This is a genomic window from Aquiflexum gelatinilyticum (genome assembly GCF_024813435.1).
Taxonomy (GTDB): Bacteria; Bacteroidota; Bacteroidia; order Cytophagales; family Cyclobacteriaceae; genus Cognataquiflexum; species Cognataquiflexum gelatinilyticum.
Genome location: NZ_JANAEZ010000006.1, coordinates 173,015 through 288,357 on the forward strand (window position 1 = coordinate 173,015; position 115,343 = coordinate 288,357).

Consider the following 115,343-nt stretch of genomic DNA (forward strand, 5'->3'; position numbering starts at 1 on the left):
TACAAGTGCTCTCATCTTATTGAATTTTTAACCTAATGTAGGGTTTTGTTTTGGAATTTTTATTTCGGTAATTACAAAATCACTTTCTGAATTGAATATCTTGAAGGAAGCCCGGTCACCATAAATGAGCCTCAATCGCTGCATGGTATTGTTGATCCCATGGCCTTCTCTTTCTTTTTTTCGGACCATTCCGTTGTTTTTCAGCTGCCCGCTGTTTCTGACCTGAATGATCAGGTCATCGGTGATTCCTTCTTTGCATTTGATTTCCACCAATCCGCCTTTTACCCTTGTAGAAATACCGTGTTTGATGGCATTTTCAACAATAGTCTGCAGCATCATGGGCGGTATTTTATAATCATATGCCGAAGGTTCGATATCATATTTGACCTGGAGACGCTCCTCAAACCTGATAGTCTCCAAGTTAAGATAATCTTTTACTGTATTGATTTCATTTTCAAAATCGATTGTCCTCTTTTTATCCATCATCAGGGAAAATCTCAAGATATTAGATAGTTGGGTTATGGCAAGTTTCGCCTTTGCAGGATCTTCATCCACCAATGCACGCACGCTGTTCAAGGCGTTGAATATAAAATGGGGATTGAGCTGGCTTTTGAGATGGTTGAGCTGGATCTCATTGATTTTTGCCTGATACCTGAGGGATTGGTTATAGCTATCCAAGAAATGAAAAAGGAAATACACCATGCTCCAAAGCGAATAAAAGAGGAAGCCGACAAAGATATTTCCAGATATAACGATCAACCTAAATTCGGTTTCGGGATTGAGCGTACCAAATACCCAACTGATAATGATCTGGGCGATGGTATTCAAAATGCTGAGTAAAGCAAGGGTGAGTACAGTATTGGAAAGGAGCTTGGCGAAATCTAAGTTCAGCCAACCATATTTTTTGATTGCATATCGGAATGCATGGGTAGACAAAAAGTAAAAGGCCGCCAATGAAGAATATGCCCCTATCTGTACAGGGGTGATTCTTCTATCCAAAGAAACAAAGAAAAGGTTGATCAAAGCATATCCTGACCAACCCAAAATCTGTAATATCCAATATAATCTCGTCCTATTCATGGCCTTAGCTCAAATATAGACATGACCTCTTTATGCATTCATTGTTTTTTATTGATAGGTAAAATCAGGGCCTTTGGAGGTCATATACTTCTATCAGTTCAATTCTTCTCTTAGGAACTTTGCCGTATAGCTCATTTTGTCTTTAGCGATTTGTTCGGGAGTGCCTTCTGCAATGATCCTCCCTCCTTTTTCGCCCCCTTCATGACCAATGTCCACTACATAGTCAGCCATTTTGATCACATCCATGTTATGCTCAATGATTAGTACTGTATTCCCTTTTTCCACAAGTCTGTTTAAAACTTCCAACAAATGCTCAATATCCTGAAAATGAAGACCTGTGGTAGGTTCATCGAGGATATAGAAAGTTTTCCCAGTATCTTTTTTGGAAAGTTCGGTAGCCAACTTGACCCGCTGGGCCTCTCCTCCTGATAGGGTAGTAGCATGCTGTCCCAATGTAATGTAGCCAAGCCCGACATCATTAAGCGTTTGGATTCTTCTGAGGATTTTTGGTTGGTTTTCAAAAAACTCTACAGCTTGCTCCACAGTCATATCCAAAACATCGGAGATGGATTTCCCTTTAAATCGGACCTCCAAAGTTTCCCTGTTATACCGCTTTCCTTTGCAGGTTTCACATGGGATATGGACATCTGGGAGAAAGTCCATTTCGATCAGTTTCATTCCTGCTCCCTCACAATCTTCACACCTGCCTCCTTTGACATTGAAACTAAACCGACCTGGTTTGTAACCTCTGATTTTGGATTCCGGTAGTTCTGTAAATAATGTTCTGATATCAGAAAAAACACCTGTATAGGTGGCAGGATTGGATCTTGGAGTTCGTCCGATTGGGGATTGGTCTACTTCGATTACTTTGTCCAAGTGCTTCAATCCATCTATGCTATCATAGTTAAGAGGCTCTTTTTTTGAATTGTAAAAATGATGGTTCAATATCGGGAACAAGGTCTCATGGATGAGAGAACTTTTTCCGCTACCCGAAACTCCCGTGATACAGATCATCGTACTTAAGGGAAGTTTAAGATTTACGTTTTTCAGGTTATTTCCTTTTGCGCCTTTGAGTTGGAGGAAGTTGCCGCTTCCTTTTCTCCTTTCAGCGGGCACTTTTATTTTAAGTTCGCCTGTGAGGTATTTTCCTGTGATGCTTCTCAATTTCAAAAACTCATCCGGCGTACCGGCTGCCACGATTTGGCCGCCATGTCTACCTGCGCCGGGACCAATGTCCACCACATAGTCAGAAAGCAACATCATGTCTTTGTCATGCTCTACGACGAGGACAGAGTTGCCCAAATCCCGGAGGTCCTGAAGGGCTTTGATCAGTTTGACGTTGTCTCTTTGGTGAAGCCCGATACTAGGTTCATCCAAGATATACAGCACGCCAACCAATTGTGTTCCGATCTGCGTCGCTAGCCTAATCCTCTGGGCTTCCCCCCCTGAAAGGGTTCGCAAAGGCCTGTTTAATGAAAGGTAATCCAATCCTATATCCAAAAGGAATCCTATCCTTTTTCTGATTTCTTTCAAAACTTCTTTGCCGATAATCTGCTGTCTGTCTGACATTCTGCTTTCCAGACCTTCAAACCAACTTCCCAAGGCGGTAATATCCATCATGGAAAGCTCGCCGATGTGTTTTTCATCAATTTTGAAATGCAGGGCTTCTTTCTTTAGCCTATAACCATTGCAATCGGGGCAGGTTTTGGAAGTGGTAAATTCATTGACCCAATCCAATATTTTTTCTGTTCCGCCTTCCTGTTGTTTTTGGAGGAAATTCACTATTCCTTCAAAAGTTGTATGCCATTCTGTACCCGGGTATTTTACTGATTCTACAGCTACTTCTATCTTGTCTCCGTAAAGCAAAATATCGATGACTTCTTGGGGGAGATTTTCTATCGGTGTGGTAATGCTGCATTTGTAATGTTTCAGGATGGCTTCCACTTTTTTGAATATCCAAACATCCCTGTACTCTCCCAACGGCGCAATCCCCCCTCTGCTGATACTTAGACTGCGATCGGGAATGATATTTTCGATGGTAATTTCTTCGATAACCCCCAAGCCATTGCAAGTGGGACATGCCCCATAAGGGCTGTTGAATGAAAAGCTGTTGGGAGCGGGTTCATCATAAGACAGCCCGGTGACAGGATCCATCAAATATTTGGAAAAATGGTGGATATCTCCCTTCTCGTCCCGGAGCATGATGACTCCCTTGCCATGTTGAAGTCCCGTTTTCAGCGACTGACTGATCCGGAATCTATCTTCCTCCTCCGCTACAATTCTATCAATGACGATTTCTATATCATGGATTTTGTACCGATCCACCTGCATCTTAGGCACCACATCCATGACAACTCCATCAATCCGGACTTTTGAAAAACCCATTTTGCGGATCTGCTCAAACAGCTCCCTGTAATGCCCTTTTCGTCCTTTTACAATAGGGGCTAGGATGTAAAGTTTTTGGTTTTTGAATTTGTCAAACAATTGTTCAATGATCTGATCTTCTGTTTGACGGATCATTTTTTGCCCGGTGAGGTAAGAGTAGGCTTCACCTGCCCTCGCATAGAGCAACCTCATAAAGTCATAGATTTCAGTTACCGTGCCGACTGTAGATCTTGGGTTTTTGGAAGTTGTTTTTTGTTCAATGGAAATGACAGGAGATAAGCCATTGATTTTATCTACATCAGGGCGCTCCATGCCTCCCAAAAAAGAACGGGCATAAGCGGAAAAACTTTCCATATACCGCCTTTGTCCCTCAGCGTAGATGGTATCAAAGGCAAGTGAACTTTTTCCGCTTCCACTCAGCCCAGTGATGACTACCAATTTATTCCTTGGGATACTGATATCGACGTTTTTCAGGTTGTGTTCCCGAGCTCCAAAAATTTCGATAAATTCTTCTTTTTTCTCTATTGACAATTCTGACATGGAGGGATTTTGCATTTTATTCAAGCTTGCAAAAGTACGAATTATTGGGGGGGAATCCCAGATGAATCCTATCATAAAACCCCGAATAAGGAATTAAGGTTTATTAAAAAATGGGATGTAAAGGATATTTGCTGATAAGTACAGGACTTTAATTTTCCATCATGTCAGTTGTGGAAGGCACTTTCAGTTTTTGCCGCTTTTTTCTCTTCTCTTTTGGTTTTTCTTTCCAGCTTTTTATCTTCCTTTTGATGTTTTTTTGATTCCTTGGTTTCCTCTTTCGATGCGTTGCTTGAAGTAGCTGTCATCGATCCGAGGGGGCTTGCTTGTTTTTTATCCAAAGCTTTTTGCTTCATTTCTTCCATGCTTTCCTTGGTAATGGTAGATTTCATACCCGAAAAGATCAGCTTCCACCAATAGGCGAACATGGATTTGTGAGGTTCTCTGATGAAGTACACGTTTCCTTTTTGAACCTCACCTTTTTTATTGGGATTATTGGATTTGATGATGATTTTGTTTGCCAATAACGCCCCGATTTTTCTCAGCACTTTTTCATCTGATTCATAGTCTTTGTTCAGCAACTCTACTTCAAGGTTTTCATACCGGATAATCAATTCCCCTGAACCATCATAATCATTTGCAAGTATATTAAAATCCAGCCTGTTGATTATTCCTGATTTCAAACCTACTTTGGATTCGGGTTCAATCATAGAATTCAAAACTTTGAGGTTCATTTTTCCCATGGTTCCTTTTAAAGTAAATCTACCGTCAGGTTTTTCTAGGTCAAATTTGACATTGGCCGTCAGAGGACCTTCACCCATCAATTTTGCCGTAAGGTTCATTTCTAGCATCCTGTTTTTTCCTTGTCTCTCAACAAAATTGGAGACGTTTGTAATGTGGGCATTGATATCTGAAAAATACAAAAAGGCGGATCGGGGCGATGCGTTGTCGGGCCTCTCTTCGATTTTTATATAGGAATCGTTGATGAATAGATGTTCAATATGGATGATCTGCTTGAGGTTTTCCATTGTTTGATGGATCATTTGGGGCCTTTTATTTAGGTCCTCTTTCTTTCTTTTATCAACAAAAAGCTCCAGATGAAGTCCGTTTGCGGTAAGAGTATCCACTTCGACGATGCCTTTTTTGAGGTAGCTTCCAAAATTCACCCCTGCCAATTCCATTTTGGTTTTGCTGATGTCGATCCAACTTTGTCTTTCAGGAAACAAAGAAGTGTAGGCATATCGATCGAGTTTGTTGTGAAGCCCAATATACCCGAAAGTCATCTTCTTTGTTTTGGTGTCAAAAACAATGTCCTTTACCAAGGTTGACTGACGGAATTTATCAAAATGGAATTGGGCTTTTTCTATGCTGCCATGTATCATTTCCACATCAAAAAGAGCTTTTGGGTTTTCTATATCTTCTTTAGTAAGCCTAAATTCCTTTGCATTGACGTTCATGTTGACAAGAGAGACCCTGACTGAATCATAAAGATTGTTTTTTATTTGAACTGAAAAATCCTTCAAACTGAAGTTTTTTACTTCAATCAGGTCATACTCTTTGCCGTTTTTATTCTTCGGTTTTTTGGGTTCGTTAAAGAGAGAGTCCCAAGGAGGCGAAGAGGAAATGACTTTGATATTGTCCAGGATCGCCGAATCAACTGAAATGGTGTTTCTGAATAGAAATGGGAACCATTTGAATCCTGTCAGGTCAATGTTGTCCACTGTCAGATTCACTGTTATTCTCTCTTTCCCCAAGTTTTCTGAAGGGGTTACTTTTATGTTTTTGATTTTAAGGTAAGTGCCAAAATAATCGTAGTTGAGGGAAATGTCTCCAAAAGTAACCTCGTGCTCACCAAAACTGCTCGTGCGGGTAATCATATTGGATATCAGCCTGTCAGCATTGCTATTCAGGTATTTATTTACAACCGTAGGGATGCTTTTGAATGCAAAAAAACCAATGATAAATATGACAGTAAATGCAATCAAGATTTTTTTCATAGAAAGGAAATAAACTGATTCAATTTATCTAAAAAATAAAGACTAAAATAACTATTGATTGAAAATCCGTCAGTTTATGGGCAACTTGATGATATAATCCTGATTCCTTCCGATTTTTAGCTTTTGGGATCTGAGCCAAGGGTTATGGATTTTCAATTCTTTATAGTTGCTGTTGTGGAGGATAGCCCAATTGGCCAGACTGTTAATCGATTGGGTTACTTTCAATTCCCTGAAAAGAGGTTGCTGATACAGGTCTTTTTCAGACAATTCAAATCCGTACTTACCCGGATTTTCAAAGATTTCCTTAAAAGCCAAGATCCTAAATAGATACCTGCTTGTCTCTTCCACGAGGTGAAGGTTGTAATAATTGCTTTGGTTTTGTTCTTCTTTTCTTTTTCTGATTCCGGTGATGCCGATATTATAGCTTGCTGCGACAGAAGTCCAATTTCCAAATTTGCTGTAGGCAGTTTTCAGGTATTTGCACGCCACCAAAGTTGATTTTTCGAGATGATATCTTTCATCCACATCGTCACTTACTTCCAGTTTGTAATCTTTTGCCGTGCCGGGCATAATCTGCCAAAATCCTCTTGCACCTGCCGGAGAAACCACATTCATCAGGCCTGATTCGGTCATTGCCAGGTATTTGAAATCATCAGGGACTCCTTGTTCCCGAAGTATTTTTTCAATTGTCGGCAGGTATTTGCCTGCTCTTTTCATCAGCAAAATCATATTGGACTGCCAATAGACATTGACATAAATCTCCCTTTCAAACCTTTCCTTAACATCTGTTTGTTCAAGGGGAACCGGCTCATCTGCAAAAGTGAGTTTTTGGGGAATTTCAAAAATCCTCACTTTTGACTCGGGAATGCTGATCCTAAACTGCTCTCCTTCAGCTGAACGGACAAGAACTTCTTCGGTATTTGGGTTTTCGGTCTTTTTTCCAAACTGCAGAAAAAGATTCCAGGCCAGAAGTCCTGCAATCAGGGTGTAGATAACAAAAAGGTGGTAGCGTCTCAAAATCAATAGTTAGGAGTGAGTAAATATTTGCTGTAAAAATCATCAATTACTTTCACAGCTTCTGTCGCATCATCGACCAGATAAAATAGGTCAAGGTCTTCTCTGCTTATATAATTATATTTTTCCAGCAGGGTATTTTTGATCCAGTCAATGAGGCCTTCCCAAAAAGCCTTACCAACCAAAACAATTGGGAACCTGCCTATTTTGATGGTTTGGATCAGGGTAAATGCTTCGAAAAGCTCATCCAAAGTGCCAAAGCCACCCGGAAGCACAACAAAGCCTTGGGAGTATTTAGTGAACATGACCTTTCGGACAAAGAAATAATCAAACATGATCATTTTATCAGGATCGATATAGATGTTTCCCTTGGCTTCAAAAGGGAGTTTGATACAGAGTCCGACAGACTTGCCGTTTTCCGAGCTTGCCCCTTTATTGGCTGCTTCCATGATTCCGGGCCCACCCCCGGTGATGACGCCATAACCGTGGCGGACGAGTTTGGCTGATATTTCTTCAGCCATGATATAATGGGGATTATCAGAAGGAGTTCTCGCCGAACCGAAGACTGAAACACAGGGGCCGATTTTGGAAAGTTTCTCAAATCCCTCTACAAATTCAGCAATTACTTTAAAAATTGCCCAAGAATCTGCGCTCTTTATTTCGTTCCAATCGCGCTCCTTAAAAGCTTTTCGGATTTTTTCTTCTCTCTTTTCTTCAAAATTGTCAAACCTGCTGCTCATGTTAATGCATTAAAATTGTTTTTTTCTCCTCTACAAATTTGGGACGGATAAAGATAGGATTTAATGAATTGTAAAGGAAAGTAAGTACTGATAAATGGTGGAAACCAAAAACCCAAAAATGATTCGTTGAGAGCTATTGTTTTGATACAGAACTCTTTTTACTTTCGCAGGCTTTTAAAAATCGGGAACATGAATCTTCAACAGAAGTCGCAGGAAGTAAGAAGGGTATTTGAAGAATTGGATGCCGAAATCAAGCTATTTATTGATGCGAGTCAGATTGGCTGCATAGCAGGTTGTGGGTATTGCTGTTCCAATCCAAAAGTAAGCGCTTCGATATTGGAGTTTTTGCCTTTGGCTTTTGATCTCTATGAAAAAGGGAAGGCCGAAAAAGCACTTGAGATTTTGGATGCAAAAAGCGAAGCCGATTATTGTATCATTTATAAAGCCACATCACTTGATGCTGCGATGGGGTTTTGTTCTGATTATCAAAACAGAGGGATGATTTGCAGGCTTTTTGGTTCATCTGCGAGGACCAATAGGACCGGAAAAAAAGAAATAATCACCTGTAAGAAAATAAAGGAAAGCAAAAAAGAGCAATACGAATCGGCGTCTCTTTCTGTAAACGAAGGAATGCCTGTACCTTTGAGCAGTAGTGCCTATTCTCAACTGTACAATATTGATTTCCAATTGACTTCAGAGCAGATGCCGATCAATAAAGCTATTCAAAAAGCATTGGAAGCGGTTTTGAGATTCAAATATTATGAAGGCAGCGAAACATCAGAAGCTGCCGAAAGTTTCTGAAATGGTCTTTTTGACGTATATTGTAAAGAAATAAAAAATCTATAGGCGCTTCCTAAATTACCAATTATGCTGAATGTATCTGAAATCATACAAACGATCAAGCAGCTCATCGAGGTGAGGGTTCAACTTGTAAAAGATGAAATCAATGAGCAGGTTTCCACAGTCATGGCAAGGATGTTTCTCCTTATGGTTATGGGTACAGTCTCTGTGATGGTATTGTTTTTTGCAAGTTTTTCATTTGCATTTTACCTAAGTGATTTGATGCGTTCGCCTTTTAAGGGCTTTATGTACGTTGCCTTGATTTATTTGCTGCTATTGGTTTTGCTTTATTTCTTAAAAGATTCAAGGACACTTGTCCGTAGTTTTCAGGAAGTGATCAAAGCATTTATTTTCAGGCCAAAAAAAAGATCCGATAATGAAGAATGAGCTGAACAAAAAAGCGGAAGAACTTGAGCAGACTCTTAAAGTACAACTTGATATGGTCAAGAAAGAATCCGGGGATTATATCAAAATAGGAGGCGCAGTTCTCGCAGGAGGTCTTGTGGCTTTTGCTGCCTACCGGATTTTTGGAAGAAAAAAAAACAATAAGACAAAACGAGTCCTTCAAACTTTGGAAAGGGAAGGTCTTTTGGATGAAGAGATAAGAGAAAAACTTACCAGAAAACTTGAACCCGGATTTTTGGGAAGATTAAGTGCAGTGCTGCTTCCGATAGCGGTCAATTATGGAAGAGAACAATTTGCAAACAAGCTGAACGAACCTAAAATCAAACCCGGGGAGGATGCAAAATAAAGTAAGCCTCAAGCTTCGTGAATTGGCCGATTCCGGCCGAAAAGGAATCGCCTGGCTTATAGACCCGGATGATATACATTCTCCCATTCAATTTGAAGAGCAGGTGAGAGAAGCGGTTGAGCTTAAAATAGATTTTTTCTTTTTGGGTGGCAGTCTGATTCAACAAAACACAATAGGAGATATCATCAAATTTATCCGAAGCATTACCGAGGACATTCCCACTGTTATTTTTCCTGGTAATTCACTTCAGTTTTCACCTTTGGCAGATGCAATTTTATTTCTATCCCTGATTTCAGGAAGGAATCCGGATTTGCTCATTGGCCAACATGTTAGTATCGCCCCGATTTTGGACAAAAGTAAAGTAGAGGTACTTCCGACAGGCTATATGCTGGTAGATGGAGGTCAGACCACAAGTGTCCATTATATCAGTCAGACGATTCCTCTTCCAAACCACCATCCAGAATTGGCAGTTGCTACGGCATTGGCAGGGTATTTTCTAGGGTTACAGTATTTTTATCTTGATGCAGGGAGTGGGGCTCCCAATCCTGTGTCTCCTGAACTTATCAAGGCTGTCAAGAAAAAAATCAAATCGCCTTTGATGGTTGGCGGAGGACTGAATTCCAAAGAAAAAATACAAACAGCTTTTGCTTCTGGAGCTGACCTTGTCGTTCTGGGAAATGGAGCAGGAAAAAACCTTCAGCTAGTCCGTGAAGCAGCATCAATTCTGGAGACTTTTAGGGTATTTTCCAATTAAAAAGCGCTTTCCGGTTTCCCGAAAAGCGCTTGGTTCAAAGCATTGGTTTGAATTGCCGGAGAAACCTCACATCATTTTCTGTAAATAAGCGAAGGTCTTTGATCTGATATTTGAGCATCGCGATTCTTTCTATACCCATCCCGAAGGCAAAGCCAGTATATTTTTTGGAATCAATGCCACAATTTTCCAAGACATTGGGATCCACCATTCCAGATCCACCAATTTCTACCCAACCTGAGCCTTTGCAGACATTACAGCCTTTGCCTCCGCAGATCAGACAGCTGATATCTATCTCGGCACTTGGTTCGGTAAAAGGGAAGAAAGAAGGCCGGAACCTTACTTTGGTTTCTTTGCCAAACATCTCCTTGGCAAAATGATAAAGTGTATTCTTTAAATCTGCGAAGCCCACATTTTCATCCACATACAAACCTTCCACCTGATGAAAAATGCAATGTGCTCTGGCTGAAATGGCCTCATTTCTGTAAACCCTGCCCGGAGAAAGTGTCCTAATCGGAGGCTTTTGGTTTTCCATTACGCGCACCTGTACTGAGGAGGTGTGAGTTCTCAAAGCCACATCTGGATTTTTTTCCAAGAAAAACGTGTCCTGCATTTCCCTTGCGGGATGGTTTTCGGGAAAATTCAGTGCTGTGAAGTTATGCCAATCGTCTTCTATCTCAGGACCCTCAGAAAGGTTAAAGCCGATTCTTTCAAATATTTCGATGATGCGCTGTCTCGTTGAAGTCAATGGATGTATGCCACCTGCCGCGATATTTGTAGGCGGTAAGGTAAGGTCCTGATCAAAGGATTTGGTTTGTTTTTTTGCAAGGTTGACCTGATCGATCAGCTCCTGAAATTTAGCATCGGCCATTTGCTTGACTTCATTGACCAATTGGCCATATTCCTTCTTTTGTTCATTTGGAATATTTCTCATTTCTGCAAAAAGCTCCCCAACCACACTTTTTTTGCTGATGAATTTCATCCTGTAAGCCTCCAATTCCTCCTCATTGCCGGCTTCAGCAGCAAAGATGGCGGATTTGATGGCTTCTATTTTTTCCTGATGCATATTTCATTCAATTTTTCAGAGTCACAAATCTAAAACAAATGATGTGAAAAGCACTTTTTTTTTAAATACCAAAATCCAGTTTGCTTGACTTCTCCGTATTTCTCTTCAAAACAACAAAACCAATTTTATTATGAAAACCATGAGATTATTTCAATCAGCCATTTTGGCTCTGTTTCTGTTAAATGCTTCAGGAGCATTTGGCCAAAAAGAAAAAACAGTAGAAGTAGGGGGTTCACCGATGTATCCTTCCAAGAATATTGTCGCCAATGCGGTCAATTCCAAAGACCACACCACTTTGGTAGCAGCTGTACAGGCGGCAGGCTTGGTAGAGACATTGCAATCCGAGGGACCTTTTACAGTTTTTGCCCCTACAAATGCGGCATTTTCAAAACTTCCTAAGGGAACTGTGGAGACTTTGGTGAAACCTGAAAACAAAGCAACCCTAACAGGTATTTTGACTTATCATGTCGTGGCAGGAAAAATGGGATCCAAAGAAATTGCTGCTGCAATCAAGAAAGGAAACGGAAAAGCGGTCTTGACAACCGTACAAGGAGGCAAGTTGACTGCTTGGATGAAAGGCAATGACCTGTATATCACAGATGAGAATGGAGGCCAATCTATGGTGACTATCAAGGATGTGTTTCAGTCAAATGGTGTAATCCACGTGGTGGATTCAGTTGTTCTTCCAAAAGGTTGAAAACAAATTTTTCTTTCTATCTCGCAACAAAATCCCCAAAACGAAAAAGAGACCTTGTCAAAGGTCTCTTTTTTTATGTTACCAAGTCCTGCCACCGCCACCGCCGGGTCTTCCCTGCTGAGGGCTTTCGGCTTGGGGTTTGAAGTTGCCAATATTATAGGAAAAGGTAATCAGGCCATATCTGGTTAGGACCCTTGTGAATGTATCCTCAATGGAAACATCTGACACGGTCCTACCGATGGCATTGTTCTGGTTGAGCAGATCAAAAACTGTAAGCTTCAGTTCTGCTTTGTTGTCTTTGGTAAACCTATATCCGGCTTCAATATTCCAGAGCCAAACTGATTGGTCCAAAGTGGGAGAAAGACCTCTATATAAAGAATTGTTGACCACATTGGAAATGAATAATTTCCCTTTGTTTGGAGAATAGTAGAATCTGAAATTGGAAGATTGGATATAGTAATTCTGGTCCAAATTGGATTGTAAACTACTGTTGACAATGGTATAAATCCCTGTAGTAGAAACGGAAAAATCTAGGTCTTTACTGATGTTACTTGTCAGGGTCAAGCCTTGGCTCAAATCAATGTTGTCATTGGCATTTTTTTGTCCATTGATCATCCCCGGCGTCCTGTTGTAGGAAACCGATGAATTCAGATTGAACTGGGATTTCCAGCTTTTGATCGGGGTGCCATAGGTGACAAATAAGCGTGACCTGAAATTACCCGAAAAATTCTCCGGACGACTGATTTGCCCACCGGGTTTTAATAATACTTGATCATTGATCAAGGTATCGGATTGCGCAATAAAAGTATTGGTACCAATAAAATCTTCAGTCAGGTTTAGGGAGATGAATGTGAAGAAGGTTTTTGATCTGGCTAAGTTGATTTTGGAGTAATTGATAAAGGCATTGTGGCTGAATGACTGTCCAAGGTTAGGATTTCCCACTAAAAGCTGCAAAGGGTTTTGGTTGTTGATTACATTTTGAAGCTGATTTACACTTGGTTCCTGTGTGTTTGTCCTATACCGCAACCTGAAAGAGGTACCTTTTTCTTGGTTTCTATAATTGGCATTCAGACCAGGAAGAAAATTGGTGAAGGAGCGGTTGAAAAGTTCTTCTCTAGGAAAAAAGCTTTCATTGTCCTGCACCGCATATTGGTAATCAAGGTTGGCATTGACATTCCATTTTTCAAACCTATAGCTGTACCCTACACTTGGTCTTTGGACGATAAATTTGTTGTTGAATTGGTTGCTCAATGCAGTATCAAGTACCATAATGCCAGCTTCCGGTATCAAGCTGAATGTCTTTTGGTCAGAAGTAGTTTTGTTGTTGCCCACTTGGTAAGACATGGTCAATAGCGATTTTTCTGTGACCGGTTCCGTGAATTGTAAAGTTGCCCGGTAGTTGAAGCCATCCGAAAGTCCGAATGTCTCTTGGTTGATAGTATCGCGGATATCTCTGATGAAATCCCGGTTGGCGGCAACTAGGTCAGAATATTGGTCTCTTTTGGTCCAAGCAGTGTAGACAGTAGTGGAAATTGTCCTTCCCTGTTTGTCAAATTTGTACCGATAGACAAAATTGTTTGCCAGGTTATAGCCGTCCGTGGTGGCATTGGATTTTGTTCTTGAGCTACTCAAGGGATCCAATGTGCCTGAAAGGTTGAGCCCATCACGGTCGTTGTAAGTATTGTTGCTCTGGAAATTTAGGGAAGGGGTAATGATGATGGCGTTTTTTGGATTGAGGTCATATTCTATCCTCCCATTGATACGGTGATTGTTGTTGGTGATGGTATTCAGTAAGCTTTCCTCATAAAATTGCCTTGTGGTCTCAGACAAAATTGTTTCCCTATTGGTAAGTTTAAATAGATTATTCTTGGTTGAATTGAAAAAGTAGCTTCCTGTGAAGTTGATTTTTTTGCCGAATTTATCACTGTAATTCAAACCTACACTGTTTGTGGTAATGATTCCCTGATCCTGCCCGACAAGGAAGTTGTTGTTTCCGCCCCCCCATCCTTGGCCTCCGGGACGACCGCCTCCACCTCCACCTCCACGGTTCCCACCCCCTTGACTTGAGGCATTGACTCCAACCAAATCCTGAGAAGAAAAATTTTGTTGGTTGATGTTATTGAAAAGTCCAATGATAGAAATTCTTTTGTTGCCTTTGAAATAATTGAAATTGCCCCCTGCAGCATATCTATCCTGTGTGCCTGCACCCGCATACAATCTCCCAAACTGTCCTGTGTTTTTATCCGGTCTTGTGACGATATTGATGGTTCGCGAATAATTGCCGTCATCAAATCCTGTAAGTCTGGATTGGTCTGACCTTTGGTCCAATATCTCGACGCGGTCGATGACATCCGCAGGTAGATTTCGCAAAGCAAGGAACGGATCACTTCCAAAAAATTCCCGGCCATCCACCAAAACTTTTTGTACCTGCTCGCCTTTAGCCTGGATTTCACCATTTTGGATGGTGACTCCGGGAAGCTTTCTGACCAAATCTTCGGCATCTCCGTTTTCCCTTGTTTTGAAAGCATTGGCATTGAATGATGTCGTATCGCCCTTAACTTCTCCTACTACCACCTGACCTTCTATCAAAACCTCGCCTAGGAGCTTGCTGTCTTCCAATAAGACCAAGGTTCCGAGGTCTAGACCATCACTTCTGTTGTGGGTTTTGCTGATTTTTACAAATCCCAAAAAAGTAACTTCAATCAGGACAGATGGGATTCTTGGCCTGCTGATTTCAAAAGTCCCGTCTGCTCCTGTTACTGTATTCACCAAAACCGAGTCTGTAACCGTCTTGATGACCACATTGGCACCGACCATTGGTCCTTTTGTAGCTCCTTCGATGACTCGGCCTTTGAGGATGAGATTCTGTGTTCTTCCTTCGGGTTTTTGGGCTTGGGAATCAAAAGAATAAATAAAAAGCAAGCAAAGGAAAAATGCTTTGAAAGTAGAAATCTTCATGGGAAATAGTTTAAATATCCCAGCTTAGACATTGTCCCAAGTCAAAAAGTTTAAGTATAAATCAAGCAAAATTTTGATCGGATAAAATTTAGGTTGAATGGGGATTAGATTCCTTTAATTATAATTAGGAATTTTGATAAAAGGGAGAAGTTACATACATCGGCTCATAACTGAGGTTTAAAGTAGAAAACAAAAATAATTCAAAATTTATTTGCTTAACTACACATAAATATATCTGGATTTTCTCTTGATCTAGTTAGAAACTAGGGCGATCATATCGATAAACATTTCTTGTCGGGTTTCCCCAAATGGTCGGAGGAATAGCGTCGCCGCCACCAATATATGCTTTACCTTCTATTGTAAAGGCAAAAGACCGATATCTATATGAAAATCCCACTTCGTCTACTTCGGTCCAAGAGTCATCCTGAAAATTATATTTCCAAACTTGCCTACCTAACGTTACAAATCCCTGGTCATTGAATGAAAACCCTGAAGTAAAACTTAAGGCCATAGGGAAATCATTTTTTCTATCCCATGAATTTTTAGTGCTATCGTACATCCAAACCCCAAAACTACCTCCTCCACTTAGGATTATTTTATCTCCTACAACTGTGCAGGCCATTTTTAACTTGGGTGAAGATGGGCCAAAATCAAGATCCTCCATTTCTTCCCAATCATCTTGGATTGGGTCATACCTATAAAAATCGGAAAAATTAGGCTCCCAAGGTGTATTTTGATCATTACCCAAACCTAAAAAAATGTATTTACCCACAGAAAACATTACGGAAAAATCACGATTCTTTCCAGGGAATTTTTTTCGTTTGGTCCATAAGTCAATATTTGGGTCATATTCCCAAAAGTTATTATTCTCTGATTGGGTATATAAATATCCTTTTTCCGAACTTCCTGTTACATTACTGGTTGCTAACAATGGAACCTCTAACTGTTTACTTTCCCAGTTTAAGGTTTTTGTTTCGAAAACCATAAGTTCATTTTGTTCTGGTGCATCCTTTAGAAGGAGGAAATAGGCCTTTGATCCGATCACAAAGCTACCTGTGTAATTCACGAAATTATCAGGTGCATCATTTGAGACCATTAGCCATATATCTTTAATGCAAATTTCTTCTTTGCCAATGACTTGATAGTCGGCCATTCCCAATTTTATCGAAGCTTTTGCTTCTGGAAAAGGAACAACAGGTGTTATTACCTGCAGCATTGTCCTATTACCTCCAACAAGTTTTGCCGGTTCTCCATTGAAAAAGACTTCCATTCTCGACCAATTTGGATTGAAGTGCTTCCCCTCAATTTTAACCGTATCCTCAGTAAAAGTACACATGTTATAGGAAATGATCTCAGGTGGAGTCAATTTGAAAGACTTTCGGGATGTATATCTGAAATTAAATCCTATTACTTGAATGCTAGAATTTCCTGATTTTAAGGCTTCTGGGACGATGAACGAGATTTCATTTGGCTCAATTTTGATGATATTTGTATATTCTTCACCAAAAAGTATCGTGTAGAAGTCAATCTGCTCCGGATCTAAATTGGTTAACCGCATTCTAATTGTATCACCAAAAGTCCCAGTTTCAGGAAAAATGCTAAATGCTTCCTGAGGTAATAAATCAGCAGGTTCTTCGGTGGTACAGGCCAATCCTATCCAAAACAATAATATGATTAGAATAGTAGGAAAACGAAGTAAGACCATGAAATTGTTTTTTACCAAAGAAAACTACTTTTTTCTACTTTAGGAAATATATAATTAGGCAATTTTTTTAGAAAAAAACCTGCATTAATTTAAAGCTAATTGATATCGGATTTTAAGTGCATTTTTTCTTGATTTGGAATAATTGAAGTGCCTTCACGAAAATTCTCAAGTGATTATTTTAAAAAATTAATGACAGTGAACTTATTGTTTTATTCTATACCTTTACCTAAAACTTAATTATGAAGAATCGTTATTTTCTATTTTTTCTTTTTCCACTTTCTTGTTTATTCATAGCTTGTGAAAAGGAAGAGCCCCGAGTTAGTATCGGACCTAAAATTTTAATAACAAATGTAGATGCTAGTTCCAACCTCTTTGTTGAATTTTCTGCGCAATTTATTGATTTCGGGATTCAGCCGATTTTAGAATATGGCTTTTTTTATTCGGATTCTGATGATTTGGACTTTGAAAATGCCGATTGGGTGAGTAAAAAAGGAAAGCCGGGGAAAGAATTTAAATTGAAAGCAACGCACTCGATGCTTTACGGAAAACAGTATAATGTTGTTGCTTTTGCTATGACTGCTGATACTGTGGTGTTTTCACCTTTTGTTGCCTTTGTTTCTCGCGGAACAGTTGGTTTTATCTTAGATAGGATTGTAGGACCTTCTGAGATTTATTTTGGGGATACCCTAACTTTTTTTGGACGAAATATTAGTAAGAATCCCGCTAATTTTTTTATTTCTGCAGATGGATCTACTGAAAGTAAATTGACAATATTAGATATTAAAGAGGACTATTTCCGGGCAATCTTGCCTTCTATGTTTTCAACTTATTATATCAAAGAGAATGGATTCATCCGGTTCAGTTTTGATATCAGCGGAAAGAACATTCAGACCGAATGGCCTGCCAAATTCAGAGAACCTATTTTCAATTTGATTGAAAACCAAAAGGTAAGTATAGAAGGAGAAGTTACAATTTTAGGGGATTATTTGGATTCAGATATCAAAATGGTAAGGTTTGCGGATGAACCTTATTTTGATGTGGAAGTAGTTGCTTGGGAAAAAACGAAAATAGTGTTCAAAGCCAAACGTTCTAAACCAAATTTGTATGAATCCATTTCAATAAATGTAAGACGAAAGAAATATGATTTGGAAAATGTGTATTCTTATCTGGTCCCTTAAGAATTAACCCTTAAGTTGAATGTCATAGTCAATCAAGATCAATTATGTAATTTTTGGGTTTGATCAAGCATTTCTTATTGTTTAGATTTGAAATATTTCGATTGAGGCTATGTTCAAAAATTTAAAATTGATTCTAGTCGCTTCAAACATCCATATCTAATAGCTCTTAATCAAGAAATAAAAAATCCCGATTTTTCAACCGGGATTTTTGAGTTTTATTTTTTCTCTGACAATGAGACCTTGATGGAGAGTTCTGTCAGCTGTTCATCAGAAATCGTACTTGGTGAATCGATCATGACATCCCTGCCGGAGTTGTTTTTTGGGAAGGCGATATAATCCCTGATGGAATCTGATCCACCAAAAATGGCACAAAGCCTGTCAAATCCAAAGGCAATGCCTCCGTGTGGCGGTGCTCCAAATTCAAACGCTTCCATCAAAAATCCAAATTGCTTTTGCGCTTCAGCTTCAGAAAACCCAAGGTGCTTGAACATCAATTGCTGTGTCGTCCTATCATGGATCCTGATCGACCCACCTCCGATTTCAACACCATTGATGACAAGGTCATAGGCATTTGCCCGAACGGAACCCGGATCAGTTTCCAAAAGCGGAATATCTTCTTTCTTTGGAGAAGTAAATGGATGGTGCATGGCATGAAATCTGTTGGTCTCCTCGTCCCATTCGAGCAATGGAAAGTCAACCACCCAAAGTGGCTTGAACACATTTCTATCCCTCAATCCGAGTTCTTCACCCATTTTCAGCCTGAGTTCTGATAGTTGTTTTCTTGTCGATTTTGCATCGCCACTCAAAACCAAAATCAGATCTCCAGCCTCAGCACCCATCTTTTCGGCCCAAGCTATCAGATCCTCATTGGAATAGAATTTATCTACAGTTGACTTGAAAGTTCCGTCTTCGTTGCATTTGACATATACCAATCCTTTGGCTCCGATCTGTGGTCTCTTCACCCAATTGGTCAATTCATCAAGTTGCTTTCTAGTGTATTCACCTGCGCCTTTAGCACAGATTCCTACGACAAGCTCTGCCTGATCAAAAATGGAAAAACCTTTTCCTTGAGCGACGTCATTGAGTTCTACAAATTTCATGTCAAACCTCAAATCCGGTTTGTCATTGCCATAACCACTCATTGCTTCGGCGTAGGTCATTCTTTTGACTTCTTCCAATTGTACACCTTTCACATTTGCGAAAAGGTGCTTAGTCAAACCTTCAAAAGTATTAAGGATATCTTCCTGACTTACGAAAGACATTTCGCAGTCTATCTGGGTAAACTCAGGCTGTCTGTCCGCCCTCAAATCTTCATCTCTGAAACATTTTACGATCTGAAAATACCTGTCAAAACCACTCACCATCAGCAATTGCTTGAAAGTCTGTGGAGATTGAGGCAAAGCATAAAATTCTCCAGGGTTGACACGGCTTGGAACAACAAAATCCCTTGCCCCTTCAGGAGTGGATTTGATCAAAACAGGCGTTTCCACTTCGATAAAGTCCTGTCCATCCATATATTTTCTTGTCTCCTGCATCATGCGGTGCCTGAGTTGGAGTTTTTCCCTGACCACATTTCTTCTCAGGTCAAGATATCGGTATTTCATTCTCAATTCATCGCCGCCGTCTGTTTCGTCCTCAATGATGAAAGGAGGAACTTTGGATGGGTTCAAAATCTCGAGGGAATCCACTTTGATCTCGATATCCCCGGTACTCATTTTGTCATTTTTGGAAGTTCTTTCCAGAACAGTTCCTTTGGCTTGGACTACAAATTCCCTTCCTAGAGAGGCGGCTTTTTCAAGTAGCGATTTGTCAGAGGATCCCTCTTCAAAAATCAGTTGGGTAACGCCATATCGGTCTCTTAAGTCTACCCAAATCAATCCGCCTTTATTCCTGACCCGCTGCACCCAACCCGAAAGGGTTACTTTTTGATGTACATCTTGTATCCTTAATTCTCCGCAAGTATGTGTTCTAAGCATGATAATGAATGGTATTTTTTGAAGTGGACAAAGATAAACAAAGCTTGGGGACAATTCTAAAATGATCAAGAAGTTTGAAAAAACTTTTTATTTGGCAAAAAAACAGATGTTTGGTTGGATTTTCTACAATATCAGCGAGATGAAAAACAAAAAAATGGCATTTATATGAAATACCAAATTGTACTTCACGTTGATTAGTATAGTCAAAATATTAATTATGACTTGAAAAGTTGTAAATAATTTGGATTTTGAACCAAATTTAAATTTATTTGGGAGAGTACGATATTTCACCCCTGTAAACATGAACAAAAAATTAACTTTTACTATCTCGACTTTGCTGGTTTTTGGCACTGTGTACTATTTTAGTCAAAAGCAAAAAAATGAACCTGAGATTACCCAAGAAAAAATTGAATTGGTAGAACAGAAGAAAGAAGATCAGATTCTCTATGGTATCAATGTTAATGAATTGGATGTGGTAGAGGGCGTAGTCGGTAAGAACCAAACATTGTCAACTATTTTGGCTCCATTCAATGTCCCTTATCAAATCATTGACGAAATCGCCAGAAAATCGAAGGACATATTTGACGTCAGAAAGATTTCTTTTAACAAGAAATTTACCGTGCTCTCATCTAAAGACACAGCATTGGCTCAGTTTTTTATATATGAACCCAATCCCGCTGAGTTTGTGGTTTTCAAATTGGATGAAGGTGAAGTGTATAAAGAAGAAAAACCTGTTGAATTCCGCAAAGTAGAAATCGGAGGAACCATAAGTAGCAACCTATATGTAAATATGACCGAAATAGGGATTGGTCCTGACTTGATTGACCAATTTGCCGATTTGTATGGTTGGGCGGTTGATTTTCAAAGACTTCAAAAGGGTGACAAATTCAAGGTATCATATTCTGAAAAAGTTGTAGAAGGCAATGTGATAGGAATAGGAGATATCGAAGTGGCATATTTTGAGCATATGGGAGTTTCTTACCATGCTATCCCCTTTGAGCAAAATGGAGAAAGAACGTTTTTCGACCAAGAAGGAAATAGCTTCAAAAAAGCATTTTTGAGAGATCCTTTGAAGTATTCAAGAATCAGCTCAAGGTATAACCTTAATCGTTTTCACCCGGTCCAAAAAAGATATAAAGCCCATCTTGGGACTGATTATGCCGCCCCGACCGGAACGGAAATCAGATCAGTGGGAGATGGAACCGTAGTAGAGGCAAGATACACGAGCGCAAATGGGAATTTTGTTAAAATCAAGCATAACGGAACCTACACCACCCAATACCTTCATATGTCCAAAATTGCAAAAGGAATGAAGCCTGGGTCAAGAGTTAAACAAGGTGAAGTAATCGGATATGTAGGGAGTACCGGATTGGCGACCGGACCGCATCTTTGTTTCAGATTTTGGAAAAACGGCAAACAGGAAGATTGGTTGAAAGAAAAAATTCCACCATCGGAGCCAATTTCACAGGAAAACAGGATGGCATTTGAACAGGTAAAAATGGAAAAAATGAGACAGATAGCTGCTATACCTTATATTGATTCAAATCAAAAACTTGTTGCCAAAGTAAATCCTTGACCTTCGCCCTATTATAAAGATTTCACTATCCGGGAAGCTATGCCTTCCCGGTTTTTTTTTGATTTGAAGTGAGAGGTAAATTTTTCTTGGCTTCCTTTTTGATATTGGGGATTATTCATATCCATCTTTTCCTTTTGTATAATGAAATGAGCTACCCTAATGTTGGAATTTGAAAGAATTTACGAAGTTTAAAATCAGGTCCATTTGGGATTTAATTTTTGGTGTAAAACAGAAAGAATTAAATTTCAAATAAAACTAAAGTCTCATATTATCGAATCAGCATTCCAAAAGGAGGAAAAAAAAGGACCTCCCAGAAGGAGGCCATTTTTACTTATCTATCTCGCAAGTTTAAAAAATAAAATCTTGAATTATTTATTACCCTTAAGGTGAAGTTCTGTACGTCTGTTTAATTGATGCATATTTTCAGTGCAGGGAACGGTTCCGCAGTCGTTAATTGGTTGCGATTTTCCAAACCACTTGAATTCTATTCTATTGGATTCTACACCACGTTGGACCAGGTATTCTAAAACTGCTTTGGCTCTTCTTTCTGCCAGCTTCAGGTTATAATCTTCATTTCCTCTTTGGTCAGTATGGCCGGCAATATAAAGTTGAAGGTTTTTCAGTTTTTTCATCGTCAGTCCTACCTTTTCCAAATCTTTCTCATGCACGGCTCTGATGGTAGATTTGTCAAAGTCAAAGTAAACCACAGGAATCGAGTTCATTTCATTTTGAATTTCCTCAAACAGAGAGTTTTCGTCGCAAAGATCCTTCCCTAGCAAAGATGCTGGTAAATCATATTCTTTGTTTGAATCGCTGAATGCTTCCAAGACCAATTCACTTCTTCTATTCAATTGATGCTTCAACTCAGGACAAGGTATACCGTCACCACAATCATTGGTTAATTTTTCTTTCCCATACCAATCAATCCTAACCCTGTTTTCAGGTATTCCAAATTGCGAAAGGTAATTTTTAACTGCTTCGGCACGCTTTTCACTCAATAACATGTTGTACTTGTCAGAAGCCCTGGAGTCCGTATGAGAGGCCACGGCTAAGTCAAGGAAGTCATATTTGGTCATCAGTTCTGCGATTTTATTGAGAACCGGTTCTGCATCTTTCCTGATTTTAGCTTTGTCAAGATCATAGTACACGATATCCACCATGACAGGGAGATTATAAGGTATCTTGACAAGTTTATATTCTCTTTCCAAAACATCATCTTCCAAACCAATGGTAGAAAGTGTACTGTCATAGATGCTAAAATATCCTTTTTTACTGATTTTAAGATTAAAATTACTTTCAGGTTCTAAATCGGCCAAAATTTCACCCTTTTCATTTCTGATTGAGGTGATCATTTCCCCACCTTCTTTATTGACTAAAGCCGTATTGAATGACTCGCTGATGATCTTGTCATCACAATCGATTACCCTTGCAATCAATTTCTTGAAAAGATCCTCTATCAGGTAAATGTCATCTAATCCCATTCCGCCAACTCTATCAGAACTCAGGTATCTTTTACCATCTTTGGTAACAATGTACCCAAAATCATCTCTGGGAGAATTGTAAGGCAATCCCATGTTTTGGATATTACTGAATCCAGAGGAGGAAATGTCTGCTTTGAAGATATCCATACCTCCCAAACCAGGATGTCCATTAGATGCAAAATATAAAGTGGATCCATTAACAGATGGGTATCGTTCGTTTTTTGGAGTGTTGATTTCTTTGCCAAGGTTAACAGGTTCACTAAAGTTAAGGTCCCCATCATAAGTGACAAAATAGATATCAAAGCCGCCTACCCCTCCTTCCATGTCAGATACAAAGTAAATTCTTTGATTCTCCTCGTCTACAAAAGGATTCAAAACACCATATTCAGTGAAATTATTTAGAGGAAAGGGTTTAGAAGAAGATAATGTTCCATCCGATCCGATTATGCTGTAGAAAATTTCCGAATGAAGGGTAAATTCTCTGCTTCCTTTGATTTTATTGACATCTCTAAGTACAGAATAGAAAACGAGATTTTGGCTTTCCATTAGGCTTGGATCACTGATGTGGAGGGCTTCAGGGAGATCCGACACCAATTTTGAAAGTATGCTGTCCTTATCATATTTATAGATTCCAAAGAAAGACCTGTCATTAAAGCTGCTTTTTTCGGAACTGTAAAGATTACTTTTTGCATCCAACCGGATACCTTTTTTGTTTGTAGGGATAACACTACCTCTATCGCTTGAGAAGAACTTGGAGCCAATCTTATCTACTTGCAGTCCAAAATCGGACCCGTCGCTGTTGATTCCATTTGCTTGGACTAATTTGACATTGACCTTCTTTGAGGACATGCTACTGATCAGATCAAAGTCCAGCTCGGGAAAGTCACTCTCATCAAAGGAAGAACCTTTAAGCATTCCGCCAATTTGGTCTGCTTTTCCAACTTTCATAGCTGCATTTAGGTAATTGGAATAATCCGATCTTTCAGCTTCTGGATTGGTGATTACCTTTTCCCACCATGTAAAAGATTTATCATACTCTTGGATTTGGCTGTAAGCTTCTGCAGCATTTCTTGCTGTAGTTATTTTTTGGTTTCTGCTATATGCCTGTTCGTATATTTCTGCTGCATGCTGGAAATTCTCCAAATCTTTTTGTTTATCTGCATAGCGCAAAAGTCTATTCTGGGCGTCCGAATGGACAGGAAAAATTCCAATAAGTAATATCAGGGAAATGATATAAAATATTCTTCTCATGATCAGAACCATCTTGGATTTTTCATTGTGACTTTCCTCGGGGATAAATAAAATCCAACAGAAAACTCATGAGAATTATTTCTGGAATTTTGTAATGCATTTAATGTTTGATCATAGGCATACCCAAATCTTACTTTATCTGTGGCAAAAACTTCAACTATAAAAGCTACAGCGTTTCTTCTACTGATATCACTTTCAAGGTTTTCATTCCAGATATGCATATTTGTCCTATAAGACGCACCCAACCATAGCCTGTTCATGAAAAGGAACATCCCATTTAGGTCAAGGTTGGTTGGAGAACCTTTAACTTCTTTGATCAAAAAAGAAGGTTTGAATTCAATGGCATCTGTGATTGGGACCATTGCACCGGCAGTCAGGAAAAAATGTAAGTCGTGAAGAGAAAGCGAAATATCCTGTCTTTCCAAGGAATTCTTTCCAATCATATTGAAAGCACTTAACCCTGCATAAAATCTGGTATTGTGATAAAATAGACCCACGTTCATGTTTGGGCTGTAGAGATTATTGATTCCCTCTGGGATTTCCACGTCATCCTGATCGATTGGATTGAGCATGTCCCCGTCTAGTTGGTATTCAGACACCCCAGCGCTTGCTCCAAGTGCAAGAAAAGATTCTTTGCCTGTTTGGATTCTGTAGGAATAAGTTAGTAATCCGGTGGTTGTTCTTGTAGGCCCGATCTGATCTGACAGTACTGATACACCAAATCCCATCATTCCTTCATTTGCACTCAAATCCGCTGTAATCGTAAATGTCCGTGGGGCTCCCTCAAGATTTACCCACTGATTCCTGTATGTACTTTGTATGTATCCTTGGTTTTTATATCCCGCATATCCTGGATTGATATGCAATCCATTGAAAATATATTGGCTGAACTGTGGCAGCTGCTGTCCATTTCCCGACTGAATAGCCAAGATGGCTAGCAGTAGGGAGAGTCCAAATATTTTATGGTATCTTTTCATTTTCAGCGAGATTTACTTTTTGATAACCTGGATCCAACCTTTGAACTCGTGTACTTTACCTTCAGAATCTGTTCCTCTGAACACAAAGAAGTAAGTACCACCAACTATACCTTCTGCACTCCAATCATTGTCATAATTGCTGTTTTCATAAAGATGATCGCCGAATCTGTTTAGGATTACAATTTCTCTTTTTGCAAATTTTTGTGATCCTTTGATGACAAATCTGTCATTTTTCCCATCATTATTTGGCGTGATTACATTTGGGATAAAGAATAGATTGATTTCGTTTGAATCTTCTGCGGCATTGTTGTCAGGATTGGTATCATCTTCATCAGAAACAACCGTTACCCTGTTTACAATACTCAATGGACTTCCGTTGATCAATGCGTTGGCTTTTACCTTGATATATATTGTCAATTTTGAATTGGCAGGGAAATAAGGAATGGTGTAGGTTAGCTTTGTTCCTGTCAAGTCTGTGGACACGTTGATGTCCGTGGATGTAGAAATAAAGCGAGAGCTTACATAGGTGATTCCGTTTGGAAGATCATCCACCACCACTACATTTGTTGCATCAAAGCTGCTTGAATTGGTTACATCAATTTGGTATTCGAATTCATCACCTTCAAAAATTTCGGCATTGTTTGAAGTTTTTGTGATGCTCATGTCTACCTCTGAATTGACCAATCTGAAAGTCACAAAAGCTTCATCGCTGTTGGTTGGATTCAGGGATTCTGTCAGGATATACTTCAGTCTGTATTCCCTAGCTTCATTTACGCCGGGGATTAGGCTCAATTCACCATCTCCTGTAGTCAATAGACCGATGATGCCATCAAGTTCAACGAACTCAAAGTTGACATTATCAGGTGTTACGGGTTGTCCATTAAGCAAATCATTAGAAAGGATATTGCCCAATACACCGCCGAAATCCAAAGCATGTGTTCCAAATTCGTCGTCATTGGCAATAATCTCATTCTTGGATCCCACGACTGTAACCGAATCAGTTGAGTCTACCTCATCTCCATCAGAACCTGTAGTTGAAACCAAAACAGTATTTAGTATGGTGCCTGAAATAAGGTCTTCCGCTTTTACGGTATATGTAGTTTGGAAGGATACGGTCTGACCTGGAGATAAGCTTGGGATAATTTCATCCATTCCTGTTAGTGGATCCACCACAGAAATATTGGTTAAAGTTGTATTTCCGGTATTGGTAACTGTAATGGTATAGGAAATTATCTGGCCAACTTCATTGAATGTTTCAGTTTCGGTGGATTTACTTACTGCAATGGAATCTATCTTCTCAAAAACTTGAACATCATCGTCAGAAACTTCAATTTCATTTTCTGCAAAGTCACCTTTAACTGTAGCTACGTTTGTAAAAGAACCAAAGTCGATGTCCTCTTGCGTCAATACATATTCAGCTGAGAATGTGGTACTGTCTGAAGCTCCTGGGGCTAAAATTTCAATCGGGCCTCCTGCTACAGTTACTTTTGGATCTACAAGTGTGATATTGGTGTAGTCTACATTTCCGGTATTGGTTACTGTGAAAGTGTAGACAATTTTGTCTCCGGCATTTGTGATATTATTACCATCTACATCGACCAATTTGCCTGACTTTTCGAATATTATAGAGCAAGTATTGACATTTACTGTTACCAAAACTCTTGGACCTGTACAATCTGAGGATGAGCCTTCAGCAACCCAAATTTGAACTGTTCCAGTATCATTGGAATCAATCTGATATCCTTGCAATGCTTCTCCTCCTTCGGCTTGGGTAAAGAAAAACACATCATATTCACTTTCGCTACCTTGATTACTTGGAGTGATCAAGGTATTTAGATTTGGAATTTCTTGTCCTTGGCAATAATTGTAAACAGCTCCCTCAGCTACAGTTGGGCTTGTGGTAACGATTGAAACTTCAATATTAAATTCGAAAATACAATTGCTTGAATTCACAGGAATACCAAAGTAGGTACCACTTGTAGCTGGGAAAGGATTTGAAGCCGTAAATTCATTAGAATTATTTGGATCTATGCCATCAAAGAACCTGATTCCCACTGGGAATGAAATAGCAATGCTGTTGAAAGGAATACCCTCCTCAGGATTGATGTTGCAAAAGGAGAAACTGTCAAACAAATCCACTTCTCCGCAATTTGCATTCGCCCATTCTGTGGCACCAACAATTGGGATAATAAGCGGAGTCTGGATGGGTTCACCTTCACAATCTCCGTCCAAAAAGCCTTGGGTAAGTTGGATACCGCTGAACTCACTTTGTGATATTTTTCCTTTTCCGGAAATTGAGCCTCCAACAGAAATGAAAGCGTCACAGTTAGGATTTGAAAGAATCAAACAATCTTCAGTGGCTTTTAACTTAAAGGTAATTCTTGCCAATATGGAATTGATATCTTCCAAAAGGGGCAATTCTCCCAACTCCCATACAATTGAACCTGTCGCACCTAGGTTAGGATCAAAATAAGGAGCCTTTACAGTGTTTGGGGAAAAGAAAACTTCAAAATCAGCACCAACAAAAGTTGAGGTAAATGGAATAGGTATAATCACTTTTCCATTTTCAATTTCTTCAGTACCTAAATTTCTGATATCTAATGTATATTCAATTTCCTGACCTGGCTGAACAGTAGGATTTTCCGTTGCAGGTTCACCATTGATGGTAGCAACCTGGTTCAAACCCTGTATATCCGGTACATAGGCATCTACCGAAAAGGCTATGGAGTAAATATTGTAGATATCAATGTTTGAACCATACCTAAAAGAGGTTGAAGTTTGTCCATTTGCAATGATAGAATTATTTGGGTTTGGTACATTCCACATTGCTATGTCAATACCGGTATTATTGTCCAATTCAGGATTTCTTGGGTTTGCGATTAAATTTCCATTATTGTCGCTTACAGGAGTGTATATTGAAGAGTTAAAGAAATTATTTGTTTCATTCAGGGCATGATTCAACCTCACCCACTCAGTATCTGCAGCATTTCTGATTTCAAAGTAATCACCGAACAAACCTCTTTCCCCTTCACTTGCCATAACCCCTAGTTTCAAATTTACAGGGCCATTTTGAACGGCATTAAACCCATCGATCAATAATTCTCCATTCACAGCAACAGAATCCCCTCTAGTCCTTATGAATGAATAACCATCAAATACCGTAACATCTCTCCATTTCATTTTGGAGTTTTCATAAACGACTACTATTCCCCAATGACCAAAATAACCAACACTACCTCCGATACCGTCTGTAAGTGCCAAATCTGCGACTGTGTATTCTCCTAGGCCTTGACTTTTGATAAGTTGGGTGACGTCAGCATATCCAACATACATATCATTCAATTCACCTTGAGGGTAAAGAATGTTATTTGAGGTGGCAATAATTTCTTGGTATTCAGATGTTGCAGGACCTTTTATTTTAATTTTTCTCTTATCCAGGTTAACAAATACGGGTACCTCAGGTACAAAAACGCCATTTGAAGTGATCCTAATAAAATTTTGATTTGTCCTATATGCAGCTAATTCTTCGGTTCTTGAAACAATCCTCTGCATCCTATCTATTTGCAAGGTGATTTCTCCATCATTTATTGTGATAGGATCAAATGTTACTGTTCTGATATTTCCATCTGTAGTTACAGTTTGATTGGTAAGGGTGGTCATTGGACCACTTGTTCCGATCCTGTATCTAGCCGGATTGTTATTTGAGTTTGAAAATTCAAACTGGTAAGTATTTCCTCCTCGTCTTGAAGTGAAGGTGTATCTTGGAGACCTATTTCCTTCAGATCCAATTCGGGAAATTGACATCAAATAAAAAGAATTGGCAATTGAATCATTGTGATTTGCTATTTGAATCTGATTGGTAACTTGTATTGGTTGGCCATCTTCATATCTGGAAATGACATCGAAATTCATTCCTAGTTCAGGATTTGCCCTTCCTGACCAATAAAGTCCCGCATAAATTATTTCTGAACAATTTGGGTCTGCATTGTTTTCTCTTGAAAAAACCAAAGTCGAAGATGAGGAATTGACAGTATTGGGATTGTTATCCACATCCACGTAGATCATTTGATTTCCTGAATTGTCAATCTCTTCAGGGTTAGCAAGAGTAAGATTGGTATTACCAATAATGGTAAAATCACCCCTGAGTTTGAATATGTTGTTTTCAGGTGCCGGATTTCCTACTCTATGTTTGAATGGAACCCTATTGTCAGTCTGAGCTGAAATCTTTCCCGAGAAAACGCCTGTCAACAAGATCAAAAACAAGTTGGTCAAGAGCGCTTTTTTGAATGAAAATTGGAAAAATGCTTTCATGGTTTTATCTGTTTTAAGATTAAAAATTAGAATTGATCTGGAACAAAAGAATGACATCGCCTTCTTCATTTCCGGCTACCATCTTTTCGACCTCTTCAGATGTCAATGGTACCTCAGAATTGATAAGAATGTAGACGAGATTTGAAAAACCTTCCAATTCACTGATATTAATTCTTATAGCAGACTTTTCCGTTTCATGGTTCAAGTTGATCTGCAAAAGCTTGACAGTTCGAAAAATATTGTTTCCTGACTTTAAAGACGAAAGGGAATTTGTGTTTGAAGAAACTTTTTGAGGAAAACCCTCTCCAATAAGTTGTGTCTTTGAATCAGTTAGAATAACTGTAGCAACATTATCATACACAAGACTCTTTAACAAATCTGTGTTATTCTCTCCTTCTTGTTTCATGAATTCTTCAAGCAAAAGTGCTTTTTGAGCATGAACTTGAGTAAACGACAAGAGGATTAGTGTAAAAACCAAAAACAAACAGTTACGGTTTTCTTTCTTGGAGATTGTAAATAATGTAATCATAGCGAGATATTAAAGTAAACAAAATGGGTAGGCAGTTGAGATAGATAAAGCCTGAATTAAGCGAAATGGGTGACAAGGGTGTTGTTATTACCATTTAACTGCTGTAAAAATACAATTATTTGATTTTCATTTCCTAATGATTTTCAAAAAATATTTTATAAAATGCATTTTTATGCATTTATATGTTTACTAAACGCTTAAATTTCTGTTAATCATTAAAAATTGAAAAATAAAAAAGGGGTGATCAACCCCTTTTCCTTTTTGTCTTTTTTTCATCTTTCAACTGCTGAAGGTATTTTTTTATAATCTCCAGCCTCTGATTGTCTCCCAAACTGAATTGAGGAACAATCCTTTCCAAGCTCCATTGCATAATCATTGTTTATTTTGGCTTATTTTACGTAGCCAAAAAAGATTTGTTTTTTCGGATTCGTTCTCTGAAATTGATAGATATTAAAGCCAAGGACCATGCAACAAACCCAAGAACTTGAATTAATAGATTCCCGGCTAGAGGATATTTTCTTGATTCAAAAGCAACAGGCGATTAAGCTTCGGAATAGCACTGCTTCACAGCGGATTGCACTTTTGAAAAGATTACTTGAATGGATCAATAAAAATCAGGAAGATATCCGAAAAGCTGTCCATGCCGATTACCAAAAGCCTTATCCGGAAATTGATGTGACGGAGATTTTTCCTGTATTGATAGAAATCAACCATGCAATCAAGCATCTTGAACATTGGATGAAACCGAAAAAAGTGGGAACTCCCTTGATTTTCCTTGGTACAAAAGCATACGTTCAATATGAACCAAAAGGAGTCAGTTTGATCATTGCTCCTTGGAATTATGCTTTCAACCTAGCTGTAGGCCCCTTGGTTTCTGCTATTGCCGCAGGGTGTCCGACCATCGTCAAACCTTCTGAAATGACACCACATACCTCCGCCTTGCTAAGGAGGATGATAGCTGAAATTTTTGACACACATACTGTGGCTGTCATAGAAGGAGGAGTGGAAGTCTCACAGATCCTTTTATCCAAACCCTTCGACCATATTTTCTTTACAGGAAGCCCCGCAGTCGGCAAAATTGTCATGAAAGCCGCTGCTGAGCATCTTACTTCCGTTACACTGGAATTGGGGGGAAAATCACCTGTTTTGATTTTGGATGATGCCGACCTTAAGGATACTGCGGATAAAATCACGGCTACCAAATTTCTGAATTGTGGGCAGACCTGCATAGCCCCGGATTATATTTTGATCCCGGAGAGGTTGAAAGATGCCTTTGTCGAAGAAATGAAAAAAAGCATTGAAAAAATGTATGGCTCCAATAAAAATGGAATTGAGGGTTCAAAGGACTATTCCAGAATTGTGAATGAAAGCCATTTTAAAAGGATACAGCATATTCTTTCCGATGCCAATCTGAAAGGAGCCAAAATCGAATTTGGTGGTAACTCAAACGGTCAGGAAAACTACATTGAACCCACCATTCTTTCCCATGTCACTTGGGAAATGAAAGTCCTCCAAGAGGAAATCTTTGGACCGATTCTTCCCGTGGTGACTTATGACAATCTAGATGGTGCGATCTTGATGGTCAACCAACAACCCAAGCCTCTGGCTTTTTATGTGTTCTCCAAGAATAACGAAAAAATCAATGCCATTTTCAATGAGACTTCCTCAGGGGCGGCATTAGCCAATGACTGTGCCGTACATTTTCTTCACCGGGAACTTCCCTTCGGCGGTGTCAATAACAGCGGCATTGGCAAATCTCACGGACATTTTGGGTTCTTGGCATTCAGCAATGAAAAGGCTGTTTTGAAGCAACGTGTTGGTTCCGCTGCAGTTAATCCTTTGTTTCCCCCATTTACTTTGGCGAAAAAAAAACTGATCAAAGGCATCCTCAAATGGCTTTGATTGAAATAAAAAAACCTAAAACCCATATTTTGAAAAATCCACAGGTCTTAATTCTTCTCCTTATATATATGGTGATACAATCTTTTGCTTTTGGGCAATCAAGGCCTCGCGATTTGGGCATCCTTATCGGAGTGATGAATCCTGGAAAAGAAAATGCCATTACCGATGTCTCAGGGGTCAAAGTTGGTCATGAAACATTGGATAAGGGAGAAAATGTGAGAACAGGCGTAACAGCAATCATTCCCCATCAGGGTAATCTGTTCCAATCAAAAGTTCCTGCTGCTGTATTTGTTGGAAATGGATTTGGCAAACTTGCAGGAACTACCCAAATCGAAGAATTGGGAAATATTGAATCCCCTATCATCCTCACCAATACCTTGGGTGTAGCAGCAGGGATCGAAGGAGTGGTAGCATATACTTTGTCGCAACCCGGAAATGAAAATGTACAATCAGTCAATGCAGTCGTCGGGGAGACCAATGATGGATACCTTAATGACATCCGGGGAAGACATGTGAAAACGGAAGATGTGCTTGCTGCCATTGCACAGGCCAAAGAAGGTAAGGTTTTGGAGGGAAATGTCGGAGCTGGAACGGGTACGGTATGTTTTGGATTCAAAGGCGGAATCGGAACTTCCTCTCGGAAATTGCCCGAATCATTGGGCGGATACACGGTTGGGGTTTTGGTGCAAACCAATTTCGGTGGGGTATTGCAGATTGACGGTGTTCCGATAGGGGTGGAATTAGGCAAATACAGTTTTATGGAACATATGTCTTCTGTTGACGGATCCTGCATGATCGTAGTGGCAACCGATGCACCTGTCAATGAAAGGAACCTTAAAAGAATGGCACAAAGGGCCATGATGGGATTAGCCAAAACAGGCGGAATCGCCTCCAATGGTTCGGGAGATTATGTGATCGCTTTTTCCAATTATCGCGGCAACTTGATTTCTCATAATTCCCCATCCCTTGAACTCCAAAAACCCACTTACTTACAAAATGATGACATGAGTGCTCTTTTTCTCGCCACCATCGAGGCGACCGAGGAAGCCATTATTAATTCACTTTTTGCAGCGGAAGACATGACAGGAAAAGAGGGAAGACAAATAAAGGCTTTGACAAAAGAAGAGATAATGGAGATTATGAAACGGTATAATAGGATCAATTAATTCTTTAGAAACATTATAGTCCATCAAGTTTTTCCAAATATTTCTCTGCCTGCTCCAGGATTTTGGATTTGTCTTTCATCTTTTCCCAGGTCTTGTAGGCCATTCCTATTCTTGGATTCTTGGCTAATTTGTCTTCATTTCTATCGTAAAAATGCCAATAGAGGCTGTTGAATGGACATGCGTTTTCACCTATTTTGAGGTTTTTGTTATAGTGACAGCCCTTGCAGTAATCACTCATTTTGTCAATATAATTGGCGGAGGAAACATAAGGCTTGGTACCCACTATACCTCCATCTGCAAACTGACTCATGCCTCGCGTATTGGTGATTTCTACCCATTCGATAGCATCAATATAGATCCCCAAATACCACCGATCCACCTCATCAGGATCTATTCCTGCTAATAGGGCAAAGTTTCCAGTTACCATCAATCTTTGAATATGGTGTGCATAAGACTTTTCTAAAGACTGTCCAATGCTATGTCTCATACAATTCATTTTGGTCTTACCTGTCCAATAGAATTCAGGCAGTTTTCTTTCGTGCCCAAAGAAATTCAAAGTCGCATATTCGGGCATTTTGGCCCAATAGACTCCGCGCATATATTCCCGCCAACCGATAATTTGCCGGATAAATCCTTCGACTTGGGCGATGTTGATCCTGTCCTGATTTGCAAACCAATACTGCTCTACTTTTTCCACCACTTCAAGCGGGGAAAGCATTTTGGTATTCAAACTGAAACTGAGCCTGCTATGAAATAAAAATGCATCTCCCGTGTACATTGAGTCTTGGTATTCGCCAAAACTGTCCAAGAGTTTTTCACAAAAGTAATCGAGAACTTGAAGGCTTTCCTCCCTTGTAACAGGCCAATCAAAGTTTTTCTCATCTATACTGCCAATCGTTTCCACACCCATAGTTTGAACTAACCCTACAATTTCACTTGCATTTTTTGGAAAAACCTTGGGCGCTTTGAGAAGCAAGGGGTCACGGAATTTGTTGCGGTTGTCTTGGTCATAATTCCACTTTCCTGTCAAGGGATCACTTCCTTCCATCAAGATGTTGTATTTTCTTCTCATTTCCCGATAAAAAGTCTCCATCAAGAATGTCTTTTTTCCTTTAAAAAAAACTCCTAAAAATTCTCTTGTAGTCAAAAAGTGCTCTGAATCGAAAAATTGGGAAGAAATAGAAAGAGTTTCAGTGAACTCCTGAATCTGCTTGTCCAGACGAAATTCATCTGGCAAAAGGTATTCAAATCTGTTGAAATTTTCCTTTTCTATCAGAAATGAAAGATTTCCAGTAAGACTTTGAGTATTGTCAGGATGGTCAAGATTTAAATATGTGACTTGATGACCTTGGTTTTGAAGGGAATTTGCAAAATTTCTCATGGCTAAAAAGAATCCGACCACTTTTTGGATATGGTGGCGGACATAGCCTGTTTCTTGTTTGATTTCCATCATGACATAGGTCATGTCAGGATTTGTTTTTTCAAACCAAGAATGCTGAATATTGAGTTGATCGCCTAAGATCAGGCGTAGCGTTTTAGACATAAATGATGCATGGAATGATTACCATACACCGTTTGCCACCATTTTGTTTTCTCTAATAAGTGAAACGGTACCAGCTTTTTCGATCATTTCACCGTTCGGAGTCTGAAAGCTGACTTTGTACACGTAATTGCCGCTTGGCAATAATTGACCATTCAAAGTTCCATTCCATCCTTCATTGCTTTTAGAACCATTCGAAAAAATCATTTCTCCCCATTTATTAAAAATATACATTCTGTATCCGCTTATTCCTTTTGTTTCAGGCTTGAACACATCATTTAATCCATCACTATTCGGAGTAAAAGCATTCGGCATCATCAGGTATTCGCTGACTTCATTTACTTTTACTTCCTCTTTCTGAACAGAAGAGCAACCAAATATATCATACGCTTTTAAAACCACCTCAAATTCTCCGGGCATCTTAAACACATGGATTGGGTCTTTTTCCAATGAAACAGTTCCATCACCAAAACTCCACTCCCATGCGATGAATTCCTCTGAAATTTTACTTTCAAATTTCAATTGGTCATCTACCAATATTTCATCTTCTGTGTTCAATTGAAGTTTTTTGACATCAAAACCAAGCCTGTCTTTAGCAGCGATATTGCTGTAGTCGACAAAAATCCTCTCAATTATCTTGCATCCATTCGCGTCAGTCACTTCCACAGAAAGTTCTCTCTCTGTCAAAAATTCGATTTCCTGTGTGTTTTTATCAAGGTTCAACCATTTGATTTGATAAGGGGCTTTTCCGCCTTTAATGCTAACCCAAGCTACTCCTTTGGTAGCATTGGTTTCACAGTTGACATCAACCGTTGTTTCAATTTTTGCAGTAAGTTTTTCAGGTCCGGAAACAGTAAAAATTTTTGTAATCTCGCAGCCTAGAGAATCTGTGACTTTGACACTGTATTCACCTGAGGTCAGATTTTCAAGGTCTTTTTCTTTGGAACCATTATTCCATAAAAATGTATAAGGGGCGATTCCCCCTTGGATATCAAGCGATATTTTACCTGTTTCTGCATCGGCACAAAACAAGACCTCTGAAATTTCAGCAGTGACAGTCATAGGTTCGGAGGCTTTTAAGGTATAGGTTCTGGAAATGGTACATCCATTTGCATCTGTCACTGTCAAAGCATATTCTCCTGCTTCCAAGTCGGTGATTTTATCTGAGGTATTTCCATTAGACCAAAGGTATTGAAAGGGTGCCTTTCCTCCTGAAGCAGTGACTTTGATGGCGCCTTTAGGCTGATTGGAGCAGGATATATTTTCAATTTCCTCCTCTAGCTGTATGGCTTCCATGATTGATTTAATCTCAAAGTAAATCGTCTGATGACAGTTGAATTGGTCCGAGACTTTCACAAAATAAGTGCCTGATGGAAGGTCTTCTGCATGAAGTGTATTTGTCAGGCCATGGCTCCATTCGATTTTATAGGGTTCACCCCTTCCCATTTTGATGTTAATCTTGGCTTCTCCATCGGAATTGTTGCAGGTTACATCTATGGTTTCGGCCATCTCGATGATCAATGGAAAAGGCGGCTGAACCACTATTTTCTCTTTGATCTCATGACCTGCACTGTCTTTGATCCAAACGGTATAGGTCCCGGAAAGTAAACTGTACCTGTTTTGTACAGTCTGCAAATTGTTCCAGACAAAAGTATACGGGGGAACACCGCCAGAAACATCAAGTAGGATGTGGCCTCTATCGGCATGAGAACAGAGTGCCAATTGACCGCTTACAGTTACAGACATATCGCCGGGATCGGGAGTCCCACTCTGGTCCATAATTCTAAACACATTACCATCCAGGGCGACAGGTCTCCTTATCTTGCTGTACAAATGCTCGAGATAGATTCCTTGTGACAGTGCAATATGACTCAACCCCTGAAAAAAAATCAGGAAAATCAGGGTTTTAAAGAGTCTTCTTTGCCAGTTCATGACGTACTATTTTTGACCTTTACAGCGCTCTTTGACCATGGGATTTTGTGGTTGAAAAGCAAAAATCTGTTTTTGGTAAATAGAAATATTATTTTATGTTATTTGAATAAAACAAAATGATATTTCTGTCTTTGGGTGATTGGATTTAATAAAAGAAATTTTATGCTAAAAAACCAATAAACAGAATCCCAGCTTTAGTAATCAAAAGCTCCTTCAATGGGCTGTTTTACCATCAATTTCAAAAACTTAAAGAAGACCTGCTTTTTTTGCGATGTGAAGTGAGATAAAAAAATTTATAAAAACCTGAAAAAATTAAACCCCAAGATCCAAAAAATAAAAAACCCGACTTTTTTGAGTCGGGCTTCTATTTTGAATCGGGTTTTGTTACAATCCAATATCGAGCTGATGTCTCAGGATATCGTCGAAAGTTTCTCTTTCTCGGATGAGATTTGCTTTGCCATTTAGGATCAAAACCTCAGCAGGACGGAGTCTTGAATTATAATTGGAAGCCATGCTGTACCCATAAGCACCTGCATTTTTGATTGCCAAAATATCCCCTTCTTGTACCTCTTTAAGTTTTCTGTCTGCTGCGATGGTATCCGTCTCACAGATGTAGCCGACGATGGTATAGATCCTTTCGAGTCCGTCAAGTTTTGAAATATTCACCACCCCATGATAGGCATCATACATCATCGGGCGGATCAGATGATTTAGTCCCGTATCCACTCCGACAAAAGTGGAGGCAGGTGTTGGCTTGACCACATTGACTTTTGCCAAAAGATAGCCTGATTCGGATACGAGAAATTTCCCGGGTTCAAACCAGATCTCCAAATCAGTTCCATATTCTTTGCAGAAAGCTTTGAAGGCCTGAGAAACTTTGGCACCGACTTCCTCTATATCTGTGGAAATATCATCCGGTTTGTAAGCTACTTTGAAACCGCCACCAAAATCAAGGAATTTCAATCCTTTAAATTCTCTTGCAGCATCAAAAACAATATTGGCTCCCCTAAGGAAAACTTCAGCGTCCAAAATATCTGATCCGGTGTGGATATGAAGACCAATAACATGGAGGTTATGTGCTTCCACAACTTTGAGTACATGCTTCAACTGAAGAATGGAAATGCCAAATTTGCTATCTATATGACCCACTGATATTTTCGCATTTCCGCCTGCAAGAATATGTGGATTGAGTCGGATGCAAATCGGAACTTTATTTCCAAAGTATGTGCCGAAATGCTCCAACATCGGAATATTGTCAATGTTGATCATTACGCCTAGGGCGACTGCCTCTTGTATTTCTTCAAAAGAGACACTGTTAGGAGTATACATGATCTCATGAGGTTCAAAACCGGCATATCTACAGAGTTTGACCTCCTCTACAGAGACGGCATCCACTCCCGTTCCCGCTTTTTTCATCAATTTCAGGATATTGATATTGGAAAGCGCTTTGGTGGCATATTTGATTCTTAGGTTGACTCCTGAAAAAGATTTTTGCAAAAGCTTGACTTTTTCAAGGATTTTCTCTCCGTCATACACATAGAGTGGTGTGCCATATTCCTGTGCCAAATCGATCAAAGAAACTCCCTGAATCTTAAATTGCTGGTCTTTTACTTCCATTTAACTAATATTAAGCCCCAAAGATAAGGATAGAACTACAATAAAAAAGATTGAAAATTGGCTCCTTTAATCTTCTTTGATTGAAATCCGTTAGATTATTTTCAGAGTTAAATTATGTTAAGCCCATCCCTTACCACCCAATAAGGCATAAATTTGCAGCATGTCGAGTTCTCAGATGAAACTGATTATTATATTGATGTCCATTTCCAGCCTTGGTCTGGTGGGCTTCCAATACTATTGGATCAGGAATGCGCTCCGTATCAATGAGGAAAGATTTGAGCAGGCAGTCTACCAATCATTGGCCGCTACGGTCAATCAAATGGAAAAAGGAGAGACTAGCGATATATTTTTAAGTTACCTCGCAAAAGACACCTTGCTTCAACAGTCCCTCACCCAAAAGATCGAACCTATAGTGGTGCAGGTAAGGCAAAGGCCTAATTCCCGAAGAAGACCTTCTGTAATGGATACCTTGCTGCAACAGCCGATTCCACAGATCAGCCAAAGCTTCAAAAGGTTGATTGAGGCTAGGGGATTGGATATTTCCATCATGACAGATTTGGATAATTTCTTTACAAACCTTACTCCTGAGATTGCCTCTTCCATGTTTACACCTGATGAGATGGAAATACTCTTGCAGGAGAGGGAGCGACAGTTTCAATACCTCAATCAAAACGAGAAAATTTTCAGAAGCCGGTACGGGATTGTCCGTGACGGTGAATTTGAAGAGGAATACAACATTCCTGTAGATGCTTTGGAAAAAATCCGAAGCGCAAACCTAAAGATTGATTTTATGAACAGGGCTTGGGAAGAATTGATCGGTGAAAAGGACATTCTTGCCAGGATGGATACCGGACAGGTAAGGATGTTAGTCAAAAATAACCTGAAAGAAAAAGGAATAGAACAGTCCTTTGAATTGGGGATTCTTGACAACAATGGGAAATTTTTGCCGATTACCAATTCAGCTGATTCATTCTCACTGATGAGCTCAAGGATGCAGGCAAGATTGTTTCCAAGTGACATCATCTCTCAAGAAAATTACCTCTTAGTCAATTTCCCTAACAAAAGGGCTTATGTCTTTCGACAGATTTGGCTCCCGGTACTCAGTTCAATCTTGTTTATTGGTGTGGTGATTTTCTGTTTTGTATATGCCATAAGGGTGATCATAAGACAAAAAAATCTTTCTGAAATCAAAAATGATTTTATCAACAACATGACCCATGAATTCAAGACCCCAATTGCGACGGTCAGTCTTGCTGTGGAAGCTTTGCAGGATCCGGACCTGTTGAATCAGGAATCCTTCCGCAAGCGATACCTCAGCATCATAAAGGATGAAAACAAAAGATTGGGAGGACAGGTCGAAAAAGTTTTGCAGGCAGCCACTTTGGAAAAAAAGGAATTCAGCTTGAAATTGGAATATGTCAACTTGATTGAGTTACTGGAAGATGCCAAATCCCAATTTGAATTGCAGGTTGAAAATAAAGGAGGTAAAATCACGCTTGAAAATGAAATTGGAGACCCATATATGATGTCTGATGCATTTCATTTGGCACACATCTTCAATAACCTTCTCGATAACGCTAACAAGTACTCCAAAGAAAGTCCTATCATCCATATCAAAGTTTGGGATCAAAATGGATATGCTTTTGTTTCCATTCAGGACAATGGTATAGGCATGTCCAAAGAAGTGACAAAGAAAATTTTTGACAAGTTTTATAGGGTTCCCACAGGCAATGTACACGATGTAAAAGGCTTTGGGTTAGGATTATCTTATGTCAAAACCATCATAGAAGCCCACAAGGGTGAAATCACAGTAAACAGTGAACCAGGAAAAGGAAGTATATTTACCATCAAACTCCCCAAGACACCATGAGTAAACCAAAACTATTAGTAGTAGAAGATGATCCGAATCTAGGGGATATCCTACAGGAATACTTGACCATGAAAGGCTATGAAACCACCCTTTGCCGTGACGGAGAGGAAGGATGGTCCAAGTTCAAAAAGGACAAATACAGCATGGCCATACTTGATATCATGATGCCAAAGAAAGATGGATTTACTCTGGGCAAAGAAATCAAGAAAGTACAGGAAGACTTGCCTATCATCTACCTGACAGCCAAAAACCTCAAAGAAGACATCATCGAAGGTCTCAAGATCGGTGCGGATGATTACATTACCAAGCCGTTCAGTATGGAGGAATTACTACTCCGAATTGGAGCTATTCTAAGGAGAACTCAAAAACAGGAAGAAGTGACGACTTTGAAGCAATACCGTTTTGGGGAGTTTGAACTCCACTATGATGAGCAATACATCAAAGGCCCATCAGGCATCCACAAACTCACTTCCAAGGAAAATGAACTGATCAGGCTTTTGGCTTCAGAAATCAACAAACTGGTAAATAGAAGTCATGCCCTGAAGCAGATTTGGGGAGATGATTCTTACTTCAATGCGCGAAGCATGGATGTGTACCTCAGCAAAATCAGGAAAATCCTCAAAGACGATCCCAAAGTACAGATCATCACGATCCATGGGGAAGGTTTCAAAATGGTGGTAACAGACTAAAAATGAATAAAAGAAACAAAAATCAAATAATTGCATTGGGCTTCCTCTTGGGGACAGCCCTTTTTTCTTGTGGGCAAAAAAAGCAGGAAACCATTGCGCCTTTTGTTGAAATAGTAGAAGAATTGTCTTCTGAAAACGCCCATATCGAAGAACCGTATCTTTTTACTTCTCCCCAAGGCGAAACCTATCTTTCTTGGATTGAAAAATATGATTCCATCAATATTTTTAAATTCTCCAAGTTGGAAGGGGAAACTTTTTCCCCCGAAACCACCATTGCCCAAGGAACAGATTGGTTTGTAAACTGGGCGGATTATCCACAGATGTCAGCTTTTGCAGACGGGACGTTGGTCGCTGCATTCTTGCAGAAAAGCGGAGAAGGAACCTTTGCATATGATGTCCGGATCACTATTTCCAAAGATGGGAAGCAATGGTCCGAACCCTTTGTCCTCCACGATGACAAGACCCAAACAGAACATGGCTTTGTTTCCATGGTTCCTTGGGGAGAAAATATGCTCGTCAGTTGGTTGGATGGGAGGAATACCGGAGGTGGAGGCCACGACCATAGCCATGACCACGGTCACCATGGTCAGATGACGGTCAGGGCAGCAGTATTGGATACTGATGGGAATAAAATAGACGAATGGGAATTGGACAACAGGGTTTGTGATTGCTGTCAGACGACCGCGACGATGACCGAGGAAGGTCCCGTGGTGATCTTCAGAGACAGGTCCGAAACAGAAATCAGGGATTTGGGAATTGCAAAATTTGAAAACGGAAATTGGAAGGAAACGGCACCGGTTTATATGGATTTGTGGGAAATAGCCGCCTGTCCCGTCAACGGCCCTAGAGTCTCTGCCTTGGGAAATCAGGTTGCTGTGGCTTGGTACACAGGTGCAAAGGACAATCCTGAAGTGAAAGTTTCCTTTTCCGAGGACAATGGAAAGTCCTTTGAAACGCCTACCAAAATCGACCTTGGGCAAACCCTTGGACGGGTGGACATTGAAATGATAGCCCAAGACAAAGCGATGGTATGTTGGATGGAAGAGGGAAAGATTCTTGTCAGGTCAGTAGATTCCTCCGGAAAATTGGGCAATCCTATCCAAGTGGCTACCTCATCCGACAAAAGAAGCAGTGGTTTTCCCCAAATGACCAATAACGGAAATTCCCTTTGGTTTGCTTGGACGGATGATTCCGGGGATTTAAAGAGGGTTAAGGTTGCGAAAATGGAGGATATTTGATGGCTTGATGTCCGATTCAATCTATGACGTCACTCTGAGTGTAGCGAAGAGTCTTTTTTATTTAGGGATCTTTCTCCCGTACAGCTGTCGGGATCGTACCTCTGATTCAAGATGACGCTACACCAATCGTCATTCCCCAATTTCTTTAATCTTACGTCTTACGTCTTATGTCTCGATTCTCGTCTCTTGCTTCTTATCCCCCTGCCAATCTCACGTCTCATATCTCTTGTCTCACGTCTTATTGATGGTGATAAGGTTCATTCTTCAGGATCGTAAAAGCCCGATACAGTTGTTCCACAAAAAATACCCTGACCATTTGGTGGGAAAAGGTCATTTTGGAAAGGGAGATTTTGCCGTTTGCCCTTTGGTACACTTCAGCTGAAAATCCATAAGGGCCGCCGATGACGAAGATCAATTGCTTCAAACCTGTATTCATTTTCTTTTGGAGGTATTCCGAAAAATCCACTGACGAATATTGCTTTCCCTGTTCATCGAGCAGCACCAACTCATCTGAAGTCTGGACTTTTTTCAGGATCAGTTCTCCTTCTTTTTCCTTTTGGGAAGCTTCACTGAGATTTTTGGAGTTTTTTAGATCGGGTATGATTTCCAACTCGAACTTGATATAAAAACCCAAGCGCTTGCTATATTCCTCCACAAGGGACTGAATGGCTGCATGGTCTGTTTTGCCGACGGCGATAAGTCTGATCTGCATCCTGCAAAATAATTAAAGCTTAACCGAATAATCTGAATTTTGGAAATAATTGTGATGAAGGATTTGTGTTAAGGTGGAAGGGCAGGTTGGATAATTGGAAAGCTAATGAAAAATCAGATTCTCATCTCCTGCTTTTCCATTAGAACAATACTTTCCCAAACCCCACTTCAGAATTTTTCTGCGCCAGTCAGCGCAATCTGCGGGAGCTACGATTTGATACCGTCCAAATAAATCATTTCTATAAACAGCCATTTTTTGTAAACAAACGGTCGTATGCCGTACGTCAAAATCTCTTAACATAATTTCACAAGTATTTGAAAAACAATAGGATAGGCTTTGGACTTTATATTGCCTAACCAAAACTATTGTTACCATGAAAAAATTATTTGCCATTGCGATGTTGTTCACATTCTTTTTAACTTCATCCTTCACATTGAACAAAAATGCCACTTTGAACCCGGAAGCAGATATCGTTGATCTTGCGGTTCAGACCGAATTCCTTTCCACCTTGGTAGCCGCTGTCAAAGCCGGTGACTTGGTCGGTGTCCTGAAGGGTGATGGCCCTTTTACAGTTTTTGCTCCTACAAATGAGGCTTTCGCTAAACTTCCTGCGGGAACAGTGGAAAATCTTTTGAAGCCTGAAAACAAAGCCCAATTGGTTGCGGTATTGACTTACCACGTAGTTCCGGGAAAAGTCTATTCCAAAGACCTCAAAAACGGAATGAAGGCTAAAACTGCCCAAGGTTCTGAAGTAACCATCACTTTGAAAGACGGAAAGGCCATGGTTAACAATGCCACTGTAACGACAGCTGACATCGAAGCTTCCAATGGTGTGGTTCACGTGATTGACACGGTGATCCTTCCGAAAATGTAACAAGTCAACTGACCACGGTCGACAGACGACAGCCACTTTAATTGAAATCAATTCTTCAAATCCAAAGTGGCAGATTTTAAAAATCAAGACAAAAAAGGCCTGATTCAAACCTAATCAGGCCTTTTCGTTTTACTATTTATTTATCTTTTTTTCTTGATTCAAATCATATGAATCCAAGTTCTGAGTGCAGATGAAGGGGCCATGGACAGTGGACTGTGGTCTGTGGTCTATTTACTTTTTCCCTTCCGCTGTTGCTATTTTTCCTGAAGATTGTTCAGGCAGATATCCTTTTCTTCTAAGAATTGCCTCCATAAATTTCCTTTCATTCTCCGTGTTGAAAATTTTGAAAGGAAGGTATATGAATTGGGCTTTGGACATGGTCAGGATATAGGCTTCTTTGGTCAGGTCCACTTTTTTGATCAGATCCCATTTGATGGGCATTCCCTGTTGGACATTGAGCTTCATCAATATCTGCCTACTGTCAATCTCGTAGGACATTTTTTCAAAGATGACCTTGTTCTGTTCCATTTGGGTGACGCCTGCAAATTGGATAACCCAAAAAAGCCAATATAAGGCATAAGCCAAAATGGCCATGCTGATCCACCACCAAGAGGCAATCCAAAAATAACCGCAACCTATAGCAATGGCGATCAGCACCACCCACCACTGTTCCTTCAAAATATTGGTAAGTCCAAGCTTGATATAGGTACTTGTTTCTAATTGATATTTTTTTGTTTTGACTATCATTACTTCATTTTTTTCGTGCGCAAATATCTAATGATATCCCTTATTTCACAAGCTAAACAAGAAACCAATTCATTTTTTTAAAAATTCTTAAATCAATATTGTCTTTGATGAGTTAATTGATTGACTTCTACATGGTTTTGTAGTAAATTGATTCAAATTTCATTGAATATGAGTAGCTTGATAGTTGATTTGGTCTTATGTGGAGTTGCCTATGTGGTACTGATTTATTTTGTAGCGACCATGACCAAGTCAAATTTGGGGCGAAATTCAGACAGCAGTGATGATGGAGATGGTGGTGTTGAGGATTTTACTCCTCCTAAAATTGACTTGCCTCCCGGTGTAATTTGGCCAACTGATTCACCTACAAAAAAATCCCCCCGGGAACCTCTAGAAGTTTGATCAGTTGCATTTGTCGCAGACTCCCTGGATCAAAAGACTTACTTCTTTATTGATATATCCTTTGGGAAGAGTGATTTTTGGCAAACTCAATTCTTCTATACAAATGGTCCTTCCACATTTTTCGCATTTGAAATGAACGTGTTCGTGGTCATGACTTTGCTCACCGGCATGTGAATGTGAACACAAAGCATATTTGGTGGCGCCGCTGTCATCAAGGACTTTATGGACCAGGTCATTGTCCAAAAAGGTCTTCAAAGTCCTGTATATTGTCACCCTGTCGAAATCCTTTTGCAACACTTCCTCCAAATCTGAATGGGAAAGAGCCATTTGCCTTTCCAAGAAAGTTTTTAATACTTCCTGTCTACAATTTGTAATCCGCAGGTTGTGTTCCTGAAGAATCTGAAGTGGGCTGTGGGACATCGTTTTAAAATATGTTTGGGTAAAAATAGGGACTTAGGACCATAACACAAAAAAAGGCCAAACTTGTTCAGCTTGGCCTTTTCTCTAGATTATTTATTATCCATTTTTATTCTTGTTACTTCAATACTAAAGAAATGATGGTTTTTGAACCAATATCCATCAATATCAAATATCAATTAATATAAATTCAGACCTCTTACTTTGGATCCAGGATTTTATTGATTCGATCCAAAGCATCTTCCAAATGGAGTTTGGAAAGTCTGTCTGAGGTTCTTGGAATCGCAGCGGTAATCTGTCTTTGTAGGGTTTTCAGTTCACCCCTTGCCATCGGTCTGATGTCGGATTGGGAAGCGTTGATCTGCGGACCAAGAAAAGCCCTGAACTGTGCAGGAAGGTTCGGTTCGTTACCGGTGAGCAACAATTCCAAGCGCTCTATATGCGCCCTTTGAAGACTTCTTCTGTGCACATCAATGGTTTTTCCGCTAGGTAATTCTGTCCATATTCCTCCACGGAGGTCATCAAACAGCTCCACCATGGTGTAGGCGTTTTTACCGTTTAGGGCTTCATTTTCGATCATTCTTCCAAGTCTACCCCATTCCAGGATTCCGTTCAAAGTGGTGACTTGCACGCCACGGATTCTTTCCAATGCCCCAAAATCACCTGTTCTTTCAATGATTTTTTCATCCATCAGCCAAGTCGGAGTTGCAAAAAGCTCCTTGTTGATAAATTGGACGGCTCGTTTTTGCTTGTTTTTGTCAGTGTGGACATATACAGGTTCATCCTGTCCTGCTGATTTATAGAATTCATATACACCACCTACATTGGTTCTGATATGCCCCATGTATCTGTTGTATTGGCCGATGACCTGACCATACATTTCATTGAGGTCACTGTAATCTTTGAATGGCTTGTCTTCCTCAGCAGTCCATTTAGCCAGGTTAGGCAAGATGATTTTCAGATTTTTGATACCATAATCAGAAGCTTTCATCGCGTCATCACCCAAGTCCTCACTTTGACTGCTTGGATCATAACTGTTTCCCTGACGGCCAAATCGGTAAACCGGGTCTCCTTGCTTTGCCAAAATCCATTTGTCCAAAGTCGGTTGCTCTTCTTCTGGAGTCTTGGCTTCCAAAATCGGCCTATAACCCCATGCAATGGAATACTTGTCATAGGGTCCCACATCAGGCATCAAGCTGACATTTGCATCTCCCGGTTGAGCGATGTAGTTGAATCTCGCATAATCCATGATAGAAGGGGCGGTTCCAAATTCTTTGGTGAAAGTAGCTGAACGCAAAGAATCCACAGGATAGGCATGTGAAGAGGCAAAGTTGTGTGGTAGACCCAAAGTATGTCCCACTTCGTGCGAGGACACAAAGCGAATCAATCTGCCCATAGTTTCTTCTCTGAAATTGACTCCTCTTGCCTCAGGATTGACTGCTGCGGTTTGGATAAAGAACCAGTTTCTGAGTAGGTTCATCACATTGTGATACCAACCGATATCTGATTCAATGATCTCTCCCGATCGGGGATCGGACACGTGGGGACCATATGCATTTTGAATATCCGAGGCAAAATACCTGATGACAGAATACCTTGCATCCTCAGGACTCCAATCAGGATCTTCTTCTTTGGTAGGTGCGTCTTTGGCTAGAATGGCGTTTTTGAATCCGGCTTCCTCAAAAGCCTTCTGCCAATCTTCAATTCCTTGTTTTAGATAAGGTCTCCATCTTTCAGGTGTAGCAGGATCTATATAAAACACGATCGGTTTCTTTGGTTCTACCAATTCACCTCTCTTGAACTTCTCATAATCTTCCTCTTTCACTTCCAATCTCCAACGGTCAAGGAAAGTCCTTCTAGCAGCCTTTTGTTGGTCGAGTCCATAATCTACCACCGAGCGGCTAAACCAACCCACACGTCGATCAGACAGACGCTGCATCATCGGTTCTTCCGGCAACAATACCATAGAGGAATTCATTTCCACAGTAATCAATCCTGTGCTTGCATTGGAAGGTGGTTCGGTAGCGGCATAGGTCATGACATACCTTGCTTCGATATTGATCGGATAGGTGCTGATGCGCTCGATGTAGGAGCGCTCGTTGTCCAACCGGGTTACTTTGTATTCGGTTCTCCTGTTTCTAGGCAAACCGATTGCTTGAACGTCTTTTGAAAAAAGATCTGTCACCTCGATGACCACACCATTTTTGTCAGTTGCTTTTGCTTTGACGTCAAATTTCTGAAGAATAGGCTCTAAGTTAGAGCTTTTTACTGCAGTAAAAATTGGTAAAGAGTCAGCAGCAGTATTGCTGTAAGAAACCACTTTCAGTAGCACATTATCGCCGTTTTGATCCCATCTGACGAGCAAAGTGTTGGTTCTTTCACCTCCATAGCCGATTCCGTCTGCAGTCTTGGCAATTGTCGTGACGATGAGCATTTCTCTTCCGATGAGCGAATCAGGGATTTCGTAAAAATACTTGCCATCCAATTCATGGACTTTAAATAATCCATCTTTGGATTTGGCTTTATCAGTTATGACCTCTTCGTATGGCTTTGGTCCTGACTTTGGAGATGCCGGTCTTGCAGGAGCGGTTGCAGCCGCAGGAGGGGCATTTTTGGAATTTTTTTTCTTTTTCTTTTGGCCAAATGCTTCGTCACCGACGAAGATCATTCCGATCAAAAGAAGAAACGTCAATCCCTTTCGTAAATACATTTGGGTAAACTTCTTCATGTGTTATGTAGTTGACTTGATAATTAACTTTTGAAATTAACCCGTAATTCAGGGCTTTTCTTAAATTCAAAAGCCGAAATTTGATAAACGGCAATTCATTCCATTTAAAAGGCGCGACGGTTTTATGCAGCATTCAGAAATTATCATAATTGGTGGAGGCTTGGGGGGATTGATTGCTGCACACCAATTGGCGAAAAACGGAAGGGAGGTTTTGCTCATTGAAAAAAAATCTTACCCCTTTCACCGTGTCTGCGGAGAATATATTTCCAATGAAGTCAGGGATTTTTTGGTCGGTGAAAACCTTTTTCCCGAGGAAATAGGACCTTCTGACATCAATAAGTTTCAGCTGAGTTCAATCAAGGGAAACGTGGCCAATATGCCCTTGGACCTTGGAGGATTTGGTATCAGCAGGTATGCGTTTGATTTGTTTTTATACCAAAAAGCATCAGCAGCAGGGGTAAAATTCATGCTTCAGACCCAGGTGGAGGAAGTTGGATTTGAGTCAAAAGAAAACAGGTTTTTTCTCAAACTCAATAAAGGCAATTCCCTGTCTGCCAACCATGTCATCGGGGCTTTTGGCAAAAGGTCCAAAGTGGACAAAGCCATGGACAGGCCTTTTATGCATCAGCGCAGCCCGTTTATCGGTGTCAAATACCACATCAAAACGGACTTTGATCCGGATACTGTCGCCCTGCATAATTTTGAGGGGGGATATTGTGGCCTCAACCAAGTGGAAAAAGGGATTTTTAATCTTTGTTATTTGGGTTCAAAAGAGCAACTCCGACATTATGGAAGTATTCCTGAAATGGAAAAAGAGGTACTCCACAAAAATCCACATCTCAGGCAAATTTTTAAATACAGTGAATTCCTTTTTGACAAACCGGAAGTCATCAACGAGATCAATTTTTCACCAAAACAGCCGGTGGAAGACCACATCCTGATGGTCGGTGATGCGGCAGGTTTGATTACTCCGCTCTGCGGCAATGGCATGGCGATCGCGATCCACACAGGCAAATTGGCTGCTGAAGCCATTCTTCTTAACAAGGAGAGAATTCAGATAGAAAGCCAATACCGCAGCCAATGGGACCGTATTTTCAAAACCAGATTGTGGATCGGCAGAAAAGTGCAGTGGCTTTTTGGGTCAAAAGCAGTTTCAGAATTTTCAGTAGGACTGATCAAAAACTCTTCTTTTTTGGCTAAGGAGATTATGAAAAGGACACATGGGGAAGGATTTTAAATCAAAGCTTTGGGTGTTAGAAATGACATTAGTTAACCAACTGTCTTTCTTCATCCAAATTGATTTTGAGATATTGAAGATATTGATTTTAAAACCAATGTATCGTTTTGATTTAAAATTAGAGAAACTAACCTATAGCCTGCAAAATCTGCGTATTCTCTAAGAAATACCAGGCAAAGAAGATATTCAATGCAATGGCAGATATCCTGTTCATCCACATGGTCCAGGTATAATTGGTGTATTTTTGTTCATCCTTCTGCACAAAAGAAAACCAGACCATAAAAAACAAAATCACCGGAAGCATGGCGCCTAGGAATCCATAAAAGGCGCTTTCCTGATTCCTGCTTAGGAAAAACCAGCTGAAGCAGATACCCGTCACCAAAAACCAGACGCTTGAAAAAACAAACGTTCCTTTTTTGCCCAGTTTCAGACTCAGCGTGATATCCCCTCTTTTGGCATCTTCTTCGTGTTGGTAGACTTGCGTCAGAGGATAAGAACCCCACAGCATCAGACTGGACAGCAAGCCCGGAATCAAGACGTGGCTTTTGGTAAAAACCTCCCAACCAAAATCACTCAATCCCGCATAAGCCATGCAGAAAGTGAAGCATCCCTGAAAGAACCCTGCTACCACCCAACTTACATAGGCATACTTTTTGAGTCTGATGGAGGGATGGCTGTAAGCCATGGACACAAGGCTATAGACAAGCAGCATGCTGCTGAATTGCCAATTGATCATCAAACCAAGCGCCAGGGAAACCAAAAAAAACACCAAAGAAAGAAAATAAAGCCCTTTGGTGACTTTGGGCGGGTTGCGCAGACCGCCGATACTTTTTTCGTCTTTGTCAAAATAAGAATTGTAACCATTGCTCGAAGGGTAAAGAAAGAAGTGCAAAGCTACCAGTACAATCAGCATCCTTTCGGGATTGTGGTTGGGGGTAAAAGCCAGAGCAAAAATGAATATCGGAAGGAGATAGAAGGAAAATGGAATTCTGAGGTGTTTCCAACTTGATAGTTTAAACATAAATAAATTTAGATTTTTAACTTTTAGGGTAAGGGATGGTTATCTTTCAGGTATCCCAAGTTAGAAAAAATAAGTGTAACTTAAATTTAATGAACAACCACATCGTAAGCATTGGCACAGCCAACCCAGGAAATCCTGTTCCCCAATTTCAGATCGGGGAATTTATGAAAATGGCCCATGGCTTGGATACTCAGGAATCAAGGAAATTAAATTTTGTATACCGGCAAACGGGAATAGAAAATAGATTCAGCGTGATTGAAGACTTCAATTTTGTCAATCCCGAAAAATTCAGCTTTTTTCCGAAAAACAAGGAATTGGAACCCTTTCCCTCCACCAAAATGAGGATGGGACTTTTTGAAAAATCAGCTTTAACTCTTGCAACAAGAGCCGTTGATGATTGCCTTTCCAAAACCCATATCCAAGCCAAGGAAATCACACATTTGATTTTGGTCTCCTGCACAGGCATGTTTGCGCCTGGCCTGGACCTGGAGATCATCCACGCCCTCGGTTTCCGAAATGACGTTGAGCGGTATGCCATCCATTTTATGGGTTGCTATGCGGCTTTCAATGCAATCAAGTTGGCAGACCGCATCTGTGATAGCGATCCCGGTGCCAAGGTGCTTGTACTCGCAATCGAGCTTTGTACCATTCATTTTCAGAAGGACTACACGGAGGACAATCTTTTGGCAAATGCCATTTTCGGTGATGGCGCTGCGGCGGCATTGGTGAGACGCCAACCGGTCGGATTGAAGATCAAAAAATACCATAGCCGGGTTTTCAAAGAAGGCGAAAGCGACATGGCTTGGTCTATCGGGGATTTTGGTTTCGAAATGAGGCTGAGCAAATATGTTCCTGATCTGTTGTACAAAGGCTTGAATGAGATCCTTGGCTACTTAGAGGAAGTTTTTCAACTGTCAAAAATCAAAAATTTTGCAATCCATCCGGGCGGAAAACAGATTTTACAGAAAGTGGAAAATGCCTTCCAAATCACACCTGAACAGAATTTACACTCCCATGAAATTTTGAAAGCTTTTGGAAACATGTCCTCGGCGACCATTTTATTTGTTTTGAAAAAATGGCTCCTAGACCCGGAATCCAATGGAGATATTTTGGCAATGGGATTTGGACCGGGGCTTACCTTGGAAACCCTTTTATTGGAAAAGTAATGGGAAAGTTCGATCAGCGCTGCTATGATAAAGAGATCATGGATGACTTAGAAGTCGGAGGAGAAATCCTTAGGCAGACTTTGCGCGAGCTCCGTACCATCAACAGATTTTTGGGCGGCAACTATGTGACTACTTCAGGACTGGAGATTCTTTTGGACCGTGACAAAAACCGCAAATATACCATCGCCGATATCGGTTGTGGCGGCGGCGACATGCTGCGTGTTATGGCAGATTGGGCTTCAAAGAATGGATATGACTGCCAGTTTGTAGGAATCGATGCCAATGACCATACGGTCGCTATGGCAAAAGAGAATTTAAAAAATTATCCTAATGTCAGTTTTTTGACTCAGAATGTGTTTGACAGGGAGTTTGAAAACATCAAAGTGGACGTTTTTACCTGTACACTTTTTACACATCATTTTACCGATGAGGAACTAATTGTGCTTACAAGGGTTTTTAATAAGGGCGCATCTTTGGGTTTGGTCATCAATGACCTCCATCGCCATCCTTTGGCTTATTACAGCATCCGGTTTTTGACTGCTTTATTTTCCAAATCCCCCATGGTCCAAAATGATGGACCGCTTTCAGTTCTAAGGGGTTTTTCAAGAAAAGATATCAAGCATATTTTACAAAAAGCCGGGGTTGGACCTTTTCAGATCCAATGGAATTGGGCATTCAGATGGAGGGTAATTTGCAGATTCACTTAAATTTGGCCTTAAATTCATTTTACAAACCCTAATTAAATACGAATGGAAGAGTACGGAATTGACTTAAAAACTTTGGACCTTATCAAACAGCAGGCAGTTGACCTTGCTTTTTCTGTTGGACCGAAACTGATTCTCGGTCTTATCATTTACCTAGTAGGTAAGTATCTGATCAATTTGGTTCAGAAAATAATGAGTAAAGCATTTGAAAAGTCAGAGGTGGATCCTTCACTTGCTACTTTTCTGAAAAGTTTTGCAAAAGCCATTCTTTGGGTTTTGTTACTGATCAGCATTGCGACCACTATGGGAGTGGAGATGACTTCTTTTGTTGCGATACTGGGTGCGGCAGGTTTGGCAGTAGGTTTGGCATTACAGGGTTCCTTGGCCAATTTTGCAGGTGGGGTTTTGATCCTAATGTTTAAGCCATTTAAAGTTGGAGACACCGTGGAAGCACAGGGGACTACCGGGGAAGTGGAGAGTATTGACATCCTTTACACCAAAATCAAAAATTTTGACAATAAATTGGTGACAGTTCCAAATGGGATTTTGGCGAATAACCTGATCATAAATTACTCCCAAAAATCCACCCGAAGGGTAGATATGAAAGTGGGAATTGCCTATGGGACGGACATCAAAAAAGCGAGAAAAATTATTCTTGAAGTATTGAACAAAGACGAAAGGATACACAAAGAACCAGAATCGGTGGTATACTTTGGTAATTTCGGGGACAATTCTCTTGACCTTACCATCAGATGTTGGACAGATACTGAAAACCTTTGGCCGGTTTTTTGGGAAAACATGGAAGCAATCAAAGAGGCATTGGAGTTTAATGAGATAAGTATCCCTTTTCCCCAAAGAGATGTCCATCATTTTTATCCTGAAGGAAAGGAATAAAGAAAGGCCGGATTTCCGGCCTTTCTTTATTTGATTTAAAAATGATAATTGACTGTATTCCATCGGCTTCTCAGTCGAATTTCACTGATACTGTTTTTTCATTGTGGGTAACTGAAGCAATTCGGTCACATTCACCATCCCCATAATCGATGCGGAATTTAGATTCCGAGTTTAATGTCAGGTCAACTATACCGGAAGATGGAATCCAATTTCCCTTATCGGTACATTCCTGGTTGAATACCAATTTTTGATCTATCAGAGACATAAACGGTATACCAAGTCTCGTAACTCCACCGGCACCTCCCGTCACTTCTAATTTAAATCCGCGATCAGCATTTGGCAAGAAAAGTTTTTTGAGGTATTCACCTTCCATTGTTGCGAATGTGCCATCAGGCCATGTGACCTTGCCATCAAAGATTACCGTTTCAAAAAGGAAGTATTTGTCATCAGCGTTAAAACCACGATGGATAAGTTTTCGGCGACCTTGAATTTTGAGACCATTGACTTCATAGCCATCAAATGCCAAGGTGATTTCTGTTCCTGACTCAAAGGACAACGCAGAAAAATACACCATGATCTTTCCTTTTCGTTTGATTCCTTTGGGGCTCGTACATCCTTCTCCAAAGTTGATAACAATTGACTTGTTGTTTGGATAAAAATCGACTTTGGTAGTCGAACAGTAATCGCTTTCCAGGCCGAGTTGAGTTCTCAAACCTAGACCGTTGCTTTGCATCGCAGACAAGGTAAAAAAGTCTGCTTCATCAAAAGCGGCATTAACTTGAGCCTCTTCATTGAGGACAGCGGTGTCCTGCTGAGGCAAAAGTTCTTCTGTTTTTTCACAAGAAAACATCAAAAAGATAATTCCTAGGGCAAACAGGAAAGTAGGGATTTGTGGGTGATTTACTTTCATGTGGATTAAGTTTTATCCTGAAAGTAACGCAAAAAAAATTAATAGGTTAATCAGTTTTAGGGAAATTTTTTGAAGAAATTTTATTCTTATCACCTGAATTTGAGGCACATCCAATATTCTTGGTAAGAGATACATTTTCCGGTATACCACCAAAACCGTCTGAAAAATCCCATTCGTCAGCCAAAGTCTCTTTTTGGTTTTTTGGTCTTTTAACCTTTTTTTCCTTTGCCATAATTTATCTGGCTTTAATTTGAAATTTCCGCATCCAAAAGGATGAAATTCAATTCGTCGATATCCGAATCGTTGAGTTTAAGTTTTCCTTTAATGGTAATGATTTCGTCCACATTGATTCTTTTGGCGGGTTTTTTCGTCAAATATGCCACCACGATGCTTTCAGGTCCTGCTCCACCGCAAAAGAAACATTCTGCATTGGGGAATTTTGATAAAACAGCATAATTGGAAGTGACCATATCCAATGGAATGTAAAAACCAGTCACCGAGACTTCTTTCCCCTCCATTGCTTTCAACTCATCCGGAAAAATCGGATATAGGAAATACATCCCAAATTCCCTGTTCAGCTTTTCCACAAACCTTGTTTTGGAAAACATGCCCCACATATCCAAAGGCTTCTGCTGCGCACTTGCTCCGACCACCAAAATGACCAAGGCCACAATCATCAATTTTTTCATCATCCTGTTTTTGTGCTCTAAATGTAAGAAGACTCCGGGGTTAACGGAGTCGTCTGTCAACCACCATTATTCTAATGAAGAGAACAATACAAGAATAATATGGTTCAAAGGTAGAGATTTTCATCTTAAATGCAACAATATTGCAAATATAAATTTTTAGCCCACAGAGATTCTTTTGGTATCTTTAGGCCATGGATATTGCATACGTTTCGCAGGATATTTTGGATTTGCTTGCCAAAGCAAAAAGAAAAGGGATCGTACTTTCTTTGGTCAGGTTGTCAGTTTTTTTTGTGATGGCTGCAGCTTTTATTGTTGGCGTTACGGACAAGCCGTTATTTCTAATGCTGTTTTTGCTGTCACTGGCAGGGTTCATCTACCTGATTTTATTGTTCAACCAAAACCGGGATGAAACTGCTTTTTTGACCGAATTGGCCAAAATGGAAGAGGAGAAAGTGAAAAGATCCTCTCGAAGCCTTCAGGGATTTGATGCCGGAGCCGAATTCATAGACAAAGCCCATCCTTTTACCAGTGACCTTGATATTTTTGGAAGCCATTCTTTGTTCCAATTGTTCAACCACACCGTCAATATGGGAGGAAAAGCAAAGTTGGCTTCTTGGCTTCAGTCCCAAATGAATCCTGAACTCGCCACCCAAAGGTCCGGTGCAGTCCGGGAACTGAGCCGGCAGCCTAAGTTTGTTTCTGATTTTGAAGCAACCGGCAGGGCATTTATCAAAGAAGAAAAGTCCAAAGCAGGTTTTTATACATGGCTCAGGCAACCTGGAAGCTGGCGGTCTTTTTACTATTTACCCCTGGTACTTGGGCCGATAGGTGGAAGTATCCTGCTTTTTTTGGCAGCAGTGGGAATGATTCCTCCTGTGTGGATTGGGGCATGGATCGTTTTGGGTATCTTTTCCCTGAAATTGGTTTTCAAACCACTTCAGGAAGCATCCAAAGTTTTTCCAAATCAAGGAGATATCAAGTCTTTTGGAAAATGGGCTTTGATGATTGAGCAATCGGACTTTACCGATCCGTATTTGAATTCACTTAAAGAACCTATCAAAAATGATAGTTTTGTTGCTTCTGAAGTTTTGAAATCCTTGGAACAAAAGGCTTTTATGATACAAAACAGGGCTAACTTGATGTTTGTGATTTTCAACCTGGTTTTTTGGATAGACTTTTTCCTCATTTGGAGAGCGGAAATCTGGCGGAAGAAATTCGGAAAACATATCGCTGATTGGGAAGAAGTATTTGATACTTGGCAAGCCTTGGTTTCCTTGGCTTCATTTACCTATGAAGAACAAAATCTTTCTTCTCCTACCTGGTCAAGGGAAAAAATCATTGAAGCAAAAAACCTAAGGCACCCTCTTATCCCCAAAGACAAGGCTGTGGGTAATGATTTTTCATTGGCTGAAAATACCAAAACCATACTCCTCACAGGATCAAACATGTCCGGGAAAACAACATTTATGCGCACCTTGGGGATCAATATGGTCATGGTAAATGTTGGGTTGAGTCCAATGGCTGAGGCCTTTATCCTCGGGCCATTTCAGTTGTTTACCAGCATGCGAAATGCTGATAACCTAGGAGAGAGTGTCAGTTCATTTTATGCTGAGCTTGCAAGGATTAAACAACTTTTGTCCAAAGCTGAAGCTGGGGGAACTGTTTTTTTTCTCTTGGATGAAATTCTTAAAGGAACCAATACTGCAGATAGAATTATGGGAAGCGAAGCCTTGATCAGGCAACTAGCCGCAAGCAATTGTAAGGGAATCATTTCAACCCATGACATAGAGCTCAGCCAACTTGATAGCAGTTTTTCATTCCTTGTCAACAAGAGTTTTCACAGTGAAATAATGGATGACAAAATCCATTTTGATTACAAACTCAAACCCGGTCCCTGCCCTAGTTTCAATGCCCACAAATTGATGGAGTTGATGGGTATTAAGTTCTAAACAATAAGGTTGTGGCACGATAGTTGATTTATTGGCCTATAAATCAATTATTTAACTAAACCAAGAAAGCCATGAGTTCTCTATTGTATTTGATTGCTGTGATTTTGATCATTGGATGGATCTTCGGATTCTTTGTGTACAGTGCTGGAGGATTGATCCACATTCTGCTTGTTTTGGCTGTTGTTGCAATTCTTCTGAGATTAATTGGAGGAAGGTCAGTTTAACCTAATATTTAATTCAAACCATATGAGCCCCTTTACAGGGGCTTTTTCAATTTTGAATATTCTGATTTCGGATACCCGCATTTTTAACTTATTTTTGGACTTTCAACAGTCCGTACGTGCAACAGAATTATCAGCAAAAAACTTTGGGGATTTTAGGTGGAGGACAACTTGGCCGCATGGTCATCCAATCTGCCATCAGCTATAATATCGATATCCATATCTTGGATCCTGATCCAAATGCCCCTTGCAAATCTATTTGTCAGAAATTTGTAAATGGCAGCCTCAATGATTTTGATACGGTGTATGCTTTCGGTCAAGAATGCGACATCATCACAATAGAGATCGAAAACGTGAATACCGAAGCTCTTCAAAAATTGGTGGATGAGGGCAAAGATGTTTTTCCGCAACCCCATATCATCAAAATGATTCAAGATAAAAGGTTGCAAAAACAGTTTTACAAAGAAAAAGGAATACCAACAGCTGATTTTATCTTGACTGAAGACAAGGCGGATGTGATCAGAAATGCTTCTTTTCTTCCTGCCGTTAACAAACTTGGGAGAGAAGGCTACGATGGTCGAGGCGTGCAGATCCTCAGGGAAAAAAGTGATCTTGAAAGGGCTTTTGAAGCTCCGGGATTATTGGAAAAGTTGATTGACTTTGAAAAGGAAATAGCAGTGATAGTCGCCAAAAATCCGAATGGTGAAACCAAAGCATTTCCAGTGGTGGAATGTGCTTTTCACCCGACCGCTAATCTTGTTGAGTTTCTCTTTTCTCCTGCGCAGGTCAGTGATGATATTGAACAAAAAGCACAACAGATAGCCATTCAGGTTATCGAAGAATTGGGAATGATCGGGATATTGGCAGTGGAGATGTTTGTCACCAAATCCGGAGAAATCCTTGTCAATGAAATAGCGCCTCGCCCTCATAACAGCGGGCACCATACGATTGAAGCAAATTTTACTTCACAGTTTGAGCAACATTTCCGTGCTGTCATGGGTATGCCCTTGGGCAATACAGATACCCGATGCCCTGCCGCCATGGTCAATCTGCTTGGGGAAGAAGGATATACAGGCGATGCTTATGTGGAAGGAATGGACGAGGCCTTGTCCCAAAAAGGCGTCTATGTACATCTTTACGGCAAAAAAACGACCAAGCCTTTTAGAAAAATGGGCCACGTCACCATCCTTGACAATGAGGTTGAAAAATTGAAAAAAAGAGCTTTGCATATAAAAGAAATGATCAAAGTAAAAGCCTAACATATGAAAATTCAGGTAGGGATAATTATGGGAAGCAAGTCCGACTTGCCCATCATGTCGGAAGCGGCATTGGTATTGGAAGAGCTTGGAGTTGGGTATGAACTAACCGTGGTGTCGGCCCATAGAACTCCTGACAGAATGGTAGATTATGGCAAAAGTGCAAAAGACAGAGGGCTCAAAGTCATCATCGCAGGTGCAGGAGGTGCCGCCCACTTGCCGGGCATGGTAGCCTCACTGACCACTTTGCCGGTGATAGGTGTTCCTGTCAAATCCTCCAATTCCATAGATGGATGGGACAGCATCCTTTCTATACTTCAAATGCCGGCTGGAATTCCTGTAGCCACGGTTGCATTAAATGGTGGTAGAAATGCCGGAATATTGGCAGCTTCCATGATCGGGGCCTTTTCGGAAGAAATTTCCAAGAACCTTTTGGCTTTCAAAGAGTCGTTAAAAGAAAAAGTAGAAAAATCAGCTGAAGAAATTGAAACCAAAGGTTGGAAGCTTACGTAAAAACTATTGGCTTATAAATTAAAGTTTACTAGTTTGATTGAAAGAGCGGGTTTATGTAAGCCCGCTTTTTTGTTTTTTACTTGTTGAATAATCCCTTATCTGTCAGTCAATTTAACATGAATCTCAAGAGAATTATACACTTCAAAATAGGCTCAGAACAATGGGAAATGCCCCTCGGGGTAATGCTTTTGGTCGGTGCTATCACTTTGATCCTGATGGTTGGCGGGGCTTATTTAGGTTTCAGATTTGGACAAAGTCTCCATTAGTCAACAAAAAGTCCCCAGCCATCATCATATTTATCAGCAGAATCAAATCCCTTTACCCATTCTTTGAACATTTTTTTGAATTCTTCAATAGCATCGCGTAGAAGTTGTAAATGTTCTTCGGCATGTGTTCCCTCCAAAGCCAATTGGTAAGTCATGGAATTAAGGCTTCGCGCGTGGATTTTCATAATAGTGGCATTCTCCATTTTTAGGATAAAATCATTGACACCTTCTGCACCGGAAAATTTGGCCGGTATAATCATGGCACTTTCCATCATAAGACTTCCATACAGTTCAGCCCTTGCCTCGTCAAGAGAACCCACTAAGGCACTCGTCAGCTTGTAAATCTCCATTCCCTTGATTTTGAGGGGATGGTTATTGATCCTGTCCTTTTCTTTCTGGAACTCTTCCTCATCACTTTCATCCCAAGAATCATTTTCATCATCGTCTTCCCACATGGTATTATGCATTAATTTTTTAAATTATAACCAAAAAAAATTTGTCCCAAACTTCGGCTTTGAGACAAATTATATGTGATGCAATAAAATAGATAACCTTTAAAATGGCAAGACGTCGTCTCCGCTTTCATCGGCAAAAGTAGTGACATCAGGGATTGATTTTGTAGCAGATGATTCTTTGGCTTTCTGTGCACCACCCTTTTCCACTTTCCACACTTTGACATCCGTATACCACCTGCCATTGTATTCCCTGCTTTCGAGGTCTACAGAGGCAGTGACTTCGTCACCGACTTTGAGGGCAAACTGATCAATGTTGTCTCCCCATATGACCACGCACACTTTCTTTGGGTATTGTCCTGGTTGTTCTACGATATATTCTCTTTTTCTCCAAGTTCCTTTGGCGGAGGACCCGCTTGCCTCGGGCATAATTTGAACTACTTTTCCGATTATTTCCATAAATTTTGTTAGTATTGAAAACCGAAGTTAATAAATTTCGATAGGTAAAAACAGCTTTCGCCCTGAACTGCATCCTTAATTTCTTTCATTTTTTGGATTTTTTTCAAAATCAGGCTTGGGTTTTGCAACATTATACTAAACCTCGGAGTATATGCGTTTAAGAAATATCCATACAAGAGAATTTTTTGATGATCACCTGCTCAAAATCCAAATTAAATTTCAGTTTTTTGATGATAAAGTGCAAATAGTTTGATATTGACTGATTTTTGTGAAATTATTAAATAAAAAAAATCCTGTATCTATTGCATCAAACAAAGTGATTCTTTACATTTGATTACAATATTTTAATTGTTTCACCCTCTAATATATACTATGGCATAAACCTCTACGTTATTTTAAAGTCAATTTGTATGAATGAAAGGACAAGTCCTAAAGATGCCGAGTTGATCGCGCAGTACAGAAGTGGAAGCGAGGCAGCATTTGAAAAGTTAGTAAATAAATACAAATCGAGGGTTTATACCACCATTTACCTGATAGTCAAAGACCAAGGCGTCGCCGAAGATTTGCTTCAGGATGTATTTGTAAAAGTGGTTCATACCCTAAGTGCTGACGGTTATAACGAAGAGGGAAAATTTCAGCCATGGTTGATGCGCATCGCGCATAATCTCGCAATTGATTTCTTCAGAAAAAGGAAGCGTTATCCCACCATCGTGATGGAAGATGGGATGGATGTCTTCAATACGCTGAGATTTGCTGAGGAAACCATCGAAGATGTCAAAGTCAAGGAAGATACCGTGGAGTTGGTAAGAAGACTGATCGATGAACTTCCCGAATCCCAAAAACAGGTGCTCATTATGAGGCACTATATGGATTTGAGTTTTCAGGAAATCGCAGAACAGACAGGTGTCAGTATCAATACGGCGCTTGGAAGGATGCGGTATGCATTGATAAACATGAGGAAAAAACTAAAACAATTAAACGTTGCCTATGACAAAATCTTTTACCCCAAATGACCTGTTAAGATATATCTATCAGGAAATGAGTGAGGGTGAAAATGAGTTGGTTGTGCAGGCCCTGCGCAGTGATGATCACTTGATGCAGGACTATTTAGACATGCTGAGCGCGCTTGACCAATTGAATCAACTCATTCTTACACCTTCGGAAAAAGTAGTAAAGAGCATTCTTCGGAAAGCCAATTCTACCGGTCTCGAAAAAGTCTAAACCTATCGAACAGAAAAAAGGTAACCTGAAGGCGAAAAGCTTTCAGGTTTTTTTTATGTATTTGATTTATTATTCGAGGTAAAGATTATTACTTTTTTGGTTTTGGATCAGGTAATTCCTTCAAGGACATCCTGACCAATTGACTTAACCATTCTCCATCTTCGATTTTGTCTTCAATTAGAAAACTTGGTTTTGCTCCTTTATAGGGGGGAGCTTCAACAATATTTCCGATGAATTCTCGTCCGGATTCTGTTGGTTTTATGAAAAGTCTATTGTCGCAAATTAGTCCGAATAATTTCCCATCGGCATAAACCCCATATTCTCCAAACATTTTTTTGGCAGAGATTTCACCTGCATTTTTGATTTGGTCGATGACGAAGTCTACAAATTTTTGATCGGAAGGCATTTCTTTTTCAATAGATAATTAAATATAAAGTTTTTAACTCAGTTTTTCATCAACCTCAGTCCAAAACCCCATCCAAAAACACCTGCGCTTTCCCAATCAATTCTTGATTGGTCGCCGGAGTGAAGCCGTGTCCCTGCCCTTGAATATATTCCACCATGTGTGGGACATTCTTGGCAACCAAGGCGTCTTCTAGAATTTCACTTTGAGAAATGGGGACGACGGTGTCGATATTCCCATGAAAAAAGACCGTCGGGACGGAATTGGGCGTGACGAATCCCAAAGGGCTTGAATCGGCATAGATCGCCGGTTTGGTAGTAGGATTTCCTCCAAGCAAATTGTCAAAGAGCAGTTGGGTAAATAGGTTGAAACCGTAGAAACTGACAAGTTCTGTAGGCGGAAAGAAGGCCACAACAGCTTTGACCAGACCATTTTGGTTGTTTTTGTAGCTGTGCAACAATGCCAAATGTCCTCCGGCACTTCCTCCGGCAAGGATGATTTCATCGCTGACATCCCATGTCGACAATTGGGATTGGATGTAAGCAATAGCATTTTTGATGTCTTCTTCTTGGGAAGGAAATTTGTTTGCGCCGGTCGATATGTTGAAAAGCCTGTAATTGACCGCAACATAAGCATAGTCGTCTTGCACGGCTTCCAGCCAGGGTTTGAACTGAACAAACTCATCTTTGGTGCCATCTACCCATCCGCCACCGTGGATCCACACAAAAACCTTGGTACTGCCTGTACTTCTGTTTGCCGGCAAAAAGACATCCATCACCTGCCTTTCATTGGTACCATATGAGGTGTTCAACAGTTCCGCAGCAACTTCTGGATTTAATTCCGGTTGCGGGTCATTCTTTTCGACGCAGGAAAAGAGTATAAAAATCCCTAAAAAAAGACTGCCGGCAAATCTCAAAACTGAACTCCTTACCATAATTTTTTATTTATTTGATCTGTGAAACAACGAAAGTAAGGATTACTTGTTGTAAAAATGGGGATATGGTTATTAAGTTAATGGTTATTGGTAATGTCCGATTTAGAATTCTAAAATGTAAATCACACTATTTGGCGATTCAAAAAATCATTTAATATCCAGTATCTACCAATATCTATTTTCAATATCCACGAGTATCTATTATCCAAATTTTCAAATCCTTTAATATTCCATGCTTAGAAAGGAAAGATACGCCGCAGTCATAGACCATTTTGCCCAACATATGCCGATAGCTGAGACAGAACTCGTCTTCGAGAATCCCTATCAGCTTTTGGTTTCTGTGGTCCTAAGTGCGCAGTGCACCGACAAGCGAGTCAACATGACCACACCCGCGATATTCAGAGATTTTCCTACTCCGGCGCATTTGGCTGCTACTGATTTTGAAACGCTATTTCCCTATATCCGGAGCATTTCTTACCCTAACAATAAGACCAAACACCTAATAGGATTGGGAAAAATGCTGACAGAAGAATTTGGCGGAGAGGTTCCTTCCACTGTGGAGGAACTTGTAAAGCTTCCCGGTGTAGGCCGCAAAACTGCCAATGTCATCACCTCTGTAGTTTGGAACCAACCCAATATGGCTGTTGACACGCATGTTTTCAGGGTTTCTAAGCGGTTGGGTTTGGTCAATCAAAATGCAAAGACGCCGCTAGAAGTGGAAAAACAGTTGATCAAAAATATCCCAAAGAAATACGTCCACATTGCCCATCATTGGTTGATTTTGCATGGCCGATATGTTTGCCTGGCGAAAAGTCCCAAATGTCTGGAGTGCAATATTACCCATCTTTGCAGGTATTTTGAAAAGAACAAAGAGGCCATCCTGAACAAAGACGCTATACCCCCCAAAAGGAAAAAATAAATGTGTGGAATCCATGTACTCATCCAACCTGAATCCGATGGCCTTGCCGCCATCCAAAAGATGATGCATGCCACCGAACACCGTGGGGCGGATTTTTCGGATTTCTGCAAAGTAGAAGAGAATATTTTTTTTGCGGCCAACAGGTTAAAAATCCAGGATCTTAGCGATGCCTCCAACCAACCGCATTGGTCCGAAGACCGATCGGCGGTGCTGGTCTTCAATGGGGAACTCTACAACCATCTTGAATTGAAAGAAATCCTTGTCAATCAGGGATACCATTTGGATACAGGTTCAGATTCTATCGTCTTGTTACATTGGCTGAAGGCTTTTGGCAAAGAAGGAATCCAACAACTCAAAGGCATGTTTGCATTTGTCTTCGCTGATCTGGGCAAAAAGGAGATTTTGGTCAGCCGGGATATTTCGGGAGAGAAACCTCTATATTTTCACCAAAAAGGAAATTCCTGGATATTTTCCTCAGAGACCAAAGGGATTTTGGCAGGAATGAAAAACAAACCCAAAATCGACAAAACCCAATTTCTGCCTTTTTTCTACTACAGGCATAGCATACCTGACAGGTCATTTTTTGAAGAGGTGAGGCAGGTCTTGCCGGGAGAAATTATCATTCTGGATTTGGATGGGCATATTATCCAAAGAGAAAAAATGGTTTTGGAACCAGACCAAAAACATGAAACCTCTCAAAATAAATTTGAAGAAATACTCAAAGAAGCTGTTTCTAAAAGTTTTTCTGCTGAAAGGCCTGTCGGAATGGTGCTCAGCGGTGGTGCAGACAGCAGTCTTCTATATGCAGTTGCGTATGAACTCACCGGGCAAAAATTACCAACCTACACAGTGGCTTTGGAAAGTAGGCTACAAGGCAAATACAGTGACCCCCATTTTGTCAGGATTTTTAACCAACAATATCCTTCCGAAAACAGAGAAATCCGGGTGAATAAAGCATCGGTCATGGAAAATTGGGATGCCTACATCCAATCCATGGACCAACCTATCGGAGACAGCGCAGGGTTTTTGACCTGGTTGGTAGCCAAGGAGGCCAAAGAAGAAGTCAAAGTTCTGATCTCAGGTGCGGGTGCGGATGAACTTTTTGCCGGATACAACAGGCATAGGGCGTTCAGACATTACCTGAACCATTCCACATTGTTGAGGCAGATTGCCACCTTTTCAGATTTCCCATTTCCCGGGTATCTGAAAAAATTGCTACAAAGTATCTCCAAAAATCCTGAAGACACTTTTATCCAAATGGCCGCTGTCGAGAAAATCCCCGAGGCATATTTAGGTTTTTTCAGACCTTGGTATCCCAAAAGCGAATTTGGTTTCAAGAATGCTTTGGATTGGGACAGGACTTTCTACTTGGTCAATGACATTTTGAAAATCCATGACAATGCCTGCATGGCTCATGGCATTGAAGGCCGTGCACCTTATTTATATTCTGAGTTACTGGAATTTGCTCTTTCTCAGACAGAGGAAGAATTATTGAAAAGAAAAGGAAAAGTTTTTATCAAGGAATCATTGAGGAAACGTGGCCTGGGGCAGATTGCAGACCGGAAGAAACTGGGATTTGGTTTGCCCCTGCAGGAATGGATGGAGGAAAATGATTTTAGGGAATGGGTTTTTGGACCCATCCGACAGCTATCAAAAGACTGGGGGGAATGTTTTCCCCCCGAAATGCTTAAATTTGTAGCGCAGCCAGAAATGGCAGAAAAGAGACATTTCCTATTGGTTTGGAACATGTTTATCCTTTCAGGTTGGCTGAGTAAGTTTTCGAAATGAAGATCATTTATATCCATCAGTATTTTGTCACGCCTTCTCAGGGAGGGGGAACCCGCTCATACCACTTGGCCAAAGGCATAGTAGAGGCGGGTATCGAGGTGGAGATGATTACATCGCACTCTGAAAACTATTATGATTTCAAGCTTATTGACGGGATCAAGGTACACTACCTTCCCGTGTCCTACCGTCAGGAATATGGGTTTTTGAAGAGGATTTGGGCATTTTCCGCTTTTGTGGACCAGGTAAAAAAGCTTCTGCTCAAATTGCCGCGACCTGATTTCTTATACATTACCTCGACTCCTTTGACCACCGGATGGATTGGGTTGTGGGCCAAAAAGAAGCTGGCAATACCTTTCTTTTTTGAAGTAAGGGATCTTTGGCCAGATGCCCCGATTCAGGTAGGCGTCATCCAAAATCCTGTTTTGAAAAAAATTCTCTACAGCCTCGAATCCAAGATTTACAGGCATGCTTTAAAGGTGATAGCCCTTTCTCCCGGCATCGCCAATTCCATCCGGGAAAAGTGTGACACCTGCAAAATCCACCTGATACCCAATTTTGCAGACACTGATTTTTTCCATCCGATGGAGAAAAAGGAATCATTTCTCCAAAAATTTGGCCTCAAACCGACCTTTACTATCGCCTACGCAGGCGCTATCGGTCAGGTCAATGCTGTCGATGAAATGCTGATTTTGGCCAAAAAGGCACAAGATAAAGGAAGGGATTACCAGTTTGCCGTAATGGGAAAAGGCGCCAAGTCTGAAGATTTGCTACGCAAGGCAAAGAACTTGGGACTTCACAATTTTTTCTATTTCCCATTTGGAAGCAAGGAAGAAGTCCGTCAGCTTTTGGCGGTTTCGGACTTAGCAATGGTCACTTTTGCCCACCTTCCGGTACTGAAAACAAACAGTCCCAATAAGTTTTTTGATGCCCTGGCAGCAGGAAAGGGAATCATCGTCAACCATAAAGGATGGGTGTACCAATTGGTAAAAGAGTATAATTTGGGAATTTATTTCAATTTTGAAAATCCCGAAGATGCTTTTGAAAAGTTGGAAAAAATGGCTTCAAATCCGAAACTGATTCAGGAAACCCAAAAAAATTCCCGTCAATTGGCAGAAAAGTATTTTTCAAAAGAAATTGCCATTCAACGATTATTGGCTCTAATCAATCCTGATAAATTCGGTAAGGATTTCAGGGACGAGGTTTATATCCTGACAGCTTAAAGATTTTTTCTGTGTCGGATTCCTCCATCAATTGCCTCAGCTGGACATCATTGTTGAACTGGTAGTCATCCACAATATTCCATCCAAGCCATCTTCCGACACGTCCCGGAGCGTCAGGACTGATTTCGACAGTGGATGGGGCTTCACCCGTATATTTTCTGATTTCAAAGGGATTGGTTTCGAATAGCAGGTCATTTTCCACAAAATAAGACCAAATCAAAACCTCATTGTCGAAGCAGGCAGCAACTTCTTCACTGGAGTAGCCTATAATATACTCATCAGGGGTGCAGGGCAAGATGGCTTTTGTAAAATGGTAAGCTTTGCCGTAATAAATCATTTCGGCTACCAAAGAATTTTGCTTCAGGTCAGTTTTGTTGTACACAGAAGAAATCGCCGTCACGATCATCGGGACAATGTACTTTGCCTCGTACCTTTTTGCGATATATTCAGGCAAGTCAGGTGCCTGAAAGCGATGGTCGGCCGGAAGAAAATAATCCAATCCGATCACGATCATTTCCTCATCGATATACAAGTCTGAACTGAAACCACTGACAAAAGTGTAAACCTTTGGTACTTTAAACTCCGGAAAATAATGTTTGATGTATTTGAAGGCGTTTGTAAGGTCTGTTTCCAAACCCTTGATGTCAGGGTAGTGAATCATCACTTCGTCAAAAAGTTCACGCATCAGGGTATCCTGATGGGTTGCGAGAAGTTCGGCAGCCAATTGTTCTTTGGAAGGATAGGTATCTGCCAATAAATATTTTTCTGCGAAATAGGGATGGTTTTCAAACAAATAAGAGAATTCCTCAGCCTTTGATGCCGAAAAGAAATCCCTTTCAAGCCTGACGATGTTCAGACCGATATCGGCTTTCAGGATATCTTCATCTAACTGGCATTCCTCCTTTTCTTTTTTGCAGGAAGTAAAAAGTGTGATTAGGATCAGAAATGCAGTAGAAAGGATTCGATTTTTCATAAGAATGGCATGCAGAAATAGAATTTGGCCAAATCTACAAGGAATCTTAAAATTATTGATTGATTTTTTGGTAAAGTCAAAACTGACAAAATTTATGAAATGAGTTTTTAGTCACAAAAATCTTATGTTCATACACAAAAACAAGCCGAAAGTATTAATTAAGATAACATTCATTGAATTGAGTGGTTTTGAGGATACTTAATTAACACTTAACCAACAAAATCTATGAAAACTATCAGATCAAAATGGTCTTTATTGACCTTATCCATGGTGTTTTTGACACTTGTGCTTTTTTCCTCCTGCAATGAGGAGGAGACACCTACCCCAGATCCAAATATTGTGGAGGTAGCTTCTGCAAATAACAATTTTTCTACCCTTGTGACTGCTGTACAGACTGCAGGTTTGGTACCTACCCTTTCGGGAACGGGTCCATTCACGGTATTTGCACCTACAAATGAGGCCTTCAACAGGTTTTTAACTGAGAATGGATTGACTGCTGATCAACTTTTGGCTTCCGATGGACTTAGTGAGACATTAACATATCACGTCGTGGGAGCATCTGTCCCTTCCACTTCGGTCACTGCAGGCAAAGTGACGACAGTTTCCGGTGATCCTTTTTATGTAAGTATCGCGCCAAACAACGAAATTTGGATCAACGGAAATACAAAAATCACCGCAACCGATGTGCCGGCTTCCAATGGCATCATTCACGTTTTGGACAATGTGATTACCCCACCGACACAGAATATTGCTGAAATTGCAATCGCTTCTACTACTGCCGCACAACCTGAGTTTACGCAATTGGTAGCAGCGTTAGTAAGGGCAAATCTTGCCGGAGCATTTCAAGGTGGATTTGACGATGATTTTACAGTTTTTGCGCCTACAGATGCAGCTTTCCAAGATCTCTACACTACTTTGGGGGTAGCAGGAGTAGATCAGATTCCATTGGAAACTTTGACAGCAGTATTGCAATACCATGTAGTACCAGCAAGGGCTTTCTCTCAGGATTTGAGACAAGGTGCTTCTTTGCCGACTTTATTGACCGGACAAAACCTGACTGTTAATCTTTCTGATTTGAAAATCAATGACTCCGGACTTGTTGCAGCTGCTTTGAACATTCACGCTACCAATGGTGTAATCCATGTAATCGATAAGGTATTATTGCCGGAATAATTGCTGCAAATTATCTGTTCCGGTTATAAATTTGTAGGATCCATTCAGAATTAAAACTCATAGAAGTGCCGGGAAAAACTGGCACTTTTTTTTTACTGGGTATTTTTTGATTATTTCAATCTGTGGAAAACAAACTTCTATTGGGAAGAGCTTTAATGAAATACATGAGTTTCAAAAAACTCAGCAATTACATCATGCTTTTTACCTCATACCATGTAAGCCGAATTACCGGCAAACCTAGAATATGGGGTTTCCCGACCACACTTTCCATTGAACCGACCACTAGTTGTAACCTCCGATGCCCCGAATGCCCAAGTGGACTAAGGAGTTTTTCGAGACCAACAGGAATGATAGAAGAGCGGCTGTTTCAGACCATCATTGATCAATCCAAGGATTACCTGACTTACCTCCATATTTATTTTCAGGGGGAACCCTTTCTTCATCCCGGATTTTTGAAGATGGTTTCTTATGCGGACAAAAATCGGGTTTTCACTTCCACATCTACCAATGCCCACTATTTAAGTGAAAAAAATGTAGCAGCCATTTTTGACTCAGGCTTAAAGCAGCTGATCGTTTCTATGGATGGTATTACCCAGGAAATCTATGAAGATTATAGGATCGGAGGCAATCTGGAAAAGGTGAAAAAAGGTCTTTGCTTGTTACTCGAAAAAAGAAAAGAATCTAATCTGCTTTTCCCAAGGATTGTGCTTCAATTCCTAGTGACCGGAAAAAATGAACATCAGATTCCGGCTTTGAAGGAATGGGCCAAAGAAGTCGGAGTGGATGAATTACAACTCAAGACTACCCAAATCTATGATTTTGAAAACGGGTCACCTTTAATTCCAACCGACCATCGGTATTCCCGCTATCTTCCAAAAGGTGATGGGACATGGAAACTCAAAAAGCAAATCGAAAACAAATGTTGGAGGATGTGGCAAGGGGCTGTATTTACTTGGGATGGCAGGATGTTGCCTTGTTGTTTTGATAAAGATGGTCAACATGTAATGGGAAAAATTGAAAATAAAGGGATTAAGGAAATCTGGAGGAATGAAAATTATGCGGGATTCCGCAGACAATTGTTGGAAGACAGATCCCAAATCGACATCTGCAAAAACTGTACAGAGTAATTGCCATAGGCCTAATTTAATTGCCATGATATTTCTTTACTGCATGGAATAGTTATCTTTACGCAGATTTTACCCTGTTTAATATAGAATACACCCTGGGTTTATACGATGTATTTTAGCATCTATGACCAAGTAGCCAATCAGATGACACACCAATTCCTCATGTATTTTCAGAAAAGATTATATTTAAAAAAAGCTTTAGGGTTATTTTTCATTGCGGTTGCACTGCTTTTTACTGTTCCAAGTGTCGTCCAAGCCCAATCCATGGCTGACCTCAGCAGCATCAAAGTTGATGACCTTTCTGATGCACAGATCCAGGAACTTATCCGCAGGGCCAATGAAGCCGGTCTGACGGAGTTTGAGCTGATCCAAATGGCAAGACTTCGAGGTGTGTCAGAGGTGGAATTGGAAAAACTGCGTGGAAGAATTGAGAAAATGGAATTTTCCGGTTCAGGAGGAAGGCCAGGTGCCACCCCATCCAAAAGGGAACCTAGGAGACAAAATGATCTCAATGAAATTACCGAAGGACTGTTTAAAGAGCAGGATGATCTTGGGATTTTCTCTGAAGAACCCTCTCCGTACTTCGGTGGGGATATCTTTTACAACAAAAAGAGGAGACTGAGTTTTGAACCAAATCTCAATGTCGCAACGCCAAAGAATTATGTCCTTGGACCAGGTGACCTTATATATATAGATGTGTATGGACAATCCGAAAAATATTATGAAGCTACCATAAGTTCTGATGGGTTTATTCTTTTGGACAACGTGGGGCCGGTGGGCCTTTCAGGCAAATCAATAGAGGACGCTGCCATTATCATCAAAAACCGGCTTTCCAATTTTTATACCGGAATGACAGGCCCCAATCCCAATACTTTTATGCAGGTAACCCTTGGGAATGTCAGGACAATCAAAGTACACCTGGTAGGGGAAGTGAGGTTGCCGGGAACATTTACACTTAGCGCTTTTTCCACGGTATTCAATGCATTGTATGCTGCCGGTGGACCTAATGACAACGGTACAATGCGGAAAGTGAAAATTGTAAGGGATGGTAAAATTGTCTCTACCGTTGATATTTATGATTTTTTGGTCAATGGAAACGCCAATTTAAACTTCCAGTTGAAAGATCAGGATGTAGTCATGGTAGATCCTTTTTTGTCAAGAGTCAGCGTTTTGGGTGAAGTAAAGAGACCCAAAATATTTGAGGTGAAAGAAGGCGAGACCTTTGAAGATTTATTGAAATATGCAGGTGGATTCACGGACCTGGCTTTCAAGGACCGTGTCAATGTCATCAGAATTACGGGAAAAGAAAAAGCTGTATCAGATATATTCAATGAACAGTTTTCAATTTTCACCGTCAAAGGTGGAGATGAATATACAGTTGGCAAAGTTTTGAACCGATTTGCAAACAGGGTGCAGATCAAAGGTGCAGTTTTTAGAGAGGGTAACTTCTCACTTACAGAGGGGCTAACCCTTTCGCAACTGATCAAGAATGCTGACGGTATCCGGGGAGAGGCTTACCTCGAAAGGGCGAGTATTTTGAGAACATTTGATGACCTCACTACCTCAGTGATTTCTGTCAATCTTCGTGGAATCCTAGAAGGTACCACGCCTGACATTCCACTTAAAAGAGAAGACGTTGTCCGGATTTCCAGTATTTATGATATTCAGGAGGAATTTTATGTGCAGGTGACCGGAGAGGTTAAAAATCCCGGTACTTATCCATTTTCAAAACAAATGACTGCTGAAGACTTAATTATTTTGGCAGGAGGCTTGCGAGAATCCGCCAATGTAAATGATGTCGAAATCGCCCGAAGGTCTGCTACAGCAGAGTCAGGGACTTTTTCAGAATTAATTCCCATCAAAATCAACATAGGCTTGGATATTCAGGAAAATCCTGTCATTCTTCAGCCTTATGACAATGTAGTAGTCAGGAGAAAGCCGAATTTTACGCTTAATAAACAGGTACAGATAGAAGGTCAGGTGAATTCGCCGGGTATATTTTCAGTTCAGTCGGCTGAAGAAAGAATTTCTGATGTCATCAATAGGGCAGGGGGATTGACACCCTATGCCTATACCAAGGGCGCTACTTTGATCCGAAGGACGGAGTTTTTTGATACAGAATCTGAGCAACTCAGAAGACAGAGAAACCTCCAAGACCTACAGCAGAAACTACAACGGGATCCCAACAATACTGAAGCACAGGAATTGCTGTTGCAGCGATTATTTCTCGAAATCGGGAATGTGGACCTCGGTACTTCGGAAGGAGCCATTGCTGCCCAATCCAAAAAAGAGGCCATCACCGGAATTTCAGAAACCAAAGCTGACCTTGCACCGCTCAGGATAAGGCAGACTGAGGCAGTTGCCATTGACCTGGAGGAAATTCTTAAAAACCCGGGTTCTGACAAGGATCTTATTCTCGAAGAAGGAGATGTCATCTCTATACCGAGACAATTACAAACAGTGAGACTAAGAGGCGATGTGGTCTATCCTGCGACAGTAAGGTTTGAGAAGGAAAAGGGAACAAAATTCTATATCAACAGGGCAGGGGGTTTTGATATCCGGGCCAACAGAAAAAGAACATATGTGGTTTATGCCAATGGTGAAGTGGCGCGGACCAAGAGCTTTTTGGGACTCAGATCTTATCCTGCCGTGGCTCCCGGTGCCGAAGTGATCGTGCCTACCAAAGGACCTAGAGTTCCGGTCAGGCCCGGCGAAATCGTAGGAATAGCAACCGCCCTTGCGACCCTTGCATTGGTAATCACCCAACTCACTCCTTGATAATATGAATGGACAGCAACATATTTTGGATGATAAGATTACATTAAAAGAAGTAATTCTCAATGTTCGTGGGTGGATATCTTTCTTCCTTGGACAATGGAAATTTTTCCTTTTGGCAGCAACAGTCGGGATTGTATTGGGAGCCTTGGTATCTTTCTTCAAGAAGCCGGTTTATCATGCAGAGACGACTTTTGTTTTGGAAGAATCAGATATGGGCGGTATGGGGCAGGTTTCAGGGCTTGCCTCATTGCTCGGGATCAATTTGGGATCAATGAGCGGTCCTTCAGGGATTTTTCAGGGCGAAAATATCATGGAGCTCTACAAATCTGATAACATGTTGGGCAAAACACTCCTAAGCCCCTTTGATGAAAATACCCTTCTGATAGATAGATTTATTGAATTCAATGAACTTGACAAAAAATGGAAAAGTAAAGTAGATTTGGCAAGCCTCAATTTTTCCATTCCTAGGGAAAACTTTTCGGTGACCCAAGATTCCGTGGTCAAAGAAATATCCAAGCTAATCCGGGAAAAACATCTGGTGGTGGAAAAACCCAACCGCAAATTGAGCATCATCTATGTTACTATCAATTCTAAAGATGAAGCTTTTGCCAAGGTCTTCAATGAATCCATGGTAGAAAGGGTAAATAATTTTTACCTCGAAACTAAGACCAAAAAAACTGCGGAAAACCTGACCATCCTGCAAACCCAAGCTGACAGCGTCAGGGCAGTATTGGATGAAAATCTCATGGAATACGCAAATATGGCTGACAGGATTCCCTTTCCAAATGCACTCATCCAGACTGCTACCGTGGATAGCCGCAAAAAACAAGTGGACATTCAGGCGGCCTCAGCGGTTTTTGCTGAGATTACCAAAAACCTCGAAATCGCCAAAGTCAACCACCGCAACAATTCCCCTTTGATACAGATCATAGATTCCCCGAGATTCCCGCTCAAAAGCACAAGAATCAAGATTCTGAAGGGAACCGTTTTCGGGGCGGCTATGATGGTCTTTGTGGCGATGGTTTTCTTATATTTCAGAAGATTATACCGCCTTCATATCGAAGAAAGTTGAATTTCCATCATGTTATGATATGATAGAGAAAATCACTTCCCATACTTTTACCGGCCTGTTTAAAAATAAATCGATTCAGAATTTTATTTTTTTGATCACCATTCAAGCTTCCAATATTGTTATCACGCTCATCTCCATGCCGCTGTTGATACAGTCCATTGGTGTGGATGGTTTTGGATTGGTCAATCTTTCTCTTTCAGTAATAATCCTTGCAAATATTTTGGTGGGGTTTGGATATAACCTCAGTGGACCCAGAGAAGTCGCCCTTCTCCAAAATGACAAAGAATCCCTTTCTCATGTAGTTTCCAATGTTGTTTTCAGTAAAGTTTTGATGGCATTGTTAGCCACCATAGGATTAATTGTGGCAGTTTTTGGACTGAATATGTTCAAAGAGTATCAATGGATACTACTCTTTTCTGTGTTGCTTTTATTTTCTGAAGCCACCCTCCCTTTATGGTTTTTTCAGGGAATGGAAAAAATGAAATTGATTTCCATCGCAAATGTATTCAGCAAGTTGCTTTACTTGATGGGGATTGTTCTTTTCATTCATGCCCCTGATTCTGCCAAATGGGTCAATTTCATAATGGGTGCATCAGGTTTGGGGGTCAATATCCTGCTTCTGCTCTACATCCACTATATGCTGGAGATCAGATTTTACAAACCAAAATTTCTCCAGCTTTTTGCTTCTCTCAAGGACAATGGCCTGCTTTTTCTGTCCAATATCGCAACCCATATTTCCGTACATGGTGGACTGATTATCCTGAGTTTTTTTTCAGTAGCTGAGGTATTGGGGATGTTCAGTTTGGCAGAAAGGATATCGATGGTACTTCGGATGTTTCCTTCGATGGTGATCCATTCCATTTATCCCAACACCTCAAAACTATTGAAGGATGACATTCGACAGTTTGTCTTATTTTTGAGAAAAGCCTATTTCGGGACAATGATTACAGCCTTGATAATCTCCTTATTTACTTTTGCCATGGCCCCTTTTATCATTGAGTTATTGGCTAAAACCCGCTTGGAAGAATCCGTCACCTACCTCAGAATTTTGGCTTTTATACCGCTTCTTGCCTGTCTCAATATTGCCAATGTGGTCATGTTTTTGGGAAGGGACCAAAAAGAGTTGATGTTTCGGTCATCCTGGATTTTACTGCTATTTATGCTTCCTGCATGCCTTTCGCTTACTTATCTTTTCGGGGGAATGGGATTGTGTTATGGGTTACTTTCTACTGAGTTGGTAGTTTTGTTAATATGTACCATTCTTAATCTTCTCAAAAACAGGGACCTGATGAATGCTTTTTGGAAAAGTAAATATTGAAACTAACAGCCAATTGGAGATTAAATTATATTTGTTACAGGAGTTGATTTTGGTTTTAAGCGTCGTTCAAAAACCCTCTTATTGTAACATCGGTGGTGGATTGGATATGAGAATAGAAAATCCCAACAGAAAACCTTAATTTTGATGTTTCAAAAGGCATCAATCAGGAATCAATCACAAAATATTGGATTCACTTCATTTTTCCATGAACCCTATTTCCCAAGATAAGATCGCTGTCATCATCATTAATTGGAATGGCTATGCTTTGACAAAGGCATGTTTGGAATCTTTACGAAAAGTAACCTACAACCATTTCGTTTCAATTTTGGTCGATAACGGGTCTGAAGATGGTTCTGGTAAAAAACTGAAAGAAGAATTCCCTGAAATTCAACTTTTGCAAAGTCATCAAAACCTTGGGTTTACCGGAGGAAACAATCTTGGTATACAGTGGGCATTGGATCATTCTTTTGAATATGTGCTTTTGCTGAATAACGACACAGTCGTCGAGCCTGATTTTTTTCAGCCTTTGGTTTCTTTTTTGGATCAGAATCTTGACTATGGAGCGGCCCAACCAAAGATCATGTTTGAAAAGGAGCGGGACAAAATCTGGAATGCCGGAGGGGGATATTTCAAATGGCTAGGCATGAGTTGGTCAGTAGGGATAGGAAAAGAAGACCAGGGACAATTTGATAAGGAAATGGACACGCCCTGGATCACAGGCTGTGCTATGCTGGTCAGGTCTGCTGTGATACATAAGTCAGGAATGTTGGATGACAGGTTTTTTGCTTACTATGAAGATGTGGAATGGTCACTGAGGATTCAAAAAAATGGATATAAACTGAGGTTTATTCCCAAATCCAAAATTTATCATGTTGCAGGGGGATCTTCAAAAAATGTCAAAACCAAGGAAGGAGTCGTTCCACCCATAATTCATTTTTATAGGACGAGAAACCATCTGTTTTTAATCCGAAAACATGCAAATCCACTCTCCTTTGTATTAAGTTTGCTATACCAAACCGCAAAAAACGCTGCTTTCATTATTTACCTGGCTTTTAACGGGAGGTTTCAAAAAGTAAAAGCAATTTTAAAAGGACATTTTGAAGGCCTTTTTGCCAAATGAAATTCAATTGATGAACAGTTCTGACACGCAAATTTACCCTGATATTGAAGCATATTCCAAAGAAATCGGTTTGAGTACTGAGGTTTTGGAGAAAGCTTTCAAACTTGAAAACCACTACCACAAATTGTTGGTAAGTGAAAAAGATCCTACCAAGAGGGAAGCTTTGTACGATGAATTCTATTCCAATCTTTTGCAGTTTTATGGAAGAACAGCGAAAGAAGATGATTCCCTTGAAAACAGGATTGCGACAAAAGACCCGCAGGTAACCCTCTTCGAAAAAGAGCTGAGGGAGAAATCCATCATTGATTTTGGCTGTGGCGAGGGATATTTTCTGATGAATATCCAAAAGAAAATTCCTTATAAGAAACTGACAGGTGTCGATGTTTTTATTCCCGAAACTCTTCTTCAGCATCCCCATATTCAATTTATACCATCAGGCATCATCAATTTTTCGACCGAAGAAAAATTTGAATTGGCTTTTTCTGATAATGTCATTGAACACCTTTCACCCTTTGACCTAATGGACCACCTTCGGTCTGTTTATGAGAGTTTGGTACCGGGAGGAAAATTCATCCTTGTCATGCCAAACAGGCTTTTTGGACCAATGGATGTGACTCGCATTTTGGACAATTCCAGTTCGGGAAAAGTCAAAGCACAGGGCGGACATCTCAACGAGTCTACTTACCATGAAATGGTCAGCGCCCTGACAAAGACTGGGTTTACTAATTTTGAAACAGTGCTCCCAATTCCGAAATTCAAATACACCGTTTTCAAAAACAACCGAATCAAACCTGACTGGATCATAAGCATTGAGCAAAGTAAATTTTTATTGAATATATTCAGGGGGATAAAAGTCAATGGAAGATGCCCGGTGAGGTTTACCGTGACTTTGATCTGTCAAAAGCCTGAACTGCATTGATCGCTCAGATACTCTTTATTTTAGCCCTTTTGGGTTATGCCCCACTCCTCTATTATACATTGAAGGCAATGGTCTTCAAAGGGAAATGGGAGTATGTGGTGTTTTTTCTGGCGGCGTACCTTCCTTTTCACATTACATTTTTGAGTATTGTATTTCAAGCGACTAGTTCTGCCATACCGGTTACATTTTTTCAATTAGCCAAAGACCTAATGGTTATACTCTCTGTTTTGGTTTTTGTGTTTTACCAAAGAAAAATATTTGAATATCCGTTTCGCCTTCATTTCGTGGATTGGCTGGTTTTAAGCTTTATTGGATTGGCATTTTTATTTCTTCTTTTGCCTTTGGGAGATACTACGATCGTCAATAAGGCTCTATATTTCAAAAATCTACTAATTCCTGCGATGGTCTATTTTATAGGAAGAAATACGGTTTTTGAGGACTTAGAAGTTAGAAGGCTGTTTCAGGTAATTTTTGTAATTGCTGTTTCTGCCTTTTCGGTAAACATTTTGGAAGGCCTCCTCAACACCCACCTCCAAAATTATACCGGTTACGCACTTTTCAATCAGGTCGTCAATAACATGGAACCCTCCGGGAATTTTGGGCTCTCCTGGACATTTGAAACACAGGCAGTCACAAAACGTTTTGCCTCATTCTTTTCCGATCCACTTGAACTTGCTAGTTCGGTCCTTTTGGGTTTTGCGGCCGGATTGATATGGTTTTTGACTTCCAAAAGAGAAGATGCCTTTCCCTACCTTTTAGTGATGGCTTCAGCTATGGGAAGTTTGTTTTTTGCAGGTTCTAGGGCTGCCTTTGCCGCATTCTTTATCATGATCTTCTTTATTGCAGTGATTTTTAAGCTCAATAGGTTGATTCTTTTTGGGTTCAGTTTGGTCCTATTATTTGTAATATTTGTGATTTTCTTTGCATCAGAGGATTTCTATTATTTCGTGGTGGATACCCTTACTTTCCAAAATGCATCGAGTGTAGGACATGTACTCGAATGGCTCAACGCTCTTGAATCGATGATCGAAAATCCACTTGGAGTAGGTTTGGCGATGAGTGGCAACTCAGGAAGTGTATCTGAGGACGCAAGAATCGGAGGTGAAAACCAATTCCTGATTTATGGGGTTCAAATGGGGTTTTTGGGAATGTTTCTCTATATATTTCTTTTGGGTTTTTCTATCAGAAGGTCAATCAAAGTCTTCAGGGAAACAGAAAATGTAATGTCTGCTAGAATTGCATTTACTGCGGCAGCTGTCAAGACAGGGCTTCTGTTGCCGCTTTTCACTGCAAATGCAGAACTATACACTTATGTCAGCTGGATTTCTTGGTGGATGGTGGGATATACCATGAATGAATACTCCAAAATCTTGAAAGAAAATGCCTAGGCCCAAGGTTTTGATCGATGTGTATTACCTCTATGTGGCCCAGACCGGGATCAGAACGTACATGGTGACACTTTGTGAAGAGATTCTCAAAAACCGCAATAGTGGATTTGACTATGTCATCAGCCCTGATTTTCGGAAAGTGAAGCAAAATCAGTTCTTCCGGGGAAAAACCGCCAAATGGAAAAACATCTTTTTTCAGCTTCTCTATTTCTTCAGAAAGCAGGTCGCCTTGCCTTTACTTTCTTATTATCACAAAACTGATCTGGTATTTAGCCCTGACATATTGAGTCCTGTTTGGGCACGGGGCAAGAAAATTTCGGTGCTCCACGACACTTTCTTTTGGGACAATCCAGACCATTATCAAAGACTTTGGCTCAAATACTACCTTTATTTTTTGGAAAAAGGATTAAGGAAAAATGGAGAAATCATTACGATCACCCAATTTTCCAAAAACAGGCTTCAGGAATTATCCGAATTCAAATCTATTCCGATCAGCGTGGTTTATCCTGCCTCAGGACTTTCCGCAATGGAAAGTCCACGCAATCAAAAGCCGATTGCCTCTTCTAGATATTTCCTCCATGTAGGGGTTTTGGAAAAAAGGAAAAACCTCGGTATGCTCCTCATTGCTTTTGACAAACTGATTAGGCAGCAGGGATATGAAGACATCCGATTGGTCTTGGTAGGACAAAGAGGTCCGCGTGAAACTTTGGATGATTATGATCATTTGACCAGCTTGGTGGCTTCTTTGGAATTGGAAGATAAAGTGATTTTTACAGGATACGTGGCGCAGGAAAAGCTGGCAAACTACTTCCAAAACGCTTTGGGGTATGTTTTTCCATCGGCAAATGAAGGCTTTGGCTTGCCTGTTTTGGAAGCTTTTTCTTTTGGATTGCCTGTAATCATCTCAAGGCAAGGAGCCCTGATGGAAGTGGCCGGAGAGGCAGCATTGGTTTTGGAAAAAAATGAGTCAGAAGCACTTTTTCAGTCCATGAAGCTTTTGGTGGATGATCCTGAGCTCAGAAAGTACCTTGGTGAAAAAGGGAGAATCAGGTTGAAGGAATTTTCCACGGAGAAGTTTTTCCTATCTTTGGAGCAGGCATTTAATGAAATTCTAAATGGGTAATTTCCTCGGCAAAGCCATCTCCAAATTCACAGGCATTGACCTCAGGGACCGCTTTGGTACTGAATGGGACTCCCTTTCAACCTTCGGGGTAATGATGAGAATGGGTTTATGGACTTTGAGAGGAGCCTTAGTCAGGTGGAGGTTTGGTACTGCCAAGGGCTTGTTTTTGGTTGGAAAAGGGGTCACTATCAGACAAGCGGCCTATATCCATGTTGGCCGTAATTTCATTGCCCAAGACCATTGCGAGATCAATGGACTTTCCCAAATAGGATTGGTTTTTGGAGACAAAGTCACCATTGGGAGTTATGCCATCATCAGACCGACCAACCTCTATGGTGGAGAAGCCGGAGTTGGGCTGAAAGTCGGGAACAACAGCAGCATCGGGCCTTATGCTTATATCGGCTGTTCGGGATATATTGAGATCGGCGATAATGTCATGATGTCCCCAAGGGTAAGCATATATTCTGAAAACCATAATTTTTCTGAAACAACTCTACCCATGATTGAGCAGGGAGTGACCCGCTCTTTCGTCAAAATTGAAGATGATTGCTGGTTGGCTGCCAACTCCGTAATTTTGGCAGGAGTGACGGTGGGAAAAGGTTCAGTCGTCGCAGCCGGAAGCATCGTCACCAAGGATATCCCTCCCTACAGCATCGTGGCTGGCAATCCCGCAAGGATCATCAAAAGCAGAAAGTAAATGAAGACCAATACGGTAGAAACCTGGAAAAAATTCGGAAAAGAGGATCCTTATTACGGGGTGCTATCTGATCCAAAATACAAGTCTGACAAAATCACGGATAAAGGTTTGTCTGATTTTTTTGCTACCGGGAAGACCTATGTCATGGAAACATTGCATAGGATCGAAAAACTTTATGGCTCTGATTTGTCTAATGCAGCCATCCTTGATTTTGGTTGTGGGGTGGGACGTTTGGCAATTCCTTTTTCTTTTGTCACAAAAAACAGGACCGTAGGTATAGACGTTTCTCCGGAAATTTTGGAAAAGGCTAAATCCCACGCCATGGAAATGAAGGCTGAGAATATAGAGTTCCTGCTATCTGAAGGCAAAACCCTTCCCCAAACAGGGAAGTTTGATTTTATCAATTCCTATATTGTCTTGCAACATATTGAGACCAAGACTGGGATGCTAATCATCCAACAGCTATTAGATAGACTTGAAATCGGGGGCATCATTCAGATTCAGGCAACATACGGGAATAATTGGCACAAAATCAAGTATTACCATTATTACCTGAGGGCGCATTATTCATTGTATAACCTTGTATATTCATTGCTAAAAAACAGAAAACCGGAAGCTGAGCCGATGATGCAGATGAACCCCTACGACCCAAAGGTACTTTTCAATCTTTTTTCAAAATATTCCAATTCCATCCATGTGGAATTGACAGACCACACTGGATTTTTGGGTGCTTCCTATATGATCAAAAGGGAATTTTGATGGTAAAACCCCAATTTCCTACCGACAAAAATGTTTTGATGCTCCATGGTTCATCGGATCTATACGGCGCAAGCAAGATTTTTCTGGAATCTGTCCAGGCATTGAAGAAGGTAGGTTACGAGGTGATAGTTGTCCTTTCTGAAGATGGTCCATTGGTAGAGGAATTGAAAGCGTTGAAAGCGGAGGTCCATATCCACAAGCTTGGAATTTTGCGCAGAAAATATTTCAGTCCATCAGGTTTGGTCAATAGGTTCAAAACGATCCTGAAAGCAAAGTCTTTCTTGGAAACATTGATGTCCGAAAACCGCATCACACATATTTATTCCAATACTTCTGCTGTTTTGGTTGGGTCTTTCTTAGCACGTAAAAAAGGGGTTAAACACATTTGGCACCTCCATGAGATTTTGCTTTCTCCGGGATGGTTTGTTTGGTTGATGGGAATAATCATCAACAGGTATGCGGATATAGTGGTTGTGGTTTCCCAAGCAGTTTGGGACAATTGGAAAGACAAGGTAGATGAATCCAAATTGGCGCTGCTGCACAACGGGATTGATTACCGACCTTATCTGGAAACCAAAACCGATATCAGGAATGAGATTCCGAACAGTGAAGGAAAGGTTTTGATCGGAATGATCGGAAGGATCAACCACTGGAAAGGTCAGGGATACTTTTTGGATATTGCCCAAAGTTTGGTTCAAACTCATGAAAATGTCCATTTTGTAATCGTGGGTGACGCCTACCCCGGGACAGAACATTTGGTAACCGAAATGGAAGAAAAAGTCAAAAACTCAGGTTTGCAGACCCATGTCAGCTATCTGGGTTTCCGAAGAGATATCCCAGAAATCCTCCAGGCATTTGATATTTTTGTATTGCCTTCCATTCTGCCTGATCCATTTCCTACGGTTATTTTGGAAGCAATGGCTTCAGGGAAGCCAGTCGTCGCAACTGCCCAAGGAGGAGCAAAGGAGATGATTGTCAAGGGAGAAACTGGATTCTTGATCCCTTGGGACAATGCCGGTTCAGCTTCAGAGGCTATTTCCGATTTGGTGAATAAAAAGGAGATGAGAGAAAAAATGGGCGAAAAAGGAAGATCAAGGGTATTGGAAAAATTTTCCCCTGAGGCTTTTAAGAAAAACTTTCAAAGACTTTTTGAAAATGGTTAAAGAAAACAAGACGCTGAAGGTATGTATTTTGGGGGCCAAAGGCTATCCCTATGTCTATGGTGGCTACGATACCATGGTCAAGGAATTGGGAGAGCGCCTCCAAAAAAGAGGAGTCGATGTCAGGGTGTATTGTCACCGTTCGCTCTTCAAAGAGAAGCCTTCTGTGATAAATGGAATCAAGCTGATCTACATGCCGGCGGTAGAAACCAAAAGCCTGACGCAGCTGACACACTCTTTTTTCTCGATGATCCATGCCTGCTTTTCGGATGTGGATGTGATTTTTGTGGTCAACTCTGCCAATGGGCCTTTTGGTTTGATTTCCAGAATATTCCGTAAACCCACTGCCATCAACGTCGATGGGCTAGAATGGCTTCGCCCAAAATGGAAAGGTTTTGGATCGAAATATTTCTTTTGGGCATCCAAAATGGCCACGAAATTTTATGACCAGATCATCAACGATTCCGATGAAATGAGAAGGATTTATATAGAGCTTTTCAAGGCTGAATCCAAGGTCATCGCCTATGGCGCCAATCCATCTTTCGATTCCGATCCCACCAAACTTCAAAAATGGAATCTACCTAAAGAAAGCTATTACCTGATCGTGGGGAGGTTGGTGCCTGACAACAATGCTGACCTGATTATCGCAGGATTTATCCAATCAGATACCAAGAGAAAACTGGTGATCGTAGGAGATGTGCCCTATCAGGATAGCTATGCCGAAGGACTCAAATCCATGCAGGATGAAAGGCTTTTGTTTACCGGATATGTCACAGATCCCGAAGAATTGAAGGCATTGTACCATAATTGTTTCGCGTATTTTCATGGACATGAATATGGAGGAACCAATCCTGCCATGCTCAAGGCTATGGGATATGGCTGCGCAATATTGGCATTGGATACTCCATTCAACCAAGAAATGCTCCAAAATGGCAAACACGGTTGGTACTTTTCAAAAAACCCTGTTTCAGTTTCAGCGCTGATCTCCAAAGCGGAAAATAATCCCGAAGAAATTGAAGGGCTAAGGCTTACCGCCAGGGAAGGATTGACTCAAAAATACAACTGGGATTTTGTCACAGAACAGTATCTGGAAGTATTTAAGGAATTGAAGAAAAAAGGAAAGGTCAAGTAGCTGAGGAATGTTTTCCGTTTAGCTGAAACCTGCTTACTACCACCCATCTTCCCTCAATCCTCTTAAGCAGAGCAATATCTTGGACTACTTGTTCGGCTTCAAATTTTTGCTTTTTGATAAAATCCCAATATTCTGCGAAACGGATTTCTTTGAGGTCTTTGAAGGCCAAAGTCATATGCGGATGATATGCCCTATCAACCAATTCTTCCACAAGGTTGAGGTTTGTTTTGCAAAATTTTGAAAGGCCGATTTGAAAGGAGGAGAGTGTCGGATTTTCTTTTATTTTGATAAAAATCACCCTTTTCCCGAACTTATCAAATCCTGAAAATTTAAGCTGAAAAGGCTGTTGGTCTTGACAAAAACCGGTAAGGAGATCTATCAGCTTGCTTTCCTTTGCCTCATTCCAATTGAATGGCATCTTTAGTGTAACATGTGCCGGAGATTTGAGGGCATATTTGAGGTTAAAATCCTCTTTGAGCATTAACTTGAGATCTGTTGCTTTTTGTTGGATTTCACCTTCCGGCACGATTGCAATAAAATATTTACCTATTGATTTTGCCATTTAACACAAATATAAATCATTTAGAAAAGGAGAATCAGATTAAATCGGGGAATGGGATAAATTGTACAAGGGATTTTTCCAAAGAAAATTTTAAAATTGTAAATTGAACGGATAAAAAGCTGCAAAACAATGGAGAATTTTGAAAAGGCGATGGTCGGAATGGACCTTACGGAAATGGACGATATTTTGATTTCCAAAATGGCGGTCTTGTCTGGAATATTAGGGATCAAAAAACTTTATTTCATTCATGTTTCCAAAAACCTAGCCTTACCTGATGAAATAAGGGAAAAATTCCCCGATTTGGTGGCACCTGCTGATGAGGCTATTGAAGCGGAAATCACTACAATCATCAAACAAAACAATTTCCCCGAAAATGTAGAGATAGAGGTATTTGCTGAAGAAGGGAGTCCTATGACAACATTCCTCAGATGGGCAAAACTCAAAGATGTAGACCTCATTATAATGGGAAGGAAAGTCACGCTTAAGGGAAGCGGTTCACTTGCCAAAACCATGGCCCAAAAGGCCCCATGTTCTGTTTTGTTCTTACCTGAAAGGGTCGAAATGAAAATTCCAAAAAAGATCATGATTCCCATGGATTTTTCGGAACACACCAACATGACCATTAATTTTGCCCAAAAAGCTGCAGAGGAATTTGATGCCAAAATTTATGCCCTGCATCTTTTTGAAGTGCCGACAGGCTACCACAAGACAGGCAAATCTTTTGAAGAGTTTGCCGAAATCATGGAGGAAAATGCCAAAAAGGATTATGATAAATTTATCAAAAAACACCATCATCCCGAATTTGATTGTCTCTTTGTATTGTCCAATAAAGGAGAGCCGGGCCATCTAATTATAGAAAAGGCCAAAGACCAAGGAATAGATTTGATTTTAATGGGAAGCAGGGGAAGGACAGCCTCTGCGGCGGTATTGCTCGGGAGTGTTGCCGAAAAGCTGGTGCAGGTCAACAATGAGATTCCAATGCTGATATTCAAGATCAAGGGAGAAACAATGGGCTTTTTTGATGCGTTGTTCAGAATTTAACCTCAGCAAAATTTCATTTCAAGCCAATAAAAAATTAACCCAAGCTGTCAAGGCTTGGGTTTTTTGATTGTAGACCTGAATTCAAAAAATTCAGGAAAAGATATTTGTCTAGTAGGCATTTTCTCTGTTTACGACCAATTCATAAACTGTCAGGATACAGATTTTGAGGTCTAGGAGAATCGACCAATTTTGAATATAAAAATAATCGAGCTTTACTCTGGATCTGATCTGATATGGATTTTCAATTTCGCCACGATATCCTTTTACCTGTGCAAGTCCAGTGATTCCGGGTTTGATTTTATGTCTGCTATTGTATTTTTCAATCTGGGTTTTGAATACCTGATTCATCGGAATGGTATGCGGTCTGGGCCCAACGATGGACATGTCGCCAAGAAGCACATTGATAAACTGAGGCATTTCGTCCAAGGATGTCATTCTCAGAAAAGAGCCGATTCTTGTAATCCTTGGATCATTTTTGACAGCCTGATGGGTATCAGCATAGTCATTCGGCGTCATGGACCTGAATTTCAGACACATAAATACTTTGTTGTTTTCCCCGTTTCTTTCTTGAATGAAGAAAACCGGCCCTTTGGATTCCAACTTAATCAACAAGCCCACCAAAGGGATAAGCCAACTGAGTATAAAGACCAATACAAAAGCCGAGAAAACGATGTCAAAAGCCCTTTTAAATACCCTATTGAAGGCATTGTCCAATGGGATTTCGTTGACATTGATGACGAAGAAATCGCCATATTTGGAGAAAGAAAGGTTCTTTTCCAATTGAAGTGATCCTCCCGGAATTACCTTGACCTTGATGTAATGTTCGTCAGCAAAATTGATCACCTTTTTTACTTTTTTTTCTTCAAGGTGCTCGCTGATATAAATTTGGTCAATATTCAGGTCGACAGCCTCTTCAAAAAACTTTTTGATATTTCCCCGGGTTTGGCCGGACACATCTTTGTCATCATAGTATCCCAAAAACTTGATCCCAAAATCCCTTCTCAACTTGAACACTTGCGCTAGTTGGTCACTTGTGCCACCCATGCCCAAAATAACGGCCCTTCTATAGTTATGGCCTGTTTCCCTGTATTTTCTCAAAATAAGATGAACCCCAACTCTATAAATTCCCAAGAATACCAAAAGGCTGGCAGCAAGGGAAAGGAAGGAAAGCAGTCTGAGGGAGTTGTCATGAAATGGCATCCAGATCATCGAAATGATCACCAAAAACCAGGCTAGCGAACCTATAAGTTTTTTGAAAGTCTGATCCGCTTCATTTGTTCTGCCGATTTTGAAGTCTTCTTTGAGGATGGTAATCACCATCCAGATCATGATAAAGGCAGGGAAAGTAGGAAAATCTAATCCTTTAAATTCTTCAAAAGGTTGAAATACCTTGTTGGAAATAAAAAATGAGAATGAAACTGTCAATATGTCTCCCAGAACAAAAAGCCAGGGAAAATATTTATAAAAGCGTTTTTTCATAAAAATCAATAATCTTTCATTTAAATACGGAGGTTTTAACTAAAATGGTTTCAATAGTTCCGGATTTTGATGAAAGTGTTTGCAAATCATTGAAATTATTGGCAAAAGTAAAAAAGAATATCATTGACCTCTTACTTTTGGTGTAATTAATTTGTTAAAATAAATAGCTTTGCCCAAGAAGCAGATTGATATTCTAATATGATGGATTTTAAAGCCTTATTGGCTTCTTCTGATAATCCCAATTCTTTAGGAAATAAATTCAGAAAACAGCGTTTCCAATACTTTGAAAATCTAATCGAGAAAAATTTTGAGAAAAATTTTCCCGTCAGAATTTTGGATATTGGAGGGATGGAACACTTTTGGAAAGATCAAGCCTTGTTGCATTCGGGTAAGGTCGAAGTCGTGATGCTTAACCTAAGCGCCGAAAAGGTACAAATCAAGGGATTGAGCAGCATGGCCGGAAATGCCACCGATTTATCTCAGTTTGCAAACGGAAGCTTTGACCTTGTTTTTTCCAATTCGGTAATTGAACATCTCTACACTTGGGAAAATCAACAGAAAATGGCAAAAGAAGCGATTCGCGTCGGAAAGAAATATTTTGTACAGACGCCAAACAGGCATTTTTTTATGGAAGCGCATTATGCCCTACCTTTTGTCCAGTATTTACCAAAGAACCTGACATACTTTTTATTGACCAATACAAAGCTGAGTAGAGGAAGTAAATGGGATCCAAAAGATGCCCAACAATATTTGGACGAAATCAGACTTTTATCTGAAAGAGAAATGAAAATGCTGTTTCCTGCTGCTACTATGTATAAAGAAAAATTCATGGGGATGGTCAAATCCTACAGTGCCCACAATATGAGTTGATGCTGGAAAATTTAAAAACTTCAATCGTAGGGGGAAATCACCACTCCCACCATCGAATCCGCAGTGCCATAATAGAGAAACCACTGATTCTTAAAATATACTAAGCCCTCCACAAATGTGGTTCCGTCCACATACTGCCCTGATTTTTCGAAAGGCAATTCAGGTTTGAGAAAGGGTTCATCTGTGCGGTCGTGCAATTTCCATGGTTCATCTTTATCAAACAAGGCCTGTCCCGCAGTATATACCCTGTTCCCTAATTCTTTGACACCGATGTCTTTTTGGTTGCCGGCATTATAGAGTACGACGATGCCGTCTTTGGTCAGCACCGGTGGCGGTCCGGCTTCTACCAACCATGAGTCAAAATATCCCAATCTCGGACTCAGTACAGGGGCTATATTTCCATCAGATCCTTCAATAGGTTCCCAATGAACCAAATCCTCCGAGCTCGCTAACCAGATATGTGGCACACCAAAGTACATCCAATATTTACCGTGGATTTTGGTAGCTACGAGTTTGCCATCTTTGAGTTCAGTGACGATGGCACCTGATTTGGTTTCACGGTTGTGGTATTTGCCATCTTTGAATTCCTTGAAAATCGGCCCGTGTTTTTCCCATGCCTTCAGGTCTTTGGACGTCGCCACTGCCAAGCGTGGAAATTCCCTGTTCCACTGTGTATAAGTCAATACAAATAACCCATCCTCGGTCTGCACGATCCTCGGGTCTTCTGTGCCCCCGGTCCATTCAAATTCCTTTTGGTTGTCATTGGTAGGAAAAAAAATAGGCTCAGACTGCCTGATGTAGGTTTCCCCATCTTCAGATACTGCCAAGCCCAACCTTGAGGTGTGGCCTCCGATTTCCTTTTCGCCGAGTTTTTCTTCCGCGCGGTAGAGGATGTGGATTTTTCCATCTTTGAGTATGGCTGCAGGATTGAAAGTAGCCATGGATTCCCATTTGACCGATCTTCCCGACATCGGATCCTGAAAAGAGGTCTGATTTGTGGGAGAAATGATAGGTTGGGGATTTTCAGAGCGGAGAAAAGGACCTAGCATCCAGGGTTTTTCTTGGGCAAAAACTGTAATCGTGGAAATAAATGCCACAAACAGCAAGAGGGTCTTTTTCATTTTTGGTTTATTTCAGATTCGAAGAAAATCATTGCATACAATTCAGGGATTGAAATTCAAAACCTCAACAAGGTAATCAATTCAGCCACACAAACAGGTTTTTCCGAATTGTTGGAGACGATAGTTGCTTCGATAAACAATTTGGTGCTGCCATCCGGATTTTCTTCCAGGTTGGACAGTTTGGCTGAAAGTCTGATCTTATCTCCCGAGTAAACAGGTGCAGGAAATCTGACTTTGTTTACCCCGTAATTCAGTGCCATCTGAACGCCTTCAAGAGGTAAAATCCCATATATCATTTTTGGGACTAGGGAAAGTGTCAGATAGCCGTGTGCAAAGTTTTTTCCACCCGGAATCAAAGCTTTGGCTTTTTCTACATCCACGTGAACCCACTGTAAATCTCCTGTGACATCACCAAATTTCTGGATCACATCTTGGGATACAACAGTCCAACTGCTGGTCCCTAATGATTTGCCAACCTGCTTTTTCAAATCCTCCACACTTCTATACACTCGTTCGCCCTCTTCGGAAGATTCATTCTCGATCGACTTGATACTTGCGTCTTGATACTTGATACCATATTCTCTCGCTTCTTTGCTTTCCTCTTTTGCCTCTTCAACAACCACCATCGCCTTCCCCATCACCTTTCTGTCCATCATATCCCGCAATGCCTGTGGTGACTCTTCCAACGAATATACTTTGTAAATATGTTGGTTGATTTTTCCCGATTGGATCATTCCAACCAAGTCCATGATATTTTGTTGGTTTTGTTTTGGTTCTTCGGTTGAAAATCTTCCCCAAAAAACCCCCATTATATCACAACCTTTGAGCAAAGCCAAGTTGAAAGGTAATTTGGGAATATCTCCGGCTGCAAACCCGACCACGAGATATCTGCCTTTCCAAGCCATTCCCCGCAAAGCTGGTTCAGCGTATTTACCGCCCACGACATCCAAAATTACATCCACTCCTTTGCCATCAGTGAGTGTTTTGATTCTTTCCTTTAGGTCCTCGCTTTCGTAATTGATCAGGTGGTGAGCTCCTTTTTCTTTGCAAACAGCCAATTTCTCAGAAGTTGAAGCCGCTGCGATTACAGTTGCCCCCATTGTTTTTCCAAGTTCAACAGCTGCCAAACCCACCCCTCCGGAAGCGCCAAGTACCAAAAGCGTTTCTCCGGGTTGGATTTTTGCCCGGTCCTTCAATGCATGATAGGCCGTACCAAAAGTGTAAAGGGTAGAAGCTGCTGTCATGTAATCCATTTGGGGTGGAATAGGGAAAACACGGTCTGCTCCAACTTTTACTTTTTCGGCAAAACCACCCCAACCACAAAGTGCCAACACCCTTTGCCCTTCTTTGAGGTGTTTGACCCCCGATCCTGTTTTTTCGATTACACCCGAAACCTCCCCACCGGGTGAGAATGGCAGTGTAGGCTTAAACTGGTATTTGTCCTGAATCAGCAAAACATCAGGAAAATTGACCGCACAGGCTTTGACTCGGATGAGAACTTCTTTTTCTTCCAAAACTGGATCATCGATATCAGTATAGGTCAAAGTTTCCGGAAGTCCGTGATGGGTACAAAGGATGGCTTTCATAGATAAAAGTTTTTGGTAAAATAGGCAATTCCTTATTTAAAACGTAATTTTGCCCCACTCAAAATACGGTTCCTGCAGAGGATTGTAACATAAGAAAGCACCATTCCATTGCCTCGAAAAAAAGCAAAAATGAATGGCGACAAATTAAATTGCTTTCCCACTTTGCGTCTTTGCGGGACCTAAAAACCCCAAATATGTCAGTTAAACAGTATATCCAAGAAAATCAGGATAGGTTCCTGAACGAACTTTTAGACCTTTTGCGCATCCCATCTGTGAGCGCCGATCCCAAATTTAAAAACGATGTTTTTGCAGCCGCTGACTTTGTCAAAGAAAGTCTGATCAAAGCCGGTGCAGACAAAGCTGAAATCTGTCAGACCGCCGGTTATCCGATTGTCTATGGCGAAAAGATCATTGATCCTGCTTTACCGACGGTATTGGTATATGGCCATTATGACGTGCAGCCTGCCGATCCTTATGAATTGTGGGATTCGCCGCCTTTTGAACCTGTCATCAAGAAGACCGAAAGACATCCTGATGGGGCTATTTTTGCCCGGGGATCAGCAGATGACAAAGGTCAGTTTTACATGCATGTAAAGGCTTTTGAAGCCATGATGGCCAACAATGCTTTGCCCTGCAATATCAAATTCATGATCGAAGGTGAAGAGGAGGTAGGTTCTGAGAACCTGGATATTTTTGTCAAAGAAAATCTCGAAAAACTCAAAGCTGACGTGGTCATTGTGTCGGATACACACATGATTTCTATGGAGGATCCATCTGTGACTGTAGGTTTGAGGGGATTGGCTTACATGCAGGTGGAGGTAACAGGTCCAAACAAAGATCTTCATTCGGGGACTTTTGGAGGTGCTGTTGCCAATCCGATAAATACGCTTTGCAAAATGATTGCTTCACTACACGATGAAAACAATCATGTGACCATACCTGGATTTTATGACAAAGTGGAGGAATATTCCGCTGCTTATCGGGAGGAATTGAACAAAGCGCCATTTGACCTGGAGGATTATAAAAAGAAGCTCGATATCGCGGAAGTTTCAGGCGAAAAAGGATATACCACCATCGAACGGGTCGGAATCCGTCCGACTTTAGATGTCAACGGCATTTGGGGGGGGTATACCGGAGAAGGTGCGAAGACGGTACTTCCTTCCAAAGCATTTGCAAAAATCTCCATGCGGCTTGTTCCTGACCAAGACCATAAGGAAATCGCCCAATTGTTTGAAAACCATTTCAAATCCATTGCTCCGGCATCTGTTAAAGTAAAAGTCATCTCCCATCACGGTGGGGCAGCAGCAGTAGTGCCAACAGATTCTCCGGGCTACAGGGCAGCTGAAGGTGCTATCATGGAAGCCTTTGGCAAAAAAGCCATCCCGACAAGAGAGGGAGGTTCCATCCCCATTTGTGCCTTATTTCAAAAAGTAATGGGTCTTGATCCGATATTGTTGGGATTCGGCTTGGATACAGATGCATTGCATTCTCCCAATGAGCATTATGGACTCAAGAATTATTTTATGGGAATAGAGACGATTGCTTTGTTTTTCAAACATTTCAAAGAGCAAGCCACCAAATAAAAGTCCCCCACAAAGACACGGAGACACAAAGCAATATACAATTTGTGTCTTAGTGCCTTTGTGGGAATAGTGTCTTATTTGTCTGAACTATTTTGCTGAAAACCACCTTTATCAATCAGATTCGCCTACATCACACCGCAATGTCAAAATACTTCAAACCTTCACTGCTTTTTTTCTTCTTATTTCTGATAAGCCTAACCTCTTTTGGCCAAGTGGTGTCACCACCAAAGTGGAATATCCAACTTGCCAATACAGACCTCAAAGTCGGCGGTGAAGCAGAAATTGTGTTGAAAGCATCAATTCCCAGAAATTGGTATATCTATTCCAATGATTTTGATGAGAATGCTGGCCCGGTACTGACCAGCCTAAGCTTGGAGGGATCAAAGGGGATTTCGGCTACCGAAAAGCTGAAACCGATCAATCCGAAGAAGAAATTTGATGAAGTTTGGGAGGCAGACATTACCTATTTTTCAATTGCAGCAGAGTTTCGGCAGAAAGTATCAATCACTGATCCAAGTGTAGAAATCAAGGGAACGGTTGAATACCAAATGTGCTCGGATGTGACCGGGCAATGTATCCTTTATGAGGAAGATTTTACAATCAAAGCCAATGCGCAGGGATCAGCCAATTTAACACCAACTCCTACTGAATCTCCCGTTGACAACTCCAATCTTGAAAAATCCGAGGATGATTCTTCGGCTTTAGCCATTGAACCTGTTCAGGAAAAAGCGGAAGTCTCAGACGGAAGCCAAGAAAGGTCTTTTGTGGACCTTGAAGACGAAGGTAGTAAGGGTGGATTGTTGGGTTTTATGTTTGTGGCTTTTTTGGCAGGTTTGGCGGCGTTGCTGACACCCTGTGTGTTTCCGATGATTCCGATGACGGTGACTTTCTTTACAGGAAGATCCAAGTCTAGGATTTCAGGAATCCGGAATGCCGGGATTTATGGATTGTCAATTATCGCGATTTACACTATTGCTGGAACGGCAGTAGCAGCGATTCAGGGTCCTGAGTTTGCCAATTGGCTTTCAACCCATTGGCTTCCAAATATTTTCTTCTTCTTGATTTTCATCTTCTTTGCCTTTGCTTTCTTGGGCATGTTTGAGATTACCTTGCCGAGCAGTTTTGTGAATAAGATCGATGCCAAAGCGGACAAAGGCGGAATGGCAGGGATTTTCTTTATGGCATTTACCTTGGTATTGGTATCGTTTTCTTGCACAGGGCCGATTGTCGGTTCTATTTTGATCAAAGCTGCAGGCGGGGACTTCATTACCCCGATAGCGGGGATGTTTGCATTTTCGCTCGCATTCGCTATCCCCTTTACCTTGTTTGCAGTATTCCCTGAATGGCTCAATTCCCTGCCTAAATCCGGTGGTTGGCTGAATTCCGTAAAGGTGGTATTGGGATTTTTGGAATTGGCTCTGGCCTTCAAATTCCTTTCCGTTGCTGATCAGGTTTACCATTGGGGATTGCTCGACCGGGACATTTATATCGCAATTTGGATTGTGATTTTCTTCTTTTTGGGATTATACCTTTTGGGAAAAATCAGAACCAAGCACGATTCACCGATGGACTTTATCGGTGTTCCAAGGTTAATGCTGGCAATAGTTACTTTCGTATTTGTGGTCTATTTGATTCCAGGACTTTGGGGAGCTCCGTTGAAAGCCCTGAGTGGCTACCTTCCTCCCATGGCAACCCATGACTTCAATGTGATGGAAAGTAGGGCAGGTGTGGTCACTACAGACAATCAATTGGGAGAAATTCCTAAATATGCCGATTTCCTGCATTTCCCTCATGGCATCCAAGGGTATTTTGATTACAAACAGGCTTTAGCCGCCGCACAGAAGCAGGGAAAACCCTTGTTTATAGATTTTACAGGCCACGGCTGTGTCAACTGTCGGGAAATGGAAGCCCTCGTGTGGTCCGATCCGCAGGTTTTGCAAAGGCTGAAAGAGGATTTTGTGATGGTGGCTTTGTATATCGACGAGAGGTATGAACTTCCGGAAGCCGAATGGTATGTGTCTGATTATGATGGAAAGGAGAAAAAAACCATCGGCAAGCAGAACGCAGATTTCCAGATCACGAAGTTCAACAACAATGCCCAGCCCTATTATGTGATCTTGGACCATAATGAGGAATTGCTCGTAAAACCCAAGGCCTATGACACCAATATCCTGAACTTTGTCACTTTCTTAGAAGAGGCAAAAGCGGAGTTTGGGAGAAGGTGATTACTAACCTAAGGGTAGGTTTAATTGTGTATACTTTAAAAGTTTAAATTTCCTACCCTCTACATTTTGGGTAAAATTTTAGACAATTATTTTACGAGTCCCCTCAATCCATTCAACAAACACATCTGATTTTTAGCCCGGTGGAGGTTTTGTTCTTCATAGTGAATGGTGTAATAGATATTTCCATTCAGGTAATCAGCCAGAAACCTAAATCCCATAATGCAGGTCATCATCAGTCCTCCAAATGGAAGGGAATTGATTTCCTCTTCTGTAAATACTCCATTGCCCACTTCCAAGAATCCTTCCAATAGGGCATTGTATTTGGCGTTTTCGACTTTGATTTTTTCCCAATCCTTCGAACTTTCGCCTTCCGTACAAGCTACTGTACGTACCAAATCACCAAAATCATAAAAGACATATCCCGCCATTAAGGTATCAAGGTCAATAACTGCATTTACTTTGGAAAAGTCATCCGCAAAAATCAGGTTATTGATTTTGGTGTCACTATGGGTCAATCTCAAAGGCAATTTCTCCTTCCAAACCAGGTATTGATCGACCAAGTCTTTTTGTCCTAAATAGAATTCGACCAGTTCTTTTAATTCTCCGCTCAAGATTCTTTTGGTATTTTTCAATGCCTCTAACAATTGGTTGTATCGGAGTTCCAGGTCATGAAATCCCGGAATGGCTTCCTGAAACTCTGATGCCGGAATGTGGATTCCTGCTTTTATAAACTGGGCGAATGCCTTTGCAGCAAGATAGGCAAGATGTGGATTTTCGATCTCATTGACGCATTTGCCTGATACAAATGGAGAAATCCTAAAGTAAGCCTCATCAATGAAAGTAAATAATTCGCCTGCTAAATTTGGGATCGGCAAAGGTAAAATATAAGATAGGTCCTTACTGTCAATTTGGTCTATCAGCAAAGAGTGATTATGAGAAATCCTTTCAGGAAATTTGAAGACATGGTTGTTGAACTGTTGGAGGATGAGCTTTTCATTTTTTGTCTCAATCAAGAAAGTCTGGTGGATATGGCCATCCCCAAATGGGCGGATTTGGGAAGGTTGGATATCCAAACCGTATTTTTTATTGAGAGTTGGTAACCAAGAAAAAGAGGCCATATCTTAAAATCAAGTTCAGTTGCAAAAGTAAGTTTTTGGAATCATTTCAGCAGTAGATTCTTAATGTGCATTCAACATTTGATTTTCCTTTATTTTTCAAAGAGAAGGGTTTCGATTGTAATTGTATTCAATCCCTTTTTTTTAACATTGAAAATCCTACCTTTTGCAATTATTGAGATATTATTTACATTAGTAAAATTTATTAAAGAAGTTTAGAGTAGTAAATTAAAAAAATCAATAAACTCAGCTTAATTTCAATCAATTCAACCCAAATCATTATGAATATATCCTTCATTGACTGGGCTATCATTGCGGCCTTTTTTATCATCTCTATGTTGATAGGTGTATTTGCCTCAAGGACAGCCGGTGCATCCGCAAAGGAATTTTTCCTTTCGGGAAGAAATATGCCTTGGTGGCTTCTAGGCGTATCGATGGTAGCCACAACCTTCTCAGCAGACACACCCAATCTGGTGACTGACATTGTAAGAAAACAAGGGGTTTCAGGCAACTGGGTTTGGTGGGCATTCTTACTGACAGGGATGCTAACGGTCTTTGTATATGCCAAACTTTGGAGACGGTCTGAGCTCACAACAGACCTCGAATTTTATGAAATGCGGTATAGTGGCAAGCCTGCAGCTTTTTTAAGGGCTTTCCGAGCTTTGTATTTGGGTGTCTTCTTCAATGTGGTCATCATGGCTACGGTTTCATTAGCTGCGATCAAAATCGGCGGTGTGATGTTGGGATTAAGTCCAACCGAGACTTTGCTTCTCGCTTCAGTAGTGACAGTCATTTATAGTTCTTTAGGTGGATTGAAAGGTGTCTTGCTTACTGATTTCTTTCAGTTTTTTATTGCCATGGCAGGATCTATCGGGGCAGCGTTTTACATTTTGGATATGCCCGAAATCGGTTCTTTGAATAATTTGCTCACTCATCCAAATGTATCTGAAAAACTTAATTTCCTACCGGATTTCAATGACTGGAACCTCATTATTCCATTGCTGATCATGCCACTCGCCATTCAGTGGTGGGCTACATGGTACCCTGGGGCAGAACCCGGTGGTGGTGGCTATATCGCCCAAAGGATGCTTTCCGCAAAGGATGAAAAGAATGCTATCGGCGCAACATTGTTTTTCAATATTGCCCACTATGCCATGAGGCCTTGGCCGTGGATTATTGTTGCACTTGCATCACTGATTATTTTCCCCCAGATTACTGATTTGGGTGTGGCTTTTCCAAATATTCCTGCTGACAAATTGGGGGATGACTTGGCTTATTCAGCCATGTTGACTTTCCTGCCGACAGGATTGATAGGAATTGTCCTGGCATCTTTGATTGCTGCAGTGATGTCCACACTTTCGACACACCTCAATTGGGGATCTTCTTATGTTGTGAATGATTTTTATCTCAGGTTTTTGAAACCAACAGCTACTGACAAAGAACTTGTGATGGTTGGAAGGATTTCTACCGTACTGTTGATGGTTTTTGCAGCAGTCCTTGCTTTGGCACTTTCCAATGCTTTGGAAGCATTCAATATCCTGCTTCAGATCGGAGCAGGTACAGGACTGATTTTTATTCTTCGTTGGTTTTGGTGGAGGATCAATGCCTACACAGAGATTTTCGCCATGTTGATTTCATTTATTGTGGCAATATTCTTTGAGGTGATCAATCCAAAAGTAGGATGGATTTTGATCCCTGAAAACCAAGCTTACCTCAAATTACTTTATGGGGTGGGAATTACCACTGTAGGTTGGGTATTGGTCACTTTATTTACCAAACCTGAAAATGATGAAATCTTACTGTCCTTTTACCGAAAAGTTCGACCGGCTTCCTTTGGATGGAAAAAACTCTTGGATAGGTATCCGAATGAAAAGCAGGAACAGGGACAATTGCCTATGGAGATCGGGTTGATGCTAATCGGCTCGGTGATGGTTTATGCAGCCTTATTTGCAGTAGGATTCTGGATTTATGGAAATGTAATGCCTGCTATCATTGCGACTATTGTTGCTATCATAGGAGGAGCCGTCATTATCAAAAGCTGGAAAAAACTTACTTTCTAACCCGCTTCTTTAAACATTAAATAGCCATCCAGTTAAAAATTGGATGGCTTTATTTTTTGAATTCAAGTGTATTGATCAAATGGATCATGTCCACTTTGATGTATTCAATGGCAGGAGCAAGCGAATCATTTTTCATAGCCGTATTGAAATACAAAGCTCCCCTCAAAAAATTCTTGGTCGAATCGGTTACAAAAAACTGGAATTGTGTAGGGACTTCTCCAGAAAGTTCGGCTACAACACCGGTATATCCTTTTGGTGTCAGCATCATGGATTCTTCAATCCCATAAGCTTTGATCTGATGCTTGGCAGTGAGGTTGATGGCATCATTTACCACTGTTTTGATGTCTTTTCCATCTGTATTCAAAGCCAGATAAGTAAGGTGGACTTTTCCTCCCAAAGATTCATAATTCAGGTTGATCCAGGATTTTTCGGCTAGGTTAAAAGAATCCGGTTCCACAATGGCATGCACAGAATGCTCAAACGAATAGGGTACATCATTTTTCAAAGCAATAAATTCCCTTTCAGGAAGGTCCAAACGGTTATACCCTTTGGGCTTCGGAAGGTAATCAGAACTACAACTGAGGAGTATAAAAAGTAAAATCAACGATATATAATTCCTTTTCATCATGGCCCAAATTTATCAAAATGGTTTGATTTGAGTATTGGATAACGGATATTTATAGAAAAACATCAAAATCCAATTTTTATGAAAGCCAAAAAACTAATTTCAAAAATCGCAATGGTCGTATTTGCATTGGTATGTACTACAGCTATTGCCAACGCACAGACTACAATTTCAGAATTTGTAGCCAAATGGGATAACAGCAAAGCGTTTACGCTGGAAGTTGTGGACAAAATGCCTGACAACCTTTTAGATTATAAACCAGATGCAGGAGCAATGAGTTTTAAAGAGCAGGTTACCCACCTATCAGGAGCTATGGTGATGATCAGTTCAAGGTTTTTGAATGGTGCTGCGCCAAGTTTTGCTGCTGACGCCAAACCAGCCACAAAAGCTGAATTGAAAACATTTGTAGAAAACTGTTATGCCTACACCAGAGCGACAGTTGCAAACTTGAGCGAGGCTCAACTGGCAGAAGTCGTGGACATATTCGGCGGAAAAGGTTCAAGGCGTCAGGTTATCGGTTTGATTGATGACCACACCACCCACCACAGGGGAGCTGCGATTTCTTATATCCGTGCCAATGGTATTGAGCCTCCACAATATAGAGGCATGTAATCATTTTAATGTGAAATTAGGTAAGAGGTAAAAGGTAAGAGGTTTTCGATTTTGACTTCTTACTTTTTACCTTTTACTTTTTACTCTCTTTATTTACCTTACCCAATCAGTTTTTTCAGCAGCAGGCTTTCTTTTTCCGACTGGCCAATTTTCAGTTGCAGGTTTTGCGATATAGAAAAATCCCATCAGCATGTCCTCTTCTTCCAAGCCAAACCAAGGCTTCGCTTCAGGCCAAAATGTAGGCCCTCCCGTCCCCCAAAACGCTGCCAAACCATGGGCAGAGGCCGAAAGGTACATGTTTTGGACAGCCATGGCTACAGCTGCTATTTCTTCCATCACAGGAAGACCTGCTTTGGGATCATGTTTCATTTTTATGGCGATGATATGAGATGCTTTTAAAGGATTTTCTTTGAACCTCATGTAGGCAGCTTCGTTGAAAGTCCCGTTTTTGGTTGTTCTTTCTTTGTACAACTCAGATTGGTAATCAGCAAACTTCTGTCTTCCATCTCCTGCAAATACGATGAAACTCCACGGTTCTGTCAATTTGTGTGAAGGCGCCCAAGTGGCATTTTCCAGTATTTCCTCGATGACGGCGTCATCTACAGGATCATTTTCTTTGAATTGGGCAAAAAACATGGACCTACGTCCACGGATGATTTTATTGACTTCGGTGATATTGAAATCCGGCTTTTCCATAAAGGTTATTTTTGATTGAAACTGTCAGGTGTGTAAATGCGAAAAAAAGAGAAATGGTTTCGTATGTAAATAAAAAAACAGGAAAGTTGGGTAATTTCTCTCCTTCACTTAATTTTCACACCGATGATAATTCCTGTCGCCCAATCCAATTTCGTCAGCTTCAAGTCTGTTCTTTGGTCAAGCTTTTTGACAAATTCGATGGCTTTTTCGGCATGGCCTTCAGGCCAATTGGGTTGTGGCAACATGTCATCTACAATATATAGTCCTCCTGGATTAAGCATGTCAAGGACTTCTTCTAAGAGCAAATATTTACCATGCCAGGTATCGGCAAAAATGTAATCAAAGCGCTTATTTATATTTGTAAGAATCCAATCTTCCCCATCGGAAAGGACAAGTGACAAACGGGAGTCTTTTCCCAAATGTGTTTTGGCAATATTCAAAACCGATTTATCATTGTCGATTGAAATCAAAGTGCTGCTTTTATCCATTCCGTTTAAGATCCATGAAGTGGAAAGCCCGGTTCCGGTTCCCAATTCCAAAAATCTACCCGAAGGCTTGGACGCAGCCAAGGTCCTCAACAGCGAACAGGTAAGCATGTCTGATGGCATTGTGAAACCAAGTACTTTGGTGGCTTCATCTATGGCAAAATAAGACTCGGGAATGTTTTGAATATCTTGATCGTTCATCAAAGTAGTGTTTGTGTATTCCTTTATTATTTCTGGATAAATCCCCTGATATCTTTCACCAATTTTTCAAAATCCGTTAGGTGGTTGTACATCATGTGGCCTCCTTCGTAATAAAATAGCTGCACCCTTTCCATTGGGATATCATGTCGTGCAAAGGTGTATTCTGCATCCAAAAAAGGTGTGATCAGGTCATAATATCCATTGGCCACCATGACTTTTAGGTCTTTATTGCGGCGCATGGATTCGCCGAGACTTCGGGCGACATTGACATAGGAAGGTTCCCAATAAGAACCCTCAGGAACGGGCCTCCAATTCCATTTGCCACCAATACTGCCGTTGGAGGTCAGGTATGGCCGGTCCACTTTGATTTGCAATGTTTTGGCGAAATAATCCTGCAGGGCAGCAGTGTAAGCCGCATCAATGGCATAGCTAGAAGGATCGCCCAAGGTCGGTGAGGCTGCAGTTTGGTCGCCTTCTTCCCCAAGATATCTGCCATCTAAAGTCCCTATGGTTTTCCCATCTTTTCTAAGCAATTCTTTCTTGAATCTACCAGTGAGGATTCTGTTGTCAGATAGAAGAATATATTCTTTTTCCAGTCCCAAAAAGTAGGATATTCTTTGAGCAATTTTTTCTTTCTCCTCGACTGTAGATTGGTTGCCTTTGTACAATGCCGGCAAATATTCATTATAGGCAAATGCCCTTGCTTCCGCTACAAAATCTTCCATTTTTTTACCCTGACCGGCTTTGCCATGGTACCAAGCAGTGGCAGCCATAGTGGGAAAATAGGTGAAATAGGAGGCGATATTGTCATGCATTGAAGTTGAACCCTGATAATCCAATGCCTGTGATATCAAGATCAGACCATTCAAAGCCACAGCCTGACCACCACTCTCCAAAGCCGCCGTGACAGCAGAAGCCCTAGTGGTACCATAACTTTCCCCTGCAATGTATTTTGGGGATTGCCATCTTTGATGCTTGGTGATCCAAAGGCGGATAAACTGCGCTATAGACTTGGCATCTTCCGTCAATCCCCAAAAATCTTCTACCTTGCCTTTGCCAATTACCTTACTAAACCCTGTCCCCACAGGATCAATAAACACCAAGTCTGTGATATCCAACAAAGCCAATTCATTATTGACCAAGTCAAAAGGAGCCGCCCCATCATCAGTTTTTGCCTCAGAATCCACCTTGACTATTTTGGGACCAAAGACTCCCATATGCAGCCAGACAGACGCTGAACCGGGCCCTCCGTTGAAAATAAAGGTGACGGGCCGCTTCCCTGAATCGGTTTCAGGTTTGATATAGGAAGTGGACCAAAGCGCAGCCACCGGTTCACCATCATTGTTTTTCAGAAATGTCTCTCCTGATATGGCTTTGTAGCTGATGGACTTCCCATGAAAAGTCCCTTGATGGGAAGTCTCAAAAACCAATGGATCGGGAATTGGAGCAGTTTTTTCAGTTTCTTGGGAAAATACACGGACTGAGTTGAAAAGAACGAAAAGAACGGAAAAGCATAATTTCTTCATGATATCATATTTTGATATGGGGTATAAGTTACAAGGTTTTTAATAAAGGCCGGAAAAAAGAACATGACTCAGAACAATCTATTCCCATTTCTTCGGATTCGAATTAATCTTCTATCCTTACTTTCTTTAGACCTTCATTGGCATTGATAGTAGGAAAGTACATCATTTCTATTTTGGCTGGGTTGAGGGTGTACGTTCCGGTAAATCTAGGTTCTAAGGATATTCTGAAGGTATGGTTCCCTTTTGGCAAATTTTCGCAGAAAATTGCTGTTTCCTCCAAGAAGTATTCCCGGTGGGTCTCCCAATTGCTGCGGTTGGATTTTTTACCATAGCTACAACCGCCGGGGATAGGAACGTTGATCATTACAAAAGAAGCATCTTCCTTTACCCTGACCTCCACCATCAATGCCACTTCAGTACCTGCTTTGAGCAAGTTCCCATTATTTTCCTCAAATCGGGTAGTGATTTCGAAAGCCCCTTTTTTAGGATCAGGGTTTGGATTCCAGAAATTTTCAGAATAAGAGTAATACAAAGGGAGGTTTCCTGTTTTTCTTATTATCAAAGGCTGTGTGGCGTTGAATTCTTCGATAAATGGAAATTTGGAAATACTTGCATCGATATCTCCCTTTACCATGACCGATTGGTTTCCGGCAAATTTAGATTCCTTAACCATTTCAGGAATTAACGTTTCCAAAACTCTAGACGAAAGGTAGGTATTGATCCAGTTTCCTTTTTCCCTTTTCTCAAAAAGATAATTACGGATACTTCTGAGTACTGAATCTGGTGTATCTTGATTGTTTTTAAGGATTTTGTATGCCAAAAGACTTAAGGCAATGTCCCCGTTTTGCCAATTGGATTCTTCCAAACCTGAACCATAATAAGTGTTCCCTAAAATGGAATTCCTTTGGTATTTATCCAATTCATTTATTGAAATCTCCTGATTGAGCCTGGATTTAATCCACAGCAGACCCAAATCATGTGAAACAGTTTCTTTTTTGGTTTTTTCCAAATCTTCCATCAGCCTCGTGAAGCCCACTTGACTTCTTAAAGAAATAAAAGCATGAATGATTTTTGATTTGGTTTCAAAATCTTTTTCCTTGTCCCAATACCGAAGTAGTACTTCTTCCAAAGCAGGTTTGGAAAATCCTGCTTCAAACCCTTTTTCTTGAGCCATCCCCAATGCCTCCACCACATGAAGGGTGATCCAAAGACTTTCCCCGGAATCATTCCACCAACCCCACATTCCATTTGACTGTTGGTTTCTTTGGAGTGATGTTATCAGTTTACGAAGGACTTTTTCTTGCTCAAATGGCTTGCTTTTCCAAAAGTCAAGGTCTCTTTGAAGCAAAAGTGCTTTGACTTTGGATGCCATTTGCTCATTGCATAAATAGCGATAGGAGTGGATAAATGCCAATTCTTCTTCATAAATCCCAGAAAGGTCTGACCAAAATGTTAATTTGGAAGCCATCGCTGAGGTATCCGTTATCAAAGTGAAAACAGTATCTGCTTCCAAGATGCCAAAATGACCTTTGGTTTGGGACATGCCCTGAGGAAAGACAGGAATTTCTCGGATTTCTCCGTCCTTGAACCCTTTCTTGGTCTGTAATTGGTATTGGATTTTGAGAGAATCTTTTGAGACCAAAGTGAGACTGTCTACCCGGATATCCGTAAGGATTCCAGTCCGCTTTGGCAAGGTTGGGTTACCGTTGATTTCAAACCCTGTTTCTACCTCCAAAGAATCTCCCATATAATTCAGTGATTTTCCGAGAATTCTTGCTGTATCATTGGTTATCAAAAATCTAGGAATAAATAATTGAGCCACCACTGGCATGTAAGACCTTATCAAACCTTGGTTTTTGCCATTTTGCTTCTTCCCGTTCATTGCAAGCACATGTGTTTGCCAAGCTGTGATATCATCGGGGAATTTGACTTTGAAACTTGCTTTTCCCTCCTCATCTGTAATCAAATCAGGTTGCCAAAATGCAACATCCGAAAAATTATTCCGGATTTTCCCGCCTCCGGCATTTTCCCAATCCAATCCCTCATCTTGAGTTTGATCATTGATTTTTTCTTCTTGGAAATATATCAGGATAGCACCATTCTTACCCTTTTCACCAAACCGTTTAAAAGCCTCTTCCCCGAGAAGACTTTCAACCTTTTTCGCTTGGGTTAAATCCAATAAATTCAATTCTCCAAGAAAAACTTTCCCATCAATCAATATCAGGGGCTTTTCTTGAAAGTTTACAGAAGACATTCCCCTTATCTGAAGATTGACTCCTTTTCCTGCATCTTGGATAGCTACTCCCGCAACTCTGCCTTGAAGCATTCCTTCCACTTCTTCAAAATCAAATTCAGCATCGACTACTGTCGTAGCATAAGATAAAGTTCTTTTGGTTTGCATCACTCCATATCCGGTCACAATTACCTCTGAAAGTGCCCTGACATCAGGTTCCATTTGAATTCTGTCAGGTATTCCTTGGCTAATCCTGAAGTTGGTAGACTTATACCCAACAAATGAAACCACCAACTCCGAATAGCCATATGGCACGACCAATTCATAATAGCCATCCAAATTAGTGCTCGCCCCATGGGCCAATCCTTCGACAATGACCGTAGCTCCGGGTAATCCAAATCCTGTTTCATCTACTATATACCCTGAAACCAAAATCCCAGGTCCAGAATATTTATTATTTTCCAAATAGGTCCTTTGGAATCCCACTAATTCTCTTTGTTCAAAAAGTAAATCTGAAGGGCTATCATTGAAAAGATTCTTTTCTATCAATTGCACGAGTTTTTGACTGAAAGCATCCTTTTTCGAAGAAATAGGAAACGGGACTTTTACGAAGTTCAATCCATCCTTCAGGACCTCGATCGAATCAATCTTGGAATAGGAAGATCCTTTAAAAAGTAAAAAGACTTCATATTTTCCGGGTTTTAAGTCGTGAAAAACCTTTGCGCTTCCCGGATAAATCCTGATGTCATTCAAATTGCTTTGATTGAAAATCAAAACGTTGATCGGAAGGCTTTCCATGGGTAATTGTTTATCAAATCCCAATTCTAATCTCCCTCTCCCTTTAGTTGTATTATTGGGGTTAATATATTGTGCTTTTTCTATCCTTAACTTTTCCAGGTGTGACTGCCAAAGTTCAAACAATTTTTCCTCAGTCATTACCTGTTCTCCTAATGGATTCGATATAGATACCCTGGAGGATTGGGTGGGTAGGATATATTCATTCAGAGATCTCATTTTGAGCAAGCCTTCCCTAAAGTCATATTCATAATAAGGTTCGTGGTGAAAGCCTGTCGTGAATCCGTTGATTAATTTGAAATCCAAAAAACCATAGACAGGACCTGCCAAATAGGTCTTTTTTGAATTTGGGCCATTACCCAAACCCAGGTTGATCACATTTTTGTCTGTCTTCAAATAAGAAAAGCCTCTGATAAAGGGGTTTCTGTAGGGAAAGATGTAATTGTAAAGGTGGTTTTTCTCCGTTTGAGAAAATTCCAGTTCAGCTTCTTCAACATTCATTTTACCCTTATAAAGGGAAGGATCAATGGAAATAATCGTCCGCTTATTGGCCTCAAAATAAACACTGTCTAAAGTTATGATCTGATCTTCCAATCGGAATTTCAGTTGTCTATACCCTGGATCAATGAGGAAAGAATAAGGTTGCTGAATAGTATTCCAATAGAAATAAACCGGAACCTTGTCTACATAAATAACCGAAACTGGCTCAAAATTCCCATTTTTAAGTATGAATGGAGAAAACTGCGTCAAGCCACTCTCAGTAGGATGTTCGAATCTATACAGTTTGGATTCGGGGTAAATAAACTGAAAATAAGAGATTGAATCCAAGGAAGCCAGTATCTTCCATGCAGGGTAGTTTAGAGGCCTCTCAATCAAGTCAGGCTTGGTGTTGGTAATGGTAAAGTTGTTGATCAGTTTCTTTCCTTTGGGACTTTTTCCAAGTGAAGGCAAGGAAGGTGCTTCGAAATTGAATTTTTTGGTCAATCCAAATGCAGTCAGGTCTACCCCTTCCACAGGGCGGTTTTTATAATCTTTTACTTCTATTTGGATTTCAGTTTCCTCGCCTGGATAAATTAATACAGGCTCTTGAGAATTTATTTGCAGCCTGTATTTCTGCAAAGGAATTTGATAGGTTTGGTATTGTATTTCTCCTGCCCATAGGTAATTCAGTGACAGAAAGTAATTCTTTTCGCCCTTGTTTCGCATTCGAACTGCTTGACTTGGTTGTTGACCTGATTGGACCAAATTATTGCCATAGTATAAAAAATATGTGACAGGAACTTTGCGGGGGTTTTGTATGGCAAAGGTTAGCTCCTCAGGGTTGCGGGAAATTACCACAGAAACTTTTGCGCTTTCCTCTGCAACTGAAAACACCTGATCTTTACCTGAACATTCAACAATATATTCTGAAATTAATGTGTTAAAAGGAATTCTAAATGGGGGTAATATGCTTTCCACCAATTCTTTGTTTCCGAAATAATCTCTTCCAAAGAGAAGGATTTTTTCAGATGATTCTTTCGGATTATTGTATTTGACAGATAGCGAATCATTTTCCAACATCATGGAAAATGGTTCGTCAAAAGCCTTGAAAAACCCTGAAATATTTTCCTCCAAACGCTCATTTTCAGCATTTAACAATACTGTCTTGATAGCATAGTCCAAATCTGACATAGGGAAAATGGAATCGGGAATAGCTATCTCTGTTGGGCTATTTGTCAAGAGTTCCCTTTCAATAAACTGTAATGTATCCGGTAAAAAGACAATGCTGTCGTGAAAGATTTTGGGATGGTGGGGGAAAACCCAAATTTGTACCCTTCCATCTTTAATCCTTAGTCCATTTTCGTCTTTTGCAGATAGCGTTAAAATTTGCTCCTTTCCCCTGACATGTATGTCTGAGGATAAGCTGATTTCCAAACTGTTCCGCTTTAATTCATATTCTTCTATCTCTAAATTTCTTGACATCAATTCATCCTTATTTTTGTCAAGCAGGCGAATTTGTGCATACTGGTCAAGCTTGAGTTTAAGGGAATCATGAAGGTGTAAACTGTACGAAAAAGCTCCTTCCCGAAACGGTTGAACCGTTGTGGAATATTTTTTTTCTGAACCCTGATACAGCTCTAACTCTACTTCATTGGTATATGGTTTGCCTCTTTTGTTGACCAAATAGCTCTTCATATTTAAGGTATCCAACGGTTTGTATTTAGGCTTGTCAAAAACCATATAGCCTTTCAGATGTGATTCATATGAACTGTAATCTCTCCAATCGCAATGGTAATCATCAAAAATACAAGCAGTGCTATGGTAAGCTCTTTGGAAAAAATCGGAAATCTTATAAATGGAACCCTGGACGTAACCGGTTTTTATCGACTTGTATCCATCTACCGGAATCAAAAGAACAAACCTTACCGGTATCCAGACATACCGGATTGGGGTGCCGTAGAGGATATTGTTTTTGGTGATTTTGAATGTTGAATTATTCAGTTTTTTTTCCAAAAAAAAGAAACTCGTTTTTCCTGCATATGTAACTTTAACTACCCCGCTTTTATTGGATTTTTTGTCTTGGTAAGATTCGGTTTTGGGATCAAAGGTTAGTTTTTTCCCGTCAGCACTTACTTCGGCCTTTTTGATGATTTTTTCGTCCGGCCCATAAACTTGGATGTTTAGATCCCTATCGTTTTTGATAATAAAAATTCTTACAGGTTGTATTGACGTAATTTCAATCCTTTGTCTGTTTTTCAAAGCAAAAGTTTTCAAATAATGACCATCAGGTAAATCACCTTGATATTCTTCACTCATAGGAAATGAATCAATCAAAGTATGAAAAAATGATTCCTTGATTCCTTTTTCGCCGGAGGTGTAAATAACTTCGGCTTCAAGGTCAGTTATTTTGTATATGTATGAAAAATGGCTTGTCTGTTTGCTGTTTAGCAAATTTTGGCCAAAGCTTAGCTTTGGCACAAGAAAAATTATGAAAGCAATCTGAAACAGGGAAACTATATGGAGGAGAAGGTAAATTTTTTTCATAGGCAAGTCCCAATACCGGCGAATTCGACCTTTTCAAATGAAGCCTGAACTGAAAACTAATCTACGTAATTTTTAACTAAGAAAAGTTAGGGTCCCGAAAAAATGGCAATTTTAGAAAACACCGATCTTTAAACCAACCTTGAAACTTTAAAAACTTTTTAACCTTCTAACTACCAACTTCCGCTTCTGCCTCTATCTCTACCAAATACCCCTCTCCTACCAATTTTGCTTCCACCAAAGTATTGGCGGGCTGAATGGCGGCAAAACGCTGTCCGTGGGCCATGGCCACAGCTTCCCAATCATTTATATTGTTGACAAAAATTCTGGTGCGGATCACATCTTCCATTTTTCCACCAAGTGAAGTGATTGCCGCTTCGATTTTATCAAGGACAAAATGTGCCTGTGCCCCAGCGTCTTTTCCCCCGATCATCCGATGACCATGGGTTGCGGTGGTTCCGGAGACAGAGATCCTGTTTCCCCTTCTTGTGGCACGACTGTAACCGGCCATTCCTTCCCAAACTGTCCCGCTGAATACCTGTAAACTTCCATTTGCTCCTTCTTTAACTTCAAAAGGTTTTGGAAAAGAATCAAGATGGTGGCTGAGGTCGCCTGAAGCGGTAAGAAATGGTGGTTTCCTATACTCGTCTCCACAGTCTCCGGGAATCGGAGTCAATATCGATTGTGCCTCTTGAATAGTGGCTTTGTCTTTTTCTGATAGCGAAAAGGAAAATAGTTTCATCGTTTCTTCTATATGGGCGCTTTGTCCCAATCTGGCACCGATGATGACTCCACCTACCTGAGGCTGCTCGAGGATGAATTTGGTGGCCACATTGGCAATGGAAACTTGGTGTTTTTCAGCTATTCCTGCAACGGTCTCTAAAAGATGTTGGAATTTTGCCCAACCTCCTGCCGCATCAATGAATCTTTTGTATTTCATCTGGGACCAAGTCGCTTCATTTTCCAAAAGCGGTTCCGTTTTTCCCAACCATTTTTCAGATAGGAATCCACCTGCCAAGGTTCCAAAAGCAAGGATTTTGACCCCGTATTCCTGACATACTTTTGCCATTTCTCCCGAAGCCCTTTGGTCGATCAAAGAATAACAAATTTGGTTGGACACAATCGGAATGCCTGATGAGCAAGCTATCCGCAGGTGGGCCGAATCAAAATTGGTCAGCCCGATATGCTTGATCAATCCTTCTTCCTTCAATTCTTTCAGCCAAAACAATTGGTCCAGCCAGGTTGGGTCAGGGTAACTCCAGGCATGGAACTGCAACAGGTCGATCCGTTTTGTTTGAAGTCTGTCAAGAGAAACCTGGATTGCAGCCCTTGTTTCTTCGAGGCTTGATTTGCCGGGTTTGGGAACCCACTTGGTCAAAAGCGTAGCTTTTTTGCCGATGGGGTGAGTGTTTTTGAAAGTTCCCGCGATGATTTCTGCCGAACCATAATGGTCAGCCATGTCAAAGGTAGTCAGCCCCGCTTCCACATATGGCGCCATGGCAAGGGAGGTGACATTCGGGTCAAGGATATTGCCCTCCTTTTCCATATCGGCGATCTGCCAAAGTCCGGTCAATACTTTTGATATGCGCAGGTCGGGCGCCAGTTCGGTATATTTATCAATCATTTTGTTCATATCAAGGCAATTTTTCAAATAGAGATTTGGTGTCTATTCCTTTGTTTTTTAGCTGCTTAAATTTAAAAAAGAATATCAGGGAAGCCAGCCCCATGACAATCAGCCAAATCGGAGTTGAATGGAAATACCAGGCTTCTGTATTGCTGCTGAGGTCTTTCCAGGTGTGGATTGCAAGGAAAAAGACCAAGACCAATGTCCCCGCCCAACCCAATGCGGCCCGGGTTTTTCTGTTCTTTATGATTTTGATATCTGAAGCCAATGTGGGATTTACTTTGTCAATAGTCAATAAAGTCAAGCACATCAAGAGAAAATTCACCATCATGGAGGTCACCATGATATCAATGCCCAAAAAGAAATCGCCCGCAAAATGGCTTCCCAAGATCCCTATGCTTGCCATGACCCCGCTTAGAATTATTGCCGCATACGGTGTGTGGAATCGCGGGTGGATTTTAGTGAAATATTTGGGAAAGATACCATCCTCTGCCCAGGCAAACATCAGCCTCGAAACTGAAAGCAGCATAGCGGGAAGGTCATTGATCAATGCGATCGCCGCTCCGGCGACAATCACCACTGTTAAACCTGATGGAAGCAAGTAGCCCATCAAACCCGGTGCTGTGATTTCTTTTTGCGAAGCTTCTTCGGCTACAAAAGACCAAGGTACAGCATGATAGACAGCGCTGGTGAAAAGCATATAATAACCACCTACTATGACAATGGTCAAAGCAATCGCCAACGGGAGTCTTTTGGTGGGATTCTTGGCCTCTCCTCCCGCCTGTGCAATGCTGTCAAATCCAATAAAACTTGCAAACAACAAAGCCCCTGCTGAAAGGAAAGTAGGCAAGTGGAAGTCTGCTCCAAATGAAGGTGAGATATCTCTTCCTTCTTTTTTCAATATTGATTGTGCAAAATCTATTTGTGTAAATGAAAAACCTGCTACGATTACTACTCCTCCCATCACAAACATCAAGACCATCAGTGGAATAACCGTCTTTTCATAAAGACTTGCACCTCGGATATTGACATAAACAAAAAGCCATACCAAAACCAAAGCTAATGTCACCCTGATAAGCCCGGTTTCCAATAGTGCTGCCAATGAAGTCCATTCCAATGCTGTAGCAATATCCCTCAAAAATGGAACTGTCACATAAGCCACCACTCCGATGACGATAGAGAGTCCAAACCATTGGGAAAAGCTCGCCACAAAACCCAAATAAGGATTAAGTCCACGGCTCGCATAGACATAACTTCCGCCGGCCCTGGGCATGGCTGTAGCGAGAATACTATAGGCAAATGCAGCCAATAGTGCAGGAATTGCTGCGAATATAAACGCAGGTAATACATAAGGCCCGATTCCCGGAATGTGCCGCTGGATCATAAAAGGCACAACATTGATCGACGCGCCAAGCATGGAACAGACTCCGGTAGCCACTAGTCCCATCAACCCAAGCTGCCTGGTAAGCGTTGGCTCTGTCATAATAAAATAATTTGAGAGTTACCCATCGGACCAAATTTCAATTTATTTCCCGTATTTCAAAATCAGGGATTTTGGGTGGGCATTTTCGGTTTTAATTGCTTTGAGGTGACTTTGAATTTTTTTGTAAAGTAGATAATCAATGGCACAAAAATCACAGTGGGCAATAACCAGGCAATAACGATCGGGTCTGTTTGCCAGTTTTGGACTAAAAATGCTGTCACTGTCGCGATGAATGCCCCCATCATCCTGCTGATATGCCTATTAAGAAACCATCCTTTGGAATAGGTAGAAAGCTTCTTAGCATGGAAAAGGTCAGTGGTCAGCATGGAGATCAGGATAGCACTGAAAACAAAAAACACAATCAAAATTCCACCGATATTTTTCCAATCAAATTGAATAATGTATCCTGCGGGAATCAATACAGTGAGAAATCCAACTCCAATAAAAATATAATCCCAAAATCCGAACTTCAGTTTGGAGTTTCTCCTAAACTGTAAAAATCGATAACCGGTCAAGGTCATATAGGTACTGAATCCACCGACTATCAGGAGAAAAAGGTTTCCTTTTGGGATGGCTATACCAAAGGCAGTTATGCTTATTCCAATCATCGACCAACTAATAGATTTTTCCTGCCGGATTGTGGCCTTTTCCTCCTTTTTTAAAAATTATGGCCAAAACTCCTGACAACAAAGCAATTGAACCAAAAAACACATGACTCAGGGTAAAAATTTCAAGGTACTGTTTCATTTGGGTTTTTTACTTTTTGGAAAATACTAAAGTTGAGAGCTAATATTTTAACTATTAATCAGATATCCAAACTGTGCAAATTTGAATGCCCAAATCTTAATCCCATTTATTTTTATACTGAAAATTATTCTGTATTTTTCGGGCTAGTTTTATTGCAAAAAACTGTCTTGGTTGACGGATTTGTTCCGTTGATTGATTTTAAAGCTATGAAAGTATCCCCAGAAAAACCGTTTCAAATTATATATTCCTTATTCAGTCATGAATTCCTTGGACTGCTGTTCGAGTCATTTGTGGTTCAATTGGATGAAAAGGGGAGGCTTTCATTTGCGCATCAGAATATTTCTCATGTTAACGCACCAGAGTTCTCTTCTGGCCTTGACGAGACGGACTTTAAGTTGATAAAGTGGATGGATGACATGCAGCAGGAAGCTATTGTCAAAAAATTCGACACCAAGAAACTTAAACCAAAAGAATACCTTAGGAAGATCTACGATCCCAAGACGGAAAACAAGGTGGTCCAGGAATTGATCGAACACAAACTTGAAAGTTTGAGGGCCAAAGTTCTGGAAAATCTGAAAGGGAAGCGTTTTTTTGAGATGGGCAATGATGGTAATCCGATCTGGAGAGAAATCAATATTATGCCTGAGAAAGCAGCGGTACTTTTTCATTTTAGGAGAAATGAGGACAACACACATTATTTTCCCACCATCAAATACAGAGATGCTCCACTTGAATGGCAATACCGAAATGCTTATCTGATCTGTCACGAACCTGCCTGGTTGGTGGTCGATTACAATTTATACAGTTTTAAAAAAGGGGTGGACGGCAAAAAACTTCAACCCTTTCTCAACAAAAAGTTCATTGTAATCCCGAGGAAGGTCGAAGATCAGTATTACAAAAAGTTCGTGACCCAACTTGTAGCTTCCTTTGATGTCTATGCAAAAGGATTTGATATCAAAGTCGAAAGGTCTTTGCCAAGACCGGTATTGAGTTTGAGTGACTTGCCTTCGAGTCCAAAAACCGATCTTTTTGGAAATAAATTGGAAGAAGAAGAGGAAGATAAAATAGTTTTTGATTTGCAATTCCAATATGGGGATTATGCGTTCAGATCTGAAGAAAAAGCATCCAATAATGTAGAGTTGGAACAAATTGGAGACAATTATATTTTTCACAAAGTAATTAGAGACCTAGACAAGGAAAAATCCTACGGGGATTACCTCAAAGACCTTGGTCTGCCTGTCAAGCATGCCCGGTATTCGATTTGTAAATCCAAGGCATTTGGGTGGATCAATGCTTATAAAGATAACTTGGAGGAGATGGGAATCCGTATCCAACAAGCGCCCACCCAAAAAGGGAAAAGGTATTTTATCGGGCATGCCAATATTTCTGTAGAAGTCAAAGAAAACATTGATTGGTTTGACGTGCATGCGGTGATTAGATTTGGTTCATTTGAGATCCCATTCAATAAGATCAGAAGACTTTTGCTTCAGGGAAAGACTGAATTTGAATTACCTAACGGAGAGATCGCGGTCATTCCCAATTCATGGTTTGTCAATTATTCGGAGATGTTTGCTTTCATGGAGGAGCATGAGCATGATTCCTCCCAGCAATCTCTCGTACTCAAAAAACACCATATCGCCCTTGCCCAAGAGCTGCAAACAGGCAATCTATTAAAACTTAAGCTGAGTCAAAAGCTCGAAAAGCTTAGAAATTTCAATCAAATTGAGGATTATGATTTACCGCTTACTTTCAAAGGGGTATTGAGACCTTATCAGAAAGCAGGTTATAATTGGATGCGGTTTTTGAACGAATTCCGATTTGGAGGATGTCTCGCGGATGATATGGGATTGGGAAAAACTGTTCAGACTTTGGCTCTTTTGGCTCATGAAAAAGAGCAACATCCGGAAACCACTTCTTTGCTTGTCATGCCGACTTCCTTGATTTACAATTGGGAATTGGAAGCCAGAAAATTTACCCCAAAGCTGAAAATCCTCACATACACAGGCAGCCAGAGAATCAAGGACATCAGCCGTTTTGCAAAATATGACCTTGTGCTTACTTCTTATGGGATCACCCGAATGGACGTGGACTTGCTGAAAGGATTCTATTTTAATTATGTCATTTTGGACGAATCACAGGCGATCAAAAACCCTGGTAGCATTATCGCCAAGGCAGTAAATGAACTGACTTGTAGACAGAGGTTGATCTTGACAGGAACCCCCGTAGAGAATGGAACTATGGACCTTTGGTCACAGATGAATTTTATCAACAGAGGTCTTTTGGGTAATCAAAACATGTTCAAAAAACAGTTTTTATTGCCTATAGAGAAGAAGAATGACCAGGACAAAGCAGCCAAACTGCATGCGATGATCAAGCCTTTTATCCTGCGAAGGTTAAAAAGTCAGGTAGCCACTGACTTGCCGGAGAAAGTGATCAACGTCAAATATTCCACTATGACACCTGAGCAGGAAAAGGCATATGAAGAAGTGAAAGGGTATTATAGAGAAAAGATTGTCAAGGAAATGTCAATTCCCGGTATGAAAAACCAGCAGTTTGCTTTGTTAAGGGGATTGACACAGCTGAGGCAGTTGGCCAATCATCCAAGGTTGACCGATAAAGACTATACAGGTGATTCCGGCAAAATGGAAGATGTGACCCACATGATCGAATCTACGGTCAGTGAAGGACATAAAGTGCTTGTTTTTAGTCAATTCGTCAGACATTTGGCTATTGTCAAAGAATACCTGGAAAAAGAAAATATCAAATACGCTTACCTTGATGGTACCACCAAGGACCGTCAGGCCCAAGTACAGTCTTTTCAGCAAAATGATGAAGTCAAGATTTTCCTGATTTCACTCAAGGCTGGTGGCGTTGGACTGAACCTGACCAAAGCAGAATATGTCTTTTTACTCGACCCTTGGTGGAATCCTGCCGTGGAAGCCCAAGCCATAGACAGGGCACATAGGATAGGTCAGGAAAACAAAGTCATTATCTATAAATTCATCAGCCGAAATACGGTAGAGGAGAAAATTATGGCGCTGCAGGAAAGGAAAATGGCGCTCGCTGGAGAATTGATCAGCACAGAAGAAAGTTTTATGAAGAGTCTCAGCAAGGAAGATGTCGAGGCATTATTGGATTGATAAACCACACACACTCGCAAAAAATGAAAAAAGCAATTTTGATTATCCAGTGTAAAGATCAGAAAGGGATCGTTGCAAGTGTTTCCGAATTTTTATACTCCTATCAGGGAAATATCCTTGAAATTGACCAACATGTAGATCAGGAAATAGGGATGTTTTTTATGCGTGTTTCTTGGGAGTTGGACACCTTTGGGCTAAAAAGGGAAGAAATTGAACCGATTTTTGAGGCCAAAGTCGGGAAGAAATTTGACATGGAGTTTGAGCTGTTTTTCAACTTCCGAAAACCAAGAATGGCTGTTTTTGTATCCAAGCTTTCCCACTGTCTGATTGATATTTTGAGCAGGCATTATTCGGGACAATTTGATGTGGATATTCCTGTGGTGATTTCTAACCATGCGGACCACAAAAAAGTAGTAGAAGCTTTCGGTATTCCTTTCCATTATTTTGCTGTGGACAAAGCCAACAGAATGGATGTCGAAGAAAAACAACTAGAACTTTTGAATCAATACCGAACTGACTTTGTGGTCTTGGCCCGGTACATGCAGATCCTGAGCGAAGATTTTATCCGGAATTATCCCAACAAAATCATCAACATCCACCATTCATTTTTGCCGGCCTTTGTAGGTGCCAAGCCCTATCATGCCGCATACGAACGTGGAGTAAAGATCATCGGAGCCACGGCACATTATGTTACCGAGGAATTGGATGCCGGTCCGATCATCGAACAGGAAGTGGCCCGCGTGCGCCACCATAACTCCCCGGCTGACTTGGTGCAGATCGGTCAGGATGTAGAAAAAGTGGTTCTTTCAAAAGCCATCAAATACCACCTTGAAAGGAAAATATTGGCCTATAGAAACAAGACGATCATATTTTATTGATTAGTAGACCTTTTCCAAAGTTCAAAAACTTCGGAAAAGGTCAATACCTCCACTTATTTGCCAAAGCAACCAGACTCAGCATCACCGGAACTTCTACCAATACGCCAACTACTGTCACCAGTGCAGCGGGACTTTCCAAACCGAATAATGCAATAGCCACTGCTACCGCCAACTCAAAGAAATTACTTGCCCCGATCATGGCTGCCGGCGAACAGATGGCGTGCGGTAATTTGAGTTTTCTTCCGCCAAACCAGGCGATGAAAAAGATAAAATATGTCTGAATGATCAGCGGTATGGCTATCAGGACAATGATCAATGGATTATTCAGAATATTTGGCCCTTGGAAAGCAAACAACAAAACCAATGTCAAAAGCAAGGCGATGATGCTGACAGGTTTTAACTTGGGTAGAAAAACCGTCTTGAACCAATCTTCGCCATATTTTCCTACCAAGATCTTATTCGTAATTACTCCGGCTACCAATGGAATCACGACAAATATGACTACGGAAGAAACCAAAGTTTCATAAGGAATGGTCACATCGGTAATTCCCAACAGGAAACCTACCAAAGGAACAAAGGCCACCAAAATAATCAAATCATTGACTGAGACTTGTACCAAGGTATAATTGGGATCCCCATCTGTCAGGTAAGACCAGACGAAAACCATGGCGGTACAAGGGGCAGCACCCAATAATATGGCTCCGGCGATATATTCTCCGGCCAACTCAGGTTCGATAAATGCTGAGAATATCTGGTCAAAAAAGATCCAAGCGAAGAATGCCATGGTAAAAGGTTTGATCAGCCAATTGATGACAACAGTCAGAATCAACCCTTTTGGAGCTTTGCCAACCCCTTTGATGCTACTGAAGTCAATCTGTAGCATCATGGGATAGATCATCATCCATATCAGGATGGCGATAGGAATGTTGACATTGTAGATTTCCATTCGGCTCAGGTAAGCCATGCTGTCCCCGGCAAAATGTCCGATCCCCACTCCCGCCAAAATGCAGAGCCCAACCCACAAACTCAGGTATTTTTCAAAA

94 protein-coding genes (2 of these 94 running past the window's edge) are annotated in these 115,343 nt (G+C 40.7%); 49 read left to right on the forward strand and 45 right to left on the reverse strand.

Annotated elements, in window-relative coordinates; translation table 11 throughout:
- From NK987_RS14485 to NK987_RS14510, 6 genes are all read right to left on the reverse strand, one after another.
- Window positions 1-15, reverse strand: partial view of a LytR/AlgR family response regulator transcription factor gene (locus tag NK987_RS14485; protein ID WP_258424157.1) — the start only. Its footprint begins 720 nt before the window's first position; 15 of the gene's 735 nt are visible here — the first part of the coding sequence; its start codon is at window positions 13-15; its stop codon lies beyond the left edge, outside the window.
- A gap of 12 nt (window positions 16-27) precedes the next feature.
- Window positions 28-1,080, reverse strand: coding sequence for a sensor histidine kinase (locus tag NK987_RS14490; protein WP_259264427.1), 1,053 nt, complete (start codon window positions 1,078-1,080; stop codon window positions 28-30).
- A gap of 93 nt (window positions 1,081-1,173) precedes the next feature.
- Entirely contained in the window at window positions 1,174-4,005 is a 2,832-nt protein-coding gene (uvrA, locus tag NK987_RS14495; protein WP_258424155.1) for an excinuclease ABC subunit UvrA, read from the reverse strand.
- Between the two features lie 164 nt (window positions 4,006-4,169).
- The gene (locus NK987_RS14500) at window positions 4,170-5,999 is read right to left on the reverse strand and encodes an AsmA family protein (protein ID WP_259264428.1); all 1,830 of its coding nucleotides are present in this window, start codon (window positions 5,997-5,999) and stop codon (window positions 4,170-4,172) included.
- 69 nt (window positions 6,000-6,068) lie between these two features.
- Window positions 6,069-7,016: a lytic transglycosylase domain-containing protein gene (locus tag NK987_RS14505; protein ID WP_259264429.1), complete on the reverse strand. Its 948-nt coding sequence runs from the start codon at window positions 7,014-7,016 to the stop codon at window positions 6,069-6,071.
- Between the two features lie 2 nt (window positions 7,017-7,018).
- Complete coding sequence (locus tag NK987_RS14510; RefSeq protein ID WP_259264430.1) at window positions 7,019-7,753, reverse strand: LOG family protein; 735 nt, start codon at window positions 7,751-7,753, stop codon at window positions 7,019-7,021.
- 189 nt (window positions 7,754-7,942) lie between these two features.
- Between NK987_RS14510 and NK987_RS14515 the strand changes: the two genes are divergently transcribed.
- The 4 genes from NK987_RS14515 to NK987_RS14530 all read left to right on the forward strand — a co-directional run bounded on the left by NK987_RS14515 (window position 7,943) and on the right by NK987_RS14530 (window position 10,098).
- Window positions 7,943-8,554, forward strand: coding sequence for a YkgJ family cysteine cluster protein (locus NK987_RS14515; RefSeq protein WP_259264431.1), 612 nt, complete (start codon window positions 7,943-7,945; stop codon window positions 8,552-8,554).
- Window positions 8,555-8,620: 66 nt separating this feature from the next.
- Entirely contained in the window at window positions 8,621-8,980 is a 360-nt protein-coding gene (locus NK987_RS14520; RefSeq protein ID WP_258424150.1) for a phage holin family protein, read from the forward strand.
- Window positions 8,970-9,344, forward strand: coding sequence for a hypothetical protein (locus tag NK987_RS14525; RefSeq protein ID WP_258424149.1), 375 nt, complete (start codon window positions 8,970-8,972; stop codon window positions 9,342-9,344). The genes NK987_RS14520 and NK987_RS14525 overlap by 11 nt, the downstream gene beginning before the upstream one ends.
- Entirely contained in the window at window positions 9,334-10,098 is a 765-nt protein-coding gene (locus NK987_RS14530; RefSeq protein WP_259264432.1) for a geranylgeranylglyceryl/heptaprenylglyceryl phosphate synthase, read from the forward strand. The genes NK987_RS14525 and NK987_RS14530 overlap by 11 nt, the downstream gene beginning before the upstream one ends.
- Before the next feature lie 34 nt (window positions 10,099-10,132).
- Here NK987_RS14530 and pheS read toward each other — a convergent pair whose 3' ends face one another.
- Window positions 10,133-11,161, reverse strand: coding sequence for a phenylalanine--tRNA ligase subunit alpha (gene pheS, locus NK987_RS14535; RefSeq protein WP_259264433.1), 1,029 nt, complete (start codon window positions 11,159-11,161; stop codon window positions 10,133-10,135).
- A 130-nt stretch (window positions 11,162-11,291) separates the two neighbouring features.
- Here pheS and NK987_RS14540 point away from each other — a divergent pair, with 130 nt between their 5' ends.
- Window positions 11,292-11,858: a fasciclin domain-containing protein gene (locus tag NK987_RS14540; protein ID WP_258424146.1), complete on the forward strand. Its 567-nt coding sequence runs from the start codon at window positions 11,292-11,294 to the stop codon at window positions 11,856-11,858.
- Between the two features lie 78 nt (window positions 11,859-11,936).
- Here NK987_RS14540 and NK987_RS14545 read toward each other — a convergent pair whose 3' ends face one another.
- The gene (locus NK987_RS14545; RefSeq protein WP_259264434.1) at window positions 11,937-14,816 is read right to left on the reverse strand and encodes an outer membrane beta-barrel protein; all 2,880 of its coding nucleotides are present in this window, start codon (window positions 14,814-14,816) and stop codon (window positions 11,937-11,939) included.
- Between the two features lie 256 nt (window positions 14,817-15,072).
- Window positions 15,073-16,086: a Kelch repeat-containing protein gene (locus NK987_RS14550; protein ID WP_259264435.1), complete on the reverse strand. Its 1,014-nt coding sequence runs from the start codon at window positions 16,084-16,086 to the stop codon at window positions 15,073-15,075.
- A gap of 674 nt (window positions 16,087-16,760) precedes the next feature.
- On the opposite strand from NK987_RS14550, the gene NK987_RS14555 reads away from it, so the two are divergent.
- The gene (locus NK987_RS14555; RefSeq protein WP_258424143.1) at window positions 16,761-17,699 is read left to right on the forward strand and encodes a hypothetical protein; all 939 of its coding nucleotides are present in this window, start codon (window positions 16,761-16,763) and stop codon (window positions 17,697-17,699) included.
- 215 nt (window positions 17,700-17,914) lie between these two features.
- Here NK987_RS14555 and aspS read toward each other — a convergent pair whose 3' ends face one another.
- Window positions 17,915-19,675: an aspartate--tRNA ligase gene (gene aspS, locus NK987_RS14560; RefSeq protein WP_258424142.1), complete on the reverse strand. Its 1,761-nt coding sequence runs from the start codon at window positions 19,673-19,675 to the stop codon at window positions 17,915-17,917.
- A gap of 301 nt (window positions 19,676-19,976) precedes the next feature.
- Here aspS and NK987_RS14565 point away from each other — a divergent pair, with 301 nt between their 5' ends.
- Window positions 19,977-21,251, forward strand: a complete 1,275-nt coding sequence (locus NK987_RS14565; RefSeq protein WP_259264436.1) for a peptidoglycan DD-metalloendopeptidase family protein — start codon at window positions 19,977-19,979, stop codon at window positions 21,249-21,251.
- A 368-nt stretch (window positions 21,252-21,619) separates the two neighbouring features.
- Here NK987_RS14565 and NK987_RS14570 read toward each other — a convergent pair whose 3' ends face one another.
- The 4 genes from NK987_RS14570 to NK987_RS14585 are packed head-to-tail and all read right to left on the reverse strand — an operon-like array spanning window position 21,620 to window position 29,800.
- On the reverse strand, window positions 21,620-23,983 hold the full coding sequence (locus NK987_RS14570) for an OmpA family protein (RefSeq protein ID WP_259264437.1): 2,364 nt from the start codon (window positions 23,981-23,983) through the stop codon (window positions 21,620-21,622).
- Window positions 23,984-23,985: 2 nt separating this feature from the next.
- Complete coding sequence (locus NK987_RS14575) at window positions 23,986-24,960, reverse strand: PorP/SprF family type IX secretion system membrane protein (RefSeq protein ID WP_259264438.1); 975 nt, start codon at window positions 24,958-24,960, stop codon at window positions 23,986-23,988.
- A 12-nt stretch (window positions 24,961-24,972) separates the two neighbouring features.
- Window positions 24,973-29,271, reverse strand: a complete 4,299-nt coding sequence (locus tag NK987_RS14580) for a DUF7507 domain-containing protein (protein ID WP_259264439.1) — start codon at window positions 29,269-29,271, stop codon at window positions 24,973-24,975.
- 19 nt (window positions 29,272-29,290) lie between these two features.
- Window positions 29,291-29,800 (reverse strand): hypothetical protein, encoded by a 510-nt coding sequence (locus NK987_RS14585; protein ID WP_259264440.1) that lies wholly within the window; start codon window positions 29,798-29,800, stop codon window positions 29,291-29,293.
- Window positions 29,801-30,265: 465 nt separating this feature from the next.
- On the opposite strand from NK987_RS14585, the gene NK987_RS14590 reads away from it, so the two are divergent.
- Window positions 30,266-31,702 (forward strand): aldehyde dehydrogenase family protein, encoded by a 1,437-nt coding sequence (locus NK987_RS14590; RefSeq protein WP_259264441.1) that lies wholly within the window; start codon window positions 30,266-30,268, stop codon window positions 31,700-31,702.
- 68 nt (window positions 31,703-31,770) lie between these two features.
- Entirely contained in the window at window positions 31,771-32,868 is a 1,098-nt protein-coding gene (locus NK987_RS14595; RefSeq protein WP_259264442.1) for a P1 family peptidase, read from the forward strand.
- A 13-nt stretch (window positions 32,869-32,881) separates the two neighbouring features.
- Here the strand turns inward: NK987_RS14595 and NK987_RS14600 are convergent, their stop codons facing one another.
- From NK987_RS14600 to lysA, 3 genes are all read right to left on the reverse strand, one after another.
- On the reverse strand, window positions 32,882-34,411 hold the full coding sequence (locus NK987_RS14600; protein WP_259264443.1) for a cryptochrome/photolyase family protein: 1,530 nt from the start codon (window positions 34,409-34,411) through the stop codon (window positions 32,882-32,884).
- A gap of 18 nt (window positions 34,412-34,429) precedes the next feature.
- Window positions 34,430-36,340: a T9SS type B sorting domain-containing protein gene (locus NK987_RS14605; protein WP_259264444.1), complete on the reverse strand. Its 1,911-nt coding sequence runs from the start codon at window positions 36,338-36,340 to the stop codon at window positions 34,430-34,432.
- 384 nt (window positions 36,341-36,724) lie between these two features.
- Window positions 36,725-37,957, reverse strand: coding sequence for a diaminopimelate decarboxylase (gene lysA, locus NK987_RS14610; RefSeq protein WP_259264445.1), 1,233 nt, complete (start codon window positions 37,955-37,957; stop codon window positions 36,725-36,727).
- Between the two features lie 196 nt (window positions 37,958-38,153).
- Here lysA and NK987_RS14615 point away from each other — a divergent pair, with 196 nt between their 5' ends.
- Genes NK987_RS14615 through NK987_RS14625 form a run of 3 tightly spaced genes read left to right on the forward strand, consistent with a single transcriptional unit; the run spans window position 38,154 to window position 41,754 of the window.
- Complete coding sequence (locus NK987_RS14615) at window positions 38,154-39,827, forward strand: sensor histidine kinase (RefSeq protein ID WP_259264446.1); 1,674 nt, start codon at window positions 38,154-38,156, stop codon at window positions 39,825-39,827.
- Window positions 39,824-40,516, forward strand: a complete 693-nt coding sequence (locus NK987_RS14620; RefSeq protein ID WP_259264447.1) for a response regulator transcription factor — start codon at window positions 39,824-39,826, stop codon at window positions 40,514-40,516. The genes NK987_RS14615 and NK987_RS14620 overlap by 4 nt, the downstream gene beginning before the upstream one ends.
- A 2-nt stretch (window positions 40,517-40,518) precedes the next feature.
- Window positions 40,519-41,754, forward strand: a complete 1,236-nt coding sequence (locus NK987_RS14625) for an exo-alpha-sialidase (protein WP_259264448.1) — start codon at window positions 40,519-40,521, stop codon at window positions 41,752-41,754.
- Window positions 41,755-41,992: 238 nt separating this feature from the next.
- Here the strand turns inward: NK987_RS14625 and rlmH are convergent, their stop codons facing one another.
- Complete coding sequence (gene rlmH / locus NK987_RS14630; protein WP_258424128.1) at window positions 41,993-42,466, reverse strand: 23S rRNA (pseudouridine(1915)-N(3))-methyltransferase RlmH; 474 nt, start codon at window positions 42,464-42,466, stop codon at window positions 41,993-41,995.
- A gap of 373 nt (window positions 42,467-42,839) precedes the next feature.
- Between rlmH and NK987_RS14635 the strand changes: the two genes are divergently transcribed.
- Window positions 42,840-43,340: a fasciclin domain-containing protein gene (locus NK987_RS14635; RefSeq protein WP_258424127.1), complete on the forward strand. Its 501-nt coding sequence runs from the start codon at window positions 42,840-42,842 to the stop codon at window positions 43,338-43,340.
- Between the two features lie 231 nt (window positions 43,341-43,571).
- Here the strand turns inward: NK987_RS14635 and NK987_RS14640 are convergent, their stop codons facing one another.
- Window positions 43,572-44,087: a YcxB family protein gene (locus NK987_RS14640; protein WP_259264449.1), complete on the reverse strand. Its 516-nt coding sequence runs from the start codon at window positions 44,085-44,087 to the stop codon at window positions 43,572-43,574.
- Between the two features lie 168 nt (window positions 44,088-44,255).
- Between NK987_RS14640 and NK987_RS14645 the strand changes: the two genes are divergently transcribed.
- Window positions 44,256-44,486 carry a hypothetical protein gene (locus NK987_RS14645; protein WP_258424125.1) on the forward strand — a complete coding sequence of 77 codons (231 nt, stop codon included), beginning with the start codon at window positions 44,256-44,258 and terminating at the stop codon, window positions 44,484-44,486.
- Here NK987_RS14645 and NK987_RS14650 read toward each other — a convergent pair whose 3' ends face one another.
- Window positions 44,487-44,906, reverse strand: coding sequence for a Fur family transcriptional regulator (locus tag NK987_RS14650; RefSeq protein WP_259264450.1), 420 nt, complete (start codon window positions 44,904-44,906; stop codon window positions 44,487-44,489).
- 196 nt (window positions 44,907-45,102) lie between these two features.
- Window positions 45,103-47,631, reverse strand: coding sequence for a zinc-dependent metalloprotease (locus tag NK987_RS14655; protein WP_259264451.1), 2,529 nt, complete (start codon window positions 47,629-47,631; stop codon window positions 45,103-45,105).
- Window positions 47,632-47,755: 124 nt separating this feature from the next.
- Between NK987_RS14655 and NK987_RS14660 the strand changes: the two genes are divergently transcribed.
- Window positions 47,756-48,868 carry an NAD(P)/FAD-dependent oxidoreductase gene (locus NK987_RS14660; RefSeq protein ID WP_258424122.1) on the forward strand — a complete coding sequence of 371 codons (1,113 nt, stop codon included), beginning with the start codon at window positions 47,756-47,758 and terminating at the stop codon, window positions 48,866-48,868.
- 127 nt (window positions 48,869-48,995) lie between these two features.
- Here NK987_RS14660 and NK987_RS14665 read toward each other — a convergent pair whose 3' ends face one another.
- A complete protein-coding gene (locus NK987_RS14665; protein ID WP_259264452.1) occupies window positions 48,996-49,889 on the reverse strand; it encodes a UbiA family prenyltransferase in 894 nt (297 codons plus the stop codon).
- A gap of 89 nt (window positions 49,890-49,978) precedes the next feature.
- Between NK987_RS14665 and NK987_RS14670 the strand changes: the two genes are divergently transcribed.
- The 3 genes from NK987_RS14670 to NK987_RS14680 are packed head-to-tail and all read left to right on the forward strand — an operon-like array spanning window position 49,979 to window position 52,653.
- Window positions 49,979-51,055, forward strand: a complete 1,077-nt coding sequence (locus NK987_RS14670) for a type III polyketide synthase (RefSeq protein WP_258424120.1) — start codon at window positions 49,979-49,981, stop codon at window positions 51,053-51,055.
- Window positions 51,055-51,762: a methyltransferase domain-containing protein gene (locus NK987_RS14675; protein ID WP_259264453.1), complete on the forward strand. Its 708-nt coding sequence runs from the start codon at window positions 51,055-51,057 to the stop codon at window positions 51,760-51,762. Before NK987_RS14670 ends, NK987_RS14675 begins: the two co-directional genes overlap by 1 nt.
- A gap of 42 nt (window positions 51,763-51,804) precedes the next feature.
- Window positions 51,805-52,653, forward strand: a complete 849-nt coding sequence (locus tag NK987_RS14680) for a mechanosensitive ion channel family protein (RefSeq protein WP_259264454.1) — start codon at window positions 51,805-51,807, stop codon at window positions 52,651-52,653.
- A gap of 70 nt (window positions 52,654-52,723) precedes the next feature.
- On the opposite strand, the gene NK987_RS14685 is transcribed toward NK987_RS14680, so the two are convergent.
- Genes NK987_RS14685 through NK987_RS14695 form a run of 3 tightly spaced genes read right to left on the reverse strand, consistent with a single transcriptional unit; the run spans window position 52,724 to window position 54,255 of the window.
- On the reverse strand, window positions 52,724-53,563 hold the full coding sequence (locus tag NK987_RS14685) for a hypothetical protein (protein WP_259264455.1): 840 nt from the start codon (window positions 53,561-53,563) through the stop codon (window positions 52,724-52,726).
- 46 nt (window positions 53,564-53,609) lie between these two features.
- Window positions 53,610-53,795 carry a hypothetical protein gene (locus tag NK987_RS14690; RefSeq protein ID WP_258424116.1) on the reverse strand — a complete coding sequence of 62 codons (186 nt, stop codon included), beginning with the start codon at window positions 53,793-53,795 and terminating at the stop codon, window positions 53,610-53,612.
- Window positions 53,796-53,808: 13 nt separating this feature from the next.
- Window positions 53,809-54,255: a hypothetical protein gene (locus NK987_RS14695; protein WP_259264456.1), complete on the reverse strand. Its 447-nt coding sequence runs from the start codon at window positions 54,253-54,255 to the stop codon at window positions 53,809-53,811.
- 188 nt (window positions 54,256-54,443) lie between these two features.
- Between NK987_RS14695 and NK987_RS14700 the strand changes: the two genes are divergently transcribed.
- From NK987_RS14700 to NK987_RS14720, 5 genes are all read left to right on the forward strand, one after another.
- Window positions 54,444-56,201 carry a MutS-related protein gene (locus tag NK987_RS14700; RefSeq protein ID WP_259264457.1) on the forward strand — a complete coding sequence of 586 codons (1,758 nt, stop codon included), beginning with the start codon at window positions 54,444-54,446 and terminating at the stop codon, window positions 56,199-56,201.
- A 71-nt stretch (window positions 56,202-56,272) separates the two neighbouring features.
- Window positions 56,273-56,425, forward strand: a complete 153-nt coding sequence (locus NK987_RS14705; RefSeq protein ID WP_157370057.1) for a lmo0937 family membrane protein — start codon at window positions 56,273-56,275, stop codon at window positions 56,423-56,425.
- A gap of 116 nt (window positions 56,426-56,541) precedes the next feature.
- Window positions 56,542-57,681 carry a 5-(carboxyamino)imidazole ribonucleotide synthase gene (locus NK987_RS14710; RefSeq protein ID WP_259264458.1) on the forward strand — a complete coding sequence of 380 codons (1,140 nt, stop codon included), beginning with the start codon at window positions 56,542-56,544 and terminating at the stop codon, window positions 57,679-57,681.
- A gap of 3 nt (window positions 57,682-57,684) precedes the next feature.
- Window positions 57,685-58,191, forward strand: a complete 507-nt coding sequence (purE, locus tag NK987_RS14715) for a 5-(carboxyamino)imidazole ribonucleotide mutase (RefSeq protein WP_259264459.1) — start codon at window positions 57,685-57,687, stop codon at window positions 58,189-58,191.
- A gap of 116 nt (window positions 58,192-58,307) precedes the next feature.
- On the forward strand, window positions 58,308-58,457 hold the full coding sequence (locus NK987_RS14720; protein WP_259264460.1) for a hypothetical protein: 150 nt from the start codon (window positions 58,308-58,310) through the stop codon (window positions 58,455-58,457).
- Here NK987_RS14720 and NK987_RS14725 read toward each other — a convergent pair.
- Together NK987_RS14725 and NK987_RS14730 are read right to left on the reverse strand one after the other, a co-directional pair.
- Entirely contained in the window at window positions 58,454-58,924 is a 471-nt protein-coding gene (locus NK987_RS14725; RefSeq protein ID WP_338021203.1) for a hypothetical protein, read from the reverse strand. The two genes, NK987_RS14720 and NK987_RS14725, sit on opposite strands and share 4 nt — an antisense overlap.
- Window positions 58,925-59,011: 87 nt before the next feature.
- Window positions 59,012-59,368 (reverse strand): DUF3127 domain-containing protein, encoded by a 357-nt coding sequence (locus NK987_RS14730; protein ID WP_259264461.1) that lies wholly within the window; start codon window positions 59,366-59,368, stop codon window positions 59,012-59,014.
- A gap of 410 nt (window positions 59,369-59,778) precedes the next feature.
- On the opposite strand from NK987_RS14730, the gene NK987_RS14735 reads away from it, so the two are divergent.
- Complete coding sequence (locus tag NK987_RS14735) at window positions 59,779-60,381, forward strand: RNA polymerase sigma factor (RefSeq protein WP_113926049.1); 603 nt, start codon at window positions 59,779-59,781, stop codon at window positions 60,379-60,381.
- Window positions 60,356-60,589 (forward strand): hypothetical protein, encoded by a 234-nt coding sequence (locus NK987_RS14740; protein WP_259264462.1) that lies wholly within the window; start codon window positions 60,356-60,358, stop codon window positions 60,587-60,589. The genes NK987_RS14735 and NK987_RS14740 overlap by 26 nt, the downstream gene beginning before the upstream one ends.
- An 88-nt stretch (window positions 60,590-60,677) precedes the next feature.
- On the opposite strand, the gene NK987_RS14745 is transcribed toward NK987_RS14740, so the two are convergent.
- Both NK987_RS14745 and NK987_RS14750 read right to left on the reverse strand, forming a co-directional pair.
- Window positions 60,678-60,995, reverse strand: coding sequence for a TfoX/Sxy family protein (locus NK987_RS14745; protein ID WP_259264463.1), 318 nt, complete (start codon window positions 60,993-60,995; stop codon window positions 60,678-60,680).
- A 55-nt stretch (window positions 60,996-61,050) separates the two neighbouring features.
- The gene (locus NK987_RS14750; RefSeq protein WP_259264464.1) at window positions 61,051-61,926 is read right to left on the reverse strand and encodes an alpha/beta hydrolase; all 876 of its coding nucleotides are present in this window, start codon (window positions 61,924-61,926) and stop codon (window positions 61,051-61,053) included.
- Between the two features lie 232 nt (window positions 61,927-62,158).
- Between NK987_RS14750 and nth the strand changes: the two genes are divergently transcribed.
- From nth to NK987_RS14765, 3 genes are read left to right on the forward strand one after another with little or no spacing between them, the layout of a single operon-like run.
- Entirely contained in the window at window positions 62,159-62,845 is a 687-nt protein-coding gene (gene nth, locus NK987_RS14755) for an endonuclease III (protein ID WP_259264465.1), read from the forward strand.
- Window positions 62,846-64,633: an asparagine synthase (glutamine-hydrolyzing) gene (asnB, locus tag NK987_RS14760; RefSeq protein ID WP_259264466.1), complete on the forward strand. Its 1,788-nt coding sequence runs from the start codon at window positions 62,846-62,848 to the stop codon at window positions 64,631-64,633.
- Window positions 64,630-65,853, forward strand: coding sequence for a glycosyltransferase family 4 protein (locus NK987_RS14765; protein WP_259264467.1), 1,224 nt, complete (start codon window positions 64,630-64,632; stop codon window positions 65,851-65,853). The genes asnB and NK987_RS14765 overlap by 4 nt, the downstream gene beginning before the upstream one ends.
- Here the strand turns inward: NK987_RS14765 and gldB are convergent.
- Window positions 65,822-66,826, reverse strand: a complete 1,005-nt coding sequence (gldB, locus tag NK987_RS14770; RefSeq protein WP_259264468.1) for a gliding motility lipoprotein GldB — start codon at window positions 66,824-66,826, stop codon at window positions 65,822-65,824. The genes NK987_RS14765 and gldB overlap by 32 nt on opposite strands.
- 225 nt (window positions 66,827-67,051) lie before the next feature.
- On the opposite strand from gldB, the gene NK987_RS14775 reads away from it, so the two are divergent.
- From NK987_RS14775 to NK987_RS14835, 13 genes are all read left to right on the forward strand, one after another.
- Window positions 67,052-67,999 carry a fasciclin domain-containing protein gene (locus tag NK987_RS14775; protein WP_258424102.1) on the forward strand — a complete coding sequence of 316 codons (948 nt, stop codon included), beginning with the start codon at window positions 67,052-67,054 and terminating at the stop codon, window positions 67,997-67,999.
- A 122-nt stretch (window positions 68,000-68,121) separates the two neighbouring features.
- Window positions 68,122-69,126, forward strand: a complete 1,005-nt coding sequence (locus NK987_RS14780) for a radical SAM/SPASM domain-containing protein (RefSeq protein WP_259264469.1) — start codon at window positions 68,122-68,124, stop codon at window positions 69,124-69,126.
- Between the two features lie 144 nt (window positions 69,127-69,270).
- A complete protein-coding gene (locus NK987_RS14785; protein ID WP_420841185.1) occupies window positions 69,271-71,904 on the forward strand; it encodes an SLBB domain-containing protein in 2,634 nt (877 codons plus the stop codon).
- 4 nt (window positions 71,905-71,908) lie between these two features.
- A complete protein-coding gene (locus tag NK987_RS14790; protein ID WP_259264470.1) occupies window positions 71,909-72,976 on the forward strand; it encodes a GumC domain-containing protein in 1,068 nt (355 codons plus the stop codon).
- Between the two features lie 19 nt (window positions 72,977-72,995).
- Window positions 72,996-74,294 (forward strand): oligosaccharide flippase family protein, encoded by a 1,299-nt coding sequence (locus NK987_RS14795; RefSeq protein WP_259264471.1) that lies wholly within the window; start codon window positions 72,996-72,998, stop codon window positions 74,292-74,294.
- A gap of 205 nt (window positions 74,295-74,499) precedes the next feature.
- Complete coding sequence (locus NK987_RS14800) at window positions 74,500-75,414, forward strand: glycosyltransferase family 2 protein (protein WP_259264472.1); 915 nt, start codon at window positions 74,500-74,502, stop codon at window positions 75,412-75,414.
- Between the two features lie 10 nt (window positions 75,415-75,424).
- Window positions 75,425-76,333 (forward strand): class I SAM-dependent methyltransferase, encoded by a 909-nt coding sequence (locus NK987_RS14805; protein WP_259264473.1) that lies wholly within the window; start codon window positions 75,425-75,427, stop codon window positions 76,331-76,333.
- Window positions 76,330-77,721: an O-antigen ligase family protein gene (locus NK987_RS14810; protein WP_259264474.1), complete on the forward strand. Its 1,392-nt coding sequence runs from the start codon at window positions 76,330-76,332 to the stop codon at window positions 77,719-77,721. Before NK987_RS14805 ends, NK987_RS14810 begins: the two co-directional genes overlap by 4 nt.
- Window positions 77,714-78,844 (forward strand): glycosyltransferase family 4 protein, encoded by a 1,131-nt coding sequence (locus tag NK987_RS14815; protein WP_259264475.1) that lies wholly within the window; start codon window positions 77,714-77,716, stop codon window positions 78,842-78,844. Before NK987_RS14810 ends, NK987_RS14815 begins: the two co-directional genes overlap by 8 nt.
- Window positions 78,837-79,541 (forward strand): acyltransferase, encoded by a 705-nt coding sequence (locus NK987_RS14820; protein ID WP_259264476.1) that lies wholly within the window; start codon window positions 78,837-78,839, stop codon window positions 79,539-79,541. Before NK987_RS14815 ends, NK987_RS14820 begins: the two co-directional genes overlap by 8 nt.
- Entirely contained in the window at window positions 79,542-80,300 is a 759-nt protein-coding gene (locus NK987_RS14825) for a class I SAM-dependent methyltransferase (RefSeq protein WP_259264477.1), read from the forward strand.
- Window positions 80,300-81,463, forward strand: a complete 1,164-nt coding sequence (locus NK987_RS14830) for a glycosyltransferase family 4 protein (RefSeq protein WP_259264478.1) — start codon at window positions 80,300-80,302, stop codon at window positions 81,461-81,463. The genes NK987_RS14825 and NK987_RS14830 overlap by 1 nt, the downstream gene beginning before the upstream one ends.
- Complete coding sequence (locus tag NK987_RS14835) at window positions 81,456-82,592, forward strand: DUF1972 domain-containing protein (protein WP_259264479.1); 1,137 nt, start codon at window positions 81,456-81,458, stop codon at window positions 82,590-82,592. The genes NK987_RS14830 and NK987_RS14835 overlap by 8 nt, the downstream gene beginning before the upstream one ends.
- Here the strand turns inward: NK987_RS14835 and NK987_RS14840 are convergent.
- The gene (locus tag NK987_RS14840; RefSeq protein WP_259264480.1) at window positions 82,585-83,154 is read right to left on the reverse strand and encodes a 2'-5' RNA ligase family protein; all 570 of its coding nucleotides are present in this window, start codon (window positions 83,152-83,154) and stop codon (window positions 82,585-82,587) included. The two genes, NK987_RS14835 and NK987_RS14840, sit on opposite strands and share 8 nt — an antisense overlap.
- Window positions 83,155-83,283: 129 nt before the next feature.
- Here NK987_RS14840 and NK987_RS14845 point away from each other — a divergent pair, with 129 nt between their 5' ends.
- Complete coding sequence (locus NK987_RS14845) at window positions 83,284-84,195, forward strand: universal stress protein (RefSeq protein ID WP_258424089.1); 912 nt, start codon at window positions 83,284-83,286, stop codon at window positions 84,193-84,195.
- A gap of 108 nt (window positions 84,196-84,303) precedes the next feature.
- On the opposite strand, the gene NK987_RS14850 is transcribed toward NK987_RS14845, so the two are convergent.
- A complete protein-coding gene (locus NK987_RS14850) occupies window positions 84,304-85,674 on the reverse strand; it encodes an exopolysaccharide biosynthesis polyprenyl glycosylphosphotransferase (protein WP_258424088.1) in 1,371 nt (456 codons plus the stop codon).
- 198 nt (window positions 85,675-85,872) lie between these two features.
- Between NK987_RS14850 and NK987_RS14855 the strand changes: the two genes are divergently transcribed.
- A complete protein-coding gene (locus NK987_RS14855) occupies window positions 85,873-86,544 on the forward strand; it encodes a methyltransferase domain-containing protein (RefSeq protein ID WP_258424087.1) in 672 nt (223 codons plus the stop codon).
- Window positions 86,545-86,564: 20 nt separating this feature from the next.
- On the opposite strand, the gene NK987_RS14860 is transcribed toward NK987_RS14855, so the two are convergent.
- Window positions 86,565-87,665: a glycoside hydrolase family 130 protein gene (locus NK987_RS14860; RefSeq protein ID WP_259264481.1), complete on the reverse strand. Its 1,101-nt coding sequence runs from the start codon at window positions 87,663-87,665 to the stop codon at window positions 86,565-86,567.
- 56 nt (window positions 87,666-87,721) lie between these two features.
- On the reverse strand, window positions 87,722-89,251 hold the full coding sequence (locus NK987_RS14865; RefSeq protein ID WP_259264482.1) for a zinc-binding dehydrogenase: 1,530 nt from the start codon (window positions 89,249-89,251) through the stop codon (window positions 87,722-87,724).
- A 194-nt stretch (window positions 89,252-89,445) separates the two neighbouring features.
- Here NK987_RS14865 and NK987_RS14870 point away from each other — a divergent pair, with 194 nt between their 5' ends.
- Both NK987_RS14870 and NK987_RS14875 read left to right on the forward strand, forming a co-directional pair.
- Complete coding sequence (locus NK987_RS14870) at window positions 89,446-90,834, forward strand: dipeptidase (protein WP_259264483.1); 1,389 nt, start codon at window positions 89,446-89,448, stop codon at window positions 90,832-90,834.
- 140 nt (window positions 90,835-90,974) lie between these two features.
- The gene (locus NK987_RS14875) at window positions 90,975-93,059 is read left to right on the forward strand and encodes a protein-disulfide reductase DsbD family protein (protein ID WP_259264484.1); all 2,085 of its coding nucleotides are present in this window, start codon (window positions 90,975-90,977) and stop codon (window positions 93,057-93,059) included.
- An 86-nt stretch (window positions 93,060-93,145) separates the two neighbouring features.
- Here NK987_RS14875 and NK987_RS14880 read toward each other — a convergent pair whose 3' ends face one another.
- On the reverse strand, window positions 93,146-94,177 hold the full coding sequence (locus NK987_RS14880; RefSeq protein WP_259264485.1) for a phosphotransferase enzyme family protein: 1,032 nt from the start codon (window positions 94,175-94,177) through the stop codon (window positions 93,146-93,148).
- Between the two features lie 278 nt (window positions 94,178-94,455).
- Here NK987_RS14880 and NK987_RS14885 point away from each other — a divergent pair, with 278 nt between their 5' ends.
- Entirely contained in the window at window positions 94,456-96,234 is a 1,779-nt protein-coding gene (locus NK987_RS14885; protein WP_259264486.1) for a sodium:solute symporter family protein, read from the forward strand.
- Window positions 96,235-96,283: 49 nt separating this feature from the next.
- Here the strand turns inward: NK987_RS14885 and gldD are convergent, their stop codons facing one another.
- Entirely contained in the window at window positions 96,284-96,862 is a 579-nt protein-coding gene (gene gldD / locus NK987_RS14890) for a gliding motility lipoprotein GldD (RefSeq protein WP_259264487.1), read from the reverse strand.
- A 78-nt stretch (window positions 96,863-96,940) separates the two neighbouring features.
- On the opposite strand from gldD, the gene NK987_RS14895 reads away from it, so the two are divergent.
- On the forward strand, window positions 96,941-97,471 hold the full coding sequence (locus tag NK987_RS14895) for a DinB family protein (protein WP_259264488.1): 531 nt from the start codon (window positions 96,941-96,943) through the stop codon (window positions 97,469-97,471).
- A 93-nt stretch (window positions 97,472-97,564) separates the two neighbouring features.
- On the opposite strand, the gene NK987_RS14900 is transcribed toward NK987_RS14895, so the two are convergent.
- From NK987_RS14900 to NK987_RS14935, 8 genes are all read right to left on the reverse strand, one after another.
- On the reverse strand, window positions 97,565-98,167 hold the full coding sequence (locus tag NK987_RS14900) for a nitroreductase family protein (RefSeq protein WP_258424078.1): 603 nt from the start codon (window positions 98,165-98,167) through the stop codon (window positions 97,565-97,567).
- A gap of 104 nt (window positions 98,168-98,271) precedes the next feature.
- Window positions 98,272-98,853, reverse strand: a complete 582-nt coding sequence (locus NK987_RS14905; protein WP_259264489.1) for an O-methyltransferase — start codon at window positions 98,851-98,853, stop codon at window positions 98,272-98,274.
- 26 nt (window positions 98,854-98,879) lie between these two features.
- Window positions 98,880-100,379 carry a S10 family peptidase gene (locus NK987_RS14910; protein WP_259264490.1) on the reverse strand — a complete coding sequence of 500 codons (1,500 nt, stop codon included), beginning with the start codon at window positions 100,377-100,379 and terminating at the stop codon, window positions 98,880-98,882.
- Between the two features lie 103 nt (window positions 100,380-100,482).
- The gene (locus NK987_RS14915) at window positions 100,483-106,431 is read right to left on the reverse strand and encodes a carboxypeptidase-like regulatory domain-containing protein (RefSeq protein ID WP_259264491.1); all 5,949 of its coding nucleotides are present in this window, start codon (window positions 106,429-106,431) and stop codon (window positions 100,483-100,485) included.
- Window positions 106,432-106,597: 166 nt separating this feature from the next.
- Window positions 106,598-108,061, reverse strand: coding sequence for an aldo/keto reductase (locus tag NK987_RS14920; RefSeq protein WP_259264492.1), 1,464 nt, complete (start codon window positions 108,059-108,061; stop codon window positions 106,598-106,600).
- 1 nt (window position 108,062) lies between these two features.
- Window positions 108,063-109,535, reverse strand: coding sequence for an APC family permease (locus NK987_RS14925; RefSeq protein WP_259264493.1), 1,473 nt, complete (start codon window positions 109,533-109,535; stop codon window positions 108,063-108,065).
- Between the two features lie 62 nt (window positions 109,536-109,597).
- Window positions 109,598-110,143 carry a hypothetical protein gene (locus tag NK987_RS14930; protein ID WP_259264494.1) on the reverse strand — a complete coding sequence of 182 codons (546 nt, stop codon included), beginning with the start codon at window positions 110,141-110,143 and terminating at the stop codon, window positions 109,598-109,600.
- Window positions 110,144-110,150: 7 nt separating this feature from the next.
- The gene (locus NK987_RS14935; protein ID WP_259264495.1) at window positions 110,151-110,282 is read right to left on the reverse strand and encodes a hypothetical protein; all 132 of its coding nucleotides are present in this window, start codon (window positions 110,280-110,282) and stop codon (window positions 110,151-110,153) included.
- A 206-nt stretch (window positions 110,283-110,488) separates the two neighbouring features.
- Here NK987_RS14935 and NK987_RS14940 point away from each other — a divergent pair, with 206 nt between their 5' ends.
- Window positions 110,489-113,422 carry a DEAD/DEAH box helicase gene (locus NK987_RS14940; protein ID WP_258424071.1) on the forward strand — a complete coding sequence of 978 codons (2,934 nt, stop codon included), beginning with the start codon at window positions 110,489-110,491 and terminating at the stop codon, window positions 113,420-113,422.
- 23 nt (window positions 113,423-113,445) lie between these two features.
- A complete protein-coding gene (gene purU / locus NK987_RS14945; RefSeq protein WP_258424070.1) occupies window positions 113,446-114,300 on the forward strand; it encodes a formyltetrahydrofolate deformylase in 855 nt (284 codons plus the stop codon).
- A gap of 40 nt (window positions 114,301-114,340) precedes the next feature.
- Here the strand turns inward: purU and arsB are convergent, their stop codons facing one another.
- Window positions 114,341-115,343, reverse strand: partial view of an ACR3 family arsenite efflux transporter gene (gene arsB, locus NK987_RS14950; protein WP_258424069.1) — the 3' portion only. 26 nt of this gene lie beyond the right edge of the window; 1,003 of the gene's 1,029 nt are visible here — the last part of the coding sequence; its start codon lies off the right edge, out of view; it ends in the stop codon at window positions 114,341-114,343.

What these genes read in the sequence shown, in the direction of transcription:
- NK987_RS14685 (WP_259264455.1), bottom strand. Translation starts at nt 53,563, where the DNA reads ATGAAAGTAAATCACCCACAAATCCCTACTTTCCTGTTTGCCCTAGGA.
- NK987_RS14875 (WP_259264484.1), top strand. Translation starts at nt 90,975, where the DNA reads ATGTCAAAATACTTCAAACCTTCACTGCTTTTTTTCTTCTTATTTCTG.
- NK987_RS14925 (WP_259264493.1), bottom strand. Translation starts at nt 109,535, where the DNA reads ATGACAGAGCCAACGCTTACCAGGCAGCTTGGGTTGATGGGACTAGTG.
- NK987_RS14540 (WP_258424146.1), top strand. Translation starts at nt 11,292, where the DNA reads ATGAAAACCATGAGATTATTTCAATCAGCCATTTTGGCTCTGTTTCTG.
- NK987_RS14840 (WP_259264480.1), bottom strand. Translation starts at nt 83,154, where the DNA reads ATGGCAAAATCAATAGGTAAATATTTTATTGCAATCGTGCCGGAAGGT.
- NK987_RS14515 (WP_259264431.1), top strand. Translation starts at nt 7,943, where the DNA reads ATGAATCTTCAACAGAAGTCGCAGGAAGTAAGAAGGGTATTTGAAGAA.
- NK987_RS14525 (WP_258424149.1), top strand. Translation starts at nt 8,970, where the DNA reads ATGAAGAATGAGCTGAACAAAAAAGCGGAAGAACTTGAGCAGACTCTT.
- NK987_RS14625 (WP_259264448.1), top strand. Translation starts at nt 40,519, where the DNA reads ATGAATAAAAGAAACAAAAATCAAATAATTGCATTGGGCTTCCTCTTG.
- NK987_RS14605 (WP_259264444.1), bottom strand. Translation starts at nt 36,340, where the DNA reads ATGAACTGGCAAAGAAGACTCTTTAAAACCCTGATTTTCCTGATTTTT.
- NK987_RS14865 (WP_259264482.1), bottom strand. Translation starts at nt 89,251, where the DNA reads ATGAAAGCCATCCTTTGTACCCATCACGGACTTCCGGAAACTTTGACC.
- NK987_RS14640 (WP_259264449.1), bottom strand. Translation starts at nt 44,087, where the DNA reads ATGATAGTCAAAACAAAAAAATATCAATTAGAAACAAGTACCTATATC.
- NK987_RS14935 (WP_259264495.1), bottom strand. Translation starts at nt 110,282, where the DNA reads ATGAAACAGTACCTTGAAATTTTTACCCTGAGTCATGTGTTTTTTGGT.
- NK987_RS14880 (WP_259264485.1), bottom strand. Translation starts at nt 94,177, where the DNA reads ATGGCCTCTTTTTCTTGGTTACCAACTCTCAATAAAAAATACGGTTTG.
- NK987_RS14850 (WP_258424088.1), bottom strand. Translation starts at nt 85,674, where the DNA reads ATGAAAAAACGCTTTTATAAATATTTTCCCTGGCTTTTTGTTCTGGGA.
- NK987_RS14735 (WP_113926049.1), top strand. Translation starts at nt 59,779, where the DNA reads ATGAATGAAAGGACAAGTCCTAAAGATGCCGAGTTGATCGCGCAGTAC.
- NK987_RS14575 (WP_259264438.1), bottom strand. Translation starts at nt 24,960, where the DNA reads ATGAAAAGATACCATAAAATATTTGGACTCTCCCTACTGCTAGCCATC.
- nth (WP_259264465.1), top strand. Translation starts at nt 62,159, where the DNA reads ATGCTTAGAAAGGAAAGATACGCCGCAGTCATAGACCATTTTGCCCAA.
- NK987_RS14550 (WP_259264435.1), bottom strand. Translation starts at nt 16,086, where the DNA reads ATGGAAGTCTTTTTCAATGGAGAACCGGCAAAACTTGTTGGAGGTAAT.
- gldB (WP_259264468.1), bottom strand. Translation starts at nt 66,826, where the DNA reads ATGAAAAATCGAATCCTTTCTACTGCATTTCTGATCCTAATCACACTT.
- NK987_RS14510 (WP_259264430.1), bottom strand. Translation starts at nt 7,753, where the DNA reads ATGAGCAGCAGGTTTGACAATTTTGAAGAAAAGAGAGAAGAAAAAATC.
- NK987_RS14765 (WP_259264467.1), top strand. Translation starts at nt 64,630, where the DNA reads ATGAAGATCATTTATATCCATCAGTATTTTGTCACGCCTTCTCAGGGA.
- NK987_RS14490 (WP_259264427.1), bottom strand. Translation starts at nt 1,080, where the DNA reads ATGAATAGGACGAGATTATATTGGATATTACAGATTTTGGGTTGGTCA.
- purU (WP_258424070.1), top strand. Translation starts at nt 113,446, where the DNA reads ATGAAAAAAGCAATTTTGATTATCCAGTGTAAAGATCAGAAAGGGATC.
- NK987_RS14885 (WP_259264486.1), top strand. Translation starts at nt 94,456, where the DNA reads ATGAATATATCCTTCATTGACTGGGCTATCATTGCGGCCTTTTTTATC.
- NK987_RS14620 (WP_259264447.1), top strand. Translation starts at nt 39,824, where the DNA reads ATGAGTAAACCAAAACTATTAGTAGTAGAAGATGATCCGAATCTAGGG.
- NK987_RS14720 (WP_259264460.1), top strand. Translation starts at nt 58,308, where the DNA reads ATGAATCTCAAGAGAATTATACACTTCAAAATAGGCTCAGAACAATGG.
- NK987_RS14920 (WP_259264492.1), bottom strand. Translation starts at nt 108,061, where the DNA reads ATGAACAAAATGATTGATAAATATACCGAACTGGCGCCCGACCTGCGC.
- NK987_RS14855 (WP_258424087.1), top strand. Translation starts at nt 85,873, where the DNA reads ATGATGGATTTTAAAGCCTTATTGGCTTCTTCTGATAATCCCAATTCT.
- NK987_RS14600 (WP_259264443.1), bottom strand. Translation starts at nt 34,411, where the DNA reads ATGTCTAAAACGCTACGCCTGATCTTAGGCGATCAACTCAATATTCAG.
- NK987_RS14815 (WP_259264475.1), top strand. Translation starts at nt 77,714, where the DNA reads ATGCCTAGGCCCAAGGTTTTGATCGATGTGTATTACCTCTATGTGGCC.
- NK987_RS14520 (WP_258424150.1), top strand. Translation starts at nt 8,621, where the DNA reads ATGCTGAATGTATCTGAAATCATACAAACGATCAAGCAGCTCATCGAG.
- NK987_RS14695 (WP_259264456.1), bottom strand. Translation starts at nt 54,255, where the DNA reads ATGATGAAAAAATTGATGATTGTGGCCTTGGTCATTTTGGTGGTCGGA.
- NK987_RS14740 (WP_259264462.1), top strand. Translation starts at nt 60,356, where the DNA reads ATGACAAAATCTTTTACCCCAAATGACCTGTTAAGATATATCTATCAG.
- NK987_RS14820 (WP_259264476.1), top strand. Translation starts at nt 78,837, where the DNA reads ATGGGTAATTTCCTCGGCAAAGCCATCTCCAAATTCACAGGCATTGAC.
- NK987_RS14845 (WP_258424089.1), top strand. Translation starts at nt 83,284, where the DNA reads ATGGAGAATTTTGAAAAGGCGATGGTCGGAATGGACCTTACGGAAATG.
- NK987_RS14805 (WP_259264473.1), top strand. Translation starts at nt 75,425, where the DNA reads ATGAACAGTTCTGACACGCAAATTTACCCTGATATTGAAGCATATTCC.
- NK987_RS14680 (WP_259264454.1), top strand. Translation starts at nt 51,805, where the DNA reads ATGGAAGAGTACGGAATTGACTTAAAAACTTTGGACCTTATCAAACAG.
- NK987_RS14915 (WP_259264491.1), bottom strand. Translation starts at nt 106,431, where the DNA reads ATGAAAAAAATTTACCTTCTCCTCCATATAGTTTCCCTGTTTCAGATT.
- NK987_RS14655 (WP_259264451.1), bottom strand. Translation starts at nt 47,631, where the DNA reads ATGAAGAAGTTTACCCAAATGTATTTACGAAAGGGATTGACGTTTCTT.
- lysA (WP_259264445.1), bottom strand. Translation starts at nt 37,957, where the DNA reads ATGGAAGTAAAAGACCAGCAATTTAAGATTCAGGGAGTTTCTTTGATC.
- NK987_RS14670 (WP_258424120.1), top strand. Translation starts at nt 49,979, where the DNA reads ATGAACAACCACATCGTAAGCATTGGCACAGCCAACCCAGGAAATCCT.
- NK987_RS14790 (WP_259264470.1), top strand. Translation starts at nt 71,909, where the DNA reads ATGAATGGACAGCAACATATTTTGGATGATAAGATTACATTAAAAGAA.
- NK987_RS14750 (WP_259264464.1), bottom strand. Translation starts at nt 61,926, where the DNA reads ATGGTAAGGAGTTCAGTTTTGAGATTTGCCGGCAGTCTTTTTTTAGGG.
- NK987_RS14580 (WP_259264439.1), bottom strand. Translation starts at nt 29,271, where the DNA reads ATGAAAGCATTTTTCCAATTTTCATTCAAAAAAGCGCTCTTGACCAAC.
- NK987_RS14910 (WP_259264490.1), bottom strand. Translation starts at nt 100,379, where the DNA reads ATGAAGAAATTATGCTTTTCCGTTCTTTTCGTTCTTTTCAACTCAGTC.
- NK987_RS14940 (WP_258424071.1), top strand. Translation starts at nt 110,489, where the DNA reads ATGAAAGTATCCCCAGAAAAACCGTTTCAAATTATATATTCCTTATTC.
- NK987_RS14675 (WP_259264453.1), top strand. Translation starts at nt 51,055, where the DNA reads ATGGGAAAGTTCGATCAGCGCTGCTATGATAAAGAGATCATGGATGAC.
- NK987_RS14530 (WP_259264432.1), top strand. Translation starts at nt 9,334, where the DNA reads ATGCAAAATAAAGTAAGCCTCAAGCTTCGTGAATTGGCCGATTCCGGC.
- NK987_RS14830 (WP_259264478.1), top strand. Translation starts at nt 80,300, where the DNA reads ATGGTAAAACCCCAATTTCCTACCGACAAAAATGTTTTGATGCTCCAT.
- NK987_RS14785 (WP_420841185.1), top strand. Translation starts at nt 69,271, where the DNA reads ATGACACACCAATTCCTCATGTATTTTCAGAAAAGATTATATTTAAAA.
- NK987_RS14635 (WP_258424127.1), top strand. Translation starts at nt 42,840, where the DNA reads ATGAAAAAATTATTTGCCATTGCGATGTTGTTCACATTCTTTTTAACT.
- NK987_RS14775 (WP_258424102.1), top strand. Translation starts at nt 67,052, where the DNA reads ATGAAAACTATCAGATCAAAATGGTCTTTATTGACCTTATCCATGGTG.
- NK987_RS14590 (WP_259264441.1), top strand. Translation starts at nt 30,266, where the DNA reads ATGCAACAAACCCAAGAACTTGAATTAATAGATTCCCGGCTAGAGGAT.
- NK987_RS14545 (WP_259264434.1), bottom strand. Translation starts at nt 14,816, where the DNA reads ATGAAGATTTCTACTTTCAAAGCATTTTTCCTTTGCTTGCTTTTTATT.
- NK987_RS14860 (WP_259264481.1), bottom strand. Translation starts at nt 87,665, where the DNA reads ATGAAAAAGACCCTCTTGCTGTTTGTGGCATTTATTTCCACGATTACA.
- NK987_RS14705 (WP_157370057.1), top strand. Translation starts at nt 56,273, where the DNA reads ATGAGTTCTCTATTGTATTTGATTGCTGTGATTTTGATCATTGGATGG.
- uvrA (WP_258424155.1), bottom strand. Translation starts at nt 4,005, where the DNA reads ATGTCAGAATTGTCAATAGAGAAAAAAGAAGAATTTATCGAAATTTTT.
- NK987_RS14800 (WP_259264472.1), top strand. Translation starts at nt 74,500, where the DNA reads ATGAACCCTATTTCCCAAGATAAGATCGCTGTCATCATCATTAATTGG.
- NK987_RS14825 (WP_259264477.1), top strand. Translation starts at nt 79,542, where the DNA reads ATGAAGACCAATACGGTAGAAACCTGGAAAAAATTCGGAAAAGAGGAT.
- NK987_RS14660 (WP_258424122.1), top strand. Translation starts at nt 47,756, where the DNA reads ATGCAGCATTCAGAAATTATCATAATTGGTGGAGGCTTGGGGGGATTG.
- NK987_RS14795 (WP_259264471.1), top strand. Translation starts at nt 72,996, where the DNA reads ATGATAGAGAAAATCACTTCCCATACTTTTACCGGCCTGTTTAAAAAT.
- NK987_RS14595 (WP_259264442.1), top strand. Translation starts at nt 31,771, where the DNA reads ATGGTGATACAATCTTTTGCTTTTGGGCAATCAAGGCCTCGCGATTTG.
- NK987_RS14555 (WP_258424143.1), top strand. Translation starts at nt 16,761, where the DNA reads ATGAAGAATCGTTATTTTCTATTTTTTCTTTTTCCACTTTCTTGTTTA.
- rlmH (WP_258424128.1), bottom strand. Translation starts at nt 42,466, where the DNA reads ATGCAGATCAGACTTATCGCCGTCGGCAAAACAGACCATGCAGCCATT.
- NK987_RS14650 (WP_259264450.1), bottom strand. Translation starts at nt 44,906, where the DNA reads ATGTCCCACAGCCCACTTCAGATTCTTCAGGAACACAACCTGCGGATT.
- asnB (WP_259264466.1), top strand. Translation starts at nt 62,846, where the DNA reads ATGTGTGGAATCCATGTACTCATCCAACCTGAATCCGATGGCCTTGCC.
- gldD (WP_259264487.1), bottom strand. Translation starts at nt 96,862, where the DNA reads ATGATGAAAAGGAATTATATATCGTTGATTTTACTTTTTATACTCCTC.
- NK987_RS14745 (WP_259264463.1), bottom strand. Translation starts at nt 60,995, where the DNA reads ATGCCTTCCGATCAAAAATTTGTAGACTTCGTCATCGACCAAATCAAA.
- NK987_RS14895 (WP_259264488.1), top strand. Translation starts at nt 96,941, where the DNA reads ATGAAAGCCAAAAAACTAATTTCAAAAATCGCAATGGTCGTATTTGCA.
- NK987_RS14700 (WP_259264457.1), top strand. Translation starts at nt 54,444, where the DNA reads ATGGATATTGCATACGTTTCGCAGGATATTTTGGATTTGCTTGCCAAA.
- NK987_RS14835 (WP_259264479.1), top strand. Translation starts at nt 81,456, where the DNA reads ATGGTTAAAGAAAACAAGACGCTGAAGGTATGTATTTTGGGGGCCAAA.
- purE (WP_259264459.1), top strand. Translation starts at nt 57,685, where the DNA reads ATGAAAATTCAGGTAGGGATAATTATGGGAAGCAAGTCCGACTTGCCC.
- pheS (WP_259264433.1), bottom strand. Translation starts at nt 11,161, where the DNA reads ATGCATCAGGAAAAAATAGAAGCCATCAAATCCGCCATCTTTGCTGCT.
- NK987_RS14870 (WP_259264483.1), top strand. Translation starts at nt 89,446, where the DNA reads ATGTCAGTTAAACAGTATATCCAAGAAAATCAGGATAGGTTCCTGAAC.
- NK987_RS14665 (WP_259264452.1), bottom strand. Translation starts at nt 49,889, where the DNA reads ATGTTTAAACTATCAAGTTGGAAACACCTCAGAATTCCATTTTCCTTC.
- NK987_RS14900 (WP_258424078.1), bottom strand. Translation starts at nt 98,167, where the DNA reads ATGGAAAAGCCGGATTTCAATATCACCGAAGTCAATAAAATCATCCGT.
- NK987_RS14570 (WP_259264437.1), bottom strand. Translation starts at nt 23,983, where the DNA reads ATGAGAAGAATATTTTATATCATTTCCCTGATATTACTTATTGGAATT.
- NK987_RS14645 (WP_258424125.1), top strand. Translation starts at nt 44,256, where the DNA reads ATGAGTAGCTTGATAGTTGATTTGGTCTTATGTGGAGTTGCCTATGTG.
- NK987_RS14585 (WP_259264440.1), bottom strand. Translation starts at nt 29,800, where the DNA reads ATGATTACATTATTTACAATCTCCAAGAAAGAAAACCGTAACTGTTTG.
- NK987_RS14725 (WP_338021203.1), bottom strand. Translation starts at nt 58,924, where the DNA reads ATGCATAATACCATGTGGGAAGACGATGATGAAAATGATTCTTGGGAT.
- NK987_RS14930 (WP_259264494.1), bottom strand. Translation starts at nt 110,143, where the DNA reads ATGATTGGAATAAGCATAACTGCCTTTGGTATAGCCATCCCAAAAGGA.
- NK987_RS14565 (WP_259264436.1), top strand. Translation starts at nt 19,977, where the DNA reads ATGAACAAAAAATTAACTTTTACTATCTCGACTTTGCTGGTTTTTGGC.
- NK987_RS14615 (WP_259264446.1), top strand. Translation starts at nt 38,154, where the DNA reads ATGTCCATTTCCAGCCTTGGTCTGGTGGGCTTCCAATACTATTGGATC.
- NK987_RS14730 (WP_259264461.1), bottom strand. Translation starts at nt 59,368, where the DNA reads ATGGAAATAATCGGAAAAGTAGTTCAAATTATGCCCGAGGCAAGCGGG.
- NK987_RS14690 (WP_258424116.1), bottom strand. Translation starts at nt 53,795, where the DNA reads ATGGCAAAGGAAAAAAAGGTTAAAAGACCAAAAAACCAAAAAGAGACT.
- NK987_RS14500 (WP_259264428.1), bottom strand. Translation starts at nt 5,999, where the DNA reads ATGAAAAAAATCTTGATTGCATTTACTGTCATATTTATCATTGGTTTT.
- NK987_RS14905 (WP_259264489.1), bottom strand. Translation starts at nt 98,853, where the DNA reads ATGAACGATCAAGATATTCAAAACATTCCCGAGTCTTATTTTGCCATA.
- aspS (WP_258424142.1), bottom strand. Translation starts at nt 19,675, where the DNA reads ATGCTTAGAACACATACTTGCGGAGAATTAAGGATACAAGATGTACAT.